117 protein-coding genes, 5 tRNA genes and 2 pseudogenes are annotated in these 107,723 nt (G+C 61.6%); 59 read left to right on the forward strand and 65 right to left on the reverse strand.

The features are described from left to right. Positions 1–94: 94 nt before the first annotated feature. The gene (tuf, locus tag AC1DYC_RS07110) at positions 95–1,270 is read right to left on the reverse strand and encodes an elongation factor Tu (protein ID WP_013895701.1); all 1,176 of its coding nucleotides are present in this window, start codon (positions 1,268–1,270) and stop codon (positions 95–97) included. Between the two features lie 297 nt (positions 1,271–1,567). Between tuf and AC1DYC_RS07115 the strand changes: the two genes are divergently transcribed. Further along, on the forward strand, positions 1,568–2,455 hold the full coding sequence (locus AC1DYC_RS07115) for a DMT family transporter (RefSeq protein ID WP_477405006.1): 888 nt from the start codon (positions 1,568–1,570) through the stop codon (positions 2,453–2,455). Positions 2,456–2,492: 37 nt separating this feature from the next. Here AC1DYC_RS07115 and AC1DYC_RS07120 read toward each other — a convergent pair whose 3' ends face one another. Then, on the reverse strand, positions 2,493–2,750 hold the full coding sequence (locus AC1DYC_RS07120) for a GlsB/YeaQ/YmgE family stress response membrane protein (protein WP_477281461.1): 258 nt from the start codon (positions 2,748–2,750) through the stop codon (positions 2,493–2,495). Between the two features lie 132 nt (positions 2,751–2,882). On the opposite strand from AC1DYC_RS07120, the gene AC1DYC_RS07125 reads away from it, so the two are divergent. Continuing rightward, positions 2,883–3,347, forward strand: coding sequence for a YidB family protein (locus tag AC1DYC_RS07125; RefSeq protein ID WP_477405008.1), 465 nt, complete (start codon positions 2,883–2,885; stop codon positions 3,345–3,347). Here the strand turns inward: AC1DYC_RS07125 and AC1DYC_RS07130 are convergent. Continuing rightward, complete coding sequence (locus AC1DYC_RS07130; protein WP_477405010.1) at positions 3,344–4,225, reverse strand: helix-turn-helix transcriptional regulator; 882 nt, start codon at positions 4,223–4,225, stop codon at positions 3,344–3,346. The genes AC1DYC_RS07125 and AC1DYC_RS07130 overlap by 4 nt on opposite strands. A gap of 99 nt (positions 4,226–4,324) precedes the next feature. Here AC1DYC_RS07130 and AC1DYC_RS07135 point away from each other — a divergent pair, with 99 nt between their 5' ends. Further along, entirely contained in the window at positions 4,325–4,714 is a 390-nt protein-coding gene (locus AC1DYC_RS07135; RefSeq protein WP_477405012.1) for a VOC family protein, read from the forward strand. A 16-nt stretch (positions 4,715–4,730) separates the two neighbouring features. Here the strand turns inward: AC1DYC_RS07135 and AC1DYC_RS07140 are convergent. Together AC1DYC_RS07140 and AC1DYC_RS07145 are read right to left on the reverse strand one after the other, a co-directional pair. Continuing rightward, positions 4,731–4,804, reverse strand: a tRNA-Gly gene (locus AC1DYC_RS07140). A 27-nt stretch (positions 4,805–4,831) separates the two neighbouring features. Further along, positions 4,832–4,916, reverse strand: a tRNA-Tyr gene (locus AC1DYC_RS07145). Between the two features lie 213 nt (positions 4,917–5,129). Between AC1DYC_RS07145 and AC1DYC_RS07150 the strand changes: the two genes are divergently transcribed. Both AC1DYC_RS07150 and AC1DYC_RS07155 read left to right on the forward strand, forming a co-directional pair. After that, on the forward strand, positions 5,130–5,984 hold the full coding sequence (locus AC1DYC_RS07150) for a TrmH family RNA methyltransferase (RefSeq protein ID WP_477405014.1): 855 nt from the start codon (positions 5,130–5,132) through the stop codon (positions 5,982–5,984). Positions 5,985–5,997: 13 nt separating this feature from the next. After that, a complete protein-coding gene (locus AC1DYC_RS07155) occupies positions 5,998–6,411 on the forward strand; it encodes a hypothetical protein (protein ID WP_477405016.1) in 414 nt (137 codons plus the stop codon). Between the two features lie 139 nt (positions 6,412–6,550). On the opposite strand, the gene AC1DYC_RS07160 is transcribed toward AC1DYC_RS07155, so the two are convergent. The 3 genes from AC1DYC_RS07160 to gcl form a co-directional block, all read right to left on the reverse strand. Further along, the gene (locus tag AC1DYC_RS07160; RefSeq protein ID WP_477405018.1) at positions 6,551–7,468 is read right to left on the reverse strand and encodes a 2-hydroxy-3-oxopropionate reductase; all 918 of its coding nucleotides are present in this window, start codon (positions 7,466–7,468) and stop codon (positions 6,551–6,553) included. Between the two features lie 216 nt (positions 7,469–7,684). Then, positions 7,685–8,482 (reverse strand): 2-oxo-tetronate isomerase, encoded by a 798-nt coding sequence (gene otnI, locus AC1DYC_RS07165; protein WP_477405020.1) that lies wholly within the window; start codon positions 8,480–8,482, stop codon positions 7,685–7,687. A 12-nt stretch (positions 8,483–8,494) separates the two neighbouring features. Beyond that, positions 8,495–10,276: a glyoxylate carboligase gene (gene gcl / locus AC1DYC_RS07170; RefSeq protein WP_477405022.1), complete on the reverse strand. Its 1,782-nt coding sequence runs from the start codon at positions 10,274–10,276 to the stop codon at positions 8,495–8,497. A 204-nt stretch (positions 10,277–10,480) separates the two neighbouring features. Here gcl and bhcR point away from each other — a divergent pair, with 204 nt between their 5' ends. Beyond that, positions 10,481–11,302 carry an HTH-type transcriptional regulator BhcR gene (bhcR, locus tag AC1DYC_RS07175; RefSeq protein ID WP_477405024.1) on the forward strand — a complete coding sequence of 274 codons (822 nt, stop codon included), beginning with the start codon at positions 10,481–10,483 and terminating at the stop codon, positions 11,300–11,302. Positions 11,303–11,358: 56 nt separating this feature from the next. Here bhcR and AC1DYC_RS07180 read toward each other — a convergent pair whose 3' ends face one another. Beyond that, on the reverse strand, positions 11,359–11,715 hold the full coding sequence (locus AC1DYC_RS07180; protein ID WP_477310152.1) for a hypothetical protein: 357 nt from the start codon (positions 11,713–11,715) through the stop codon (positions 11,359–11,361). Positions 11,716–11,839: 124 nt separating this feature from the next. Between AC1DYC_RS07180 and AC1DYC_RS07185 the strand changes: the two genes are divergently transcribed. Together AC1DYC_RS07185 and AC1DYC_RS07190 are read left to right on the forward strand one after the other, a co-directional pair. Beyond that, entirely contained in the window at positions 11,840–12,052 is a 213-nt protein-coding gene (locus AC1DYC_RS07185) for a hypothetical protein (protein WP_477405026.1), read from the forward strand. Then, entirely contained in the window at positions 12,049–12,249 is a 201-nt protein-coding gene (locus AC1DYC_RS07190) for a hypothetical protein (protein ID WP_477405028.1), read from the forward strand. Before AC1DYC_RS07185 ends, AC1DYC_RS07190 begins: the two co-directional genes overlap by 4 nt. Before the next feature lie 57 nt (positions 12,250–12,306). Here the strand turns inward: AC1DYC_RS07190 and AC1DYC_RS07195 are convergent, their stop codons facing one another. Beyond that, positions 12,307–12,615 carry a BA14K family protein gene (locus tag AC1DYC_RS07195; RefSeq protein WP_477310148.1) on the reverse strand — a complete coding sequence of 103 codons (309 nt, stop codon included), beginning with the start codon at positions 12,613–12,615 and terminating at the stop codon, positions 12,307–12,309. Between the two features lie 251 nt (positions 12,616–12,866). Further along, a complete protein-coding gene (locus AC1DYC_RS07200) occupies positions 12,867–13,034 on the reverse strand; it encodes a hypothetical protein (RefSeq protein WP_142864872.1) in 168 nt (55 codons plus the stop codon). A 158-nt stretch (positions 13,035–13,192) separates the two neighbouring features. Between AC1DYC_RS07200 and AC1DYC_RS07205 the strand changes: the two genes are divergently transcribed. After that, positions 13,193–13,268 (forward strand) — tRNA-Thr (locus tag AC1DYC_RS07205). A gap of 119 nt (positions 13,269–13,387) precedes the next feature. Here AC1DYC_RS07205 and AC1DYC_RS07210 read toward each other — a convergent pair. The 4 genes from AC1DYC_RS07210 to AC1DYC_RS07225 all read right to left on the reverse strand — a co-directional run bounded on the left by AC1DYC_RS07210 (position 13,388) and on the right by AC1DYC_RS07225 (position 17,845). Next, entirely contained in the window at positions 13,388–14,272 is an 885-nt protein-coding gene (locus tag AC1DYC_RS07210; protein WP_477405030.1) for an ankyrin repeat domain-containing protein, read from the reverse strand. Between the two features lie 252 nt (positions 14,273–14,524). Further along, complete coding sequence (locus AC1DYC_RS07215; protein WP_477405032.1) at positions 14,525–15,217, reverse strand: TetR/AcrR family transcriptional regulator; 693 nt, start codon at positions 15,215–15,217, stop codon at positions 14,525–14,527. Between the two features lie 66 nt (positions 15,218–15,283). Then, entirely contained in the window at positions 15,284–16,711 is a 1,428-nt protein-coding gene (locus AC1DYC_RS07220; protein WP_477405034.1) for an amidase, read from the reverse strand. A 99-nt stretch (positions 16,712–16,810) separates the two neighbouring features. Beyond that, positions 16,811–17,845, reverse strand: coding sequence for an extracellular solute-binding protein (locus AC1DYC_RS07225; protein ID WP_477405036.1), 1,035 nt, complete (start codon positions 17,843–17,845; stop codon positions 16,811–16,813). A gap of 685 nt (positions 17,846–18,530) precedes the next feature. On the opposite strand from AC1DYC_RS07225, the gene AC1DYC_RS07230 reads away from it, so the two are divergent. Both AC1DYC_RS07230 and AC1DYC_RS07235 read left to right on the forward strand, forming a co-directional pair. Next, entirely contained in the window at positions 18,531–19,298 is a 768-nt protein-coding gene (locus AC1DYC_RS07230; protein WP_477405038.1) for an NAD kinase, read from the forward strand. 192 nt (positions 19,299–19,490) lie between these two features. Beyond that, complete coding sequence (locus AC1DYC_RS07235) at positions 19,491–21,086, forward strand: DEAD/DEAH box helicase (RefSeq protein ID WP_477405040.1); 1,596 nt, start codon at positions 19,491–19,493, stop codon at positions 21,084–21,086. 65 nt (positions 21,087–21,151) lie between these two features. Here AC1DYC_RS07235 and AC1DYC_RS07240 read toward each other — a convergent pair whose 3' ends face one another. The 4 genes from AC1DYC_RS07240 to AC1DYC_RS07255 all read right to left on the reverse strand — a co-directional run bounded on the left by AC1DYC_RS07240 (position 21,152) and on the right by AC1DYC_RS07255 (position 24,185). Further along, positions 21,152–21,760, reverse strand: a complete 609-nt coding sequence (locus AC1DYC_RS07240; RefSeq protein WP_477405042.1) for a hypothetical protein — start codon at positions 21,758–21,760, stop codon at positions 21,152–21,154. 238 nt (positions 21,761–21,998) lie between these two features. After that, positions 21,999–22,649, reverse strand: a complete 651-nt coding sequence (locus AC1DYC_RS07245; protein ID WP_477281424.1) for a YiaD family glycine zipper/OmpA-like lipoprotein — start codon at positions 22,647–22,649, stop codon at positions 21,999–22,001. 150 nt (positions 22,650–22,799) lie between these two features. Next, on the reverse strand, positions 22,800–23,168 hold the full coding sequence (locus AC1DYC_RS07250) for a GFA family protein (RefSeq protein WP_477405044.1): 369 nt from the start codon (positions 23,166–23,168) through the stop codon (positions 22,800–22,802). Positions 23,169–23,294: 126 nt separating this feature from the next. After that, on the reverse strand, positions 23,295–24,185 hold the full coding sequence (locus AC1DYC_RS07255; protein ID WP_477405046.1) for a LysR family transcriptional regulator: 891 nt from the start codon (positions 24,183–24,185) through the stop codon (positions 23,295–23,297). Positions 24,186–24,288: 103 nt separating this feature from the next. Between AC1DYC_RS07255 and AC1DYC_RS07260 the strand changes: the two genes are divergently transcribed. After that, on the forward strand, positions 24,289–25,158 hold the full coding sequence (locus AC1DYC_RS07260) for an NmrA/HSCARG family protein (RefSeq protein WP_477405048.1): 870 nt from the start codon (positions 24,289–24,291) through the stop codon (positions 25,156–25,158). Between the two features lie 134 nt (positions 25,159–25,292). Here the strand turns inward: AC1DYC_RS07260 and AC1DYC_RS07265 are convergent, their stop codons facing one another. From AC1DYC_RS07265 to AC1DYC_RS07285, 5 genes are all read right to left on the reverse strand, one after another. Continuing rightward, entirely contained in the window at positions 25,293–25,670 is a 378-nt protein-coding gene (locus tag AC1DYC_RS07265; RefSeq protein WP_477405050.1) for a hypothetical protein, read from the reverse strand. 268 nt (positions 25,671–25,938) lie between these two features. After that, the gene (locus AC1DYC_RS07270; protein ID WP_477405052.1) at positions 25,939–26,346 is read right to left on the reverse strand and encodes a GFA family protein; all 408 of its coding nucleotides are present in this window, start codon (positions 26,344–26,346) and stop codon (positions 25,939–25,941) included. 87 nt (positions 26,347–26,433) lie between these two features. Further along, positions 26,434–27,565 (reverse strand): peptide chain release factor 2 gene (prfB, locus tag AC1DYC_RS07275; RefSeq protein WP_477405054.1). Its coding sequence is split into 2 segments (ribosomal slippage): positions 26,434–27,498 and positions 27,500–27,565, totalling 1,131 coding nucleotides; the frame shifts between segments, so codons are not numbered across the junction. A gap of 127 nt (positions 27,566–27,692) precedes the next feature. Then, positions 27,693–30,149: a penicillin-binding protein 1A gene (locus AC1DYC_RS07280; RefSeq protein ID WP_477405056.1), complete on the reverse strand. Its 2,457-nt coding sequence runs from the start codon at positions 30,147–30,149 to the stop codon at positions 27,693–27,695. A 213-nt stretch (positions 30,150–30,362) separates the two neighbouring features. Next, positions 30,363–31,622: an N-acetylmuramoyl-L-alanine amidase gene (locus AC1DYC_RS07285; RefSeq protein ID WP_477405058.1), complete on the reverse strand. Its 1,260-nt coding sequence runs from the start codon at positions 31,620–31,622 to the stop codon at positions 30,363–30,365. Between the two features lie 649 nt (positions 31,623–32,271). On the opposite strand from AC1DYC_RS07285, the gene AC1DYC_RS07290 reads away from it, so the two are divergent. After that, positions 32,272–35,226 carry an Rne/Rng family ribonuclease gene (locus tag AC1DYC_RS07290; protein ID WP_477405060.1) on the forward strand — a complete coding sequence of 985 codons (2,955 nt, stop codon included), beginning with the start codon at positions 32,272–32,274 and terminating at the stop codon, positions 35,224–35,226. Positions 35,227–35,595: 369 nt separating this feature from the next. On the opposite strand, the gene AC1DYC_RS07295 is transcribed toward AC1DYC_RS07290, so the two are convergent. Continuing rightward, positions 35,596–36,525, reverse strand: a complete 930-nt coding sequence (locus tag AC1DYC_RS07295; protein WP_477405062.1) for a glutaminase — start codon at positions 36,523–36,525, stop codon at positions 35,596–35,598. A gap of 11 nt (positions 36,526–36,536) precedes the next feature. Then, positions 36,537–37,685, reverse strand: a complete 1,149-nt coding sequence (locus AC1DYC_RS07300) for a pyridoxal phosphate-dependent aminotransferase (RefSeq protein ID WP_477405064.1) — start codon at positions 37,683–37,685, stop codon at positions 36,537–36,539. 155 nt (positions 37,686–37,840) lie between these two features. On the opposite strand from AC1DYC_RS07300, the gene AC1DYC_RS07305 reads away from it, so the two are divergent. From AC1DYC_RS07305 to aat, 6 genes are all read left to right on the forward strand, one after another. Then, complete coding sequence (locus AC1DYC_RS07305) at positions 37,841–39,253, forward strand: M48 family metalloprotease (protein WP_477306296.1); 1,413 nt, start codon at positions 37,841–37,843, stop codon at positions 39,251–39,253. A gap of 57 nt (positions 39,254–39,310) precedes the next feature. Then, positions 39,311–40,114 (forward strand): DsbA family protein, encoded by an 804-nt coding sequence (locus AC1DYC_RS07310; protein WP_477405066.1) that lies wholly within the window; start codon positions 39,311–39,313, stop codon positions 40,112–40,114. Positions 40,115–40,264: 150 nt separating this feature from the next. After that, positions 40,265–40,699: a type II 3-dehydroquinate dehydratase gene (gene aroQ, locus AC1DYC_RS07315; protein ID WP_112564337.1), complete on the forward strand. Its 435-nt coding sequence runs from the start codon at positions 40,265–40,267 to the stop codon at positions 40,697–40,699. A gap of 26 nt (positions 40,700–40,725) precedes the next feature. Further along, positions 40,726–41,190, forward strand: coding sequence for an acetyl-CoA carboxylase biotin carboxyl carrier protein (accB, locus tag AC1DYC_RS07320; RefSeq protein WP_477405068.1), 465 nt, complete (start codon positions 40,726–40,728; stop codon positions 41,188–41,190). 10 nt (positions 41,191–41,200) lie between these two features. Further along, positions 41,201–42,544, forward strand: coding sequence for an acetyl-CoA carboxylase biotin carboxylase subunit (gene accC, locus AC1DYC_RS07325; protein WP_112392211.1), 1,344 nt, complete (start codon positions 41,201–41,203; stop codon positions 42,542–42,544). A gap of 12 nt (positions 42,545–42,556) precedes the next feature. Beyond that, positions 42,557–43,174 (forward strand): leucyl/phenylalanyl-tRNA--protein transferase, encoded by a 618-nt coding sequence (gene aat, locus AC1DYC_RS07330; protein WP_477267686.1) that lies wholly within the window; start codon positions 42,557–42,559, stop codon positions 43,172–43,174. Between the two features lie 25 nt (positions 43,175–43,199). Here aat and AC1DYC_RS07335 read toward each other — a convergent pair whose 3' ends face one another. The 3 genes from AC1DYC_RS07335 to AC1DYC_RS07345 form a co-directional block, all read right to left on the reverse strand. Then, entirely contained in the window at positions 43,200–43,586 is a 387-nt protein-coding gene (locus tag AC1DYC_RS07335; protein ID WP_477405070.1) for a hypothetical protein, read from the reverse strand. Between the two features lie 75 nt (positions 43,587–43,661). Continuing rightward, a complete protein-coding gene (locus AC1DYC_RS07340; RefSeq protein WP_477405072.1) occupies positions 43,662–44,213 on the reverse strand; it encodes a DUF2155 domain-containing protein in 552 nt (183 codons plus the stop codon). A gap of 115 nt (positions 44,214–44,328) precedes the next feature. Then, entirely contained in the window at positions 44,329–44,727 is a 399-nt protein-coding gene (locus tag AC1DYC_RS07345; RefSeq protein WP_112564327.1) for an NADH:ubiquinone oxidoreductase subunit NDUFA12, read from the reverse strand. Between the two features lie 226 nt (positions 44,728–44,953). Here AC1DYC_RS07345 and panB point away from each other — a divergent pair, with 226 nt between their 5' ends. The 3 genes from panB to AC1DYC_RS07360 all read left to right on the forward strand — a co-directional run bounded on the left by panB (position 44,954) and on the right by AC1DYC_RS07360 (position 48,017). Further along, positions 44,954–45,784 (forward strand): 3-methyl-2-oxobutanoate hydroxymethyltransferase, encoded by an 831-nt coding sequence (gene panB / locus AC1DYC_RS07350; RefSeq protein WP_477405074.1) that lies wholly within the window; start codon positions 44,954–44,956, stop codon positions 45,782–45,784. Next, positions 45,781–46,638, forward strand: a complete 858-nt coding sequence (gene panC, locus AC1DYC_RS07355) for a pantoate--beta-alanine ligase (protein ID WP_477405076.1) — start codon at positions 45,781–45,783, stop codon at positions 46,636–46,638. The genes panB and panC overlap by 4 nt, the downstream gene beginning before the upstream one ends. A gap of 218 nt (positions 46,639–46,856) precedes the next feature. Continuing rightward, a complete protein-coding gene (locus AC1DYC_RS07360) occupies positions 46,857–48,017 on the forward strand; it encodes a helix-turn-helix transcriptional regulator (RefSeq protein ID WP_477405078.1) in 1,161 nt (386 codons plus the stop codon). A 17-nt stretch (positions 48,018–48,034) separates the two neighbouring features. On the opposite strand, the gene AC1DYC_RS07365 is transcribed toward AC1DYC_RS07360, so the two are convergent. Both AC1DYC_RS07365 and gatB read right to left on the reverse strand, forming a co-directional pair. Further along, the gene (locus AC1DYC_RS07365) at positions 48,035–48,523 is read right to left on the reverse strand and encodes an N-acetyltransferase family protein (RefSeq protein WP_477405080.1); all 489 of its coding nucleotides are present in this window, start codon (positions 48,521–48,523) and stop codon (positions 48,035–48,037) included. Positions 48,524–48,527: 4 nt separating this feature from the next. After that, positions 48,528–50,027 (reverse strand): Asp-tRNA(Asn)/Glu-tRNA(Gln) amidotransferase subunit GatB, encoded by a 1,500-nt coding sequence (gene gatB, locus AC1DYC_RS07370; RefSeq protein WP_477402160.1) that lies wholly within the window; start codon positions 50,025–50,027, stop codon positions 48,528–48,530. Between the two features lie 283 nt (positions 50,028–50,310). On the opposite strand from gatB, the gene AC1DYC_RS07375 reads away from it, so the two are divergent. Beyond that, positions 50,311–50,568: a YjhX family toxin gene (locus AC1DYC_RS07375; protein ID WP_477405082.1), complete on the forward strand. Its 258-nt coding sequence runs from the start codon at positions 50,311–50,313 to the stop codon at positions 50,566–50,568. A gap of 48 nt (positions 50,569–50,616) precedes the next feature. Here AC1DYC_RS07375 and AC1DYC_RS07380 read toward each other — a convergent pair whose 3' ends face one another. Both AC1DYC_RS07380 and AC1DYC_RS07385 read right to left on the reverse strand, forming a co-directional pair. Continuing rightward, complete coding sequence (locus AC1DYC_RS07380; RefSeq protein ID WP_112564313.1) at positions 50,617–51,048, reverse strand: CBS domain-containing protein; 432 nt, start codon at positions 51,046–51,048, stop codon at positions 50,617–50,619. Positions 51,049–51,149: 101 nt separating this feature from the next. Further along, the gene (locus AC1DYC_RS07385; RefSeq protein ID WP_477405084.1) at positions 51,150–51,932 is read right to left on the reverse strand and encodes a rhomboid family intramembrane serine protease; all 783 of its coding nucleotides are present in this window, start codon (positions 51,930–51,932) and stop codon (positions 51,150–51,152) included. 185 nt (positions 51,933–52,117) lie between these two features. On the opposite strand from AC1DYC_RS07385, the gene AC1DYC_RS07390 reads away from it, so the two are divergent. From AC1DYC_RS07390 to AC1DYC_RS07425, 8 genes and pseudogenes are all read left to right on the forward strand, one after another. Continuing rightward, positions 52,118–53,200, forward strand: a complete 1,083-nt coding sequence (locus AC1DYC_RS07390; RefSeq protein ID WP_477405086.1) for a WD40/YVTN/BNR-like repeat-containing protein — start codon at positions 52,118–52,120, stop codon at positions 53,198–53,200. A gap of 5 nt (positions 53,201–53,205) precedes the next feature. Continuing rightward, the gene (locus AC1DYC_RS07395; protein ID WP_477405088.1) at positions 53,206–53,499 is read left to right on the forward strand and encodes a MoaD/ThiS family protein; all 294 of its coding nucleotides are present in this window, start codon (positions 53,206–53,208) and stop codon (positions 53,497–53,499) included. Between the two features lie 461 nt (positions 53,500–53,960). Beyond that, the gene (locus AC1DYC_RS07400) at positions 53,961–54,599 is read left to right on the forward strand and encodes a PAS domain-containing protein (protein WP_477405090.1); all 639 of its coding nucleotides are present in this window, start codon (positions 53,961–53,963) and stop codon (positions 54,597–54,599) included. Positions 54,600–54,842: 243 nt separating this feature from the next. Continuing rightward, complete coding sequence (locus AC1DYC_RS07405) at positions 54,843–55,460, forward strand: PilZ domain-containing protein (RefSeq protein WP_477306333.1); 618 nt, start codon at positions 54,843–54,845, stop codon at positions 55,458–55,460. A gap of 266 nt (positions 55,461–55,726) precedes the next feature. Then, on the forward strand, positions 55,727–56,335 hold the full coding sequence (locus AC1DYC_RS07410; protein ID WP_477281372.1) for a transglutaminase-like cysteine peptidase: 609 nt from the start codon (positions 55,727–55,729) through the stop codon (positions 56,333–56,335). A gap of 162 nt (positions 56,336–56,497) precedes the next feature. Continuing rightward, positions 56,498–56,735: pseudogene (locus AC1DYC_RS07415) on the forward strand (IS1 family transposase); the annotation flags it as partial. 42 nt (positions 56,736–56,777) lie between these two features. Beyond that, entirely contained in the window at positions 56,778–57,437 is a 660-nt protein-coding gene (locus AC1DYC_RS07420; RefSeq protein ID WP_477405092.1) for a hypothetical protein, read from the forward strand. Positions 57,438–57,660: 223 nt separating this feature from the next. Beyond that, on the forward strand, positions 57,661–58,221 hold the full coding sequence (locus tag AC1DYC_RS07425) for an ankyrin repeat domain-containing protein (protein WP_477405094.1): 561 nt from the start codon (positions 57,661–57,663) through the stop codon (positions 58,219–58,221). A gap of 49 nt (positions 58,222–58,270) precedes the next feature. On the opposite strand, the gene AC1DYC_RS07430 is transcribed toward AC1DYC_RS07425, so the two are convergent. Continuing rightward, positions 58,271–58,798 carry a gamma carbonic anhydrase family protein gene (locus AC1DYC_RS07430; RefSeq protein WP_477405096.1) on the reverse strand — a complete coding sequence of 176 codons (528 nt, stop codon included), beginning with the start codon at positions 58,796–58,798 and terminating at the stop codon, positions 58,271–58,273. 102 nt (positions 58,799–58,900) lie between these two features. Next, on the reverse strand, positions 58,901–59,269 hold the full coding sequence (locus AC1DYC_RS07435) for a DUF6949 family protein (RefSeq protein WP_477405098.1): 369 nt from the start codon (positions 59,267–59,269) through the stop codon (positions 58,901–58,903). Between the two features lie 115 nt (positions 59,270–59,384). Between AC1DYC_RS07435 and AC1DYC_RS07440 the strand changes: the two genes are divergently transcribed. Beyond that, a complete protein-coding gene (locus AC1DYC_RS07440; RefSeq protein WP_477405100.1) occupies positions 59,385–60,110 on the forward strand; it encodes a hypothetical protein in 726 nt (241 codons plus the stop codon). Positions 60,111–60,339: 229 nt separating this feature from the next. Here AC1DYC_RS07440 and AC1DYC_RS07445 read toward each other — a convergent pair whose 3' ends face one another. From AC1DYC_RS07445 to AC1DYC_RS07455, 3 genes are all read right to left on the reverse strand, one after another. Further along, positions 60,340–60,543 (reverse strand): DUF3126 family protein, encoded by a 204-nt coding sequence (locus AC1DYC_RS07445; protein WP_006200852.1) that lies wholly within the window; start codon positions 60,541–60,543, stop codon positions 60,340–60,342. A gap of 154 nt (positions 60,544–60,697) precedes the next feature. Continuing rightward, a complete protein-coding gene (gene cysE / locus AC1DYC_RS07450; protein ID WP_112563436.1) occupies positions 60,698–61,546 on the reverse strand; it encodes a serine O-acetyltransferase in 849 nt (282 codons plus the stop codon). Positions 61,547–61,737: 191 nt separating this feature from the next. After that, positions 61,738–62,364, reverse strand: a complete 627-nt coding sequence (locus tag AC1DYC_RS07455) for a VOC family protein (protein ID WP_477405102.1) — start codon at positions 62,362–62,364, stop codon at positions 61,738–61,740. 112 nt (positions 62,365–62,476) lie between these two features. Between AC1DYC_RS07455 and AC1DYC_RS07460 the strand changes: the two genes are divergently transcribed. After that, positions 62,477–63,088 (forward strand): HD domain-containing protein, encoded by a 612-nt coding sequence (locus AC1DYC_RS07460; protein ID WP_477405104.1) that lies wholly within the window; start codon positions 62,477–62,479, stop codon positions 63,086–63,088. A gap of 25 nt (positions 63,089–63,113) precedes the next feature. Here AC1DYC_RS07460 and AC1DYC_RS07465 read toward each other — a convergent pair whose 3' ends face one another. The 5 genes from AC1DYC_RS07465 to AC1DYC_RS07485 all read right to left on the reverse strand — a co-directional run bounded on the left by AC1DYC_RS07465 (position 63,114) and on the right by AC1DYC_RS07485 (position 66,128). After that, the gene (locus AC1DYC_RS07465) at positions 63,114–63,614 is read right to left on the reverse strand and encodes a GNAT family N-acetyltransferase (RefSeq protein ID WP_477405106.1); all 501 of its coding nucleotides are present in this window, start codon (positions 63,612–63,614) and stop codon (positions 63,114–63,116) included. 48 nt (positions 63,615–63,662) lie between these two features. Beyond that, positions 63,663–64,034 carry a hypothetical protein gene (locus AC1DYC_RS07470; protein WP_477405108.1) on the reverse strand — a complete coding sequence of 124 codons (372 nt, stop codon included), beginning with the start codon at positions 64,032–64,034 and terminating at the stop codon, positions 63,663–63,665. Between the two features lie 21 nt (positions 64,035–64,055). Continuing rightward, positions 64,056–64,823 carry an alpha/beta fold hydrolase gene (locus AC1DYC_RS07475; RefSeq protein ID WP_477405110.1) on the reverse strand — a complete coding sequence of 256 codons (768 nt, stop codon included), beginning with the start codon at positions 64,821–64,823 and terminating at the stop codon, positions 64,056–64,058. Between the two features lie 9 nt (positions 64,824–64,832). Continuing rightward, complete coding sequence (locus tag AC1DYC_RS07480) at positions 64,833–65,408, reverse strand: DUF192 domain-containing protein (protein WP_477405112.1); 576 nt, start codon at positions 65,406–65,408, stop codon at positions 64,833–64,835. Positions 65,409–65,531: 123 nt separating this feature from the next. Further along, a complete protein-coding gene (locus tag AC1DYC_RS07485) occupies positions 65,532–66,128 on the reverse strand; it encodes a cold-shock protein (RefSeq protein ID WP_477405113.1) in 597 nt (198 codons plus the stop codon). A 358-nt stretch (positions 66,129–66,486) separates the two neighbouring features. Between AC1DYC_RS07485 and AC1DYC_RS07490 the strand changes: the two genes are divergently transcribed. Continuing rightward, entirely contained in the window at positions 66,487–66,927 is a 441-nt protein-coding gene (locus tag AC1DYC_RS07490; protein ID WP_477306361.1) for a VOC family protein, read from the forward strand. Between the two features lie 133 nt (positions 66,928–67,060). Continuing rightward, the gene (locus tag AC1DYC_RS07495) at positions 67,061–67,354 is read left to right on the forward strand and encodes a DUF2218 domain-containing protein (protein WP_477405115.1); all 294 of its coding nucleotides are present in this window, start codon (positions 67,061–67,063) and stop codon (positions 67,352–67,354) included. 2 nt (positions 67,355–67,356) lie between these two features. On the opposite strand, the gene AC1DYC_RS07500 is transcribed toward AC1DYC_RS07495, so the two are convergent. After that, positions 67,357–67,905 (reverse strand): DUF1697 domain-containing protein, encoded by a 549-nt coding sequence (locus tag AC1DYC_RS07500; protein WP_477405117.1) that lies wholly within the window; start codon positions 67,903–67,905, stop codon positions 67,357–67,359. Position 67,906: 1 nt separating this feature from the next. Here AC1DYC_RS07500 and AC1DYC_RS07505 point away from each other — a divergent pair, with 1 nt between their 5' ends. Continuing rightward, positions 67,907–68,551, forward strand: coding sequence for a hypothetical protein (locus AC1DYC_RS07505; RefSeq protein ID WP_477405119.1), 645 nt, complete (start codon positions 67,907–67,909; stop codon positions 68,549–68,551). Here the strand turns inward: AC1DYC_RS07505 and ilvA are convergent. Beyond that, positions 68,544–69,800 carry a threonine ammonia-lyase IlvA gene (gene ilvA / locus AC1DYC_RS07510; protein WP_477306371.1) on the reverse strand — a complete coding sequence of 419 codons (1,257 nt, stop codon included), beginning with the start codon at positions 69,798–69,800 and terminating at the stop codon, positions 68,544–68,546. The two genes, AC1DYC_RS07505 and ilvA, sit on opposite strands and share 8 nt — an antisense overlap. Positions 69,801–69,916: 116 nt before the next feature. Here ilvA and AC1DYC_RS07515 point away from each other — a divergent pair, with 116 nt between their 5' ends. The 3 genes from AC1DYC_RS07515 to AC1DYC_RS07525 all read left to right on the forward strand — a co-directional run bounded on the left by AC1DYC_RS07515 (position 69,917) and on the right by AC1DYC_RS07525 (position 73,777). Further along, positions 69,917–71,320 (forward strand): aminopeptidase P family N-terminal domain-containing protein, encoded by a 1,404-nt coding sequence (locus AC1DYC_RS07515; protein ID WP_477405121.1) that lies wholly within the window; start codon positions 69,917–69,919, stop codon positions 71,318–71,320. 69 nt (positions 71,321–71,389) lie between these two features. Beyond that, a complete protein-coding gene (locus AC1DYC_RS07520; protein WP_477405123.1) occupies positions 71,390–72,496 on the forward strand; it encodes an alpha/beta hydrolase in 1,107 nt (368 codons plus the stop codon). A 123-nt stretch (positions 72,497–72,619) separates the two neighbouring features. Continuing rightward, complete coding sequence (locus AC1DYC_RS07525) at positions 72,620–73,777, forward strand: alpha/beta hydrolase (RefSeq protein WP_477405125.1); 1,158 nt, start codon at positions 72,620–72,622, stop codon at positions 73,775–73,777. A gap of 12 nt (positions 73,778–73,789) precedes the next feature. Here AC1DYC_RS07525 and ade read toward each other — a convergent pair whose 3' ends face one another. After that, on the reverse strand, positions 73,790–75,601 hold the full coding sequence (gene ade, locus AC1DYC_RS07530; RefSeq protein ID WP_477405127.1) for an adenine deaminase: 1,812 nt from the start codon (positions 75,599–75,601) through the stop codon (positions 73,790–73,792). A gap of 341 nt (positions 75,602–75,942) precedes the next feature. On the opposite strand from ade, the gene AC1DYC_RS07535 reads away from it, so the two are divergent. From AC1DYC_RS07535 to AC1DYC_RS07555, 5 genes are all read left to right on the forward strand, one after another. Further along, positions 75,943–76,794 (forward strand): alpha/beta fold hydrolase, encoded by an 852-nt coding sequence (locus AC1DYC_RS07535; protein ID WP_477405129.1) that lies wholly within the window; start codon positions 75,943–75,945, stop codon positions 76,792–76,794. Between the two features lie 113 nt (positions 76,795–76,907). Continuing rightward, positions 76,908–77,567, forward strand: coding sequence for an outer membrane protein (locus tag AC1DYC_RS07540; protein ID WP_477405131.1), 660 nt, complete (start codon positions 76,908–76,910; stop codon positions 77,565–77,567). 135 nt (positions 77,568–77,702) lie between these two features. Beyond that, positions 77,703–77,787: transfer RNA gene (locus AC1DYC_RS07545), tRNA-Leu, on the forward strand. A gap of 446 nt (positions 77,788–78,233) precedes the next feature. Beyond that, a complete protein-coding gene (locus AC1DYC_RS07550; protein WP_477405133.1) occupies positions 78,234–79,649 on the forward strand; it encodes a coiled-coil domain-containing protein in 1,416 nt (471 codons plus the stop codon). A gap of 1,712 nt (positions 79,650–81,361) precedes the next feature. Then, positions 81,362–81,568 (forward strand): hypothetical protein, encoded by a 207-nt coding sequence (locus AC1DYC_RS07555; RefSeq protein ID WP_477405135.1) that lies wholly within the window; start codon positions 81,362–81,364, stop codon positions 81,566–81,568. A 67-nt stretch (positions 81,569–81,635) separates the two neighbouring features. Here AC1DYC_RS07555 and AC1DYC_RS07560 read toward each other — a convergent pair whose 3' ends face one another. Continuing rightward, positions 81,636–82,055 carry an ATP-grasp fold amidoligase family protein gene (locus AC1DYC_RS07560; RefSeq protein ID WP_477405137.1) on the reverse strand — a complete coding sequence of 140 codons (420 nt, stop codon included), beginning with the start codon at positions 82,053–82,055 and terminating at the stop codon, positions 81,636–81,638. Positions 82,056–82,085: 30 nt separating this feature from the next. After that, positions 82,086–82,610: an ATP-grasp domain-containing protein gene (locus AC1DYC_RS07565; protein ID WP_477405139.1), complete on the reverse strand. Its 525-nt coding sequence runs from the start codon at positions 82,608–82,610 to the stop codon at positions 82,086–82,088. 288 nt (positions 82,611–82,898) lie between these two features. On the opposite strand from AC1DYC_RS07565, the gene AC1DYC_RS07570 reads away from it, so the two are divergent. After that, on the forward strand, positions 82,899–84,410 hold the full coding sequence (locus tag AC1DYC_RS07570) for an HAL/PAL/TAL family ammonia-lyase (RefSeq protein ID WP_477405141.1): 1,512 nt from the start codon (positions 82,899–82,901) through the stop codon (positions 84,408–84,410). A gap of 40 nt (positions 84,411–84,450) precedes the next feature. On the opposite strand, the pseudogene AC1DYC_RS07575 reads toward AC1DYC_RS07570, so the two are convergent. Further along, positions 84,451–84,636 (reverse strand): annotated as a pseudogene (locus tag AC1DYC_RS07575) (NUDIX hydrolase); the annotation flags it as partial. A gap of 153 nt (positions 84,637–84,789) precedes the next feature. Here AC1DYC_RS07575 and AC1DYC_RS07580 point away from each other — a divergent pair. Continuing rightward, positions 84,790–84,875 (forward strand) — tRNA-Leu (locus AC1DYC_RS07580). A gap of 87 nt (positions 84,876–84,962) precedes the next feature. Here the strand turns inward: AC1DYC_RS07580 and AC1DYC_RS07585 are convergent. The 6 genes from AC1DYC_RS07585 to AC1DYC_RS07610 form a co-directional block, all read right to left on the reverse strand. Beyond that, on the reverse strand, positions 84,963–85,295 hold the full coding sequence (locus tag AC1DYC_RS07585; protein ID WP_477405143.1) for a M15 family metallopeptidase: 333 nt from the start codon (positions 85,293–85,295) through the stop codon (positions 84,963–84,965). Between the two features lie 126 nt (positions 85,296–85,421). After that, positions 85,422–85,877 carry a M15 family metallopeptidase domain-containing protein gene (locus AC1DYC_RS07590; protein ID WP_477405145.1) on the reverse strand — a complete coding sequence of 152 codons (456 nt, stop codon included), beginning with the start codon at positions 85,875–85,877 and terminating at the stop codon, positions 85,422–85,424. Between the two features lie 194 nt (positions 85,878–86,071). Continuing rightward, on the reverse strand, positions 86,072–86,896 hold the full coding sequence (locus AC1DYC_RS07595; RefSeq protein ID WP_477405147.1) for a hypothetical protein: 825 nt from the start codon (positions 86,894–86,896) through the stop codon (positions 86,072–86,074). 220 nt (positions 86,897–87,116) lie between these two features. Beyond that, entirely contained in the window at positions 87,117–87,644 is a 528-nt protein-coding gene (locus AC1DYC_RS07600) for a lysozyme family protein (protein ID WP_477405149.1), read from the reverse strand. 320 nt (positions 87,645–87,964) lie between these two features. Further along, positions 87,965–89,044 (reverse strand): DUF3616 domain-containing protein, encoded by a 1,080-nt coding sequence (locus tag AC1DYC_RS07605; RefSeq protein ID WP_477405151.1) that lies wholly within the window; start codon positions 89,042–89,044, stop codon positions 87,965–87,967. A gap of 298 nt (positions 89,045–89,342) precedes the next feature. Further along, a complete protein-coding gene (locus AC1DYC_RS07610; protein ID WP_477405153.1) occupies positions 89,343–89,921 on the reverse strand; it encodes an NUDIX domain-containing protein in 579 nt (192 codons plus the stop codon). A gap of 144 nt (positions 89,922–90,065) precedes the next feature. On the opposite strand from AC1DYC_RS07610, the gene AC1DYC_RS07615 reads away from it, so the two are divergent. From AC1DYC_RS07615 to AC1DYC_RS07630, 4 genes are all read left to right on the forward strand, one after another. After that, positions 90,066–91,163, forward strand: coding sequence for an NADH:flavin oxidoreductase/NADH oxidase (locus AC1DYC_RS07615; RefSeq protein ID WP_477405155.1), 1,098 nt, complete (start codon positions 90,066–90,068; stop codon positions 91,161–91,163). Positions 91,164–91,288: 125 nt separating this feature from the next. Beyond that, positions 91,289–91,603 carry an SH3 domain-containing protein gene (locus AC1DYC_RS07620; protein WP_477405157.1) on the forward strand — a complete coding sequence of 105 codons (315 nt, stop codon included), beginning with the start codon at positions 91,289–91,291 and terminating at the stop codon, positions 91,601–91,603. A gap of 155 nt (positions 91,604–91,758) precedes the next feature. After that, entirely contained in the window at positions 91,759–92,037 is a 279-nt protein-coding gene (locus AC1DYC_RS07625) for a DUF982 domain-containing protein (RefSeq protein ID WP_477281745.1), read from the forward strand. Positions 92,038–92,079: 42 nt separating this feature from the next. After that, entirely contained in the window at positions 92,080–92,319 is a 240-nt protein-coding gene (locus AC1DYC_RS07630; RefSeq protein WP_113193910.1) for a DUF2188 domain-containing protein, read from the forward strand. A 79-nt stretch (positions 92,320–92,398) separates the two neighbouring features. Here the strand turns inward: AC1DYC_RS07630 and AC1DYC_RS07635 are convergent, their stop codons facing one another. Beyond that, positions 92,399–92,668 carry a hypothetical protein gene (locus AC1DYC_RS07635; protein ID WP_477405159.1) on the reverse strand — a complete coding sequence of 90 codons (270 nt, stop codon included), beginning with the start codon at positions 92,666–92,668 and terminating at the stop codon, positions 92,399–92,401. A 98-nt stretch (positions 92,669–92,766) separates the two neighbouring features. Continuing rightward, positions 92,767–93,735 carry an alpha/beta fold hydrolase gene (locus tag AC1DYC_RS07640; RefSeq protein WP_477405161.1) on the reverse strand — a complete coding sequence of 323 codons (969 nt, stop codon included), beginning with the start codon at positions 93,733–93,735 and terminating at the stop codon, positions 92,767–92,769. A gap of 162 nt (positions 93,736–93,897) precedes the next feature. Here AC1DYC_RS07640 and AC1DYC_RS07645 point away from each other — a divergent pair, with 162 nt between their 5' ends. The 7 genes from AC1DYC_RS07645 to AC1DYC_RS07675 all read left to right on the forward strand — a co-directional run bounded on the left by AC1DYC_RS07645 (position 93,898) and on the right by AC1DYC_RS07675 (position 98,294). Continuing rightward, positions 93,898–94,638 (forward strand): competence/damage-inducible protein A, encoded by a 741-nt coding sequence (locus AC1DYC_RS07645; protein ID WP_436260141.1) that lies wholly within the window; start codon positions 93,898–93,900, stop codon positions 94,636–94,638. Between the two features lie 100 nt (positions 94,639–94,738). Continuing rightward, a complete protein-coding gene (locus AC1DYC_RS07650) occupies positions 94,739–95,572 on the forward strand; it encodes a universal stress protein (protein ID WP_192251083.1) in 834 nt (277 codons plus the stop codon). A 92-nt stretch (positions 95,573–95,664) separates the two neighbouring features. Then, positions 95,665–96,165 carry a xanthine phosphoribosyltransferase gene (gpt, locus tag AC1DYC_RS07655; RefSeq protein ID WP_112567259.1) on the forward strand — a complete coding sequence of 167 codons (501 nt, stop codon included), beginning with the start codon at positions 95,665–95,667 and terminating at the stop codon, positions 96,163–96,165. A 207-nt stretch (positions 96,166–96,372) separates the two neighbouring features. After that, entirely contained in the window at positions 96,373–96,870 is a 498-nt protein-coding gene (locus AC1DYC_RS07660) for an NUDIX hydrolase (protein WP_477405163.1), read from the forward strand. A 203-nt stretch (positions 96,871–97,073) separates the two neighbouring features. After that, the gene (locus AC1DYC_RS07665) at positions 97,074–97,394 is read left to right on the forward strand and encodes an ArsR/SmtB family transcription factor (protein WP_112567254.1); all 321 of its coding nucleotides are present in this window, start codon (positions 97,074–97,076) and stop codon (positions 97,392–97,394) included. Next, complete coding sequence (locus AC1DYC_RS07670) at positions 97,391–97,855, forward strand: SRPBCC family protein (RefSeq protein ID WP_477405165.1); 465 nt, start codon at positions 97,391–97,393, stop codon at positions 97,853–97,855. The genes AC1DYC_RS07665 and AC1DYC_RS07670 overlap by 4 nt, the downstream gene beginning before the upstream one ends. Before the next feature lie 25 nt (positions 97,856–97,880). Further along, positions 97,881–98,294: a GFA family protein gene (locus tag AC1DYC_RS07675; protein WP_477405167.1), complete on the forward strand. Its 414-nt coding sequence runs from the start codon at positions 97,881–97,883 to the stop codon at positions 98,292–98,294. 45 nt (positions 98,295–98,339) lie between these two features. Here the strand turns inward: AC1DYC_RS07675 and AC1DYC_RS07680 are convergent, their stop codons facing one another. The 6 genes from AC1DYC_RS07680 to AC1DYC_RS07705 all read right to left on the reverse strand — a co-directional run bounded on the left by AC1DYC_RS07680 (position 98,340) and on the right by AC1DYC_RS07705 (position 105,394). Then, positions 98,340–100,145 carry an ABC transporter ATP-binding protein gene (locus AC1DYC_RS07680; RefSeq protein WP_477405169.1) on the reverse strand — a complete coding sequence of 602 codons (1,806 nt, stop codon included), beginning with the start codon at positions 100,143–100,145 and terminating at the stop codon, positions 98,340–98,342. Between the two features lie 388 nt (positions 100,146–100,533). After that, positions 100,534–100,944, reverse strand: a complete 411-nt coding sequence (locus AC1DYC_RS07685) for a GNAT family N-acetyltransferase (protein ID WP_477405171.1) — start codon at positions 100,942–100,944, stop codon at positions 100,534–100,536. Between the two features lie 72 nt (positions 100,945–101,016). Further along, complete coding sequence (locus AC1DYC_RS07690) at positions 101,017–101,967, reverse strand: diacylglycerol kinase catalytic domain-containing protein (protein ID WP_477405173.1); 951 nt, start codon at positions 101,965–101,967, stop codon at positions 101,017–101,019. 13 nt (positions 101,968–101,980) lie between these two features. After that, positions 101,981–102,865, reverse strand: a complete 885-nt coding sequence (locus tag AC1DYC_RS07695; protein WP_477405175.1) for an SPFH domain-containing protein — start codon at positions 102,863–102,865, stop codon at positions 101,981–101,983. Between the two features lie 35 nt (positions 102,866–102,900). Continuing rightward, a complete protein-coding gene (locus AC1DYC_RS07700) occupies positions 102,901–104,583 on the reverse strand; it encodes an NAD+ synthase (RefSeq protein ID WP_477405177.1) in 1,683 nt (560 codons plus the stop codon). Between the two features lie 97 nt (positions 104,584–104,680). Beyond that, the gene (locus AC1DYC_RS07705) at positions 104,681–105,394 is read right to left on the reverse strand and encodes a DNA-3-methyladenine glycosylase I (RefSeq protein WP_477405179.1); all 714 of its coding nucleotides are present in this window, start codon (positions 105,392–105,394) and stop codon (positions 104,681–104,683) included. 101 nt (positions 105,395–105,495) lie between these two features. Between AC1DYC_RS07705 and AC1DYC_RS07710 the strand changes: the two genes are divergently transcribed. Together AC1DYC_RS07710 and AC1DYC_RS07715 are read left to right on the forward strand one after the other, a co-directional pair. Continuing rightward, on the forward strand, positions 105,496–106,059 hold the full coding sequence (locus tag AC1DYC_RS07710) for a DUF1003 domain-containing protein (protein WP_477405181.1): 564 nt from the start codon (positions 105,496–105,498) through the stop codon (positions 106,057–106,059). Next, positions 106,056–106,664: a DedA family protein gene (locus AC1DYC_RS07715; RefSeq protein ID WP_477405183.1), complete on the forward strand. Its 609-nt coding sequence runs from the start codon at positions 106,056–106,058 to the stop codon at positions 106,662–106,664. The genes AC1DYC_RS07710 and AC1DYC_RS07715 overlap by 4 nt, the downstream gene beginning before the upstream one ends. Before the next feature lie 3 nt (positions 106,665–106,667). Here AC1DYC_RS07715 and AC1DYC_RS07720 read toward each other — a convergent pair whose 3' ends face one another. Both AC1DYC_RS07720 and AC1DYC_RS07725 read right to left on the reverse strand, forming a co-directional pair. Beyond that, positions 106,668–107,261 carry a hemerythrin domain-containing protein gene (locus AC1DYC_RS07720; RefSeq protein ID WP_477405185.1) on the reverse strand — a complete coding sequence of 198 codons (594 nt, stop codon included), beginning with the start codon at positions 107,259–107,261 and terminating at the stop codon, positions 106,668–106,670. A 41-nt stretch (positions 107,262–107,302) separates the two neighbouring features. Next, entirely contained in the window at positions 107,303–107,662 is a 360-nt protein-coding gene (locus AC1DYC_RS07725) for a diacylglycerol kinase (protein ID WP_477405187.1), read from the reverse strand. Between the last annotated feature and the right edge of the window lie 61 nt (positions 107,663–107,723).

Genomic DNA, 107,723 nt, shown 5'->3' on the forward strand with positions numbered 1-107,723 from the left:
ACACCAAAACAGATACATCTGGCCATGAGCCAACGAAAAAGGGCGGTCCGAAGACCGCCCTTTCCTTTGTCGATCCGGCTGATGCCGGGCTCGATTATTCTTTGATGGTGACGACGATGCCGGCACCGACGGTGCGGCCGCCTTCACGGATGGCGAAGCGCAGCTTCTCTTCCATGGCGATCGGCACGATCAGCTCGACATCGACCGTGATGTTGTCGCCGGGCATCACCATCTCGGTGCCTTCCGGCAGCGACACGATGCCGGTCACGTCGGTCGTGCGGAAGTAGAACTGCGGACGGTAGTTGGTGAAGAACGGCGTGTGACGGCCACCTTCGTCCTTGGTCAGGATGTAGGCTTCGGCCACGAACTTCTTGTGCGGCTTCACCGTACCGGGCTTGGCCAGAACCTGGCCGCGCTCGACACCTTCACGGTCAACGCCGCGCAGCAGCGCGCCGATGTTGTCGCCAGCCTGGCCCTGATCGAGCAGCTTGCGGAACATTTCAACGCCGGTGCAGGTCGTCTTGGTCGTCGGACGGATGCCGATGATTTCCAGTTCCTCGCCGACCTTGACCACGCCACGCTCGACGCGGCCGGTCACCACCGTGCCACGACCCGAGATCGAGAACACGTCTTCGATCGGCATCAGGAACGGCTTGTCCAGCGGACGAACCGGCGTCGGGATGTAGGCGTCGACCTGAGCCATCAGCTCGCGGATCGCGTCTTCACCGATGGTCTTGTTCGAATCTTCAAGAGCAGCCAGAGCCGAACCCTTGACGATCGGAATGTCGTCGCCGGGGAATTCGTTCTTCGACAGAAGCTCGCGAACCTCGAGCTCGACCAGTTCGAGGAGTTCCGCGTCGTCGACCTGGTCGACCTTGTTCAGGAACACAACGATCGACGGCACGCCGACCTGACGGGCAAGCAGGATGTGCTCGCGGGTCTGCGGCATCGGGCCGTCGGCGGCCGAAACCACCAGGATCGCGCCGTCCATCTGCGCGGCGCCGGTGATCATGTTCTTCACATAGTCGGCGTGGCCGGGGCAGTCGACGTGGGCATAGTGACGGTTGGCCGTCTCGTATTCGACGTGCGCCGTCGAGATGGTGATGCCGCGGGCCTTCTCTTCGGGCGCCGCATCGATCTGGTCATAGCGCTTGTATTCGCCAAAATACTTCGTGATCGCCGCCGTCAGCGACGTCTTGCCATGGTCAACGTGACCAATCGTGCCGATGTTCACATGAGGCTTAGTGCGCTCGAATTTACCTTTTGCCATAGTCTCTTTCCTTGGACGGCCTTGACCTTCAGTTCAGTCGAATGCGGGGCGATTAGCGACTACGGCCGAAAAACACAAGAGCCTTGTGGCCGGGTGCGCTGTCCACTCGGTCCGAACCGATGATCCGATTGCGGGGATATGGCGCTGATATAGGAAGGCCCTACGGGAAATGAAATGGGGCAGCCGGCTTCAGCGCGTGTCTTGCAACTCCCTGCTATGTCCTGGCCCTTCCCTGCTGGATTGGCAGCCCGCGCGTGGCCCATTGCCGCTGCGCCGCCTGTCTGATTTGCTCGTCCGATGCATTTCATCCCCACATCCATACGCGGCCCGCTGTTCATGATCGTTTCAACGGGGTCCTACCTCGTCAACGACACGATGATGAAGCTCGCCACCGCCGGCTTGCCCTCCTATGAAGTGCTGTTCCTGCGCGGGGTCGCGGCCACGCTGTGGGGCATGCCACTGCTGTTCCTGCTGGGTTACGGCAAGCAGATCCCGCTGATCTTCGACAGGCGCGTGCTGCGCCGCAACCTGCTCGAGCTGGCGGCCATCCTTTGCTATGTGGTGGCGCTGGCCAACATGCAGATCGCCGATTCGACCGCGCTCGGGCAGATCACGCCGCTTCTGATGCTGGTCGGCTCTTCCATCCTGTTTGGCGAGCGGATCGGCAGCGTGCGCATGGCGCTGATCGGGCTCGGCTTCGTCGGCGCCGTCATGGTGGCGCAGCCGACCATGGAGGGCATTTCGGTCTACGCCTTGCTGGCGCTCGGCAATGCCACTCTGTCGGCCGCGCGCGATCTTGCCGGCAGGAGGGTCCCGGCCGAGGTGCCGGGCATGATCGTCGCCATTTCCGCCGTCGTGGTGGTGCTGATCGGCGCAGGTGCCGCCCATCTGGTTTCCGAGCGCTGGGTGATGCCGGAAGCCCGTCACCTGCTTTTGATGGCCGGCGCCGGGTTCTTCCTGATCTTCGGCCATTTCTTCATCTTCATGGCCTATCGCGTCGGCCCGACCGGCGTCGTGGCGCCGTTCTATTACTGCTTTACTGTCTGGGCGGTCATTTCAGGTGTGCTGGTGTTCGGGCAATTCCCGAATGCGCTGGCGGTCTGCGGCATCCTGCTGGTGGTGGCGAGCGGACTGATCATCGTTTCGCTGGATGAACGCAAACGCAGGCTGACCGTCGTCGCATAATCCTCGCGACGACAGTTACTGCACCAAGGAAGCGGCGTTAAAGCGTCCGCTTGCCGCTGATCTGGTGATAGGCCCACAGCACAACCACCGCGCCGATGACCGCGACGATCAGGCTCCAGATGTTGAGGCCGGTCACGCCCGTGGCGCCGAAAGCGCTGAAGATCAGGCCGCCGACGATGGCGCCGACAATGCCGAGCACGATATCCATGATCAGGCCCTGGCCGGTCTTGTTGACGATCTTGCTGCCGATAAAGCCGGCGATGACGCCGAGGATGATCCAGCTGATGATGCCCATTTTTCCTCTCCATTCCCCCCGCGGAGCGATCATGGTCACATGCTTGTCAAAAGCTCAAGCCAACTTGAAATTCGGCCCGCCTGCTCCATTCTAGCGATGGGACGGGGCTTGGTCGCAATGGAGGATTGACCTATGGGACTCTTTGACAACGCCGTACCCGGCGGCAACATCACCAAACCGCTGATGATCGCGCTCGGCGCGCTGCTGGTGGGAAAAATGCTGAGCGGCAGAAGTGCCGAACAGCCTGACGAGCCCGCCGCCCAGCCTCAAGCGCCCGCCCCAACCGGCACCACCGCCTCCGGCGATGGCGGCCTGCTCGGCGGACTGGGCGGACTGCTCGACAAGCTGAAGGACGCCGGCCACGGCAATGTCGCCGACTCGTGGGTCGGAACCGGGCAGAACCAGCCGATCAACGCCAACGATCTCGGCAAGGCGATCGGCCCGCAGGTCATCCGCGAGATCGCGCAAAGGACCGGGCTCGACGAGCAGGAACTGCTCAAGCAGCTGTCCACCGCCCTGCCCGGCATTGTCGACAAGCTGACGCCGAACGGCCAGGTGCCGCAGCAGCACCAGGTCGCATCGGCTTTCAACAACTAGACTTCTGCGCTGGCATCACGCGCAAACGCGCCCGACGCCGCCTTGCGGTTGTCGGGCGTTGTTCTCAGCAGCGCCGTGAATTTTTCAGCGGTCGACTTATCGACCGGCGTGTAGACGGAAACCGAAAAATCGCTGTCGCGTCCGCCCGGTTGCAGCGTCGCGAAATCGAACGCCATCGCGCCGGCGAGAGGGTGCCGGATGGATTTCCGCCAGATCGGTGGTTCGGCGATGTCGCGACTGGTCCAGCAGGCGGCAAACGCCTCGCTTGCCGCCTCCAGTGATGAAACGAGTGCCGCCAGCACCGGATCGCGGGTCATCGCCACGGTGGCAAGCCGGAACTGCGCGACGGCCGAGCGCGAAACCTCCGGCCAGTCGACAAAGCGCTGCCGCCATTCCAGGTCGAGAAACAGTCTGGCGATCAGGCTGCCGGACCATTCATCATCGGTCTCGAAATTCCCGAGCAGCACCGTCGCCGGGTGGTTCCAGGCAACGACCTGCCAGTAGCGATTGACGATGTAGGCCGGATGCGGCGCCAGCCCTTCGAGCAGGCTCAGAAGCGGCGCGCTGGGCAGGCCATGTTCGCCGAGGCGGTTGCGCCAGTCGAGATCGGGCCGCGCCAACTGGAACAGATAGGCCTGCTCGGACCGGCTCAGCCTCAGAACCCGCGCCAGCGAGCGAAGTACTTGCGGTGATGCGTTCACCTCCCGCCCCTGCTCGAGCCAGGTGTACCAGGTGGTGCTGATCCCCGCCTCGGCCGCGACCTCTTCGCGGCGAAGGCCCGGAGCCCGGCGGCGGCCATTGGCGCTACCGGCTCGCGGCAGACGGTCCCGCCGCTCACGCAGGAAGCGGGCAAGCTCGTCGTGGCGGCCGTCCGTCATGCTGTCACCCCTGATACCAGTATAAGATATAGTCTTGTACCTCTTTAAAGGAAAGCTAGTTTGCGCCCGATCGCAAGATAAGCCCAAGGGACCCCATCAATGAACGCACTGAACGAGATCCGTCAGATCGACTACACCGTCATCTTCGCCCGCGACATGGCCGCCATGCGGCACTTCTACGGGGATGTGATGGGATTCCAGCTCCAGCGCGAGCTTGGCGACAGCTGGATCGAATACCGGGTCGGCTCCAACACGCTGGCGTTGACCAGGCTCGGCATGATGTTCAACGACACGCCGCAGCAACGGGACGCGCTGTCGCTGCAACTGGCCTTCAGGGTGGCACCGCAGATGGTGGCAGCTTGCGCTGAGGCCCTTCAGGCCAAGGGCGTACAGCCGGTCCTGCCGCTCACCGACCAGGAATGGGGTCACAGAACGGTGTTCTTCCGCGATCCCGACGGCAACGTTGTCGAGATATTCGCTGAAATCTGATGCGATTGGGGAAGTTTGGAGCGGGTAGCGGGAATCGAACCCGCATATTCAGCTTGGAAGGCTGCTGCTCTACCACTGAGCTATACCCGCTTCGCTTCAAGGCTGACGGGCTGGCAGTGGTGGAGAGGGTTGGATTCGAACCAACGTAGGCTAAGCCAACGGATTTACAGTCCGTCCCCTTTAACCACTCGGGCACCTCTCCAGCCTGCCGTCGAAGCCTTGCAACGAGGCATTCTCGCCGATCCGGTTTGAACCCGAAGGTTTTTCTCCGAAATCAGCGAAGCGCCTTATGGCGGCAAGGCCAGTGGGTGTCAACCGCACCTCTGGGCAAAATGCGCTGAATTTGACAGCCTGCCCGGCAAGCCGGCTTTCTGCCTGTATCCATGGCGCGGCGACGCGGCTATAGAAGCCGGCCATGAGCAATGACAACACGCCCAAGACCGCCAAAGACACCCATTACGCCAAGCTGCGTCGCGCCCACCGCGACGAGAAGGCCGGCGGCGCGCCCGCCTTCCGGCCGCGCCAGCCGGTGCCGCCGGGCGAGAATGCCGCCGACGGGCTGGTGCGGCTTTATGGCCTGCACACGGTGCGGGCGGCGCTCGACAATCCCCGGCGCAAGATTCGCAAAATGCTGGTAACGCGCAATGCCGCCGAACGGCTGGCGATTGCCGACCTTTCCGTTTTGCCGTTCAAGGCGGAACTGGTCGAGCCTAGGGATATCGACAAGATCACCGGCTCGGACGCCGTGCATCAGGGCGTGCTGATCGAGGCCGAGCCGCTGAAGCCGAAACGCCTCGACGCGCTTGGCGACACAAAACTGGTGCTGGTGCTCGACCAGGTCATCGACCCGCACAATGTCGGCGCCATCCTGCGCTCGGCGGTCGCCTTCGGCGCCGGTGCGCTGATCACCACGGCCCGCCACAGCCCGCAGGAATCCGGCGTGCTGGCGAAATCCGCCTCCGGCGCGCTGGAACATATCGACCAGATCGAGGTGAAGAACCTGGCTGACGCGCTGGCACAACTGCACGAAGCCGGCTTCCAGACCATCGGCCTCGATTCGGACGGTCCGGCGGAACTCGAAACCAGTTTTTCCGGCGACAAGATCGCGCTGGTGCTCGGCGCCGAAGGCAAGGGCCTGCGCCAGAAGACGCGCGAGACGGTGACGACCCTCGCCCGCCTCGACATGCCCGGCGCGATTCGTTCGCTCAACGTGTCGAACGCGGCGGCGGTGAGCCTTTACGCCGCCCGAAAATTCCTTTCGGCGGACTGAACAACCGGCCAGCATGTTCGAGACGTTCTCTGATAGAGGTGAATGGCTTGCATTTCTTGCAAGCACAATCGGCACTCTACGAAGGCTCGCTCCATCGGAGTTCTACGACGAGGCGAACGACCGCTACCATGCGGTGATGAAAGACATATTTCGGCTTGTCCATACGCTTGAAAATCCTGCTGATATCGGAAAATTTCTCGACGATGCCGGTTGGGAGACTTGGCTGCCCAAAAGTCCCGAAGACTTGATCTCAATGGATGCAACGGAAGTCCACCATCGGATCGCCTGCAATCTGGCCGATGAAAGGTGGGTTGACGGAGCTCTCAACGAAGCGTTCGAGAACGGCACACTTGTTCCAGCGCTTGAGCGGATCGGGGCTGAAATCGACAAGTTCAAGCTGGCGGACATCAACCAGCAATTTCCCTAACCACATTCGCGATTTGCTGCGGCGCTCATCTCGTGGTTGCGCGGAATATGAGAAACGGGCTCCGGCGTTTGACGCAGGAACCCGTTCTTGGCAGGGCAGGAGTTGGCGGCTTGGGAACGTTGCGCCGCCTTCTCCGGACCTATGCTGCTTTGCCCTTGGCTTCGGTTGCTTTTCCGCCGACCTCGAAATTGGCCATCCGCTCCAGCGCGCGAACCAGCGCCGAATGATCTTCTTTGGCCCCGCCATTGGCGGCGCAGGAATTGAACAATTGCTGCGTGGTCGAGGTGTTGGGCAAGGAGACACCGAGCGCCTTGGCGCCCTCCAGCGCCAGGTTGAGATCCTTCTGGTGCAGTTCGATGCGAAAGCCCGGTGCGAAGGTGCGCTTGACCATGCGCTCGCCATGCACTTCGAGGATGCGTGAGGCCGCCAGACCGCCCATCAGCGCCTGCCTGACCTTGGCCGGATCGGCGCCGGCTTTTGACGCAAAGACCAGCGCCTCGGCAACCGCCTCGATGGTCAGCGCGACGACGATCTGGTTGGCGACCTTTGTGGTCTGGCCGACGCCGTTCGGCCCGACCAGCGTGATGTTCTTGCCCATCTTCTCGAAGACGGGCTTTGCGCGCTCGAAGGATTTCTCATCGCCGCCGACCATAATGGTCAGCGACGCCGCCTTGGCGCCGACCTCGCCGCCCGACACCGGCGCATCGAGATAGTCGCAGCCGAGATCGTTGATTTTCTGGGCGAAAACCTTGGTCTCGATTGGCGAGATCGAGCTCATGTCGATGACCAGCTTGCCCTTGGTCAGGCCGGCGGCGACGCCGTTATCGCCGAAGAGAACCTCTGCGACTTGAGGCGTGTCAGGCACCATGGTGATGACGATGTCGGCCGCTTTCGCCACGGCGGCATGGCCGGTGACTGACTTCAGCCCCTTGGCGATGAGTTCGGCCGGCGCATTCGAGCGATGGTCGCTGGCGACGACGGCGTAGCCGGCATCAAGCAGGTGCCCCGCCATCGGCCCGCCCATGATGCCGAGGCCGATAAAGCCGATGGTGTCCATTGTTTCTCTCCGTCTTTTGTTAGGTCACGTTCTGTCGCGCCCCCCTCTGTCCTGCCGGACATCTCCCCCACGAGGGGGGAGATTGGATGTCACCGCGGCCTTCGCCAACTCTTGAAAGTTGCTAGCCGGCGCCGAAGCTGCCGATCTCCCCACCTGTGGGGGAGATGGCCGGCAGGCCAGGGGGAGCGCGAAGGATCGCGACTTCAATTGCAACAGCTAAGCCGCCGCGCTCCCCTGCCCGTTAAGCTCCCTGAACCACCCCAGCCCAGCCTCCGTGCCCGCCTTCGGCTTGTACTCCGCCCCAACCCATCCGGAATAACCAATCCGGTCGATGTGCTCGTACAGGAAGGGATAATTGATCTCGCCCGTCCCCGGCTCGTGACGGCCGGGATTGTCCGCAAGCTGGATATGCGCGATGCGGTGAAGGTTAGCCTCGATGGTACGGGCGAGATCCCCCTCCATGATCTGCATGTGATAGATGTCGTATTGCAGGAACAGGTTCTTCGAGGCGACGCGGTCGATCAGCGGCAGTGCCTGGTCCGAATAGTTGAGGAAGAACCCGGGAATGTCGCGCGTGTTGATCGGTTCGATCAGCAGCCGAACGCCGGCCTGCTCCAGCTTCTCCGCCGCGAAAGCCAGGTTCTCGACAAAGGTGTTTTCGAGCACCGAGCGATCCACGCCTTGCGGGGCGATGCCGGCGAGACAATTGACCTGTTCGCAGCCGAGCGCATGGGCGTAAGAGATCGCCTTGGCGATACCTTGCCGGAACTCCGGCACGCGATCGGGCAGCACGGCAATGCCGCGCTCGCCCTTGCCCCAGTCGCCTACGGGCAGGTTGAACAGCACCTGGCTGAGCCCATTCTTCTTCAGCCGCGCCGCGACCACCTCCGGCGCATGGTCATAGGGCCCGATATATTCGACACCCTTGAAGCCGGCGCGGGCGGCCGCGTCAAAGCGATCGAGAAACTCATGCTCGCCAAAGAGCATCGACAGATTGGCTGAAAAACGCGGCATTCATTTTCTCCCCTAGTCGAGCATGACGATGGCCGTCGGCGCATCCTCGTGGCTTTCGGCAAGGTCTTCGAATTCGGTGATCTTGTCGATTTCCGTGCCCATGGAAATGTTGGTGACGCGCTCGAGGATGAATTCCAGCACCACCGGCACCTGATGTTCCTTCATCAGCCGCTGCGCCTCCTTGAAGGCGCCGGCGAACTCTTCCGGCTTGCGCACCCGCACCGCCTTGCAGCCCATCGCTTCGGCGACCGCGACATGGTCGACGCCGTAGCCGGCCTCCGGATCGTTGGCCCGGTTGACGTTCTCGAAGGCGAGGCTGACCTCGAAATCCATGGAAAAACCACGTTGCGCCTGGCGGATCAGGCCGAGATAGGCGTTGTTCACGACGACATGGATATATGGCAATTTGTGCTGCGCACCGGCCGCCAGTTCCTCGATCATGAACTGGAAATCATAGTCGCCCGACAGCGCCACGATGGTGCGGTCCGGATCGGCGGCGCGCACGCCAAGGGCCGCCGGCAGCGTCCAGCCAAGCGGGCCGGCCTGGCCGCAATTGATCCAGTTGCGCGGCTTGTAGACATGCAGAAACTGTGCCCCGGCGATCTGCGACAGGCCGATCGTGGTGACATAGGTGGTGTCGCGGCCGAACGCCTTGTTCATCTCCTCATAGACGCGCTGCGGCTTCAGCGGCACGTGCTCGAAATGCGTCTTGCGCTTCATCGTCTTCTTGCGGCCCTGGCACTCCTTCGCCCAGCCCGACCAGTCGCGCAGTTTTCCCGCCGTCTTCCATTCGGTGGCAACGTCGAGCAGCATCTTCAGCGCCGCGCCGGCATCCGAGACGACGCCGAGATCCGGCGCGAAGACACGGCCGATCTGCGTCGGCTCGATGTCGACATGGATGAACTTCTTGCCCTTGGTGTAGACATCGACCGAGCCGGTGTGGCGGTTGGCCCAGCGGTTGCCGATGCCGAAGACGAAATCGGCTTCCAGCATGGTCGCATTGCCGTAACGGTGCGAGGTCTGCAGCCCGCACATGCCGGCCATCAGCCGGTGGTCGTCGGGGATCGCGCCCCAGCCCATCAGCGTCGGGATGACCGGAACGCCGGTGATCTCGGCGAATTCGATCAACAAGTCTGACGCATCGGCATTGATGATGCCGCCGCCGGCAACGATTAGCGGCTTGTCCGCCGCGTTGAGCATCGCCAGCGCCTTTTCGGCCTGGGTGCGCGACATGGCCGGCTTGAACGGGACGAGTGGCTGATAGGCGTCGATGTCGAATTCGATCTCGGCCAGTTGCACGTCGACCGGCAGGTCGATGAGCACCGGACCCGGCCGCGACGAGCGCATGAGGTGAAACGCCTTCTGCAGCGCCATCGGCACGAGATAAGGCTCCATGACCGTGACCGCCCATTTGGCGACGGGTGCCGCGATCGCAGCTATGTCGACGGCCTGGAAATCCTCCTTGTTCAGCCGCGCCCGCGGCGCCTGCCCGGTGATGCACAGGATCGGGATGGAATCGGCGGCCGCCGAATAGAGCCCGGTGATCATGTCGGTGCCGGCCGGGCCTGATGTGCCTATGCACAGGCCGATATTGCCGGCCTTGGCCCGCGTGTAACCCTCGGCCATATGCGACGCCGCCTCGACATGCCTAGCCAATATGTGACGGATCGAGCCCCGCGCCTTCAGCGCCGAATAGAACGGATTTATCGCCGCGCCCGGCACGCCGAAGCCGCAGGAAATGCCTTCCTTTTCGAGAACGAGAACCGCTGCATCGACAGCGCGCATCCTGGCCATGTTCAGCCTCCGCAAGATTGTTGGTTTGCTGACAATGCCAGCGGGCGAACGATTTTTCAATTTTTTCAGAATAATTTTTCATTTCTAGAAAACAGCCCCTACTGACTGATTTCGCTTGATTTTTCGTTTTCCACGAATCCAGCTCGAAAAATCAGTGAAAAACTTTTTCATTGTTATTTTGGAGAAATCGGCGACAATGCCGCCATGGAAACCAACGAAAAACGCCAGCGCGGCCGTCCCCGCGCTTTCAATGGGCCGGCCGAGGCCGGTTCGGTGCAGTCGCTCGACCGCGCCTTGCGCATCCTCGCCATCGTTGCCGAGGGCAGCGGCCTGTCGCTGAGCGAGATATCGGCGCAAAGCGGCCTTGCCGCCTCCACCGCCTATCGCATGCTGATGACGCTGCAGAACCACGGCATGGTCGAATTCGATACATCGGACCAGCTGTGGTCGATCGGCGTCGAGACCTACCGCATGGGTGCGGCCTTCCTGCGCCGGCGCAAGCTGGTCGACCGTGCGCGCATCGTCATGCAAGAGCTGATGGAAAAGACCGGCGAGACCGCCAATCTCGGCGTCGCCGAGGATGATTGCGTCGTTTTCGTCAGCCAGGTGGAGACGCATCAGGCGATCCGCGCCTTCTTCCGCCCGGGCACGCGCAGCTCCTTTCATGCCTCGGGCATCGGCAAGGCGGTGCTGGCGCAGCTCGAACCGGAACGCGTCGCCGCCATCCTGCGCAAGTCGGGCCTGCAGCGCTTCACCGACAAGACGCTGTCCGACATTTCGGCGCTCGCCCACGACCTGGCTGTCATCAAGCACCGTGGCTGGTCGGTCGACGATGAGGAGCGGCATCCCGGCATGCGCTGCGTGGCCGCCGCCATCTTCAACGAATTCGGCGAGCCGATCGGTGGTGTTTCGGTGTCTGGCCCGACGGTGCGGGTGACGCCGGAGCGGCTGGACGAGATCGGACCGCTGGTGCGCGATGCCGCAGCCGAAGTGACCAAGATGATCGGCGGACATAAGTCAGGCTGATCGGCCGAATTTTCAGGCTGCGAGCGACACGAGAAATCGGTTCTCGGTTCTCGCTGTCATGCGCCCGGCACCGCGCTCCGCACCGAAATCTCGAAGAAATCGAGCAGGATCGCCCCGCCGACGCCGCAGGCGGTGAAGATGAGACCGGTGATGAAGATGCGGTTGGCGCGCTCAAAAATGCGTCGTTGCAGCGACGCGATGTCGAGCAATATGGCAAGCGCCCGCATCTGCAAGGCGATGCCGATCAGGATCGGCACGACCGCGACCAGGTGGTAGGCCCGCCACGGAATGGGATTGGCGGCCCAGTGGGTGATGAAACCCAGCGAAAAGGCGAGCAGGAGCCCGACTGTGGTGACGGTGCCGTTGCGAAAAGCCGTTTCGACCAGATCTTCTTTCGGGTCCTGCTCGTCCAAGCCACCCTCCCCTCTATTGGCGCTCGGGTGGCAGACTAGACTTTCGCAAAATCGCTGTACATCGCCGGCCACAGGGACGTTGCCCGTCTTGCCGCGGCTTTCGCAGGCATGCAAAAGGGCGAGCATGCAGAAAACGGTCCAGCTTTTGCTCTTCGCTTCGCTCTGCGGTTGCGTGGCGACGACACCGCCGCCACCTGAACCCGCCGCGAGCCAGCGCGCCGATCCGATTGCGGTCTCGCTCGCCCTGGAGGAGACCATCACCATTGGCGTGCGCCAGCACTTGAAAAATCCGGTGGCAGCGCGGTTCGGACCATACTTGCCGGCGAGCGCACGGTGAACGGCCGCAAAGAGATCGTGGTATGCGGCTCTGTCGATGCTGCCGGCGGCTCTGCCGATTATGAGCCTTTCCTTGGCAAGATTTACCCGGACGGCGACAACAGCTTCGAACTCGCCGCGATGGGCAACATGCAGCAGCGCGCGATTGCGGATGCCTGCCGGGCGGCAGGCTTGCCGATCGACACGCAAAAATCCTAGTGTGAACAATGAAAAAGGGGCTGTGGAGCCCCTTCTTCATTGCCTGAAACCGACCTGCTAGAGGCGGCAGTAGTGGCGGTAGCCGTCGTAGCCGACATAGGTGTCGGAGTACGGATCGTAGCTGGCGTAGCGGTTGGCGCAGCGACGGACATGCCAGGAGCCACCCTCGTCGTCGACATAGACGGTGTGCGGCTGCTGGCTGAGCAGGCTGCCGAGCACGAAGCCGCCAACGCCGGCGGCGATGCCGATGCCGATTTCGCGGTTGTGGTGATGGCTGTGGGCGGCCGAAGGCTGCACGGTGCCGGCCAGCGAGGCGGCGGCGACGGTGCTGGCGATGAGGGCCGAAGCGATTTTGCGCGTGAACATGATGATCTCCTTGTTTCGTTGCTAGAGGCGATCCATCCGCCTCTTGATCATCTGTCGTTGCGGTGAGGAAAAAGGTTCGACGGGTTTTTTGATTTTTTTCTCGAGCCCGGCAAAAACCTGCTGCGGCAAGGATCTCGTCGCCGGTGAATCTTAGCGCCACAGCGAAAGGTTCGAGGGTTTTGCGATTAGTGAGTAGTGAGTTGTGAGTTGGTTGGACCACTCACTACTGACTATTCCCTACTCACTCTCTGTCACCCCATCCCCGTGACATGCCGCAACCAGAACGCCATCGCGATAAAGCCGACGATGGTGGCGATACCGGTCCAGTCGATATTGGCGCTCTTCACGTCCTTGATGAGCTTCACAACGAGAAACCAGGCGATGACGACGAGCGGGAGAATGATGACAAGTCTGATCATGCGAGCCCCCTAACCAGGCGATTGCACCTCGATGATATGTAGGAAAGGACTTGGCGGTTTTCAGCATGGCGGCGTCAGCCGGCCCGGCGGGTCCACTAGCAATCGAAAACGGAGTTTTGTCTTTACTGGCGCGGCAAATATGCTAACCGGAGCGCCGTGCCCTTGTAGCTCAGCTGGTAGAGCAGCGGTTTTGTAAACCGAAGGTCGGCGGTTCGATTCCGTCCGGGGGCACCAGTTTCCACGAGGATGAAGATGGCACTGGAACATGTCGTGGAGCGCGTTCAGGGCTCGGCAACGACCGAGGCCTTGGCGCGTGGCAGGTCCGTAGCAGTACTTGCGCAAAGATCGCCGATTCAGGGCAGCGGGATCGGCTTGTCGCTGAGTGTGCGCAAGTAGGCGATCATGTTGACCCGTTCGGTCTCGTCCGGGACACCGGGAGTCTCCATTTTGACGCCCGGCGTGGTGAGCATGGGCCCGAAGAGAAATCTGTTCAGATCCTCGTACGTCCAGACACCCTCCCAGCCCAGCAAGGTGTCGGAGTAGCGCATATCTGCCATGGATGCCTTGTCGCGGCCGACGACGCTCCACAGGTTCGGTCCAATTTTTTTCCCTCCCTGTGGCTCGGCGTTGTGGCAACTGCTACACACGCGGGTGAAGTAGGTTCGGCCTTTCTCGACATCGGCAGAGGCCAACTTCATCGAGATCGGGGCCGGTGTTGGCAAGACGACGCCGTGCGACAAGAGATAGTCGGCAACTTCGCGTTGCCCCATGCTTTTTGCCAGATGGAGCGGCGTCTTGCCGCCCGTAGTCTTCGCATTAACGTCCGCGCCGGCCTCGACCAGTGTCTTCACGCAGTCGAGACAATCGAGATTGACGGCGACATGAAGGGCGAATTCGCCGCCACTGTCGGAATTTGGATTTGCGCCCCCATCCAGCAATAGATTCAAGAGATCGATCTTGTCTTTCCCCATAGCCGCCATCAGCGGGGGACCAAAAGCCGTCTGAGCGTTGACGTCCGCACCACGTTCTATGAGCAATTTTGCTGCTTGGATGTGGCCCGTGAAGACCGCAAGATAGAGCGGCGTTGCGGTCCCATCACTCTCGTCTATGCCGGCGCCTGCATCAAGCGCCGCCGTGATCGCCGCGACATCGCCGTTCATGGCGGCGTCGTGAATGTCGGCGGCATGCGATACAATCGGTGCAAGCAGCAGTGGAATGAAGAGCAAGGGCATGCGCATTTGGCATCTCCCAAGGCAAACCGCGGTATGTTTCACGCTTTCAAGCCGACAAAAGTACCACGACTGCCTGATCGTAGCCACTTCCAACCAGTGCCTAACAGATTGTGGAAGCCCCCGAGAGAATGCGAGGGTCACATTCTCTTCGGCCATGGCTCAGATATAGCACAGATTTTGACATTCCGCACGAAGCGGCGTGCGACGAATGTCCCGATGCAGAGTGCTAGACCATTGCGGTAGAACCTTTGAGTGGGATCAACGCATCAAGTCAAAATGCCGTGGAAATGCCTGGTGCAGCAGCAGCAGCATGGTTTTGCGCAGCACGTCGGTGTCGCGGCTGGACGGGTTGAGATGATCCCAATACCAGGCGCCATGCACCAGATAGTTCAGGCTTTCTGACAGCGTGTCTATGTCGACGCCGGTGTAGCCGCCGTCACGCGCGATTTCGATCAGCAGAGCGCGCGCCTCGGCGGTGTAGGCGAGATCGCTTGGCAAGCCGATCTCGTTGTAAATCTGCATGCTCTTGCGGTCGCTGGAGAATACGACGAAGACTGAGACCCATTTCGGATGCAGACGGGCAAAGCGCTGCGCGCAATCGACGGCGCCCAAGGCCCGTTCCACCGGCGACAGGCCGGGCGCCCGCACCAGTGTGATCCACAGCGCGTCGTATTGATCGCTGAGATATTGCAGCACAGCCCGGAACAAATTCTCCTTGCTGCGAAAGTGGAAAACGACCAGCGCGTTGGACGAGCCAACATGCTCGGCGATGCGCTGCATGGTGACGCTGGCCAGGCCCTCCTCCGCGATGAGCTCAATGGTGGCATCGATGATGCGCTGAATGCTCGCTTCGCCGCGCTCGCGCCGGCGGTCCTTGGGCGCGGCGTCGTTCGCTGCGCCCTTGGTCGCCTTGCTTTTTCCCGCTTCGGCGGTGGCTTTGCGTTGCGCCATTGTCGTCAGGCCTTTCCCCGGCGAAAACATCCCGCCGCTGCTTCGGCACGCCGGCTCTTCGCGGACTCAGAGCGACGGGCGTGTTCCGGCATTCATGTACCATTGACCCTGAGCCGTCTCATAGGCCATCCCCGCCCGGAAAACATCGGCGTCGCTGTAGGTGCGGCCGACAATCTGGATGCCTGTCGGCACGCCATTGGCGGCGCGGCCCGACGGCACGGATAGAACCGGGCAGCGGCTCAGCATGTTGAACGGCGTCGTCATCACCCAGCCCAGCGACGGGTTTACTTGCTCGCCGTTGATCTCGACCTTGCCTTTGGTCTGATCGAATTCGGCCGGCACCGCGGGAAGCGCATTGGTCGGGCAGATCAGCACATCGTATTTTTCCAGCAACGGCCCCAGCGTCTGGTACATCCTGGCCGCCACCTCTAGGGTCGCGACAAAATCCGTGGCCTTCGACTTCTGCCCGTCCTGCGCAAACTGCCTGGCATAGCTGGTCATGTCCTTGCCGTGCTTGGCGAGCAGGGGCGCCAGCGAGGCGCCGAAGAGATGCTCCAGGTAAGCCATGCCAGCCTTCAGCACCTCATCACCCCAGCCGAGGTCGACCTCCTCGACCGTGGCGCCGAGCGAGCGGAACACGTCGCAGGCAGCGAGCGTGTTCTTGCGAACATCGGGGTCGATCTCAAAAGAACCGAGATCCATGGAGAAAGCGATTTTCCAGCCCTTGATCGGCTTGTAGTCGTTGGGCAGGCGCAGTTTTGGGCGAAGCGTGGCGATGTCGAGCGGGCTCGGCCCGGCCATGACGTTCTGCAGCAGGATTGCATCGCCGACATTTCGGGCCAGCGGCCCAGTGTGGCAATAGAAGTCGAGGTTGAAGGGCGGCTCGTCGGGGTTGCGGCCGTAAGGCGGCTTGAAGCCGACCAGACCGCAGGCCGAGGCCGGGATGCGGATCGACCCGGCAATGTCCGACCCGGTGGCGATCGATGATGTGCCGGAAGCCAGCGTTGCCGCCGAACCGCCCGACGACCCGCCGGGCGTGAAATCGGGATTCCAGGGGTTGCGCGTCACGCCCCAACGCTTCGACCAGGTATAGCCGGCGCAGCTGAATTCCGGCGTTGCCGTGCGGGCATGCACGATGCCGCCCGCTTTCATGACACGCTCGTTCATGGTCGAGGTATGGCCGCCAATGGCGTCCTTCGACAGCAGCGAGCCATGCGAGGTCGGCTTGCCCTTGATGTAGCTCTCATCCTTAATGCCGATCGGCAGGCCCTCGAGCGCCCCGGTCCTGGCGCCCTTGGCATATTTTGCCTCGGCTTTTCTGGCGAGCGCCATCGCCTCGTCGAAATGCTCGAAAGTGAAGCAGTTAATCGTCGCCTTGGTGGCTTCGGCGCGGTCGATCGTCGCCTGCATAAGGTCGACAGGCGACAGTTTCTTCGCCTTGAACAGCCGCAACGCCTCGCTGGCCGGCATGTAGCAAAGGTCGAGATCGGACATCAAAATCTCCCGCGGCGGCTTGACCGCATCTGGCATGAGGGATGGCCGGGCCGCCGTGAGCGGCCCGAAGGATGTTGGCAAGTTCGGCTGGCGGCGCTGCTATTTCTGCAGGTCGGTCCAGATCCTGGTGTAGAGCGCCTGGATGTCGGCGGGGCAGGTCGGCATGAATTGGCCCCTGTCGGCAAATTCGGCCGGAACGTCCACTTCGGGCGCCCCCTTCATGTCGTCCGGCAGGAACGGCTCGGAGCCCTTGATGCCGTTGGCGTAGTGCGCGAAGGCCGAGATCAGCGCGGCGTTTTTCGGCTCCATGATGAAATTCTGGAAGAGCTTGGCGTTTTCGACGTTCTTGGCGTCCTTGAGCACCGCGACATTGTCCATCCAGATCGGAAAGCCCTCTTTGGGATAGCCGTAGACGATCTTGTCGTTCTCAAGCCGCTCGCGCAGCGATATGCCGTTCCAGTTGACGCCGGCGGCAATGTCGCCTCGGCCCAGGCCATCAACGGCAGCGTAATCGAGCGACAGCCATTTGCCCTTCGCCTCGACCAGCTTGTCATGCACCTTCTTCAGCAGCACCTTGTCGTCGGTGCAGTACTTGCCGCCCTCATAGGCAATGGTGAGGAACATGATGTCCCCCATTTCGGGCACGACATTGATCTTGCCAACGAGTTCCGGCGGCGGATCGAGGAAAATCGCCGAGGTGTTCGGGTCGCCCGCATAGACCGATTTGTTGACCGAGATGCCGGTCGTGCCCCATTGCCACGGCACTGAGTATTTGCGGCCGGGATCGAACGGCACATCGACCCATCTCGGATCGACATTTTTAAAGTTTTCCATCGTGTTGGGATCGGTCTCCAACAGCAAGCCTTCGCTGATCCAGATCGGCATCACGCTGGCCGAGGGCACGACGATATCGTAGCCGGAGGCGCCCTGGCGGACCTTGGCCAAGGCGGTGTCATTGGAATCATAGTCGGTGACGGTGACCTTGATCTTGTAGGTGTCCTCGAACTTCTTGATCAGCTCCGGGCTGGTGTAGTTGCCCCAATTGTAGATTTGCAGTTCGCCATCGGCGCGGGCCATGCCGGTCATGGCCAGCAGCGACAGGCCGAGCGCCGTCGCGGTCGATTTCAGGTGCATGCCTTATTCTCCCATTGTTGGAACCGTGGGCGTTGCCGCCTCAGGTCCGTCTGTTCCCTTCGTCTTGGTGGCCATTCACCGACTTATTCCGGCTGACCAACTCGGTATGTCCGCAACGGTATTAATTACTAACCATACAGTCAATATCTTTTTACCGGCATGGCGACGGTATCGGCCAGACATCGACGACGCGTGGTCGATGCCGTCAAACCTACAGATTGTCAGGCAGTGGGTGATGGGTTGCAGCCGCGCCGTCGGCGGCTCGCTTGCAGCTTCAGCCCTACAAAGCGTTTTGCGGGCATGGCATGCCGGCGTCGCCGCAGCGTGAGGCCGTCGGCCTCGGCCTGGAACTCATGTCCTCGGACTGTCGCACAAGTTCGGCGAAGAGAAGCGCGAAACTTCCCATCACGAGGAAGACGATAATCAGGCGTGTCACCGGCAATAGACAGGTCTCAACTGGCTAGCCCCCCAGCCACCCATCCTCTGCCGGCTAACATGATCGATCGGCCTTTACGAGTGTTTAAGCTCGCTCTTAACCATCACATTCGCCGCTCCGGCGACATGAAGCGCGAGCCACCGATTTTCGTTCCGGCACAGCCGCAGTGGCACCGGACGCTCCCTCCCTTTGCAGACGCGCTTGCCCATGCTACCCCACGCAACCGCCGCCGACCGCCATCGGGAAGTCATGAGCACAGCCAGTCTCGCCTTCGTCTCGTCCGACACCGCCGATGCCAAGGCGGCTATGGAAAGCCTGTCGGCCCGCTATGGCCATGCCCCGTTCGAGGACGCCGAGGTGGTGGTTGCGCTCGGCGGCGACGGTTTCCTGCTACAGACCCTGCGCGACACGATGAGCACGGGAAAGAAGGTCTACGGCATGAACCGTGGCACCATCGGCTTCCTGATGAACGAATATCGCGTCGGCGGCCTCACTGAACGCATCGCGGCCGCCGTCGCCGAAACGATCCGGCCGCTGGAGATGCTGGCGGTGACGCATGAGGGCGAGGCGGTTTCAGCTCTCGCGATCAACGAGGTGGCGCTGTGGCGCCAGTCCTACCAGACGGCGAAGATCCGTATCACGGTCGATGAACAGGTCCGCATCGAGGAACTGAATTGCGACGGCGTGATGATCGCGACGCCGGCAGGCTCCACCGCCTACAATCTGTCGGCGCACGGTCCGATCCTGCCGCTCGACGCGCCGCTGCTCGCGCTGACCCCGGTCAGCCCGTTCCGGCCGCGCCGCTGGCGGGGTGCCCTGTTGTCCAACAAGGCGACCGTTCGCTTCGATATTCTGGAGCCGGAGAAGCGCCCGGTGAACGCCGCCGCCGACCACACCGAGGTCAAGGCGGTGGCTTCCGTCACGGTCAGGGAATCACTGAGCGCGACGGCGACGTTGCTGTTTGACCCCAACCATTCGTGGAACGAACGCATTCTCGCCGAGCAGTTTCGCTATTGAGCCGGCGCAAAAAAAGACTACCTGATTAAGCATCGCGATTAAGCTTACGTTTTCACAATCGTGCCAATCCCGCCCGTTTCTGTTGACAAATCGTGGGCTTGCGCCTAATCGCAATACCAATCTTGCAGGCACGCTGTGCTTGCCGCGACGGATGCCGTTGCGCTTCCCCGAACCAGCCAAAGACAACAACACTTGTCCTCAGACACCACGACCGCTCCAGAAGCGTTGACCTTTTCAGACCTTGGCCTGTCGCCGAAGGTCCTTTCCGCAGTCACCGATGCCGGCTACACGCAGCCGACGCCGATCCAGGCCGGCGCCATCCCGCATGCGCTGCTCGGCAAGGATATTCTGGGCATCGCCCAGACCGGCACCGGCAAAACCGCCTCCTTCGTGCTGCCGATGCTGACCCGCCTCGAAAAAGGCCGGGCCCGCGCCCGCATGCCGCGCACGCTGATCCTGGAGCCGACGCGCGAGCTTGCCGCGCAGGTCGAAGAGAATTTCGTCCGCTACGGCAAGAACCACAAGCTCAACATCGCGCTTCTGATCGGCGGCGTCTCTTTCGACGAGCAGGACAAGAAGCTGGAGCGCGGCGCCGACGTGCTGATCGCCACGCCGGGCCGCCTGCTCGACCACCGCGAGCGCGGCAAGCTCTTGCTCAACGGCGTCGAGATCCTCGTCATCGACGAAGCCGACCGCATGCTCGACATGGGTTTCATCCCCGACATCGAGCGCATTTGCGAGATGATCCCGTTCACCAGGCAGACGCTGTTCTTCTCGGCGACGATGCCGCCGGAGATCACCAAGCTCACCGAAAAATTCCTGCACGCGCCTATCCGCGTCGAGGTCTCCAAGGCAGCATCCGCTGCCACCAATATCGTCCAGCGCCTGGTCAAGTCGGGCTCAAAGCCTTGGGACAAGCGCGAGACGCTGCGCAATCTGATGAAGGCCGAAGACGCCGAGCTGAAGAACGCCATCATCTTCTGCAACCGCAAGGTCGAAGTCTCGGAACTGTTCCGCTCGCTGTTGAAGTATGATTTCGACGCCGGCGCCCTGCATGGCGACATGGACCAGCGCGCCCGCATGCAGATGCTGGCCAATTTCCGTGACGGTAAATTGCGCTATCTCGTGGCATCCGACGTCGCCGCGCGCGGCCTCGACATCCCCGATGTCAGCCACGTCTTCAACTACGATGTGCCGATCCACGCCGAGGACTATGTCCACCGCATCGGCCGCACCGGACGCGCCGGACGCTCGGGCAAATCCTTCACCATCGCCACCAAGTCGGACACCAAATACATCGACGCCATCGAGCGGCTGATCGGCAACAAGATCGAGTGGCATGACGGCGACCTGTCGACGGTCGTCGCCAGCGAAGGCGGCGAGGACGAAGCGCCGCGCCGCGGCCGCGGCGCCCCGCGCCGCGCCGGCCGCAAGGACGAAGACCGCAAAGATCGCGGCGAGCGCAAGCCACGCGAGCGCCACGCCAAGCCTAGCGAAGTCGCCCCGGCGGATGCCGCACGCGAGGAACAGCCGGTCGTGGCTGAGGCGGCGGTCGCCGACATCGGCGAACGGCGTCAGCGCAAGGAAGCGATCCGCTCCGAAAACAGCGAGCGCAAGGTTTCCGATCGCAACAACGAGAACCGTGCTCCCGAACGCGGCGACACCAGGCCGCAGCGTGCCAACAACAGCCGCCCTGCCCGCAACAACCGCGGCGGCGAAGACAATGACGGCACCGTCGGCTTCGGCGATGACATGCCGGCCTTCATGAAGATCGTCGCCAAGGTCTGATTTCCGGTTTCGGTTTCGCGAGGCAAGCCGATCACCCGGCTTGCCTCGCGATCATTGTTGTCCCGTCACATCGGTCCGGGCATCATCTTGGTCGGCTTTTCCAGCATCGGAAACTCGGCCTTGCTGCATTTCACCTTCGGGTTCGTCGGGCTGAACATGCCGTTCGGATTGTCTCTGAACAGCCAGGCATGAAGGTCGTAGTGGACGAACTCCTTCGGAATGAGCGGATAGTGCCCTTCCATCGGTCCCATAAAGGTCTGACCAAATAGCTTGGGGGCCTCCTTGACGTCCGGCGTCAGCGGCACCAGCCATTCCACGCCCACCAGCTTCAAGCCTTTTTTGGTCGGCTCGTAGATCAAGACATTGGGTTTCATTGGGTCGAGTTTCTGGCCGACGCTGGGAACATTGACGAAATGGATGCCCATAGCGCCCTTTGGATAGTCCATTGTGCCGGGTATCTTTTCGCCACTGAAGTAGACGCAACCTTCGGTCGACAGATAGAGGTCGCGGATGGCGGCCGTGTAGTCCTCATATTTGGCGAGCGATTTCTTTAAGGCTTCGATGTCGGCCTTGTTGGCGTCCTCGGCTCGAGCCGTGGCGCCCACGCACCAAACAGAGACCAGACCTGTCAAAACGACGGCGCCGAAACGCCCGAGACGAGCCGTTCTTGTCATGCATTCCTCCCAGATTTCGTTATCTGGCCGTGCAGGACCGGGGCCGGCTAAGTGATGATTGCGCGGCCGTTTGTACCGCCCCATCCCCTTTGGAACGGCGCCGATGCTAATCCTTTCCAAGGTGCACGCAAAGCGATTATTAGAAAACTCTAATGCTTTAGATCTTTTGGCGGATCACAGGAGCCAAAATGAAAACGGCCCCTTGCGGGGCCGCCTTCGCATGTCGATGCCGACCTGATCAGGTGAGCGGCGAAAGCTGGATCTCGACGCGCCGGTTCTGCGCGCGGCCGGCCGAGGTCGCGTTGGAGGCGATCGGGCGGGTCTTGCCGAAGCCGGTGACGGCGAAGCGGCGCGAATCGACGCCCTGTCCCGACAGGTAGTTGGCGACCGCCAATGCACGGCGCTGCGACAGATCGAAATTGTGCTCGTCGCCACCGGTCGAATCGGTGTGGCCGAACACGTCGACCGTGGTCTGGCGGAACTTGTTCAGCACCAGCGCCACCGAATTCAGCACCTGGTAGAAGCCGGGCTTCACTGCATCCTGGTCGACGTTGAAGGTGATATCGGACGGCATGTTGAGGATGATCTGGTCGCCGGTGCGGGTGACGCTGACGCCGGTGCCCTGCAGCTGGCGGCGCAGTTCAGCCTCGTTCTGGTCCATCGTGGCGCCAATGGCGCCGCCGGCGAGCGCGCCGATACCCGCGCCGATCAGCGCGTTGCGGCGGTCATTGCCGCCGGCAAGCAGGCCGAGGCCCGCACCCGCCAGTGCGCCAAGGCCGGCGCCGGCCGCGGTGTTGGAAATTTTCTGATCGCCGGTATATGGATCAGTGGTCGTGCAGGCACTCACCAGCACAGCCGTCGCAACGGCGACGAGCACAGTCTTTTTCATGAGATAACGTCCCTCTCCAAACCGCGGCCTTTGCGGCCCGCGCATATCAGCCCTTCCACGGGTCTTGTAGCATGAAATACGGCGAAAAGCGGAACGGCGAAAGCGGCTTTTCCCCGCTTGCGCCACTCTTCTGGCGTCTCTGGCGTCGGCCTACCAGAGGTTCTTGCCGTCGATGACGACTACCTCGACCTTGTCGAGGTCGAAATCGTCGAACAGCCGCGAATTGACTGAGATCTTGGGGTTGTCGAAGTCTGGTTCGCCGGTCGACCAGTCCGGCGTTTCGGTGAAGGTGCCGCAGCCGCAAATGGCGCAAAATCCGTGTTTGACGGTCTTCGATCCCCATTGATAGACGGAGACGTTCTTGGCCGGGCTGGTGAGCTTGAATTGCGACGGAACGTAGTAGGCCCATAGCGAGCCGCGCTTGGAGCAGAACGAGCAGGTGCATTGCGTTACTGTCTCGGGCGCCTGCGAAACCTCGAATGTCGTCGCCTTGCAGTGACAGCTGGCCTTGATGGTCATGAAGCTTCCTCTCCGTTGCCCGCCCTATGCGGCAAAGGCACCATAAAGGAGGGCTCCTGACAACTGTCTGTCAGCAGGCTCTGATCGATCAAGCCGAGCGCCGCTCTGGCTGAAGCGGGGCTGTCATCACCTGCCAATGTAGGCGGCGAGTTCGTCCGGCGTCCCATTGGGGAAGGCCTGTTTTAGAAAATCCAGGAACGCCGACACGCGCGCGCTGAGCAGCCGCCGAGATGGGTAGAGCGTCCATAGAGAAATCTCGGGGCCGTCAATATCCCCCCAATTCACCAGTGTGCCGTCAGCCAAGTCGTGGGCCACCAACGAAATGGGAAGCCGTCCTGCGCCGACGCCGGCTCGCACCGCATCCCGGACCATGATGAGCGTTGACAAAACGAGAACAGGCTCGATTCTAATTGTTGACCGGCCACCTTGTGTCTTCACGTGCCATGTTTGCTGCTCGCCTGCACCGCGCGCAACGCCAGGAGCGGCGAGCCCGCCGGTCGGGAAGGGAAGTTCGGGGCTGGCTACAACGACCAGGCGGTCGCGAAGAAATGCTCGTCCGACCAGGCTTTCGTCGGGATCTGGATTGACTCGGATTACCAGATCGTAGCCTTCCTCGATCATGTCGACAGGCCGGTCCTCAGTCGTCACTTCAAGCTTCACCTCCGGATATTTGAGGGAAAAACCTGCAGCGATCCTCCCCATTGCGGTCTGCGAAAAATGTAAAGGTGCGCTGATCCGTAATCTGCCCTTGGGCCTCTGACCGCCCGAGGCAATCGCCGAAGCTGTCTCGTCCAGTTCGGCGAGCAACGCCCCCGTCCGCTCGAAGAGCGCCCGTCCTTCCTCGGTGAGCTTCAGGTTACGCGCACCCCGTTCAAACAGGCGCAACTCAAGACTGCTTTCCAATTCTCCAACGCGCCGGGACAGCGTTGCCTTGGGACGACCAGTGGCCCTTGCCGCTTTGCCGAAGCCACCATGGCGGGCAACGAGATTGAAATCGGTGAGGGCAAGAAGATCCATGAGTGTCCCGCCAGTGAGACGATGTGTCTAAAATTTCCGTCTACTGGACTCTTTGTGAGCCACACATATTGGCCCTGTCAACCAACCTCACTGGAGAAATTTCATGACCATTCTCGTTACCGGCGCCACGGGCAATATTGGCCGCCAAGTCGTCGAACACCTCGCCAAGCGCGGCGCCGATGTCCGTGCTCTCGTCCGCGATCCGTCCAAGGCCAGCTTCCCGGCAGGCGTATCCGTCGTGCAAGGCGACTTTCTCGATGTCGACTCGCTGCGCAAAGCCATGTCCGGGGTTTCCACGCTGTTCCTCCTGAACGCCGTGGTACCGGATGAATTCACCCAGGCTTTGATCGCGCTGAACATCGCCCGATCGGCCGGCATCGAGCGCATCGTCTATCTGTCGGTGATCCACGCTGACGTCTATGTGAACGTGCCGCATTTCGCAGGCAAGTTCGGCGTCGAGCGAATGATCGAGCAGATGGACCTCAAGGCTACGATCTTGCGCCCGGCCTACTTCATCCAGAACGATCTGACGATCGAAGACATCATCACCGGCTACGGCACCTACCCAATGCCGATCGGTGCCAAGGGTCTCGCCATGATCGACGCCCGTGACATCGCCGAGATCGCCGCCCTTGAACTGCTGCGCCGCGAACAGTCCGCGGAGCCGCTCGCGCTCGACCGGATCAATCTCGTCGGTCCGCAGACACTGACCGGGATGGATATTGCCGCAATCTGGTCAGACGTGCTTGCCCGCCCGATCAGCTACAGCGGCGACAATACGGAGGGCTTTGAGCAAAATCTCAAGCAGTTCCTGCCCGCCTGGATGGCCTACGACATGCGCCTGATGGGCGAGCGCTTCTTCACCGAAGGGATGCTGCCCGAGGTCGGCGACGTCGAGCGCCTGACGGCACTTCTGGGCCGCCCGCTGCGCCAATATCGCGACTTCGCATCAGCAGTCGTTGCGTCCGTCTGACGCAAGCACAGAAACACCTAATACTGAGAAGCGCTGCCAGCGTCATGGATGGCCCCCACGTCACGTGCCAGCCTTCTCAGCAAGAAAGCTTGTAGAACTATGGCCTACCTTCCGATGAACTTTGTCGACAGAAGTCAGTAGGATCGCGGCGGCACGAACAGGCAGATCGTCTTGCCGGCGTCGAGACCGGCCTGGTGCGCACACCAGTGGAAATCGCCGTCCGGGCTATCCTTGACGCGCTTGTCGCTCATCGGAACGACCTCGCCCGTTCCGGCGATGACATAGCCCTCGGGCTTTTCCAGCACCTCGCCCGTATGGGTGGTGCGGCAGTCATAGTTGGCGCAGCAGGCGAAGGGATAACTCCAGCCTTGCGGTTTCGCAGCCGTCGGCTTGGCGTCATGCGCGAAGGCGGGTGCGGTCAGCACCGCGATCGCGCCGATCACGAACAGGGAAAACAGAAGTCGGCCAGCCGGTTGAACGGCTCTGGCCGATCGGACTATGGCAGCAGACATGGAAACGTTCCTTTCAAGCGAGCATCAAGCATTTGCTTGCCCGTTCTTGGAACGTGTCTTCCCAGTGGCCGAATCGTCAGCTCGCAGATATGCCGCGCCCGGCCATAAATGCTTTTTCACCCCTCAGCCCGAGATGCTGGGCTGATTCCTTGGTCGGCGCAAGAAGTGCATAGGTCCTACAGTGCCGCACCCCGCGCGCCGACATCTGCCGTCCAAAAGGGTGCGCCGGCTTGGTTAACGAATGGTTAACGGGGTAACCCAAGAGGCGTTAGCCGTCGGAGGCGTGCCCTTCATATTGCGGCAGGTCGTCGGCGATGGTGAACCACGGCGCCTTGGAGCCGACGAAAATATGCGCGGTCGGCCGGATCGTCGGATCGTCGACCAGCGTGCCCATGGCGACATGGACATAGGCGCCGTCGCGGACCAGCGAATACAGCAACGAGCCGCAGCGGCTGCAATGCGCATCGTGGCCGCTGTCGTCGCCGAAATGGATGAGGCCGTGATGCCCCTCGGCAAGGGCGAACTTGCCGCGCTCGATGCCGGCGAACGGCTTGAAGGCCGACCCTGTGGTGCGCCGGCAGTTCGAACAATGACAGTTCGCGGCATAGACGAATTCGTCCGCCACCTCATAATGGACCGCGCCGCAAAAGCATTTGCCGGTGAGCTTGCGAACCATGGTTCCTCCTTCGCTCCCCGCCCAAGGATATGCTCAGGCCCGGCCGAAACGCCTCATGCCGGCCGATCCCGCCTGAGCCTGCATGACTTAATCGAGGTCGACCACCGCTTCGCCAGCACCACCTTCGATGCGCTGCGACAGCGAGGCTTCCATGAAGTCGTCGAGATCGCCGTCGAGCACGCTCGACGGGCTGGTGCTCTCGACGCCGGTGCGCAGGTCCTTCACCAACTGGTAGGGCTGCAGCACATAGGAGCGGATCTGGTGGCCCCAGCCGATGTCGCTCTTCGACGCCTCGGTGGCGTTGGCCACCGCTTCACGCTTCTTCAGCTCTTCCTCGTAGAGGCGCGAGCGCAGCATTTCCCAGGCCTTCGCCTTGTTCTTGTGCTGCGAGCGCTCTGCCTGGCAGGCGACCGCAATGCCGGTGGCGATATGGGTAATGCGGACGGCCGAGTCGGTCGTGTTGACGTGCTGGCCGCCCGAACCGGACGAACGGTAGGTGTCGATACGCACGTCGGATTCCGAAACATCGATCTCGATCCTGTCATCGACGACCGGATAGACCCAGATGCTGGAGAAGGACGTATGGCGGCGCGCATTGCTGTCATAGGGCGAAATGCGCACCAGGCGGTGGACGCCCGATTCGGTCTTCAACCAGCCATAGGCATTGTGACCCTTGATCAAGAGCGTAGCGGACTTGATGCCGGCCTCTTCGCCGTCATGGACTTCCAGCACTTCGACCTTGAAGCGGCGGCGTTCGGCCCAGCGCGTATACATGCGCAGAAGCATCGAGGCCCAGTCCTGGCTCTCGGTGCCGCCGGCGCCGGCGTGGACTTCCAGATAGGTGTCGTTGGCGTCGGCTTCACCCGACAGCAGCGTCTCGACCTGGCGGGCCTTGGCCTCGCCCTGCATCGAGCGGATGGCGGCTTCGGCCTCGGCGACGACGCTTTCGTCGCCCTCTTCCTCGCCAAGCTCGATCAGGCCGATATTGTCTTCCAGCGCCTGGGTCAGGCCCTTGACCGCCGCGATGCCTTCTTCGAGGCCCTGGCGCTCGCGCATCAGCTTTTGCGCTTCCAGCGGTTCGTTCCAGAGGCTGGCGTCCTCGGCCCGCACATTCAGGTATTCAAGCCGCTTTATGGCCTGATCCCAGTCAAAGATGCCTCCTCAGCAGGGTTATCGCCTGCCTGATCTCATCGACAATGTTCTGCGTTTCCGCGCGCATGGCTGGTTGTTCTGTCCTGTTTTTGAAATGGCGCTTGGGTCGGCGCGATACATAGGCACGGCACCGCCGCCTGTAAAGCGAAATGGGCCGGCTCAACAAGCCGGCCCATTTTCAAATTCACATGATGTCAGTAAAGGCCGCCGCCAGGCGCCTGGATGGCTTCCGTCGCCTGCGGCGACAGCGGTCCGCCGGCGCCATTGGAGCCGTCGGCGCCCATGCCGATCACCCAATAGCTGTCGGCGGGGCCGGTGCCGGGCTTGAAGGCTTCGATGATGGTGCCGGGATCGCCCGACGCGGCACGCATGCCGGTCTTGCGGTTGATGGCGACCAGGTTCATGCCTTCCGGCACCTTGAAGTCGACATTGGGCGTGCCGTCCAGCGCCACACGCATGAAGTCCTTGAAGATAGGCGCCGCCAGGCCACCACCGGTCGCGCCCTTGCCAAGCCCTTTCGGCGTGTCGTAGCCCATATAGAGGCCGACGACGAGGTTCGGCGTATAGCCGATGAACCAGGCGTCCTTCTCATCATTGGTCGTGCCGGTCTTGCCGGCAATGTGACGGCCAAGTTCGGCGATGGTGGCGCCGGTGCCGCGCTGGACGACGCCTTCCATCATCGAGGTGATCTGGTAGGCGGTCATCGGGTCGAGCACCTGCTCGGAATTGTCGACCAGTTCCGGTTCGGGTTGGTTGTTCCATTCGGTCGCATTGCAGCCTTCGCAGCCGCGCTCATCCTGCTTGAACACCGTCTTGCCGTAGCGGTCCTGAATGCGGTCGATAAGCGACGGTTTGATCGACTTGCCGCCATTGGCCATGATCGAATAGGCCGACACCATGCGCATCACGGTCGTCTCGCCGGAACCCAGCGCCATCGGCAGGTACGGCGCCAGATGGTCGTAGACGCCGAAGCGCTCGGCATATTCCACCACCAGCTTCATGCCCATGTCGTTGGCCAGCCGCACCGTCATAAGGTTGCGCGACTTTTCGATGCCGGAGCGCAACGTCGCGGGACCGGCCACCGTGCCGTCATAGTTCTTCGGCGTCCAGGTCGTGTTGCCGCTCTGGATGGTGATCGGCCCGTCCATGATCACCGAGGCCGGCGTATAGCCATTGTCGAGCGCAGCTGAATAGACGATCGGCTTGAACGACGATCCGGGCTGGCGCATCGCCTGCGTGGCGCGATTGAATTCCGACTGCGCATAGGAGAAGCCGCCGACCATGGCCAGCACGCGGCCGGTATGTGGATCCATGKCGATCAGGCCGCCCTCCACTTCCGGCACCTGGCGCAAGGTGTAGGCGCCTTCCGAACCTTCGTTTTTCTGCACGAAGATGACATCGCCCGGCTGCAGCACGTCGGCTGGCGACTTGGCTTTGACCGTCTTGCCGTCGACCACATGGCGCATGGCAAAGCTCATGTCTTCCTTGCTGACGGTGCCTTCGACGCGTTCCTTGGCGATTTCGCCTGAAATCTGCCGCGTCGGCTGCAGGCCGATGGAAAGGCCGGTCTCCGAGCTGTCGAGCACGACGGCAAGCGACCATTCCGGCACGTCTTCCAGCCCCTTGACGGCGCCCAGCGCCACGCCCCAGTCACCGGAAGCGTCGATATGCGTCACCGGTCCGCGATAGCCGCGCAGCGTATCGTATTTGAGCAAGCCGTTCTGCATCGACTTGCGGGCGATGAGCTGGATCTTCGGATCGAGCGTCGTGCGCACCGACAGGCCGCCCTCATAGAGCGCGTTCTCGCCATAGCGTGAGATGATCTGGCGGCGCACTTCCTCGGTGAAATACTCGCCCGCAAACAGATAGGAGCCGTTGCGGCGCGGCGTCACGCCGAGCGGCTCGGCCTTGGCCTTGTCGCCTTCCTCGCGCGTCACATAGCCATTCTCGACCATCTGGTCGATGACCCAGTTGCGGCGCTCGATGGCGCGGTCGGCGTGCTTGAAGGGATGGTAGTTGTTGGGCCCCTTCGGCAGCGACGCCAGGTAGGCGGCTTCCGCGACGGTGAGTTCGTTGACCGACTTGTCGAAATAAGTCAGCGCCGCGCCCGCCACGCCATAGGCGCCGAAGCCGAAGAATATCTCGTTGAGGTAGAGCTCGAGGATGCGGTCCTTCGAATAGGCCTGCTCGATGCGGAAGGCCAGGATCATCTCCTTGATCTTGCGCTCATAGGTCTGGTCCGAGGACAGCAGGAAGTTCTTTGCCACCTGCTGGGTGATGGTCGAGGCGCCGACCTGGCGCCTGCCCGAGCCCACATTCTGCAGGTTGACGTAGATGGCGCGGCCAAGCCCGGTGATGTCGATGCCGGGATGGTTGTAGAAATTCTTGTCCTCGGCCGACAGGAACGCCGCCTTGACCCGGTCTGGAACCGCCTGGATCGGCAGATAGAGCCGCCGTTCGCGCGCATATTCTGCCATCAGCGAGCCGTCGGAGGCATGGATGCGGGTCGTCACCGGCGGCTCGTATTTGGCCAGCACTTCGTAGTCGGGCAGGTCCTTCGCCAGATGGCTGATGTATATCGCCACGCCCGCGGCAACCAGAAGCGCCAGCGTCGTGCCGATACCAAAGAAATAGCCGATGAGACGAATCATGCCCGCTCCAGTCCGAGGTTCGGGAATTTCCTAGACGAAGCCGCCTTTCGCGCAAGCCTTCGCAACGGTCCCGATCCGTGATGGAAAACCCATGTCGCCACCATGTGGACAAAATGGGGCAGCGCCCGATTTCTGCATCCCCCACCGGAAATAAAAGCGTCCGGTGTTGTCGTCGTGCAACGCTGCCTCTGGTTGTAGGCGGCGTCGGCCACCTCAGCCTCCGGTTCCCGTTTCCATCTTGGCGGAGGCAAACAAAGCGACGGCGTTGGTGATGCTCTGCGCCGCCTTGCCGCGCCAGTCGGCGTCGAGTAGCTGCGCCTCGTCCTTGGCGTTGGAGAGATAGCCGAGTTCGACCAGCACCGACGGCACATCGGGCGCCTTCAGCACCTTGAAGCCTGCCGAGCGCTGCGGATTGTTGATCAGGCCGACGCTGGTGGACAGCTGGCCGACCAGCGTGTGGGCAAAGCTCATCGAGAAATTATGCGTCTCGCGGCGGATCAGGTCGATCAGTATGTCGGTGACTTCCTTGTTGTCGTCCTTGATCACCATGCCGGCGAACTGGTCGGATAGGTTTTCGCGATCGGCCAGCGCCTGCGCTTCCGGGTCGGATGCCTTGTCGGAGACGGTGTAGACGGTGGCCCCTCTGATACCCTTGACGCTGATCGTATCGGCATGGATCGAGATCAAAAGGTCGGCCTCGTGCTGGCGAGCGATGCGCACGCGGTCATCGAGCCGCAGGAATTCGTCGGTCTCGCGCGTCATGAACACGTCGTAGTTGCCGACGGCGGCGAGCTTGTCGCGCAATTCGGTGGCGAAGGCGAGCGTGACGTTCTTCTCGATGGTGCCGTTGAGGCCTTCGGCGCCGCCATCAATGCCGCCGTGGCCCGGATCGATGACCACGGTAAAGCGATGACCCGGATTGGAGATCGGCCCGGTGCCGACCCTGGCGCCCTTGTCGGTGGAGACGGTCGAGCCGGTGGTCAGCGCCTGGTTCGCGAGCGCTTCATCGAACTCACGGTCGGAGGCCGCCGACATGTCGATGGCGATGCGGTAGCCGGTTCCGTCATCATTCTTGAGCACGTCGAGCTTGTCGACCGAGAACGGCCCCTTGCCGGTGAGGATCAGCCGCGATCCCTCGCCCTGATCGCCATAACGGACCGCTTTGACCAGGCCGCGCGCCTTGGCGTCCTTCGCGCTGATGGCGAATCGTGTGCGCGGCAGGTCGACGACCAGCCGGTTGGGGCCGCGCAGCAGGAACCATTTGATATCGGGCTCGCGGTCGAAATCGATGACGATGCGCATCTTGGTGGCGTCGCCCGCCATCTTGTAGGCGGTGGCGCCGAGCGGCGCATCGGCCGCGCGTGAAAACGGCGCAAAACCGAGGCACAGCGCCAGCAACAAAAGCACACCGGCAGCGCGCAGCAAAAGGCCTGCACGGCCATGGCCCTTGTCTGTGGTGCCCGCCAGTCCCATCTCTTTGCAGTCGCTCCCGGTTTGGCGCCTTGCGCCCGCGTGGTTGGTCGGAATGCCGGTCAGGTCGCAGACTCGATTAACGATTGGTATCCAGAGAAGGTTAACCAAGCCTTTTCATTGAGGATTGAGGCCTGAGCTTCCCCTACGGCACTGCTTTTTGCCGGCATCCGAAATCGGGGTTGCCTTCCACCCCGTCAAATCATAAAAGCGATGGTGGATCACTGCAATCCTGGAACCGCTTCTCCCGCAGCTTCCTGCTACAGGTCAGATGAAAGGCGGCTCCTTTCGCTTCCAGCGAAAAGGCTTCAGGTGATCGCGACGAATTTCGCAGGTGTGCGCCCGTGGCGGGGGAATCGCCTGCGTGAGGAAAACGGCCGGGTTTGTTCCCGTGCCGGCTCTGTATGAGCAAACAAGCTGGTCCGGTTCGTCCGGGCTTTGGTTCAAAAGGTTCTGCTGGTGACGATGGCTTCAAGCGCAATCATGGAAAGGTCCGCATCAAACCGCGCCATTTTGGCTGCGGGCGGCACCGCCATGGCGCTCAAGCGGCGGCCAGCAACCATCAAGACATCCGGCACCCACATCACAGACACGCAGCAGCGGGCTTTGCCTTGCAGGCTGCGGCTGGCGGCTGCCGGGGGGAAACGAAATAATGCCCAACAAAATGCTGATAGACGCCTCCCACCCGGAGGAAACACGCGTTGTCGTTATCCGCGGTAACCGTATCGAAGAATTCGACTTTGAATCCCAGGACAAGAAGCAGCTCAAAGGAAACATCTATCTCGCCCGCGTAACGCGCGTCGAACCGTCCCTTCAGGCAGCCTTTGTCGAATATGGCGGCAACCGTCACGGTTTCCTCGCCTTCAGTGAAATACACCCCGACTATTACCAGATCCCGGTCGCCGACCGTCAGGCTTTGCTGCGCGCCGAAGCGCAGGAAGCCGAGGACGAGGAGAACGAGGACAATGACGGCGACGACCGCCAGAGCCGCGATCGCGGCCGGCGGGGCCGTCGGCGCGGCGGCAAAGGCCGCGAGCGGGGCGAACACAAGCGCGACGCCGGCAGCGATGATGAAGGCGGCGAACACGGCGATGCCGGCAGCGAGGCTGTCGCCGAAGAGCCTGCTTCCGAACATGCCGCGGCCGATACTGCCGGACATGACGATCACGCCGGGCACGGCGACAGCGAAACCTCCGATACGTCCGAGACCGAACCGTCCGAAGGCGGCCCGACATCGATCGCGGCAAGCGTCGAAGCCGATGTGATCTCCGAAGCCGTTCCAACAGTTGAGACCGGTGACGAAGCGCCGTCCAACGAGGCAAGCAGCGAAGCCGCGTCCGCCGACCACAGCGGCGAAGCCACCTCCAGCGACAATGATCGCGGCATGCTGGAAGAGGTGCAGTCCTCGCATCCCGACGACCACGAAATCGAATCGGTCGGCGCCGAGGATGCGCTGGAAGAAGTGCGCAACCGCCGCAAGCCGGTGCGCCGCCAGTACAAGATCCAGGAAGTCATCAAGCGTCGGCAGATCCTGCTGGTGCAGGTGGTCAAGGAAGAGCGCGGCAACAAGGGCGCGGCTCTCACCACCTATCTGTCGCTTGCCGGCCGCTATTCGGTGCTGATGCCCAACACGGCGCGCGGCGGCGGCATTTCGCGCAAGATCACCAGCGCGGTCGACCGCAAGCGCCTCAAGGAAGTCGTCGCCGATCTCGAAGTGCCGCAGGGCATGGGCGTCATCCTGCGCACCGCCGGCGAGAGCCGCACCAAGGCCGAGATCAAGCGCGACTACGAATATCTGATGCGGCTTTGGGAAAACGTCCGCAATCTGACGCTGCAATCCACCGCCCCTGCCCTCGTTTACGAGGAAGGCAGCCTGATCAAGCGCTCGGTGCGCGACCTCTACAACAAGGATATCGACGAGATTCTTGTCTCCGGCGAGGAAGGCTATCGCGAGGCCAAGGACTTCATGCGCATGCTGATGCCGAGCCACGCCAAGGTGGTTCAGCCGTTCCGCGACACGACGCCGATCTTCGTGCGCAACGGCATCGAGGCGCAGCTCGACCGCATGCTGCAGCCGCAGGTGACGCTGAAGAGCGGCGGCTACATCATCATCAACCAGACCGAAGCGCTGGTCGCCATCGACGTCAATTCGGGCCGCTCCACCAAGGAGCACTCGATCGAAGACACCGCGCTCCACACCAACCTTGAAGCAGCGGAAGAAGTCGCTCGGCAGTTGAGGCTGCGCGATCTCGCCGGCCTGATCGTCATCGACTTCATCGACATGGAGGAGAACCGCAACAACCGCTCCGTCGAGAAGCGGCTGAAGGATCACCTCAAGAACGACCGGGCGCGCATCCAGGTCGGCCGCATCTCGCATTTCGGCCTGATGGAAATGTCGCGCCAGCGCATCCGCGCCAGCGTGCTGGAATCGACCATGAAGCCCTGCCCGCATTGCGGCGGCACCGGCCATGTGCGCTCCGACTCGTCGGTGGCGCTGATGGTGGTGCGGGCGATCGAGGAATTCCTGCTCAAGGATTCACGCAGCCACATCACGGTGCGGACGCCGGCAGCAACCGCGCTCTATGTGCTCAACCACAAGCGCGGCACCTTGGTGGAACTTGAAAGCCGCTTCGGCCTGACCATCACCATCGAAGCCGATGACACGGTCGGTGTGCAGCACTATGCGATCTTCCGCGGCGCCATTGCCGAAAAGCCGGAAGGCTTTGTCGAGCAGCGCAGCCTTCCCGCCTATGTCGAGCCGGAAGAGCCCGAGGACGAAATCGTCATCGAGGAGGAAGAAGACGAGGTTGTGGTGCAGGCCGAGCAGCCGCGCCAGGCGCAGCCGCAGTCTCAGCAGCAGCCGAGATCGGCCGAGGACGGCGAAGGCCGCGACCGCAAGCGCCGCAAGCGCCGCAGGCGGCGTGGCGGCAAGGATCGCGACCGCGAACACGGCGATCGCGAGCATGGCCCCGCGGCGGAAGGCGCTTCGGCCTCTGTCGCAAGCGACGACTTTGCCGCTAAGGCCGGCGACGACAATGCAGCACCGCACGACGAAGCCCCGGTTGGCGCCGTCGAAACCGTGGAAGCGTCGGATGACGCCCAGGGCAAGAAGCGCCGGCGCGGCAAGCGCGGTGGCAAGCGCAATCGCCGCGAAGACGGTGAAAGCACTGAGGCCGAGGCAGGCGAAACCGCTGACGTTTCGGTGGCCGATGCCACTGAAGCCGAAACGGCGGTAAGCGAGCCGGTCGCGGCGGTAGCGGTTGAAGAGGCTGCGGCTCCCGCCGCGGCGAACGACGACGCGCCAGCCGAAAAGCCGAAGAAGAAGCGCGCCTCGAGGGCGAAGAAGGCCGTAGCCGAAGTCTCCGCCGAGACGGTGGCCGAAGTGCCAGCTACTGCCCCGGTCGAGGAAGTCGCACCGGCCAAGGTGGAGACGCCTGCGCCTGTCGCTCCCTCCGAGGAGGAAGCGCCTGCTCGACCGACCCGGCGCAAGGCCGTCGCGGCGGATACCCCGGTCGTACCGGTGGTTTCCTCCAGCGTTGCCGACGAGGCCAAGGCCGAGGAAAAGCCGAAGCGTGCCGGCTGGTGGCAGCGAAAGGGCTTTTTCTAAGCTTTTCAGTCAGTTGAACTGATTACCTGACCAATAAAAATCCCGCGCCGTTCGAAAGACGGCGCGGGATTTTTGCTTCACTCATCGCTGAAATATGAATTCGTTGCTTCGCCCGCTAGCGGAGTTTCAGCACCTCGCCGTCCTTGTAAACCAAGGAGGCATCGTGATTAGCTCTTATATGTGCGCGAGCCTGCTTCCGGCAGGTTTCGTCAGTGTTGATCTGGCGCTCTACCCAGCGTCGCCAATGAGGGTCGGATAAGGCAATACGCTGCGCCTCGAGAAGGCTCACGCCATGGCGGGACCGAACCTCCTTGATATGCAATATCCAGCGATTCCGATCTTGCATGGCTGCTCGGCCCCTTGGTATCCCTACGGCGCGAAGATCGACCAGTTCATCATCCTCGCCAGTTTTTCCAGGGCGATCGACCCCAGCTTCGAATTGCCGTTGGCGTTCAAGCCCGGCGACCACACGGCGAGCGAGGCTACGCCCGGCACGATTCCCAATATGCCGCCGCCGACGCCGCTTTTGCCGGGAATGCCGACGCGGAAAGCGAAATCGCCGGAGCCGTCATAGTGGCCGCAGGTCAGCATCATGGCGCCGATGCGGCGTGCGCGCTCGGCCGACACCACGGAATGGCCGGTCGCCGGGTTCTTGCCGCCATTGGCGAGGAAGCGGCCGGCCAGCGCCAGTTGCCGGCAACTCATGGCGATGGCGCAATGGTGGAAGTAGACGCCCAGTGCAAGTTCCGGCGCGTGGTTGAGATTACCGAAGGATTTCATGTAGTTGGCGAGCGCGAAGTTGCGGTAGCCGGTGGCGCGTTCGGACGCCGCGACCTCGCGATCGATGATGATCGTCTCATCGTCGGCGAGGAACTGGATGAAGCGCAGGATCTCGCCAATCGCTTCGCGCGGCTGGTGGCCGGCAAGCAGGATGTCGGAGACGACGATGGCGCCGGCATTGATGAACGGATTGCGCGGAATGCCATTCTCATGCTCGAGCTGGACGATCGAGTTGAACGGATTGCCCGAGGGCTCACGCCCGACCCGCTGCCACAGCGCGTCGCCGACATTGCCGAGCGCCAGCGTCAGCGTGAAAACCTTTGAAATGCTCTGGATCGAAAACGCCTCGTCGGAATCGCCGGCGACCAGCACGCGGCCGTCATTGGTCACTGCCGCTATACCGAATTTCTTCGGATCGACCTTGCCGAGCTGCGGAATGTAGGTGGCGACGTCACCGCGATCGGTTCTCTCAGCCATCTCAGTGGCAACTTCGGCCAGCGCTTGTTCGAGTTCCGGCATTGTCATCCCCGCTATTTCAGCCAGCGCTCGATGCGCGCCATCGCCTCGACCATGTCGTCATGGCTGCCGGCATAGGAAAAGCGCATCGTGCGGTGTCCGGCCAGCGGATCGAAATCGCGGCCGGGCGTCGCCGCCACATGCGCCTCGGCCAGCATTTTGCGCGCAAAGGCCATGCTGTCATTGGTATGCCGGGTGACATCGCAAAAGGCGTAGAAGGCGCCGTCCATGGGGGCTGCCAGTGGAAATCCGAGCTCCGGCAGGCGCTGCATCAACAACTCGCGGTTCCAGGCGTAGCGCGCCTTCACCGCTTCCAGCTCTTCTGTCGCCTTGAAGGCTTCGATCGCCGCGATCTGCGACAGCTCCGGCGGCGAGATGTAGAGGCTTTGGGCGATGCGCTCGATTGGACGCACCAAGGCTTCCGGCAGCACCATCCAGCCGATGCGCCAGCCGGTCATGCAATAGTATTTCGAGAAGGAATTGATGACCGTCACGCCTGAGCCATAGGCCAGCGCCGTGGTGTCGGGCGCGGCATAGGCCAGCCGGTGATAGATTTCGTCCGATATCACCGCGATGCCGAGTTCCTCGGCTGTCCTCACCAGCGCCGAGAGCTCATCGGCGGGAATGACGGCGCCGGTCGGATTGGCCGGACTGGCGAACAGCACGCCTTTCAACGGTTTTTCGCGATGCACCGATTTCAAATGGTCGGCATGCAGATAGGCGTCGCTCCCGAGCTCGATCTCGACGATGTCGATGCCGAGCGCCGCCATGATGTTGCGATAGGCGGGATAGCCCGGCGCTGCGATGGCGACGCGGTCGCCCGGATCAAACATCGCCAGGAAGGCCAGATTGAAGGCTGCCGACGATCCCGTCGTCACGGCAATCCGGTTCGGCGCGACATCGATCCCGTAGTGATCGCCATAGTGTCCCGCGATCGCCTTGCGCAGGTCGGCCAGGCCGAGCGTGTCGGTATAACCGATGCGGCCGATCTTCAGCGCATTCGTTGCTGCTTCCCTGACCCCCACCGGCGCCGGATCGGACGGCTGGCCGACGGCCATGGACACGACAGACACGCCCGTCGCCTTCAGCCGGTTGGCCTCGGCCAGAATGTCCATGGCGTGAAACGGCTCGACTTCACCGCGGCGCGACAGCGAAACAACCATTTGACCTCACTCTTTCCGACCGATCCCGCCGCTCCAGGTCATCAACCCGGGTGGCAGCGCCGCACAAATGCCCGATTGATGTGGGGATCACAAGTTCAGCTAGTTTCGGTGCCGACTCTTTTCATCATTCGCCCGCTCGTTTACCAGTGGACCTCATGTTGAGCCGACCCAAATCGACGATTTCCAAATCTTCCATCGGGAAGACCGCGCGCGGGTTCGCGACGCTTTTGCTTGCCGCCGCCGTCGCAGTCTCCGGCTCGGTCACCGCCTTTGCGCAAGGTGTGCCCGTGGTGCGCGATGCCGAGATCGAGGCGCTGGTGCGCGACTATGCGCGGCCGATCTTCAAGGCGGCCGGCCTTGCCAATGACGGCGTCGATATCGTCCTGGTCAACGATCAGAGTTTTAACGCCTTCGTCACCGGGCGCCGGCTGTTCATCAACACCGGCGCGCTGATGCAGGCCGAAACGCCCAACGAGATCATCGGCGTCATCGCCCACGAGGCCGGTCACATCGCCGGCGGCCATCAGCAGAAATTGCGCGACCAGCTCGAGCGCGCCAAGACGATGGCCATCATCGCCACGCTGCTCGGCGCCGGCGCCATCGTTGCCGGTGCCACCACCAACAGCCGCGGCCTAGCCGGCGCCGGCATGGGTGTCGCCGCCGGCGGCGGTGAGATGGCGCAGCGCAGCATTCTCGCCTACCAGCGAACCGAAGAGTCGACCGCCGACCGCGCGGCCATCACTTATCTCAATGCCACCGGCCAGTCCGGCATGGGCATGCTGAAGACCTTCGCCCGCTTCCAGAACGCGCTGTCCCTGTCCGGCACGCAGGTCGATCCCTACCGGATCAGCCATCCCATGCCGCAGGAGCGCATCGCCAATCTTGAAGTGCTGGTCAAGCAGAGCCCCAATGTCGGCAAGGTCGATCCGCCGGCGCTGCAAGAGCGCCACGACATGATGCGCATCAAGATCGCCGCCTATATGGGCGGCCAGGCCGCGGCCACGCGGCTGATGCGCAAGAATCCGGGCAGCCTTGCATCGCGCTATGGCGAAGCGCAGATGGGCTATCTCTACGGCAATCTGGGCGCGGCACTGACCAAGACCAACGCCCTGATCAAGGAACAGCCGAAGAACCCCTATTTCCAGGAATTGCGCGGCGACATCCTGATGAAGGCCAACAAGCCGAAGGATGCCGCGGATGCCTATGCCAAGGCGGTCAGCCTCGATCCGGTGAAGTCCGGCCTGTTGCCGGTTTCCCTCGGCCAGGCGCTGATGGCTGTGGGCACGCCCGATTCGCTGAAGAAAGCGGTGGTGCAGATCAACAATGGTCTCGGCCGTGACAAGGAAAACAGCGACGGATACCGCTATCTGGCCCAGGCCTATGGCGAACTCGGCAACATCCCGGCGGCGGAGCTTGCCACCGCCGAGGGCCACTTCTATTCCGGCGACTACAAGAACGCGAAAATCTTTGCCATGCGCGCGCAAAAGGACCTGAAGCGCGGCGAGCCCGGCTGGATTCGCGCGCAGGACATTATAAACTACAACCCTTCAGGCAAACTCAAGAAGTGAACCTTTCAGTCGTCCGTAGCGACTAGGATAGACCGGAACCGGCAAGAGGATGAGACGATGAACAAGGCAATACTGCTCGGCAGCACGGGAGTGGCGGCCGCTCTTGCCATGCTGGCTTTCGGCTTCGTCGCCGGCAGCCCGCAGGCCGCCAAGGCCGATACAGCGCAGATCGTGCAGGTAGCGTCCTCGGACACCAAGATCGACCGTGCCGAGGTCGAGGGCATCATCCGCGACTATCTGCTGAAGAACCCTGAGGTTCTGCTTGAAGTGCAAGACGCGCTCGAGGCCAAGCAGAAGGAAGAGCAGCGGATCGCCGCCCTCGGCGTCATCACCAAGGCCAAGGATGAGATCTTCAACTCGTCCTTCGACGGCGTCGTCGGCAATCCGAAGGGCAAGGTCACCATCGTCGAGTTCTACGATTACAATTGCGGCTTCTGCAAACGCGCCATCGAGGACATGCGTGAACTGACAAAGTCCGATCCGGACCTGCGCTTCGTGCTCAAGGAATTCCCGATCCTCGGTCCGGATTCGCAGAAGGCCAGCGTCGTCTCGATGGCCTTCCACCTGATGAAGCCTGAGAAGTACGGCGAGTTCCACAATGCGCTGCTCGGCGGCCAGGGCCGCGCTACCGAGGCGGCGGCCATCAAGGTGGCGCTGTCGCTCGGCGCCGATGAGGCGCAGTTGCGCGAGAAGATGAAGGACCCGACCATCACCGAGGCCTTCTCCAAGACCTTCGACCTCGCCAACAAGCTGGCCATCACCGGAACGCCATCCTATGTGGTCGGCAACGAGGTGGTGTTCGGTGCGCTCGGCCAGGAAGTGCTGGCCGAAAAGATCGAGGCGGCGAAAGCCGCGCTCTGATCTTGCGTGCCAGCCTATCTCTCACCGGCACATTTCGGCCTGTTGTGGACAGTGAAAGATCGCACTTGCGCTCTTTCCGCGGGCGTCTATGCCCATTATAGAAGGCCCTGCGCGCCGGCTTGAGGCCGACGCCGGAAAAGGTCGGCATTTTTGAAAACGATTTTCGTCCTGAACGGTCCCAACCTGAACGCGCTTGGCAAGCGCGAGCCGGGCATTTATGGCGGCAAGACGCTTGCCGCGATCGCCGACGACTGCAAGCAGGCGGGCGCCGCACTTGGCCTCGAGATCGATTTTCGCCAGTCGAACCATGAGGGCGACCTCGTCGACTGGATCCAGGAAGCCGGCGACAAGGCTGCCGGCATCGTCATCAATCCGGGTGCCTACAGCCACACCTCGATCGCCATTCACGACGCCATCCGCGCCATCGCGCCGCTACCCGTCGCCGAAGTTCACCTCTCCAACATCCACGCGCGGGAACCATTCCGCCACGTCTCCATGGTCGCGCCGGTCGCTGTCGGCATGATCTGCGGGTTCGGGCCGCTTGGCTACTCGCTGGCGCTGCAGGCGCTGGCGGCACGCCTGTGACCGGCCAACAAACAGAAGGCTCGAAAATGTCGATAAAGAAGACCGGTGTTGACCAGCAACTGATCCGCGATCTGGCGGGCATACTGAACGACACCAACCTCACCGAGATTGAGGTCGAGCTCGGCGACCTGAAGGTGCGCGTATCGCGCCAGGCGCCGGCCGCCGTCCACGCCATTGCCGCCCCTCAAGCAGGCTATGCGCCGGCAGCGCAGCCCGCAGCAAGTGCTGGTGCCGCACCAGCGGCGGCCGATCCGTCGAAGAACGCGGTCCCCTCGCCGATGGTCGGAACCGCCTATCTCGCCCCCTCGCCCGACGCCAAGGCTTTCATCGAGGTCGGCACGAAGGTCAAGGAAGGCCAGACGCTGCTGATCATCGAGGCGATGAAGACGATGAACCAGATCCCTTCGCCGCGCGCCGGCACGGTGACGGCGATCCTGTTCGAGGACGGCCAGCCGGTCGAATACGGCATGCCGCTCGTCGTGATCGAGTAGAGCGGACCGGATGTTCCAGAAGATCCTCATCGCCAATCGCGGCGAAATCGCGCTTCGGGTGCTGCGCGCCTGCAAGGAACTCGGTATCCAGACCGTGGTGGTGCATTCGACCGCCGATGCGGACGCCATGCATGTCAGGCTTGCCGACGAGAGCGTGTGCATCGGCCCGCCGCCGTCGCGCGACAGCTATCTCAACATCCACCAGATCGTCGCCGCCTGCGAGATCACCGGCGCCGACGCCGTGCATCCGGGCTATGGCTTCCTGTCGGAGAACGCCAAGTTCGCCGACATCCTGGCCGCCCATAACATCACCTTCATCGGCCCGTCCGGTGACCATATCCGCATCATGGGCGACAAGATCGAGGCCAAGCGCACCGCAAAGCGGCTGGGCATCCCGGTGGTGCCCGGTTCCGACGGCGCGGTCACCGATCAGAAGGAAGCCAGGCGCATTGCCGCCGAGATCGGCTATCCCGTGATCATCAAGGCATCGGCGGGCGGTGGCGGGCGCGGCATGAAGGTCGCTCTTACCGAGGCCGACCTTGAGATCGCCCTGCAGACAGCGAGCACGGAAGCCGGTGCCGCCTTCGGTGACGATGCCGTCTACATCGAGAAATACCTGGAGAAGCCGCGCCACATCGAGGTGCAGGTGTTCGGCGACGGCGCCGGCCGCGGCGTGCATTTCGGCGAGCGCGACTGTTCGCTGCAGCGCCGTCACCAGAAAGTCTGGGAAGAGGCGCCCTCGCCGGCCCTCAACGCCGAGGAGCGCGCCCGCATCGGCGGTATCTGCGCCAAGGCGATCGCCGACCTCGGCTATTCCGGCGCCGGCACCATCGAGTTCCTTTATGAGAACGGCGAGTTCTACTTCATCGAGATGAACACGCGCCTGCAGGTCGAGCATCCGGTGACGGAAGCCATCACCGGCATCGATCTCGTGCATGAGCAGATCCGCGTCGCCTCCGGCGGAGGGCTTTCGGTGCGCCAGGAAGACATCAAGTTCAACGGCCATGCCATCGAATGCCGCATCAATGCCGAGGATCCGCGCACCTTCACGCCTTCGCCCGGCACGATCACGCATTTCCACACGCCTGGCGGCCTCGGCATTCGCGTCGATTCCGGTGTCTATTCCGGCTACAAGATCCCACCCTATTACGACAGCCTGATCGGCAAGCTGATTGTGCATGGCCGCAACCGCGTCGAGTGCATGATGCGGCTGCGCCGGGCGCTCGACGAATTCGTCGTCGACGGCATCAAGACGACGCTGCCGCTGTTTCGCGACCTCGTCGGCAATGCCGACATCGCCAATGGCGACTACGACATCCACTGGCTGGAAAAGTATCTGGCCAAAGAGGAATAGCACAAAGACGCGATGACCCGCCCCTACGCGCCCGGCTATCGCATCCCGACCGACCTATTGCTCAAGGCCTATGCCTCGGGCGTCTTCCCGATGGCCGAGAGCGCTTCCGACCCGGAAGTGTTCTGGGTCCGGCCGGAGACGCGCGGCATCATCCCGCTCGATGGTTTTCACACGCCGAAGAGCCTGAAGAAGACGATCCGCAAGCACCCGTTCGATATCCGCTTCGACTTCGATTTCGAGGCGACGATCGACGGCTGCGCCGAAAAGCGCGAGGAGCGCCGCTCGACCTGGATCAACGCGCCGATCCGCGAAGCCTATGTCGAGCTGCATCGTCTCGGGCATTGCCATTCGGTCGAGGCCTGGCGGGAGGAACGGCTGGTCGGCGGCCTCTATGGCGTCTCGCTCGGCCGGGTGTTCTTCGGTGAAAGCATGTTCGCCCGGGAAACGGACGCCTCCAAGACCTGCCTCTATCATCTGGTCGAGCGGCTGAAGGCACGTGGCTTCGCGCTGCTCGACACACAATTCACCACCGAACACCTCAAGCGTTTCGGCGCGGTCGACGTGCCGCGTGGCAAATACGAGAAGATGCTGGCCGACGCGCTGAAGGGCGAAGCGGTTTTTTATCCTTGACCGGAGAGGCTGCTGCCGAGCCTGATCAGCTTTTCGCAGCAGCATCCATCGGTGTCTGCGAATGGAACATCATCTTCCAGCCGTTGACCCGGTGGACATAGCCGGTGCTGACCAGCGCTGCGTAGGGTTCGCCGTTTTCGCGTGTCGCATGAGCCTCGTAAGTCAGCATGATGATATCGCTGCCGGGCTCGATGATGCCTTTGAGGTCGATCTGCAGATCGCGCCAACGGTTGGGCTTGGTTGCGGTCTTGGCGAGATCGGCATTGTCCATCGCCTTTGCCATCTTCGGGAACGCTACAAGGCATTCTGTGTCGGCATTGGCGGCGTAGTAAGCTTCGTCGCCCGTCCAGAACCCCTTTTCGAGCTCGAGCAGGTCGTTCTTGCTGGCAGTAATCCGCTTGCTGTCTGACATCAGAGAATCCTCCAAGCGCATAAATGCGCGATCGTCCATGGACCAACGCATGGTGGCCATGACGGTTCCGGAGGATCAGTTGGTGTCGGTCGCGTCTGGCTCGGTGGGATCGGGCTGTTCCACAGCCGGGGCCGCGGCGGGCTTCGGCTTGGAGGTATCGACCTTAGGGGTCTCTGCCTCGGCCGCGTCGGGCGGCGGCACGTCCGACTTCTGCTTGCAGCCCTCCAGCCAGACGTCATAGACGGCGTGCTCGACGGCGTTGAGGCCGGGGCTTTCGGCGAACATCCAGCCGGTGAAGATGCGGCGGATCTTGCGGTCCAGCGTGATCTCGTCGACCTCGACGAAGGAATCGGTCTTCGGTTCTTCGTTTTCCGGCCGCGAATAGCAAATGCGCGGCGTCACCTGCAAAGCGCCGAACTGCACGGTTTCATCGATATAGACGTCGAAGGTGATGATGCGGCCGGTGATCTTGTCGATGCCGGCGAATTCGGCGACCGGGTTGGTGATGCGATCGGCGATTGCCGGGGCCGCGGCAGGCTCCTGTGCCGCCGCAAACGCTGGCGGGCACATGGCAACAGCGGCAAGCGCCGTCAGTCCGGCCATCGATGTCAGGCTGAAAATGTTCATGCGGAGATACCGGTGGTTTGGGCCCGGGTGATTCTGTCACGCCCAAGGCTATTCGCCGTTGTCATACCATCAAGCAGCTAAACGCCAATTGTGGCGACAAAAGACCGCCCGGCGGTCAAGAACCAGGCGTCCACGCATCATAATCGCCCGTCACCTGTGGACGGTGCTGATTGGTCAGCACGGAACCCTTCGGGCGATAGGCGGCCGGTGTTCCCGTGAGGTTCGGCTCATGCGCCTTTTCCCATTCGCGCGGGCGATAGTCGTCGCTCGGCGGTGCGACATCGACGCGGTGATGGATCCAGCCGTGCCAGCCCGGAGGGATCGCCGAGGCTTCCGAATAGTTGGCGTAGATGACCCAGCGGCGGGTGCGGCCTTCCGAATCGACGCCGCCCTCATAGTAGACATTGCCGGTTGCATCCTGGCCGACCTTGCTGCCGTGGCGCCAGGTGTGGAAACGCGTTCCCAGCGTCTGGCTGTTCCACCAGGTGAAAAACTGCGTAAGGAAGGTTTTCATCAAAAATCCTCGCGGCGCGCGCGGCGGTGCCTGCTTCCCTGCTTATGGCGTCAGGTCATCGCGAAGGCAAGGGTTTTGCGGCGACTGCGGCACTGACGGCATGCCGAAAGCATAAGCATCGGTCGATCCATTTCGCACCTGCGAACGGCACACTTGCCAAGCCGGCTGCGTGTTCCTAAAGCTCTCATCGCCCGGCGCTGGTCAACGCCGGCCGGGAGGTGAGGAAATGGCCCCAGCCGTCGCCAGGATCAGCGCGGACACGATTCGCGCCCACAAGGGCGGCGTGCCGATTGTCTGTCTGACCGCTTACACCTATCCCGTCGCCCGCCTGCTCGACGACCATGTCGACCTTCTCCTGGTCGGCGACAGTGTTGCCATGGTGCTGCACGGCCACAAGACCACGCTCGGCGCCTCATTGGAGATGATGATCGCCCATGGCCAGGCCGTGATGCGCGGCTCGGCAAAGGCCTGCGTGGTGGTCGACATGCCGGCCGGCAGCTACGAGACGTCAGTCGCGCAAGCCGTTGCCTCGGCGCGCCGCATCGTTGAGGAAACCGGCTGCCAGGCGGTGAAGCTGGAAGGCGGCGTTGACGTGGCCGGTCAGATCGCGGCAATCGTCGCGTCCGGCATTCCGGTGATGGGCCATATCGGTCTGCAGCCACAATCGGTCGAAAAGGACGGCGGCTACAAGATCAAGGGCCGCACACCGGAGAATGTCGCAGCCCTGATGCGCGACGCCGATGCGGTTGAGAAGGCCGGCGCATTTTCACTTGTCATCGAGGGCACGGTCGAGACCGTTGCCGCCGACCTGACCCGGCGCATCGCCATTCCGACCATCGGCATCGGCGCCAGCAGAGATTGCGACGGCCAGATCCTGGTCATCGACGACATGATCGGCCTGACGGTCGACCGGGTTCCGAAATTCGTCAAGGAATACGCCGATTTGCGCAGCGTGGTCGCCGACGCCGCCGCGCGCTATGCGGCAGAGGTGCGCAGTCGCAGCTTTCCCGGACCCGGCCATGTCTTTTCAGCCAAAACGGGCAAGGACAACGCATGAACCAGCCTGTCGTCGTCGACACTGTGCTTGCCCTGCGCGCCGCGATCCGCGACTGGCGGCGCGACGGCCTGAGCATTGCCATGGTGCCGACCATGGGCGCGCTGCATGACGGCCATATCTCGCTGGTCAGGGCCGCGCTCTCGACGGCCGATCGCTGCATCGTCTCGATCTTCGTCAATCCTGCCCAGTTCGCCCCCACCGAAGACCTCGACAAATATCCGCGCCAGTTGGCCCGCGACCTCGATCGGCTGACGCAGGCCGGCGCCCATCTGGCCTTCACGCCGACCGTTTCCGAAATGTACCCGGCGGGCTTCGCCACGAAGATTTCTGTCGGCGGCCCATCTTCAGGCCTCGAATCGGATTTCAGGCCGACCTTCTTCGAGGGCGTCGCCACCGTCGTGGCGAAGTTGTTTCTGCAAGCCCTGCCCGACCGCGCCATTTTTGGCGAAAAGGACTACCAGCAGCTTTGCGTCGTCCGAAAACTCTGCAGGGACCTCGACCTGCCGGTGGACATTGTCGGCGCGCCAACCGTGCGCGACGCGCACGGCCTCGCAATGTCGTCGCGCAATGCCTATCTCGGCGCCGCCGAGCTCAGTGTCGCACGCCAGCTCAACGTCATCTTGCGCCGGGCGGCGGCAGCACTTGCGGCCGGCACCGACGAAAGCAGCGTGACCGCCAAGGCCGCTACCGCGCTTCTCAAGGCAGGCTTCGACCGCGTCGACTATGTCGCCGCGCGCGAGAGCCTGACCCTTTCCCCCTGGCGGCGTGACAGCGATGGCCGCCTCCTCGCTGCCGCCTGGCTTGGCAGGACCAGGCTGATCGACAATGTGGAAGTTTCCTCATTTATTCCCTGAAAGATTCCAAATTCGTTCACTTTGATTTGTATCGCAGCTTGGCGCGAGCGCCCGTAAACAGCGGTCATTCAGGGTCATATCGGCTGGCCTGATAGCGATAACACACCAAAACGTCGCTGTGAGATGTTTCACAGACGCGGCGTACCCGGCAATGTTGTGTTACCTGAGGCAGAGATAATGTGTGACCTGCCACTAAGCTGCGATGCAAACGAGGCTCTATGTCTATCCAGCCCAACATCAACGGTCGCGCTCTGCCGCAGATCGTCGAGGCGATCTACGATTCGATTGCCGATGTCGGTCGGTGGCAGTCGACGCTTGAATCAATCTGCAAATTGGCGATCGGCCGGCTTGCGATGCTGGCGGTCGTCGACACATCAAGCAATTCGGCGCGGTTTTCGATGTGTTGCGGCGATCCCGCCCTGCTCGAGCCGCTGCAGCGCGACTACGCCTCCGAAGTGCCGTTCTTCAAGGCGCTGCCGAAGATGGACATCGACATGCCGTTCACCGTCGATAGCATCTATGCGCTGCAAGGCCCCGACGCCCGGCAGGACTGGATCGAAAGCCGCATCGTGCGCGAGTGGGTTGAACCCAACCGGCTCGACGATTTCTTCTGGGTGGCGCTGATGAAGCAGCCGGCGCGCACCGGCACGCTGATGGTGGTGACCGACAAGGACAGGCCCCAGATTTCGGCCAGGGATCTCGACTTGATTTCGACGCTGGCACCTCACGTCCGGCGCGCAGTGACCATCGGCGACCTGTTCGAGGCCGAGCGGCGCAAGGCTGACATCTTTGCCTCGATCATCGAGAGCCTCGACCATCCGGTCCTGATAGTGGCCGACGATATGCGGATCATCTTCGCCAACCCGGCAGCCGAAGCGTTGCTCACGGAGAACACTTCGGTGTCCTCGGTGCGCGGCCATCTCTCCTTCGCCTACACCAACGCCAACACCGCGATTGGCCGCGCCGTGCAGCTCGGCACCCGCAACGAATTCGCGCTCGGACCTTCAGGCATCAACATTCCCCTGGTCCGGTCCATGGCTCCGGCGGTGGCGCATGTCATGCCGCTGGCGCGACGCGACATTTCGGCCCGCATGTCGCAACGCGCCGCCGCCGCCATCTTCATCTCCGCCGCCGGCGCGCCTCCCGTGCCTGCGCTGGAGGCGATCGCCGCGCTGTTCGGATTGACCGCGGCGGAAAGGCGCGTCGCCGGCCATGTCTTCGCCGGCCTGACGCGGCGTGAAATCGCGACTGCGAGTGGCGTCTCGGACGGCACCATCAAGTCGCAACTGGCGACGATCTTCGACAAGACCGCCACTGGCGACCAGCGAGAGCTGCAACTCCTGATGCGCGAATTGACGCCGCCGCTGCGCTCGGCCTGATCCGCGCCGCCAGCCACCTATCCCAGCGGCTTCTCGAAGATCAGCGCCGGCAATCCCGAATCGCCGCCGCAATTGGCGGTGCTGCCGGCCGGCAAAAATCCCTTGGAACGATAGAAGGCAATGGCCGGTTTGTTGGCTTCTTCCACCTCGACGCGCAAGGTGTTTGCCTCGGGAAAGCTGGCCTCGACCTCGTCCAGCAAGGCCTGGCCGATGCCTTGCCGCTGGCAGGCGGGCAGCACATAGAGCTGGTTCAGCAGCACGATCTTCGCGTCCGTCGTAGCGGCGGCGAAAGCCATGCCGCCGATGCGCTTGCCGTCATCGGCGACGAGGAACTCGGAATTCGGCCGCGTCAGCCGCGCCTTGAGCGAGGCGATCGAGTGCCAGTCGTCGGTGATTTCTCTCACCCGCTCGGCGCCATAGATGGCGTCGTAAGTCGCATGCCAGGTTTCGACCAGCAGCGCGCGGATGGCGGCAAGGTCGCGTTCCCCAGCGGTGCGGACGAACATCTTTTTACTCGATACCGAGCTTGGCCTTGACCAGGTCATTGACCGCCTGCGGATTGGCCTTGCCGCCGGTGGCCTTCATCACCTGGCCGACGAACCAGCCGGCCATGGTCGGCTTGGCGCGGGCCTGCTCGACCTTGTCGGGGTTGGCGGCGATGACCTCGTCCACCGCCTTCTCGATGGCGCCGGTGTCGGTGACCTGCTTCATCCCTCGGCTTTCGACCAGTTGGCGCGGATCGCCGCCCTCGTTCCAGACGATCTCGAACAGATCCTTGGCGATCTTGCCCGAGATGGTGCCCTCCTTGATCAGGTCGATGACGGCGCCGAGTTGCTCCGGTGTGACAGGAGCATTTTCAATGTCTTTGCCGGCCTTGTTGAGCTGGCCGAGCAGATCGTTGATGACCCAGTTGGCGGCAAGCTTGCCGTCGCGGCCGCTGGCCACCTGCTCGAAATAATCGGCGATCGGCTTCTCCGACACCAGGATCGAGGCGTCATAGGTCGACAGCCCCAGCGAAGAGACCAGCCGCGCCTTCTTGTCGTCGGGCAGTTCCGGCAGGTCCTTGGCCAGCGCATCGACATAGGCCTGGTCGAATTCCAACGGCAAAAGATCGGGATCGGGGAAATAGCGGTAGTCATGCGCCTCTTCCTTCGAACGCATGGAGCGCGTCTCGCCCTTGACCGCATCGTACAGCCGCGTTTCCTGGTCGATCTTGCCGCCGTCCTCCAGGATGGCGATCTGACGGCGCGCCTCATAGTCGATAGCCTGGCCGATGAAGCGGATCGAGTTCATGTTCTTGATCTCGCAGCGCGTGCCGAATTCGCCACCGGGCCGGCGTACCGAGACGTTGACGTCGGCGCGCATCGAGCCTTCATCCATGTTGCCGTCGCAGGTGCCGAGATAGCGCATGATGGTGCGCAGCTTGGTGACATAGGCCTTGGCCTCGTCCCCGGAACGCAGGTCAGGCTTGGAGACGATCTCCATCAGCGCCACGCCCGAACGGTTGAGGTCGACATAGGACATGGTCGGATGCTGGTCGTGCATCGACTTGCCGGCATCCTGCTCCAGGTGCAGCCGCTCGATGCCGACTTCGATGTCTTCGAATTCGCCCTGGCGGTCGGGGCCCACAGAAACGATCACCGTGCCCTCGCCGACGATCGGCTGCTTGAACTGGGATATTTGATAGCCCTGCGGCAGATCGGGATAAAAGTAGTTTTTCCGGTCGAAAACCGACTTGTGGTTGATCTGCGCCTTCAGCCCGAGACCGGTGCGGATCGCCTGCTTGACGCATTCCTCGTTGATCACCGGCAGCATGCCCGGCATGGCCGCATCGACCAGGCTGACATTGGCGTTGGGGGCCGCACCGAAAGCGGTCGAAGCGCCGGAAAACAATTTTGCTTCCGAGATGACCTGCGCGTGCACTTCGAGACCAATGATGATTTCCCAATCGCCGGTGGCGCCGGGGATCAGGCGTTTTGCGTCGGGCGTGCGGGTATCGATGAGGGTCATGGTGGCCTGCGTACCTAGAATTCTCGGATATGCATGAGACGCATATTTGGACGTGAAACTTCGCTAGTGCAAACCACCAAAAGAGACAAGGCCAAAGCCGCAGGCTGGCCTTTTCAGCCGCTTTCGCCTATAGGACGCCCATCCCAATGGAGAGTGGATGTCCACTTACGCTCAGTCCCGGTAAGGCCCTGTCCTCTTGATGAGGCAGGGCAGAAAAACCTGAACCCCGTGCCGCGAAACCTCGCGGCGGCGGCTTTTTGTGTTTTCCCGGAAACTGACACACATGGATATTTCGCGCACTGAACAGCGCATCCTGCACCTGCTCGCGCAGGGCGGGCGCATCGAAGTCGAAAAGAACCAGAAAAAACGCATTGCCAACGTCAAATGCATGACGCGAGACGGCTGGCACTATCCAGGCGTCAACCTCGATCTGTTTCGGAAACTGAGGCGGAGGAAGGCAGTTTCGTCTTGCGATGGCGGCCCCTACCGCATCACAAGGCGCGGACTGCAGCTGGTCCGCTCCGAACTCGACAACCGATAAGATAACTCCGCCGGCCGGTATTCCGGTCGGCGGTTTTCGTCGCTTGGGTCAGGCCGTTGCGATATAGGCCCGGATCTCTTCAGCCTCGCGCTCGACATCCTCGATGCGGCGCTTGACCACGTCGCCGATCGACACGATGCCGTCGAGCATGCCGTCCTTTTCCACCGGCAGATGGCGGAACCGGCCTTTGGTCATGATCTCCATGACCTCGTTGACCGTGTGGTTCTCGTTGCAGATCTTCACTTTCGGCGTCATCGCCGAGCGCACCGCGATATCGAGTGCGGCAGCGCCTTCCTTTGCAACGACCCGCACGATGTCACGCTCGGAAAGGATACCGACGATCTTGCGATCGCCATTGGTGATGACCAGTGCACCGATCTTGTGGTCGACCAGGATTCGAATGGCTTCGCTCAGCTTTTCATTTGGCCCGAGCGTGAACACGTCATGGCCTTTTTTCTCGAGAATTGCCTTAACCGTCATGGCGTCCTCCTCCTCCTCCTGCTTGGCTAGCCAGCTCCCCCCTGACCGGCTTCACATAAGAGTGAACATCGTGCGCCGTGATCGGCTGCATTTCAAGTGCGCTAGTGGGGGGAGCGCTCGTCGGGGGTGCGCTGTTTCTCGGGGATTTCCCATTCAGGCGCCTGCCAGCGCCGGTCGAACCAGCGCAATCCGAAGAAGCCGGCAACGAGGCCGCCGATATGCGCCTCCCAGGCGATCTGGCCGACCTCACCGAGCCCGAGACCGTAAAGGCCGGTGACGAGATTGATGACCATCCAGGCGCCGAGAAAATTGACGACGCCGCGCATGCGCAGAACGATCGCGATCGGCAGCACGGGACCGGCAAAGGCAGCCCCGCCGGACGAGCGGTCGGTACGGAACCCAAAGCGCGCCGCCGCACCCATCATGCCCGATATCGCCCCGGAGGCGCCGACCAGCGGCGCTTCGCCGTAGGGATGGACAGCCCAGAACAGCACCACCGCGGCCAATCCGGTGGCGGCGAAAAACAGGGCGAACCAGAACCAGCCGAGACGGTTGGCCAGCGGCGAACCGAAAGCGGCCAGCGCAACCATATTGATGGCAATGTGGGCAAGGCCGCCATGCATGAAGGCATAGGTGAACGGACGGGTGAAGAGGAACCAGTCGAAGCCGTATTGGCCGGTGTAGAGGACGGGGATGAAGGCGCCGTCGGTGAGCAATGTTATCTGCTGCTCCTCGGTCAGCACATATTGCTGCAACAGGAAGACGGCGACGCAGATGCCGATCACCGCCAGCACCACCGGTGGCAGGTTGAACACCGGCTCGCGGCGCGGCGGCGGCGTCTCCTCGGTCTGTTCGGTCTCAGCAGGACTTGTCGGTTCGCTCATTCACTTGGGTCCAGGGATTCGTTCCGCGAGCTTTAGAGCAAGGATGCTTCGGTTGAAACTGCCTTGGGCGGCAGATCTTCTCGCCTTGGCCTCGACGGGTTTAGACTGCAAAAAAGTCGTTGGCTCTGTCGGCTGGGCCCGCGCTCCGCCGTCCTTGTTGAAAGGGACGCAATCGGGAGGAGAAAATGTCAGAAAAAATCCTCGTGCTCATCGGTACGAAAAAAGGCGCCTTCATCGCCGAGAGCGATGGCAAGCGCGGGTCGTGGAAGCTGCGCGGTCCGTTCTGCGAGCACTGGCCGATGAACCATGTCGTCGGCGACCCCGAGACCGGCGCGATCTACGGCGCCGGCGGCAACGAATGGTTCGGTCCGGCGGTCTGGAAGTCGGACGACCTTGGCCAGACCTGGACGCATTCCAGCGAGGGCCTGGCCTATGCGGCTGGCGAAGAACCGATCAAGGCGGTGTGGAGCCTCGCCAGGCGCAACGGCAGCCTCTATGCCGGCGTGCAGCCGGCCGGCCTGTTTCGCTCCAACGACGACGGAGCCACCTGGAGCCACATTGAGGGCCTGCAGCATCACCCAAGCCGCAAGGACTGGAACCCGGGTGGCGCGGGCCTCATCCTCCATTCCATCGTCACGCATCCCGAAGACGAGGAGAAGATCTGGGTGGGCATCTCGTCCGCGGGCGTCTTCCACACCTGGGACGGCGGCAAGACATGGGAGCCGCGCAACCGTGGCACCCGCGCCGACTTCCTGCCCGAAGGACAAAACTATCCGGAATTCGGCCAGTGCGTACACTGTCTGGTGATGGCGCCCGGCAAGTCCGACCGGCTCTACCAGCAGAACCATTGCGGCATGTACCGCTCCGACGATGGCGGCAAGAACTGGCAGAGCATCGAGAAGGGCCTTCCCTCGACCTTCGGTTTTCCCGCGGCCACGCATCCGCGCGACGCCGACACGCTCTTCCTTCTGCCGCTCAACGGCGACAGCGCCGGCCGTTACGTGCCGGACGCGAAGGCGGCGGTCTGGAAGACGCAGGATGCGGGCGCCACATGGCTCGACGAGCGCAAGGGTCTGCCGCAGGAGAACTGCTATGCGGGTGTATTGCGGCAGGCCATGGCGACCGACAGCCTCGAGCCGGCCGGAGTCTATTTCGGCACCAGCGGCGGCTCGCTCTTTGCCAGTGCCGACGAAGGCGAAAACTGGTCGGAGATCGCTCAGCATCTGCCCACGATTCTGTCCGTCGAGACGATGGTGTTGGGCGAGTAGGGCAAATGTCGGAAAACCCCGCCCGCAGTGTGCACCATGTCATCGCGCGGCTCCCGGGCGTGCTCGTCGACCTGTTTCCTGGCGCGCCGCGCCGGGTCGAACTGCCGGCCGCGACTGTAAGGGAAATGATCGACGGGTTGGACGCGCTCTGGCCCGGCATGCGCGACCGGATGTGCGATTCCCGCCCTGCCATCCGCCGCCATATGAACGTCTTCGTCGATGGCGAGAAGGCAACCCTGGAAACCAGGCTCGCGCCCGGCACCGAGGTTTTTATCCTGACGGCAATCAGCGGCGGTTAGGCCAGGAAAGACAGGTAGCCCAGCCTCCCGACGATATCCCTGGCCGCCCCCTGGCCGTAAGCGAGGGATCAGTTGGAGGGATCCAGCTGGTGGCGGCGCGTATCGCTCGCCTACTCGCTGGCCGCAACGCGTCTCGACCGCGAATCACCGGGCGCGAATCAAAAAGAAGCCGTCCAAGGTTTCCCTTGAACGGCTGGTCGAGGCCCCTACTCCCCTAAAACTCTTGACTGAAGTGCTGCCGATCGTTGCGAAACGACCGCTTCTGGAGTGGTTTTTATGTGCCATGACGACCGTCGGCGCGCAACGTAAACCACTTGTTAACCTTAACGTTCCCGACCCGTGAACAAGTGTTAACGACGCTGGCACGCATCCTGCTCCGGAACGCATGTAGGTCATCGGAGGGCGCCCTTTCTGTTCACCGATGGGACCATCAGACGGCAGAATGCGCGGAGTTTCGTCACATGAACCAGAACGGATCAATCACGCTGTTCCATTATTGGAACCGGCTGCGTGATCGGCGTCCTGCCCCAAGGCGTTCGGAGGTCGAACCGGCTGATATCAAGACGCTTTTGGCCGACACATTCATCCTGGAAAGGGATACGCGCGGCGAAGCGGTGTTCCGCCTTGCCGGCACCAGGCTTTGTGCCGGCTACGGCCGCGAACTCAAGGGCTTTTCGTTTCCCTCGCTGTGGCGCGGGAAGGACCAGCGGCTGGTGTCGCGGCTCATTCACGGCGTCTTCGAACAGAAATCCGTTGTCCTCATCACCTATGAGGGGTTCAGCCGCAACGGCCGTTCCAACCGCTTCGAACTGCTTGCACTGCCGCTCGACGGCGGCGTCGAGAACCCGCGCTGCCTCGGCGTCATCAGCGCCGTCGAAAAGCCGTTCTGGCTGGGCGCCGACCCGATCACCGACGCGCTGATCGACACCATCCGTGTTATCGATCCCGACAAGGAACCGATGTTCCTGAAAAACCGGCCGGAGATATCCGTTCCCTCACTGGCTCCCACCGAGCTCGAAGCACCTGAAACCATCTCGGCGCTCGGTCGGTCGCGACGCATCCGCCACCTCGTCGTGTTCGAGGGAGGGCGTGAGGGATAATGCATGTCGCTCAAAAGTGGTCCGATTTTTAGAAAACGATTTGAGAAAACGACACACATAAAAATGGAAGCCTGAAGCGCATGGCCTGAATGGCCTGAGTCCGTTCAAACTTTAGGCTCAAATCCCGGGCACGATCTTAAGTATTGGCGGCCCGCTTTTCCCCTTTGTTAACCTGATTTGCTGTAGCGTTTTGGCGTGAAGTTCCACGCACGACGCGGGAATGCCAACGGGGTGTAGGCAGTCATGAGGTCAGCGGCGGTCGAATATGCGCCGTCCCGCGCCGAAAGGCGTAACTTTCAGCGCGTCCGGGTCAAGATCTACGGACGGTTCATGCTGGAGGACCGCACCGAACACCCGTGCCAGGTGATCGACATGTCGCCGGGCAATGTTGCGCTGCGCACCGAGCGTATCGGCATGCCGGGCGAAAAAATCATTGCCTATATCGATCATATCGGCCGCATCGAGGGCGTGGTGACGCGCACCTCGCAAGATGGCTTTGCCATGACCGTCATTGCCTCGGACCGCAAGAAGGACAAGCTTGCCGCGCAATTGACCTGGCTCGCCAACAAGCACGAGCTCGATTTGCCGGAAGACCGTCGTCACGAACGCGTGGCGCCGCGCAACCCGACCAGCGTGCTGCAGCTCACCGACGGGCGCCAGTACCAGTGCCGCATCATCGACCTGTCCTTGTCGGGCGCCGCGGTCGAGATCGACGTCAAGCCGGCGCTCGGTATCCAGGTGATGCTCGGCACAATGCGCGGCCAGGTGGTGCGTCATTTCGAGGACGGCGTTGCCATAGAATTCGCTGTCATCCAGCGCCCGGAAACGCTCGATTCCGAGTTCAACGCGCCGCGCGCGTGAACGATCGGCAACACGCGGTAAAAAACGAACCGGCCCTTCGCGGCCGGTTTTTTTGTTACCGGCATTCCGCATGTTCTGCTTGTAGCGGTGCGGCACCTCCGCACCCCCGACACTCCACTTTTGCGTCGAGACCTGAACGATTTTATATTAAAATAGATCAAATTTTACGCTTATTCTATTGGGGTTTTACTCAATGTCTACTTCGGGTTTTTGCGTGAAATAAATCGACCCGTGTCATTGTCTCCTCAAACGGGGAGACTGACCAAATGGCGAAGACGTGGGGCAAGCTGTTGCTCTTGGCAATGGCGATGCAGCTTTCCGCTTGGGGAACGGCGCAAGCAGCAGGGCCGGCCTACATGCACACTGGCGGCCGCACCACACAGCCGGTCGGTCACTACGAATTCTGTCAGAAGCTGCCGCAGGAATGCGCGCAGCGCACGCCCAAGCAGGCGCCGGTCGAACTGACCCGCAAGCTGTGGGCGGCAATCGTCAACGTCAACAATTCGGTCAACACCCGGATCGTGCCGCGCACCGACATGGAAATGTGGGGCAAGGAAGAGGTCTGGTCCTATCCCGACAGCGGCTTCGGCGATTGCGAGGACTATGCGCTGGAGAAGCGTCGCGAATTGATGGCGCTCGGCGTTCCGGCCGGCAATCTGCTGATGACCGTGGCGCGCCAGCCGAATGGCGACGGCCATGCGGTGCTGACCGTGCGCACCAGCCTTGGCGAGTTCATCCTCGACAACCTGGAATCCAAGGTGCTGTCCTGGACCGACACCGACTACACCTACCTGAAGCGCCAGTCCGACACGAATTCCGGCGTCTGGGTAACGATCAACGACGGCCGCGCCGACGCGGTTGCCAGCGTCCGCTAAGGACGCGGAAACAAGAAATCGCGCCCGCTAAAGGCAGCGGAAACAAGAGATACGTCCGCTCAGGACGCAACGAGAAAGCCCGGTCGAGTCCCCACCCTCCCCGTCCCCAACGACCGGGTTTTAGGAGCCGGCCCCGTCCCCGGGCCGGCTCCACCATTTCTACTGCACATGCGCCGCTTCACCCGCCTGACCAGCGGCTTTTCCAAGAAGGTAGGCTCATGCGACGCCGTGGCGCCCCACTTCACGTAATACAATTTTGTTCGCATCCACGTTACGCATGACGCCTGCGATGGCCGCTAGCGTGACCGACAAGCTTTGGAAGATTGGCGATATCGTTGCGCTGATCGAAGCGAAGGAAGCCGAAAACCCGACCGCTCGCGGGCCATACAACAAGCGATAAATCTGATACTGTCTTTTCCCTCCCGTCGGAGGGTGATTATTCATGCCCCGTCATCGCACTATGCTGACCGATGATGGTTTGAACGTTGGGAGGTGGCAAATGCGCTTATTCTCTCCATTCGCTCTACGGACTGCTCGAACCCTCGCACTCCTGCTGCTGGCTCTCACACTTGCTCGCCCGGTCAGTGCACAAACCACGGCGTCCGACGACACGATCCAGGTCATTGGTCAGCAGCAGAAAGTGATCAGTCAAACATACAAAATGGAAAGGTACGGCGAGGGGGTCATCTATCTGGAAACTCTTGCGCTGCTCGCAGCCTATGGGGGCTGGTCGCGCTATGACCCAGCAACCGCAGCATCGATGGGGACGAAGCGGATAGAAAACCTTAAACTACATGAAATGGTGGTGGGACTAAAGCCGGGACTGATCTATGCAAAGAAAGCAGTACAGCGAAACAAAAGCGTGTCTGAGGACGAACTGAAACGGTTTTCAGATATCCATCATAATGTCGAGACTCTATGCGCGGTGGCAATTGACGTGCATGACCTGCTTGCGGACGGCAAGATCGACGAAGCCAACGCTCTCTATCGCGACAAATCTATCCCCTTGATAACCGCGATAAAGGCCGATTCATACACACTGATTTCGAGCTTTGAGGACAAGATTGATAAAGCTGCGCTTCATGCTCGTATCGCCAAGTAGGATGACGGGCGCTTGTCGCCGACTCGATTTCAAAATGACCCACTACCAAGGCCAGTTCCTATTTGCCAAGAAATGCGCCCTCAAAACGACGATGAACGCTTGATATCGAAAGGTCACTGACCTCATCGAGCCGTCAGGCGCACCTGAAGATCGCGACACACCTTTTCAGACACAGAAGATCGAAGCACTATATGCCGTTGGTCTCACCTTCTGGATCACGGCGATGTTGGAAATCCCGGAAGATCGGTGCGAGCGCCATCGTCTGTTCAAGGCGATCGACGATGCGTTCAAGGCCGGTGATTTCGAGGGACTCGGCGTGGCACTGGGCGGCTCGCCCCGCTGGTTCGACGAGCGCATGCCGTTCGAGCTCGGCCTCGGGCATCCGCTGGAATATGCGATTTATTGGAGCCCGGCCGGGTTCATCTCGACCTTGCTGGATGCCGGCTCGGATCCGAATTATCACGATCACGGTGGGTTTCCGGCAATCATTGCCGCACTGTCCACCGACCGAACCGATAGGCTGGAAATCGTCCGGGTGCTGATCGACGGTGGCGCCGACCCCAACATGCGGGGCGTGAACGACTGGACGCCGCTTCACTATGCGATGGCCATCCGCAGTGTCGATGCGATCCGCCTTCTTTTGGCCGCAGGCGCCGACCCGGCGCTCGAAACGCGGATTGATGACTATACGACGCCCCTCGAGGAAGCAGACAATGCCGGCTTTGAGGCCGGCGCTTCATTGCTGCGCGATGCGATGGCCGGGCGCGGCTCCGGCAGACGGTGAGTTGGACGCAATGAAACCGCCCGCGACCGGGAGACCGGTCACGCTGGCCTCAAACCTTCTGCAGCCCGGCCTTGAAGCGTTTGCCGTTGGCGACGTAGTGCGCGGCCGAGACGCGCAGCCTGGCGATTGCGGCGTCGTCCAGCGTTCGGATTACCCGCGCGGGCGAGCCGACGATCAGCGAATTGTCGGGGAATTCCTTGCCTTCGGTAACCAGTGCGCCGGCGCCGACCAGCGAGTTGTTGCCGATTCTGGCGCCGTTCAGCACGATGGCGCCCATGCCGATCAGGCTGTTGTCGCCGATCGTGCAGCCATGCAGCAGAGCGCGGTGGCCGATCGTGCAGCCTTGCCCGATCGTCAGGGGAAAACCGGGATCGGTGTGCATCACCGTGTGTTCCTGGACATTGCTGTCGGCGCCGATGACGATTGGCTCATTGTCACCGCGGATGACCACGCCAAACCAGAATCCGGCATTGCGGCCGACCTTGATGTCGCCGATCAGCGTCGCGTCGGGCGCAATCCAGTTCGAGTCGGCATCCTCGAAATGAGGCGCCTTTCCGTCGATCGCGTAGGTCGGCATTTTTTGTCTCCGATTCGTCTCAGGTCGGAACGAACCCTAAAACAATGCCGGCAAAATCGCGCAACGGTTTCTCCTGGGGAAAGCCGCTCAGCGGTTTTCAGTTCAAGACGGATACCGGTCCAGCGCTTCCACCAGAAGCTGAACCGCTCCTGGTGAATCGATGCCCCACGAGGCAATGGCGATCAGCACGATGCCCTGCGCCAGCGCCCAGGCCATCACGGTGCAGCCACAGGACATCAGCATCAGTGTCGAAATACGGCCCTCGCGCCGCGCATCCAGCGCATCGTTGGCGAGCATGAACGGCCCGGCGCAAGCGGTTGCGGCCAGCGAGCGCAGGATATGCGACGGCGACACATAGGGCTCGGCAAAGGCAAGCCGGCGGCCCGCCGCCAGTTCCATCACGGATCCGGTGAGCCCGCAGGCGGTAAGCCCGACGGCAAAAGCGAAGAGAACGGGCAGCAGCAGGCTCATCTTTACCTTCCGTTTACCATGAAATCGCACAGTCGCATCCGACAGTCGCGGTGCAAGAGCCATGCCGCGGCATGTGTGCCGTCCAAGGACAGAGGGCGGTGATTGGGGGATTGGGATGAAGCAGGCAGCGACCGCCGAAGAATTCAGCGTCGTCGATTCCGTCCTGATGAAGCGGGTGTTCTATGCCTTTGCAGCACTGGCACTGCTGTCGCTGGCGATCAGCCTTGGCGGAAAATGGTTCGGCCGCTCGATAGCCATGGCGGGCTACACCGACGACACCACGATTCACCGTGTGGTGATCGGCAACAATGTCATTGCCGTGCCGGCCAACGCTATCCGCTTCCTGCAGGCGCGTCGCGACGGCCTCGCTTCGCGCCTCGACCTCTATTTGCGCTATCCCCAGATGGAGGGTTACAGCGAAGCTGCCCGCGACGACTTCAACCACACGGGAACGGCCAAAAACATCATCTTCCTGTCGTTCGAACCGCAAATGATGTCGCGCGACATGAGCGGCCGTTTCGCGCCGATCTACAGCGCGCTGATCGACCAGCCCGGAACGCCCGGCCCCGGCGGCACGATGATTTACGGCTTCAGCGAGAAATCAGGTTATCTCAACGAGGTGCTTGCGGTTGCCGGCCGCCCCGGCAAGGATCCGTTCGTCGCCCGCTGCCTGAGCGGACCGACAGCCGAGGAATCACTGGCGCCCTGCGAACGCGACATCCAGGTCGGCGACAGCCTCAGCCTGACCTACCGCTTTCCCCGGGAGTTTCTGGGCAACTGGCAGGCGCTCGACGCGGCCATCGTCGCCAAGGCCACGGACGTCCTCAAGGCAGCGAGATAACGCCGCTTCGTCATCCACGGGCGGAGCGGGCGCAAAGCCGCGCGGACCCGCCCTTCGGCGGCGCAGCGGGTGTAGAACTTGCTATTGGAAGAGCAGGGAAGGTAGTCCCGGACCGCCGCATTCCTGGGCCGATGTCCCGGCATGGATCCCAGGGTCTCCGCGACGCCGCTGCTCCGCCCGAAGGCGCCACAGACTGCCGCCAATCGCCAAAGTCTGTGCCGGACCGGGCTCAGGCCAGATCGATGTCGAGGATCGCCATCGAGAAATTATAGTCGCCGTCGTCCTCGTCCTTGAAGACGATGCCGAGGAACTCGTCGCCGACATACACCTCGGCCGAATCTTCCTTGCGCGGCCGCGCCTTCACTTCGAGTTTGGGATTCTGGAAGACGCGCTTGAAATAGGCGTCCAGCTTTCTGATTTCGTCCGGCTTCAAAAGTCTTCTCCGATCGTCGGGCTTGCTCGTTGGAACGCGCTTCTGGCACGTCGACAATGGCGATGTAAAGGCAAGCCGGCTGGATAGAACGCGAAGTTAAGGGGCAACAGCGCCGGCAGCCGGACTTCAAGCCCGGCACACCGGATCGTGCAAATCAGATGTCGAAGCTGACGACCTGGTCCATCGACTGCGACGGCAAAAGCTGGTCCATCTGGCGCGAAGGCTGGTCGCAGCCGGTCTCGCCAACGACGCGGGCCGGCACGCCTGCAACCGTCTTGTTGTGCGGCACAGGCGACAGCACCACCGAGCCTGCGGCGATCTTCGAGCAATGTCCGACCTCGATGTTGCCGAGGATCTTGGCGCCGGCGCCGATCAGCACGCCGTAACGGATCTTGGGGTGACGGTCTCCGCCGGCCTTGCCGGTGCCGCCCAGCGTCACACCGTGCAGGATCGACACGTCGTCCTCGATCACCGCCGTCTCGCCGACAACAAGGCCGGTGGCGTGGTCGATGAAGATGCCCTTGCCGATACGGGCGGCCGGGTTGATGTCGGTCTGGAACACCGAAGACGAGCGGCTCTGCAGATAGAGCGCGAAATCCTTGCGGCCCTGGTTCCACAGCCAATGCGCCAGCCTGTGCGTCTGGATTGCGTGAAAACCCTTGAAATAGAGCACCGGCATGATGAAGCGGTCGCAGGCCGGATCGCGGTCGTAATAGGCCTGGATATCGACACGCACGATCGACGACCACTCCTTGTCGTCGGCCAGCATCGACTTGAAGGTCTGGCGGATGAGGTCGGAACCGATGTCCTGGTGCGCAAGCCGCTCGGCCAGCCGGTGGATGACCGCCTCTTCCAGGCTCTCCTGGTTGAGAATGGTCGAATAGAGGAACGCTGCGAGCAGCGGATCACGGTTGACCGCTTCCATCGCCTCATCGCGGATCGAGCGCCAGATCGGATCGACCGGCTGCACCATTGTTGGGCGGGCAATCGTAATGCTGTTCATCGACGTCTCCGGCCTGCCGGCTTGTTGTCCGGCCGCACATATAGGCCAGATCATAGCACGATTGAACTCAATTTTCCTTAGTGCTTGATCAAATGGATTTGGTTCACGCGGATTCAAGCCGCCATGGAAAACGAACCCTTGATCCCCGAGAACCGGAAAACGGGCCTTCGCGGCGCCGATGACGCCACCTTTCAGGTCGGCAGCGGCGTTCCGGCCTGTTCCGCCACCATGTACTCGGCATACCAGTCGGGCCAGTTGACGTCATGCTGCCCGCCGGTCCGCTTCTCGTGCTCGCCATGTGCCGCCGCCGCGCGCCGAAGTGCTGCCGCAACTTCGCCCACCGAGGTGAATACCGTGTCGCCTGCGTCCACGCGCCCGGGCAAACGCTGGGTGATCTCCTGCAGGATGAAGCTGTTACCATCCGGGTCGCTGAACGTGACATAGGAGGAATAGCTGCGCCCTTCCGGATGCCTGCCGCTGACCGGCGGCTGCCCGGGCCCCGCACGGTGGAACACCTCGCTCGCCTCGACGCCGCGCGCCACGAGTTCGGCATGTGCGGCGACGATATCGGATACGACGAGGTAAAGTCCTTTTGCCGAACCTGGCGCGGCTGTCGTCAGGCCCTTGCCGAAATGGATCGAGCACGGCGATCCCGGTGGCGTGAACTGCACGACCCGGAACGCATCACCGACGACGAAGTCGGCGTCGAGCCGCCAACCCAGGCCGCCATAAAACTGTTTGGACCGCTCAGCATCCGTAACGGCAATGATGACGGCCTCCAGCTTCATGTCGATCGTTCCCGGCACGGTATTCGTCATGTCAGCCTCCTCAGTTGAGATGGAATGGCAACATTCCCCAGAGCCCCTGCCCGCGCAAGGTTCCAAATGATTGATTTTGACTCCGAGGGGCTGAGATCGGTTAACTGGACAGATGACAAGCTCGAAGGACAAGCACTTGATCGACGAACCGCTGAAGCGGCAACTCTCGGCGCTCTATCGGGCCGAAGACCGCCACTACCACAACCTCAGGCATATCGAGGCGATGCTGGCGCTGGCCAAGGATTATCGCGCGTCGCTGCATGACCCCGAAGCCGTCGAGGCAGCGATCTGGTTCCATGACGCGGTCTATGACAGCAAGGTCAAGGACAATGAGGCGCAAAGTGCGGCCCTCGCCGAGAAAGACCTGGCTGGACGCACCGACGCGGAGCGCCTGAGCCGTATCAGCGCAATGATCCTCGCCACATCAACGCACCAGCTGCCGTCGTTCGACGATGCGGCGGCAATCCGGGACGCCAGCCTGTTCCTCGACATGGATCTGTCGATCCTGGGCGCCGCGCCGGCTGCGTTCAACGCCTATGAGCGTGCGGTCCGAAGGGAGTATGCCTGGGTCGAGGAGCCGATGTGGCGCGCCGGCCGCGGCGCTGTCTTGAAGACTTTCCTCGCTCGAGACCACATCTTCCACACCGATGAGTTCCGGCAGCGGTTTGAACCGCAGGCGAGGCTGAACATAGCGCGCTCGATCGAGGCACTCGCGGCTGACTGACCAGAAACTCTGCAGGGAAAGCCGGCTAGTCCGGAAAAGTTTCCATGCGTTGCTCATACGACTTGAAACCTGCGCGGCTGTAGACCGATTGCGCGGCCGGATGGTCATAGGTGTCGGTATGCAGCCAGACCCTTTGCGGCGCATGCGACCAGACGGCCCGAAGAGCCCGGTCGAGCAGGAACGGTCCGAGCCTGCAGCCATGGAAGGCGGGAACCAGCCCGAAATGGACCAGCTCGACGTCAGGCTGGCCAACGCCGTTGAATTCGCACAGGCCGGCGGCGCTGCCCTCGACGCGCAGCACATGGATGTGTGTCGAGGGCAGCGCCAGCAGGCGCTCGAGGTCTTCAGCGGCCATGCGCAGCCGCTGGTCCCACTGCACAGGCTCGCCCACGGCGCGGTAGAGGCTGATGTACCTGGCGCTGTCCAGCCTCTCCAGCGCAACCGAGACGCCGGCTGCCGGCTTGGCGCGGGCGGGCGCCGGATCGGCCTGGCGCATTTCCATGTAAGTGACGAGAAGATCAACCAAAGCGGTACCAAGACCGCGACAAGCAGCAAGGCTGCGGCCGGCGCGCAATCACGTAAAAGCGCCGATCGTCGATGCCATTGCCGCCAGCAGCGCCAGCCCGCCCGCCACCGACAGCCCGTTCAGGACAATGCCCAGCAGCCCAAGCCCGCGACTGTCGTTGGAGCGCGCCAGCGCCATCACACCGAAGACCACGCCGGCGACATGCGCCACCGGGGCTGCAAGCAGAAACACCAGCATGAAGAAGCCCGTCGCAACGCCCTGCGCAAGCTGCGATGCGTCGCTCGGCATCGCCACCATGATGGCGATCGCAACCGCTCCGGCGGCGAAGGCGGCCAGCGCAAGTATAACGGAACGTTTGCCGAGCTTTGTCGGCACGACCTCGCCTGTAACGGCGGCCGCGCCCCTTCCCCACTGCGCCATAGTGCCCCCTTGCCGTCCGCCTCAGAGCGGATTTTCGGCATAAAACTGCAGCACGCGCTGCTTGAAGGTCTTGTCGCCGACGGCCAGCATATGGTCGCGGCCATCGATGTGAAACGCCCTGGCATTCGGCATCAGCGCGGCCAGTTCGTCGGGCGAACCGCCGATATCGTCTGTCGTTCCGACGGCAATCAGCGTCGGTTGGGCGATGCGCGTCATGTCATCCTCGCTGAGCAGTTCGCGCGAGGTGGCTATGCAGGCCGCCAGCGCCCGGCGGTCGCTGCGCGTCTGATCGGCGAAGGCGCGAAACGAGCGGCCGCGCGGATGGCTGGTGGCGGCCGGATCGTCGGCCAGCAGCGCTTCGGCGATCGGATCCCAGTCGCCGACGCCATCGACCATGCCGATGCCGAGCCCACCGAAGACCAGCGTCGCCACCTTGTCGGGATCGGACAGCGCCAGGAACGCCGAGATGCGCGCACCCATCGAATAGCCCATGACATGCGCACGGCCGATGCCGAGATGGTCGAGCAGAGCTGCCGCATCAGAGGCCATTTTGGCTGGCGTATAGTCGGCCTCGTCATAGCTCTTCGACGACGAGCCATGGCCGCGATTGTCGAAGGCGATGGCGCGGTAACCGGCATCGTTCAGCGTCTTGAACCAGCCCGGCGATACCCAGTTGACGTAGTGGCTGGAGGCAAAGCCGTGGATCATCAGCACCGGATCGCCGGCGCCCGACGCCGGCTGGCGGTCGAGGAAGGCGAGGTCGAACCCGTCGTGCGAAAAGAACTGCATCGACACCACTCAACCAGCGCCGGGCGTTGGCGAATCGCCCTTGTCCAGCGGCGGCACACCCGGCCCGGATGCCGTGCCGACAGCCGGATGGCGCAGCAGATCGCCATACTCGATGCCGTTTTTGGCCGCGATGCCGGCCTTGAGCTCGAGCACGAAGCGCACCGGCACGCCTGGCGAGATGACCGCATCGGAGAACGGATCTCCATGCTTGACCGCCCGGATCTTGCCGTCCTGGCCGACAAAGATCAGGTCGAGAGGCATCGGCGTGTTGCGCATCCAGAAGCCGACCTGCTTCTGCATCTCGAAGACGAACAGCATGCCATGATCGTCCGCCATGTCCTGGCGGTACATCAGGCCGGCCTCGCGCTCCGCTTCGGTGTTTGCGACTTCGATGGTGAAGGATTTGTCCCCGCCTTTCGTCGTCACCACCAGTGGTGTCGGATCGACGGGAAGGATCATCGCCTGGCTGTCGCCGGCGGCAGCCTGTTGGGACGCGGTCGGCCGCCCCGAATAGAAGTAGGCGCCGGCGGCCACGGCAACGATGACGCAGAGCGCGCCCGCAGTCAGCCAATTCCTGTGCGCCATCTGAAATCCTCGACCGGAAACCATGATCCCGAAAAGTGGTCTCAGGTATTCGGATAAGATCGTGGTGAAACCAAGAAAACAAGGAAAGAGAGCCGTCCCGAATTCGTCGGGATGGCTCGCGTCCTAATGCGCGACCGGCAAGGTGCCCATATCGGGGTGGATCTCGGCAGCCATAAGGCCTTTGTCACCGCGACCGAAACGCACCAGCACGACCTGTCCGGGCCTGAGCTCGGTGATGCCGTAGCGGCGCAGCGTCTCCATATGGACGAAGATATCTTCGGTGCCCTCGCCCCTGGTCAGGAAGCCGAAGCCCTTGGTGCGGTTGAACCACTTCACCAGCGCCCGTTCGAGACCGCTTTCCGGCGTCACCGACACATGGGTGCGCTGTTCCTGCATCTCGGCCGGGTGGATCGCAGTGGTGGTGTCCATGGACAGCACCCGGAACGCCTGCAGGCCGCGGTCGCCATGCTTGACGAGGCACACGACACGCGCGCCCTCCAATGCAGTCTGGAAACCGTCCTTTCGGAGACAGGTGACATGGAGGAGGATGTCGCCCGAAGAACCGTCATCGGGAAGGATGAAGCCGTAGCCCTTTGCCACGTCAAACCATTTGATGGCGCCGGCGATTTCGACCAGATCGGCGGTATCGCCGCCGCTGTCGCGCCTCAGGGCGTCGTCAAGGTTCTCATCCCGCCTCGTGAAAGAGGCCCTATCCCCCATAAGAACGCCCCCTTTTTTTCAAGAAAACCGCAAGTGATTCTTGATATCAGATTAACACCGCCGCTTCCGGGGTGTGCAAGACCTGACGTGCCTTTTTTCACGGTTCGATACAAGAATAGCTAATTAGTTGTTTGCCGGCGTTACCAGCGGGCGGCACGGCGGGTCGATCGCACCACCAACCGGTCGGCAATTTGCGCCGGATTTTGCCGGAATCGGCAACCACTTGTCGTCAGGCGCTTTTGTCAGAGCAATCTGATTTTTCCAAAACCGGCGCCCACTTTTCAGTCCGATGCTCGTTGCCCTTGGGCGGGGCGGACCCTATGTTGCCTCGCAACCCAAACATCCCCGAGGAAATCCCATGCGCTACCTCCACACCATGGTCCGTGTCGCCGACGTCGATGTCTCGCTCGATTTCTATGTCAACAAGCTCGGCCTGAAGGAAGTGCGCCGCTATGAAAACGAGCAGGGCCGCTTCACGCTGATCTTCCTCGCCGCCTCCGAGGACGTAGACAGCGGCATCGCCGAAAAGGCGCCGCTGATCGAGCTGACCTACAATTGGGATCCGGAGGACTACAAGGGCGGCCGCAATTTCGGCCACCTCGCCTATGAGGTCGACGACATCTACGCCACCTGCCAGCATCTGATGGACAATGGCGTCATTATCAACCGGCCGCCGCGCGACGGCAACATGGCCTTCGTCAAGTCGCCGGACGGCATCTCGTTCGAGCTGCTGCAGAAGGGACCGGCCAAGCCCAAGGCCGAGCCGTGGGCGTCGATGCCCAACACTGGCACCTGGTAGCGATCACGCCATCTTGAGCGAGGCGGCCGCGCGGACAAGCCGGCCGCCTTTGCCGTTTCGGGCGACCGCACCTATCTACCTGCCTGACGCGCCAGCCAGTCAAAGCCAGCGCCCCGTCCAGGAGAAGTCCTTCATGCCGACCAGCCGTGTCGATGTCACCACCGCCTATGCCAGCCGCTATCTGCAGCAGCTGTGCAAGCACTGGGCACACAAATTTCCCGTCGAGTTCGATCCGAACCATGGCACCATCGATCTGTCGCTCGGCCGCACGGTTCTCGATGCCGACGCGGCAGCCCTGCACATCACCGTGTCGACGGATGAAGGCGGATCGCTGGAGCGGCTGGAAAGCGTCGTTGCCGATCACATCAAGCGCTTTGCCTTCCGCGAGGAACTGATCTTCGACTGGAAGCAGGCTACAGCGACTTAGCCCTATTTTGCGCTGGACTTGCCGGCCATCTCCAGCAGCGCCAGCACCGAACGCCAGTTGCGCGCGGTGCCCGGCACTTTGAGCACGCGCGGAAGAATGTTGGCGAACACCGATTTGCCGAGCCCGTCCGGCGCCTTGAGGTAGAGCACATCGCCCTTGACCTCAAAGCTTTCGGGGCCGGTGCACTTTTCGGCAAGCCTGGCAATTTCGTCCGCCGTCGGCTGGCGCTCCAGCGTATAGGCGTGAAGCTTGGTCGGGTCGCCGGCCACTTCCGGATAGGGATTTTCACTCACCAGCCGTTCGAACCAGCCGAGATCGCGCACCATGATGCGCGAATGAAAGCCCCATTTCTTCTCGAAGGCGGCTTCGATCTGCTTCGTCAGCGCGGGTGCGTCGCCCTTCTTGGCGCGAAACACGACATTGCCGCTCTGGACATAGCTGGCGACGTCGGTGAAGCCGAGCGCCTCGAAGAATGCCCGCAGCTCCGCCATCTTGACGATGCGGTTGCCGCCGACATTGATGCCGGAAAACAGCGCAACAAAGACTGTCATAGTGCGTTCATTCCTTACCAAGAAAGAGTATTTCGAATATATTCGTTCGTGGTTTCAGGTTCAATTTGAGGAGGAAATTGTGGCGGATCAACATCTAGAAATTTTGAAATTGATCGTCAGCGCTTCAGTTCCAGCAGTTCTCGCATACTTTGGCTGGCACATTAACAGGCAGATCAAATCCATTGAACAGGCACAATGGCAAAATAGGAAAATAATAGAAAAGAGGATTGAGATTTATGATCAAATGGCACCTAAATTCAACTCCATCCTATGTTTTTGCGTATGGGTTGGTGACTGGAAAGAAATAACGCCGGATCAGATGATAAACTTAAAGAGGTCAACGGACAAAATTATGAACGTGTACAAACATTTATTCAACGATGACCTTTTCTTTGCTTATAATGATTTTATTCACACTGTCTTTCGAACATTTACCAGGGCTGGCGAGGACGCAAAGATCCGAGCGGATATCTCAGGCGCATATGGCAATCGAAAAACCGACTGTCGCTACTCATGGAAGAACGAATGGAACAAACTATTCGACGCTGATCCATTGCCTCAAAGAGAAGAAATTTCAAGCAAATACGAAACGTTAATGCACAAATTCCGAAGTTGCCTTGGCCTGGGAGATGGGATGCCTAAATGATGAACCCCGCCAGGGTTTCGTTGTCGGTGATGTCCTGGTAGTGCACGCCCTCGGCCTCGAAATTCGCCTTCAACAGGTCGAAATTGCGCCGGTCCTTGGTTTCGATGCCGATCAGCACCGAACCAAAATTGCGCGCCGATTTCTTCAGATATTCGAAGCGGGCAATGTCGTCGTCGGGACCGAGCATTTCCAAGAAGTCGCGCAGCGCGCCGGGCCGCTGCGGGAAACGGATGATGAAGTATTTCTTCAGGCCCTCGAAGCGCAGCGCCCGCTCCTTCACGTCGGGCAGCCGCTCGAAATCGAAATTGCCGCCCGACACCACGGCGACGATGGTCTTGCCGCGGATCTCCTTCCGCGAAAAATCCTTCAGCGCATCGATCGCCAGCGCGCCGGCCGGCTCCAGCACCACGCCTTCGATGTTGAGCATTTCGATCATGGTGGCGCAGAGCCGGTTCTCGGGGATCAGACGGACGGCGTCAGCAGCAAACTCCTTGAGGTGGCGCAACGGCTCTCGGCCGATCTCGGCCACCGCCGCGCCGTCGACGAAATTGTCGACATTGGCGAGCTTGATGCGCTTGCCGCTGGCCAGGCTCTCATGCAGGCTCGGCGCCCCGGCCGGCTCGCAGAACACGTAGCGGGCTTCGCGCTGCTGGTCGGCGAAATAGTGCGTCACCCCGGCCGCCAGGCCGCCGCCGCCGACCGGCAGCATGATGATGTCGGGCATGCGCGCGCCGGGCATCTGGTCGGCGATCTCATAGGCAACGGTGGCCTGCCCTTCGATGATGTCCTTGTGGTCGAAGGGCGGCACCATATGCGCGCCGGAACTTTCCGTGAATTCGAAGGCGGCGCGATAGCAGTCGTCGAAGAAATCGCCGACCAGCCTGATCTCGACGAACTCGCCGCCGAACAGCCGCGTCTTGTCGATCTTCTGCTGCGGTGTCGTCACCGGCATGAAGACCACGCCCTTTTTGCCAAAATGGCGGCAGACGAAGGCAAAGCCTTGCGCATGGTTGCCGGCCGAGGCGCAGACGAACAGTTCGGCCTCGTTGCCGGCAGCCAGCGCCTTGCGGAAGAAGTTGAAGGCGCCGCGGATCTTGTAGGAGCGCACCGGCGAAAGATCCTCGCGCTTTAACAGCACCCGCGCCCCGGTCTTCTTCGACAGATAGTCGTTTTCCTGCAGCGGCGTTTCGGGAAAGATTTCGCGGATCGCTGCGGCAGCAATGGCGACGCGGGAGGAGAAACTGTTCATGGCGCCCGTGATCACGTGGTTGGAATGCCAAGCCTATTGCACAATTCGCCGTTTGCGGCCACCGATGCGGCGCGGCCGCTTTGATGCGCCGAAAGAAATTCATTGGAGCCATCTTCATGCCTGTTTCGGCTGTCGCCCTGAAGACCGTCGCGCTTCCTGAATTCGGCGAGCCGACCACCATGCCGCTGCTTGCGCGGCAAACCTACGAAGCGCGCATCGAGACCCTGCTGGCGCGCGGCGCCGAGGCCGGGCTCGACGCCTTCGCCGTCTATGGCGACCGCGAGCATGCGGCCAATGTCGCCTATCTCAGCGGTTACGATCCGCGTTTCGAGGAGACGCTGCTGGTTATCGTTCCCGGCAGCCAGCCAAAACTTCTCGTCGGCAATGAGGGCTGGGGCTATGCCGAGATCTGCGACGGGCCCTATGAGCGCGTCCTCTACCAGACCTTCTCGCTGCCGGCGCAGCCACGCGACCGCTCCGCGTCCCTGTCCGACACGCTTGCCGCCAGCGGCCTGAAGGCCGGCCAGAAGATCGGCGCCATCGGCTGGAAGCCGTTCGGCCCCGGCGATGGCGGATTTGGCGAGGCAACGCTCGACCTGCCGTCCTTCATCGCCGATGCGCTGCGAACACTGGCCGGCGGCAAGGGCGCGGTGGTCAACGCCGCCAACCTTCTGATGAACCCGACGGATGGTCTGCGCGCCATCAACGAGGCCGATCAGCTGGCATCCTTCGAATTCGCCGCGACCTTTTCCTCGCAAGGCCTGCGCAACGTGCTGAGCGGTATCGAGCCCGGCATGACCGAATTGCAGGCCGCGAAGCTGATGGGGATGAACGGCCTGCCCTTGTGCTGCCACCCGATGCTGTCCGCCGGCAAGCGTGCGCCATACGGCCTGCCAAGCCCGCGCCTGGACATCATCAAGCGCGGCGACCCGATCACCATGGCCTATGGCATCCAGGGTTCGCTGAACGCCCGCGCCGGCTTCCTGGCCGAAAGTGCGGCCGAGCTTCCCAGCGAAATAAGCGACTATGTCGAAAAACTGGTCGCGCCCTACTTCGCCGCCGTCGTCGACTGGTACGAGATCGTCGGCATCGGCGTTACCGGCGGCGCCCTGTGGAAAGCCGTGCATGACCGCATCGGCGATCCATTCTTCGGCGTCTCGCTCAATCCCGGCCATCTCGTCCATATCGACGAATGGATGCACTCGCCGGTGTTTTCGGGCTCGGATATCAAGTTGCGGTCGGGCATGGCGCTGCAGGTCGACATCATCCCGGCGACCGGAACCAGCTATTTCACCACCAACATCGAGGACGGCATCGCGCTCGCAGACCAGGCCTTGCGCGAGGAGATCGCGGCCCGCTATCCCGAGGCCTGGCGCCGGATCGAGGCGCGCCGCGCCTTCATGGTGGACGTGCTCGGCATCAGGCTGAAGCCTGAAGTGCTGCCCTTCTCCAACATCCCGGCGTTCCTGCCGCCATTTTGGCTTTCGCGCAACAGTGCCATGGCCGTGGCACGGCGCTGACCACATTTCGGCTGGACGCGACTTACTTCCGCCGCACTCTCACTGTCCGGGAGGTGTCGCGGAGGGTGGATGGCCCTTTTTGGGCTTAAGTGGAATTTTGACGTGCGTTTGAAGACGATTTGCATTCTTGCGCTTGCCTTGCTTGTGGCAGGCTGCGGCGGCCGTAAAACCGAGGAACTGCTCGGCAGCGCCGTCATGTCCACGCCGGTGACGGAAATTTCGGGCAATCACTCGATCTTCATCGCCACGACACGCAAGAAGTCCGACGATCCCAACAAGGTTTTCGACGGCGAGCGCTCGGCGACGCTGAATTATGCCCGCGTCAACGTCACCGTTCCCGGCATCCACCAGACCGGCCAGATCGAGCGCCGCTCGCGCGGCAATTCCAACGATCCGGCCAAGTATTTCATGGCTTCCGAGGTTGTCGGCTACGACGCGCAGCCGAAATTTTCGAGTGCGCTCAACGCCGACATCGCCGCGCGCGGTGGCCGCGTCATGGTTTTCGTGCATGGCTATAACACCGGCTTCGACGACGCGGTCTACCGCCTGACCCAGATCGTCCACGATTCCGGCTATCCCGGCACCCCGGTGCTGTTTTCCTGGGCATCGGGCGCCAAGACCACCGACTATGTCTATGACAAGGAAAGTGCCAGCGCCGCCCGCGACCAGCTCGAAGTGACGTTGCGCATGCTGCAGCAGTCTGGCGCGCGGCGTATCGACATCGTCGCCCATTCGCTGGGAACCTGGGTCACCATGGAAACGCTGCGCCAAATGGCCATCACCGGCGACCGCGATCTCGGCGGCAAGCTCGGCGATGTCGTGCTGGCCTCGCCCGACATCGATGTCGACGTGTTCAAGAGCCAGATGCGCCGCTACGGCAAGCCGGACAAGCCGTTCATCCTGCTTTTGTCCGACGACGACCGTGCGCTCCGGCTCTCCGGCCTGATCGCCGGCTCGCGGCCGCGCGTCGGCGACTACAAGGATGCCGCCGACCTCGCCGCCTATGGCGTCACCGTGGTCGACCTCTCCAAGGTCAAGGGAACCGACAGCTTCAACCACACCAAATTCGCCGACAATCCCGAACTGGTGAAGATGATCGGCCAGCGGCTGCGCGAGGATGACGGCTTTGCCAGCGACCAGACAGTGACCGACCGCATCACCCAGCTCGCGCAATAGGAATGCTTCTGCGCAGCGGTCCGCGATTGCCCGGCTCGCCACTTTGAACTGGACCGGACTGGCCTCTGGCTTTATCGGAATAGCCGGAGGCGTTAGTATTTGCCGCCCTTGAGGGACCCCCGGGTGATCGTGCGTTTGAAGATTGTGCTTTGTCTTGCCTTCGCGCTCACCGTCGCCGGCTGCGCCGGCCAGAACACGCATGACCTCCTGAACAAGACGACGGTGTCGGTGCCCGCCTCCGACATCGCGGCCACGCACGAAATCTTCGTCGCCACCACCCGCCAGCCGGCGACCAAGGATCCGCGCCAGGTGTTCGACGGCGACCGTTCGCTGACCACCAACTACGCCCGCGTCGACGTCACCGTGCCGAAGGTGCACCAGCTCGGCGCCATCGAGCGCGCCAAGGGCTCGGCCAACTCCAACCCGGCCAAGCAGTTCACCGCCACCGATGTCGTCCACTATGGCGACGCCTCGCAATTCGCCAAGGCTGTCGGCGCCAACATCGCCATGAACGGAGACCGCGCCCTGGTCTTCGTGCACGGCTTCAACAACGGTTTTGACGACGGCGTCTACCGGCTGACGCAGATAGCCCACGACACCAAATATCCAGGCACGCCGGTGCTGTTTTCCTGGGCTTCCAGCGGCAAGACCACCGGCTATATCTACGACAAGGAAAGCGCCAACGCCGCGCGCGACGATCTCGAGGCGACGCTCAGGATGCTCGCCAAGACAAAGGTCAAGAGCATCGACGTCATCGCGCACTCGATGGGAACCTGGGTGACGATGGAGGCGCTGCGCCAGCTCGCCATCACCGGCGACCGCGATCTCGGCGGCAAGCTCGGCTACGTCGTCCTGGCCTCGCCGGACATCGATGTCGACGTCTTCAAGAAACAGATGATCCGCTACGGCAAACCCGACAAGCCGTTCGCCATCCTGCTCTCAGGAGACGACCGCGCGCTGAAGCTGTCGTCCATCATCTCCGGCGACAAGCCGCGCGTCGGCGACTACGGCAATGCGGCCGACCTCGCCAGCTATGGCGTGGTCGTGGCGGATCTGACCAAGACCAAGGGCGGTGACCGTTTGAACCACGCCAAGTTCGCGGACAATCCGATCCTGGTGCAATTGCTCGGTGACCGACTGCGCACACCAGCCGCCCTGCGGTCGAACGATCCAGGTGAGTTTGACGATATCGGCCAAGGGATCGGCAAGGCAGTCGGCTCCATGGCCGAAGTCGTCATCACCACCCCGTTCAAGGTGCTGACCATCGCCACCGGCGGATGACAGCCGGGTCTGTCAGATAAAAAGGTCGACCTTCTGGAACGTCGTCACGTCGATCAGGCCGACGTCGGAAATCCTGAGCTCCGGAATGACGACCAGCGCCAAGAGCGAGTGCTGCATATAGGCGTTGTTGAGCGAACAGCCCATCTTGCGCATCGCCTCGGTCAGCTTCTCGGCTTTGGCCGCGACGATCTCGGCGCGTTCGTCCGACATCAGCCCGGCGATCGGCATTTCGACCAGCGCCTGTTCCTTGCCCTTTGAAAACAGCACCACGCCGCCGCCGACCTCGCCCAGCCGGTTGACGGCCAGCGCCATGTCTTCCTTGTTGGTGCCGACGCAGATGATGTGGTGGGCGTCATGCGCCACGCTGGAGGCCAGGGCGCAGTCGCCCATATAGCCGAAGCCGGAGACGAAGGCGTTGGTGACGCCGCCCGTACCGCGATGGCGCTCGACCAGCGCGATCTGGCAGATGTCGTTGCGGCGATCCATGGCGACCAGCCCGTCCTCGACCGGCAGGTCGGCCTCGAGCGCCCGCGTCGGCGCCTGGTTCTCGATGACGCCGATCACTCGCACCCGCACCTCATTGGCGCCTTTGGGCGCCGCGATGTCGAAGTCGCCTGCCCTCAGCTTCTTGCCGAGCTTGACCGTGTTCTTTGCCGTCTTCGGATAGTTATAGGCCGGAATATCGATGTCGAGCTTGCCGCCCTTGGCCAGCCTGACGCCGCGGCCATAGACCTCGTCGATGGTCATGGCGGCGAGATCGGAAACGATCAGCAGGTCGGCCAGCCGTCCTGGCGCGATCGAGCCCAGTTCGCGCTCCAGCTTGAAATGCTGGGCGGTGTTGAGCGTCGCCATCTGGATCGCCGTCACCGGCTTCAGCCCTTGTTGGATGGCGTGGCGCACCACCCGGTCCATGTGGCCTTCATGCACCAGCGTGCCGGAATGGCTGTCGTCGGTGCACAGGATGAAATTGCGTGGGTCGAGCCCGCTCTCGGTCACCGCCTTGATCTGCGACGCCACATCGTACCAGGCCGAACCGAGCCTGAGCATCGCCTTCATGCCCTGGCGCACCCGGGCGATCGCGTCCTCGGCGCGCGTGCCCTCATGGTCGTCCTCCGGGCCGCCGGCGACATAGCCGTGGAACGGCAAGCCGAGATCGCGCGAGGCATAGTGGCCGCCGACCGTCTTACCGGCCCTCACCGTCGCGGCGATCTCGCCCGACATCACCGGATCGTTGGCGGCAACACCGGGGAAATTCATCACCTCGCCGAGCCCGATGATGTTTTCCCAGGTCATCGCCTCGGTGACATCGGCGACCGTCAGTTCGGCGCCGGCATGTTCCAGCCCCGGTGCCGACGGCACGCAGGACGGCATCTGGACGTGCACGTTGATGGGCATGGCGACAGCTTCGTCATGCATCAGCCGCACGCCGGGCAGGCCAAGCACATTGGCGATCTCATGCGGGTCGATGAACATCGAAGTGGTGCCGTGCGGGATGACGGCGCGGCAGAACTCGGTGACGGTCACCATGCCGCTCTCGACATGCATATGCGCATCGCAAAGGCCCGGCACCAGATAGCGGCCGCCGGCGTCGACCACCTTGGTGCCCTGGCCGATGGCATGGCTGGCATTTGGCCCGCAATAGGCAAAGCGTCCGCCGGCAATGGCGATGTCGGTGCCGGCGATGATCTCGCCCGAATGCACATTCACCCAGCGTCCGTTGCGAATGACGAGATCGGCCGGCTTGCGCCCCGTTGCGACATCGACCAGATGCGTCGCCATCTCGGTCCAGGGTTTCGGTTTCGTCGCATGCGCAGTCTTTGCCATCGGAGACTCCTGTTTGCCCGACTGTGCCAAGCCGGCATGGCTTTGACCAGCGATTGCGGGCGAAATCCGCTCGGCGAGGTTCATTTGTGCCGGCACTTGTGCTATTGTTTCTTGCACGGTGCTGATTTGCGCCAATGACCCGCCGCGAGGCGGGTTTTTTGTTGCGATTGCCGTCACAGGCGCAACCGGACGCGTTGCAGCGGCACGGATTGAATTTTCAATTCACGCCGCCAGCCGAAACCCCCGTTCGTTGACTCCGCACACGCGGAGACTGTTAAATCGGCCCCCGCAATCGTCCGAGGCCGAAACGACCCAAGGACGAAACCTCCTGAGGTGAAGTCATGACCCGGTTCCTGAAAGCGTTCGTCTTCGTCACCCTATTCCTGATCTCGGCCGGCTTTGCATCCGCCGAGGAACGTTGGCAGACCTTGCCGGAGCCGGCGGCGATGCCCAAACCGGATCAGAGCGGCTATGCGCCGGTCAACGGCATCCAGATGTACTATGCCGTTTTCGGCGCCGGCGATCCGATCCTTCTGATCCACGGCGGCCTTGGCCACGCCGATATCTGGGCGAGCCAGGTAGCGACGATGTCCAAGACCCACAAGGTGATCGTCGCCGACAGCCGCGGCCATGGTCGCTCCACGCGCACCGAGCAGCCTTACGGCTATGACCTCATGGCCTCCGACTATCTGGCCCTGCTCGACTACCTCAAGATCGACAAGACCGCTCTTGTCGGCTGGAGCGACGGCGGCATTATCGGCATCGACATCGCGCTGCATCATCCGGAGCGGCTGACCAGGCTCTTTGCGCAAGCCGCCAATGTCACCACCGATGGCGTTGATCCCGGCGTGATGACCAACAAGACCTTTGCCGCCTACATCGACCGCTCGGGCCGCGACTACAAGAAGATGTCGAAGACGCCGGACCAATACGACGCCTTCGTTTCGCAGATCAGCCACATGTGGGAGTCGGAGCCGGCCTGGACCAAGGAACAGCTCGGCAAGATCACCACGCCGACCGCGATCGTTGCCGGCGATCACGATGAGGCGATCAAGCGCGAACACACCGAATACATGGCCTCCGTCATTCCGGGCGCCAAGCTTATCATCCTGCCCAATGCCAGCCACTTCGCCATGCTTCAGGCGCCGGACGAATATAGCCAGGCGGCGCTGGACTTCATCGACGCCAAATAGAGCATAGCACAGCAACAGGCGCATTTCGATTGTTGAACAATGGGTTCCGTTTTACTGCGAATAGGACTACCTTGCGTCAAGGAGTCTTCTGAACCGCCATTTCGGAGAGCTTGATGCGTCGCCTGACGCTCGCAACTGCCGGATTTCTGACCGCTCTGGCCGCGCCGGCTTTTGCCGCCGACCCGATGGCGGTCCCGATGACCGAACCGGGCTTCGACTGGACCGGCTACTATGCCGGTCTGCAGGCCGGCTACGGCTGGGGCCAGTCTGACATCACGGGAACGGAGGGTGAGCCGTTTTCCACCTCGCCCGATCCCGATGGCGGTTTCGTCGGCGGCCATGTCGCCGGCCTGTGGCAGTTCGACCAGGCAGTGATCGGCGCCGAGGCCGAGCTCAACTATTCCCGTATCAAAGGCACGACGGTACTCGGCCCCCCCGGAAACAATTTCGGTACCGACATCAAATGGTTCGGGTCGGTCAACGCCAAGGCCGGCTACGCCATGGACCGGCTGCTGGTCTATGGCATTGGCGGCGTCGCTTTCGCCGGCATCGAGACCTCGCAAGCCCCGGACTTTTCCAGCACAAGCACGCATGTCGGCTGGACGGTCGGCGCCGGCGTCGACTACGCGCTGACCGACAAGTTCGTCGTCGGCGCCCAATATCGCTACTACGATTTCGGTTCCGAACACCATGACGGGTCCGACGAATTCGTCGGCCGCGACCAGGACGTGAAGCTGAACACGGTCGGGGTGAACCTCAGCTACAAGTTCTGAGCGTTCCCGACAACTGAGATTTTCCTCGCAACCTGTTGTTTTAAAATCACGAACCACCTTTCATCAGTTCGAGTGACGGCACTCGGCAAAAGATGGCTTGACGGGTTTTCGCTGGCGTCTGAAAAGGGCTGGCCTGCGGACGTGGCGGAATTGGTAGACGCAAGGGACTTAAAATCCCTCAGCTACGGCTATCCGGGTTCGATTCCCGGCGTCCGCACCACATTGAAATTAAATGATAATCGCCAGCTACGTTTCCTCTCGAAAATCCTGCAGCGAAGCGTGCCGCAAATCTTCCTCGCCGCGCAGGTGCTTCACGGCCAATGATGCCCGGCTTGACCCATTGCGTCGCCGGCCGCTTCATGCCTTCGGCGCCGGTCCAGCGTGCTTCTGAACGCAAAAGCTAGGGAGAAAGCAATCGTGCGCCAATGCGGCTTCTCGAATATGCTCACGATGTAGGTTGTGGCCGGCTTATCGGCCATCGGTTGGCCCCCCGAATTGCTGTTCTGGTACTCCATTCGTATGACTTTGAGGATATTAGCATTGGCGCATATACTCGCCAGCCCACGGCGCCGCTGTTACAAACCGCCCTCGGGTTGGGCCCGGTTCCTATTCACATCCCATTCTATGGGCGCCGGGCCGCATTGTTGTGCGCGGGGAGCGTTTGTCATGAACTTATCGAACCTTATCAAGCGTTACGAGAGTGTGGAGAAAGCCGCTGAGGAACTCCAGACAGAGTTGGAGGAGGCTGTCAGCAACTCCCTGAGCCTCGACGATATGTCCCCGCCAGAAAACGGCGACGTCTCGCAAGAGAATCTCACGATACAGACCAATGGCTCGCAGCCTGAAGGCGCTACCATTGAAGCTCCGCGACAGCTGACTTCGCATACGCAGAGCCGGCTCGATGCCTTGGGCTCTTTTGAGAGGCTGTTCCACGATGCGGAGGAGCATTTGGAGGAAGTCAAAGCGAAGCTTCTGGAGATCGCAACCTCACACCACTACGCACGCGAATTCTTCCACATCCTTCAAGCAGACTTCTTTCGCGCCAACGAACTGGAAATGGCAAATGCCAGCCTGACGACGGAACAGAAGGTCCTGTCTGAACAACTGCACGATGTGACGAGGAAGCTGCGCGAGCACGACAGCGCATTCGGTGCCATGCAGCAGCGTGAGGCGAATCTGGTTCAGGACAGGGACGCTCTTCGCGGCGCACTGGCTGCGGTAAGGCTGGAACTGGTGGAGGCAGCCAATGCCAGCGCAAGGCGGGAAGCGGAGTTCAGCGAGGTTGTCAAAGCTCATTCGGCGAGAACGGCCGAAGCCGATAGGCGCTCACGGGAAAACGACACTTTGCGGGAAAAGCATGTGAGGCTTTCGATCGACCTCGACAAGGCACAAAAGCGGGAAGCTGAGGCCCGGCGCAGGCTCGATGAGCTATCGACCTTCCATGCCAACGATGCGGCACGGCATTCGGAACTGCTGGCGGCGCTTGGCAAGAGCGAGAAAGAGGAAACGCGGCTGCAGAAGTCACTTGAGATCGCGCAGGCGAAACTGTCGGAAATGACGGAAGCCGCGCGCATCGCGGACGATGACAGCGAAGCCGAACGTGCACGCAGTCTTGCGGAGATGCGGGGCCTGCGTTCTGAAATTCAAAGCCTTCAATCGCGGCTGGATGTGGTGATGAGCGAGGCAAGCGAAGCATCCGGTGAGATCGCCAGGCTAACGGCTCAATGGAGCGATACCATGGCCGAAAAGCAGGTTGCGGATGAAAGGTTCTCTGTTCTCATGAAGGAGAGCGAAGCCGACAAGATGAACCTTTCAAAGCTGACTGCGGATCTATCACATCTCTCCGTGCAATACGCCTCCGAACAGATGCAGCACGATGTCCAGAGGCAGGAATGCGAGGACATGCGGGGAGAGATCGCTGCGCTTGGTGCGCGCGTCAAAGAGTTGTTGCCGTATGAGCGCTTGCACAAAGTAACGAGCGCAAGGGAACGTGAGGGCACTACTGGTGTTGGCAGCGTGGCAGCGGAACCGGCCCGACCCAGGAGGCGACGTTCCCGCACAAGCCTGCGTGCAGCGTCATAGCCGTGGCGACGCCGTTACAGATGTTGGCCGGCATAAAGTGAGTTCCTCACAAGAAAAAAGCCCGCAGGGGGCCAGCGGGCACAAGAGATTGACGAGGGTAAGGGTTTGAATTCTCGTCGCAGGATAAATTAGCTGACGCTCACATTGTAGGCAGCTAGTCCTTACGGCCTAGCGCGTTGGTCAGCTGCCGGCCCCTATTCTCGGTTGGCAGGCCGGCCGTTAGGACTTTTTATCGCCGTTTGGATTTGGTGCCGGCGCCTCGCGCACATCTCGTGGTGGCGGGTCGACATGTCGAGGCTCTGGCGATGCGTCCTCGTCTGGACGGACGGGCGTCTTCCTCGGACTGGGCTTCGGCGGCGGATCTTTGATTTTACCTCGCATGCCCAAAGAACCGACATGGCCACTCTCTTGTTCCCACACACGCTCTGATATTTTAGCAGCTGCGAAACAAAGCCCCCGTTCCCGCGTTGAGATTTCGTCCACATGGGGAGAAACGCGAAAATGGATCCGGCAACTGCCGCAATGATGGTTTTGCTGTCGTGCAGCCCAGGCCAGGCTGTCTGCAAACCGCTCGATCCGTCACCGGCCAAGATGTTCGTATCCCTTGACGAATGCCAGGCTGCGTTGGCCAACAGGCTCGCAGGCGCCCCCAATGGGGAGATCGTCGGGCAATGCAATTTTGTCGACCCAACCGCTACCGCTTCCCTACCCGCAGGATACAGGACGGTCGTTGTCACACGGGGCAAGGGAGCGAATGCGGTGAGCAGTCGCTACATCGTGCTGCACAAAGACTGAACCCAGGCACCGTGAGGCAAGCGGGTCCGCCCGATCTACTCCAAAGGCGGCTCTTCGCTCGGTGGAGTCAAAACGGTAATATCCATTCTGGCGATTGTCGACGCGGCGCGCCCCTGCGCACCCGGATCTGTGTCGCCACTTTCTGCCACCATGGCCTTGGCGCGATGTCCTACGCTGTCTGCGCTTTTGCCTGGCGCAATCCTTCGCCCGGTTCTGTCTTTGCGGGTTTCGGTTGAATTTCCTGCCGATGTTGATTTCCAATCGCCGAGACCACTGATACCTCCGCTTGGTGAGACCGTTACAGTACCTGTCAAGGCTGTCGCGAGCCTGACCATTCTAAACAGTCGGCTACCCGTGAGGCGGCGGGCTTCAAGTCGCCAAATGGCAAGCTGATCGGAAGTGGTCGGGTTGGTCCCGCCCGTCGTCGCCTTACCGGACGGCAACGACGTCGATCTTGGGATATCTCGTCGGTTCAACCTCAGCCACCCCTTGATGCGGCGCCGGTTTCGCCCGACAATAGGGAACGATTTCGCCCGCTATGTGTTAGGAGCTCATGAACCTCGCGGACCCCGGACCCAGAATGGCAGCCGATCCTCTGACCACGCAACTCGCCGATGCCCAGCAGCAGCGCGTCAGACAAACCGAGCTTGCGCTTGTACTCAGCGAGAAAATGGTGGCTGAGAACCTCGCTTTGTCCAGCAGGATACGATCTGCGCGACGGCGGGTCGTAAAGTCCGAAGGGCTTTTGACGAAAATCGACCCCACAGCCCTGAGCCAGTTCGCACAATAATCGCGCTCCACTGCGGATCGCGTGTGGAGGTTGCTGGCAGCCTTGATCGGCCAATACGTCGCAGGAACCAAAGCTTCCGGCAGGGGTTGGTGTTCTGAAGGGACCGCAACCCAAAGGAAGCGGAACAATGGACCTGATGAACCTGGAACTGGCCAGAGCACGACAGAGTGTCGGCCGGGCAAAGCTGGATCTCGAACGCGCTGAAAACTTGCTCGATGAAGACTGCGGCGTCGCCGTGAACCTTGCCTTGTGTTGCCGAATTCGGTCTGCGCAACGGCGCGTGGTCGAGGCCAAGCAGCGGCTCAAGAAGATCGATCCCGGCAGGACAAATTGACCGATGATGATCCCGAGCCCGAATCCCGATCCATCTATCGCCGGGCGCGGCCTGCGCCGCTCCCGCATCAGTTAGTGTCGAGATAACCAGCGGCGACGAGCATTGCCTTGTATCGGCCGGCAAATCGGCTGGGCAAGCGGCTGAGATACCCAGAGGCGCCAATATCCCAATGCGCGCCCAGTTCGCCATCGAAGGTTGCCGGGTCGAATTGCAGCAACCCGCTGCGCGGATAGACCGTGAATTCTCCGAAGATCGGCTCCCCTTCCTCCTCGTAGAAGTCGACACGCACCATGTCGAACTCGCTGCCAAGCGCCTCGGCTGCCTCGATCATTCGGGCGAGGCTCTTGGGCGGAGGAATTTCCAGGCTCGAGTCGATCGCGCCCTGGACGATGTTGAGCGGGCGCCAGTCGCGATCCAGGTGGCCGGTATTCTTGACTGTGGAACGGAAGGCGACGACGACGATGTATTCGACGCGGCCGGCCAGCACGCAGAGCTTGTAGTCGACCGGGTCATAATCCTAGTCCTTGCCGACCAGCGCTTCGACGAAAACCCGCCGCTCGATGTGCGCATAGCTGCGTTCGAGCTTGCGGGCGCCATAGGTCTGAGCAAGGTGTTCCGTCATCTCGGCAATGATTGCCTCGCGATCGGCGTTGGCCGGATCGCGAACGATGACGTTCATGGCGCAACCGTGATTGCATTTGACGGCATAGGGAATTTTCAATGCATCGAAGGGGATCTGGCACGGGTCGTCGCCCTGCCACAGCACCTCTGGGATGGCGAGCCAGGGAAGCTGCTCCCGGACGATTTCCTTGGACTTGAGCTTGTCGAGAAGACCGACAAAACGAGGATCGTCATCGAAAATCTTGCGCCAGTGGATCTTCTCCGTAAAGGTCACAGGGGCCGCGAAATTCGGCAGATGCCGCATCCGCTCGAGGAAACGCTGGGTCAACCGGCGGTAGCGGACAAGCAGCGCGGCGTTCAGCAACAGCAGGGATGCTCGCGCGCTATTTCGCTTCAGCCATGCCTTCGCGCCACGCGCCATTCCGGTGTCCTTACAACTTGCGGACGACTAGGCCTCCAGGATTCCTGGGTCAAGCCCCGATGACGCGCGCGGAAATGGAGCCGCGGTTCAGCCCGAAAGCGGATTAAGCTTCAGGTGCTGCATCAGAGTTTTATTTCCCACGACGTCGCTGCAGTCGCATCAATCGCCGGTTCCATCGCCATGATGCGTGGCGGTTGTGCGGTACGGAGCCGAGAGCAAGTTTCTCATCCAGCCTTTCGAGCAAGCTAACGGCGCTTGCGGATCCGCAGCGCTATTTCGGAACGACCAATGACAATAACGATAGATGGCAACGCCAGTTGGCGCGACATCGCGCAAGTGAGCGACGGCGAATCCCTGACGCTGAGCGAAGCAGCATGGGAGCGGATCGCTTTTGCGAACCAGCTCGTCGCTTCCATCGTCGAAAAAGGCATCCGCGCCTATGGCGTCAATACCGGGGTCGGCGCATTGGCAAGCAAGGTGGTGGCGCCTGCCCTGCAAAAGAAACTGTCGCGCAACATCATTCGCAGTCATGCATGCGGTGTCGGCGACCTGGTGCCGAGACGCGGCGTGCGCGCCATCATTGCCGCCCAGGTGGCAAATTTCGCGCATGGCCATTCGGGCGTAAGCCCTCAGATCGTCCGCAACTTGCTCACCTTTATCGAGCGCGACTGCATTCCCGACGTGCCGTCCCGGGGCTCGGCCGGGTATCTGACGCACAACGCGCATGTGGCACTGGTCTTGATCGGTGAAGGCAGCGCAACGGTGGCAGGTCGCTCGATGAGCGGACTGGAAGCGCTGGCTGAAATGGGTCTGGAGCCCCTGGAGCTTGGCGCGAAGGAAGGCTTGAGCCTCGTCAATGGCACGGCGTGCGCGACCGGCCTGATCAGCATCGCCGTGCAGCGTGCGGAGCGCTTGCTGGGATGGGCAGACGCCGCGGCCGCTTTGACGCTTGAAGCCGCGGGCGCACAAATGCCGGCCTTTGGCGAAGCCATCCTCGCGATGCGGCCCTCGCCCGGCATTCAGGATGTCGGCAAATCGCTGCGCGGCTGGCTTCATGGCAGTGAGCTCATCGCGCTTGCCCACGGCAGCCGCACGCAGGACGCCCTCAGCCTTCGTGCCGTGCCGCATGTTCATGGCGCCGCCAGGGAAGTGTTGGACCGGTCCGCTGAGCTGGTCGACCGTGAACTGGCTGCCGTAACCGACAATCCCGCGGTATTCGGGTCGTTGAGCGATCCCCAGGTTGTTTCGGAGGCGCATGCGGTGGCACCGGCGCTCGGGCAGGCCGCCGACGGCCTGACGATCGCCTTGGCGCAGGTGGCGGGAATGAGCGAGCGTCGCATCGACCGTCTCGTCAATCCTCTGGTCAACAATCTGCCGGCCTTCCTTGCCGATGAGGACGGAGCCAACTCCGGCTTCATGATTGCCCAATACACCGCGACGTCGCTGAGCAACGTCAACCGGCGCCTGGCCGCGCCGGCGGCAACCGACGGCGGCGTCACATCCGGTCTGCAAGAGGATTTTCTGGCTCATCCGACAGTCGCCGCCAACAAGCTGCTCGCCGTTATCGACAACGCGGAATATATTTTGGCAATCGAACTCATGGCCGCTGCGCAGGCCCATGATTTCCTGGCAGAGCGCGGTGCACGTGCGCCTGGTACCGACACCATCTACCGAATGGTCCGGGACAATATCGCGCACTATTCCGACGATCGGCCTCTGTCTGGGGACATGGAGGAATTGCGCACCTTCATCCGCGAAGTGGACGTGCCGCCCTGTCCGCAAAACATCGAGGTGTGTTGAGATTCAGGTCAGGGCGAGCCTACCTGAATATCAATACGCCTTAGGCCTTCATCGGGTACAGTTTCAGGTGCTGGATCAGGATGATGGTCTTGGCGTCGATGATGCGACCGTCGGCGATGCCGGCCAGCGCCTCATCGAGCGGCATTTCGAGCACCTCGATGTCCTCGCCCTCTTCAGGCGCGCCGCCGCCGGCCGAGATGCGGTCGGCGGGGGAGTAGCGCGCCACGTGATCCGCCGAGGACTATCATAGCAGTGGCGGCAACGCGTATAATTCCGTGATCGCACCAGTAGCGCTGCGCCGCTGGGCTGGTTTGCGCGTTCGGGCCAGCGAAGAACACGGCTTGACGGCCTGCGGCTGGCGTCTGAAAAGGGCTGGATTGCGGACGTGGCGGAATTGGTAGACGCAAGGGACTTAAAATCCCTCGATCTCTGATCGTACGGGTTCGATTCCCGTCGTCCGCACCATACTTAGCTTTCTACGGGCTGCCAGGGGCAGACCAACCAAAGCACATCTTCGCGGGGTGCCAGGTCAGCTAGATTTTCCCGTCCTTTTCATTGCTTCAAGGTGCTTTGGGCTACCTCGAAGTGCATGCCATCTTCTGTGGGAAACGGCACGCTCCAATACCAGCCGGCAGCGTTGAAATAACGCGAGAGAATGAGCAGCCCGCGAAAGCATTTGTCGTCGTCCTGCTTGTCGAGGGCGCCGTTCAGTGTGATGTCGATCGCCAGTCCCCATGAATGGTTGGAAGGGTTCTTGCCAAGCTTGATCGAGCCATCCTTTTGCAGGATTTTGACCCTGCGGGCGCAGGCCATGCCGTCCTGATCCAGAATTGCGTAGAGGTCGGGAATTTCCTTCTTCACCGCTGCCAGGATATCGGCCAGCACATTTACCGCCAGATCGAAACCAGTGCATTCGAAGGGTCCAACGGATTCGTCACGATCCGGTTCTTGAACGGGCCGGTGATGGGCCGACGATCGCCAGTGTAACGCTTCGCATGCAAAGAACTTATTCTATGAAATTTTTTTTACTTCTTTTCGCAGTGCAGCCTGTTGGCTAACTGGAATAAATTGCACGTGCAAAGCATCCCACATGCCCAGAATAAACAAGTTATTATCTTTAAATATCTTCCTCAACCCTACAATGTCGCCTTTGTATGTTTTCTTGCCGTTAAATACAAAAATGCAATCTACCGCAATACCGAAATGGTGCATTCCGTCCACTTTAGTCTTACTTGCTCCATTATTGTAATATATTAACTGGAGCGCATTGCTGCGATATGTCTCAGTAAACGTGACATCTTGATTTTTGTGTGATTTATTATATATAGAGATACAAAACTTTACTTTTTCCAAAAACGCTGGAAAAAGCAATGACTGGTCGGACACTGGCGATTTTGAGTTAAATTTAGAGCTCTTAGCTATTGTTTTGAGATAAAACTCTGCAATATCCGTCAAATTTACAGACATGACTTCCCCTCCAGCTTAGCCGCTCATCGGTTCTTCCACTAGAGCGGACTTTTCGACATTCGTCGTCTCGTATAACACACCATTTAGCATATGTTGTCAATTTTATGCGTATGCGCTTGGCGGTTGCTATCCTCGCCCACGTCTTTACTTGGCAGCAGAATCTTGGCGCTGCATCGCGCCGGGGAAATATATATTCATGACGCGCCTGGAGGCGGCGGCACAAGCCCGGACAGCACGAGGTTCTCATAGGCGGGGTTCACCATATCAAAGTCGATGTCACCTCCAACTGGCTCTTTATGGCCAGGCACCCACCTCTTTGGATAATCGCCGTAGTATTGCCACGCAACTACGGGGATTTTTGCGTCAGCATGGTCATGGGGAATTGGATTGGGTTTGGGCCTGCGGTCGTGTTCATTCCACTTAAGCGCGCTGGAGGGCGGCGGCGGTGACACCTTATCATTTGGGTCTTGGCGGATATAACGCGCGGGGAACGCGCCCACGCAGACAGCGCCGGCAGCACACGCCTCGTTGATCCTGAGCCATGACTTCTGGCTATCGCCCTGATTGAGATAGACCGCCGGACGAAAAGGGATAACACCCCCTTTAACTGCAAAACCCGCTACGATGGTGGCTGACCAGTTCGCATAATATTGCCGATCTAAGATGTATGCCGAGTTTTTACCTTCCGGCTCTAGATCGAGGTACAGGATGGGCGAGAGGTTTCGGCTTAAAAGGTATTGCGCGCCGAACGCGTCGACGACGCCTTTCATGTTTTCCCGAGCATGTACTGTGGCGTTAGCAGGGTCACCTACAAACTTCATTTGCCGTGCCAAACAAAGCACGGGAATTCCAAGCAGGTGAAGGACCGCGTTCTCGGACGTCTTGTATTGATAGGTGCGTGCCGAGGTGCCGTTGAAATATCTCCCCCAGAATTTTGGCGGCCCGCCGATCAGGGGAGTCGCCTTTGCGTTCAAAGTCTTGGTCGCAACGCCTGAGGTATCGACGCCGAAGAAGGCCATCACGGCCTACCTTTCTCGATTGGATTTTGTATCGTAAACCACCATTTTCGAGACCATGAATTCATGACCCAGACGGAACCCGTCTCGGCTTCTGACTGCGTCTTGAAACAAGCGTCTCTTCTCACTGCTTGTACGACTTGGTGCCGAGCGTTGCCTTGGTGATGCTGTCCAGCACGCGACGGCTTGTGGCCGCCGACGAAAATCTCGGTCAAGGATAAACTTACGACATCAATTCCGCAAATACTTTCTGTCTTTTGATAACGTCTTTAGAATAATCTTTTCCAGTTGATGTTTTGTCGACATCATTTCCTTTAGAGAAATTGTAATACGCCCACCATCCGCAATTATATGAAGATATCGTTATCCTCAAAATATCATTGTTGGACAGATTGTCCTTTCCAACGAACTTTTTCTTCCCGAAGTTAATCGTCTTTCCTTGATTTTTTTCAACATTGGTACGCTTCTCATCCAAAACGAGTGCGCCCCTCGCTATACCTTGATCCACATGCTTCCAGGCGCCTGAACTACACCACGTAGGAAAGGAGCGATCATCAATTTGCATAATGCCGTAACCGTGGCCGCTATCACCTATAATGTTGCGCATGTTTGTCTCGCGAGAAGCAATGGCCAAAAGCAGAGACATATCAAATAGATAGTCTGCGGCCGATTGCTTGAAAAAGGGCAACCACCCCTCATCCGTCGCCCGCTTATATTGCTTCTTTAGATCTTTCTCTGTCCAATCAGGCATGATCCAACTCCCCTTGATCGCGTCGGCCCACACGGCGCCCGTTTAAAAAGCTCCAAAATCCGGCAAGGCCGAATTAATAGTATTCGGATCATAGTCGAAATTAAGGCCGTCATGTCGGCTAAGGAAACCCTGAAGCAAATGCCAGTGCCCACTACCGATAAAGCGTTGGTAACCGGTCCAACCACTCGACTGAGCGACCCAAAAGAATGAAGCAAGTGCAGAATTGCGCAGTTGTTCGCAGACACTGCCGACCGCGCATGCGTTATCCCAGCAGCTCAGGGTCTGACGAAATCCGCGCGATCTGACCGCGCAAAAGAAGCTTACGGCAATGTCAGGTCGTACAAGGTTGGATCTCCGTTCGGAACGCCATCATGGACGACGAGAATACGGACGTTCCGACCATCTCGGGCGACCACCAGCACGCCCTCTGCTTTCTCGCCAGCGACATACGGGAGTTCATCAACGAAGGTCGTCGCTCCTGATCCACCTCCTTTATGGGGTGAAAATAGAAAGACCTTGAACGGTCCCCCCTCTCCGTCCTTTGGTCCTGCCAGTATAAGAAGTTGAAGCGGGTTCGAATCGAGTAAAGCCAGATCGCGTATTCCCAGCCCCCTCAACGTTGCCAGATGAGTAACGGCGGTTAATGCACCGGAGCCTTCGAACAGGTCGCTCGCATTTACCGCGACAATCGGCGTGCCAGTATTTAGAACTGGGGAGCGGAGCCCGAAGAAAAGGAAGTTGCCAGATCCCGCGATACCCTCGATCGACAGGCCGCTCCCGCTGGAAGTGTCTTTTCCAAAGGCGGTAGCCAGATCAGGCAGATTGTAAAAGGCCTGATTAAGTCTCGGTGTCCAGTCTGGCACCGCGCCAGTGCCTAGTGCTTTGTCGCCTTCGGACAGAGCTTCGATCGAAGGCGCTGCAAGCCGGATATCTAAAAACGCGGAAGCTTTAAATCTATGCTTCTTGCGGCCACAGCCGTGCGAGCCGGTGACCACGAAATTGCCGGCCAAGAACGACACGCCTTCGCTATCATTCTCATTGAACTTCCCTTCGCCTGCGGGACAGGCGGTTTGGGGAATTTCCTTCAGACGACGATCATCTTCCGATGCCTCATTGAGGAGGGGCACCGATTGATAGATTGTCAGCTTCGGCGTCGGTCGAAGCGCGAATGTCACCAACTGGGCCGACAGACCTTCATCGAGAGCAACAAGGCAGACCCGCACAGGGTCGGCAATTGAATTGGAGCAGTCGATGCCACTTACTTCCGAGTCTGCACTTTCAACTTGGGTAAAATGACCGACAACCTCAACTTTTGTTCCGACCGGTTGCGCAAACGTCTCGATAGGCGTTCCGATAAGCGCCAATAGAAGCAACCCAGCAGATACGGTGCGGGAAGACATCAGCAACCCCTTGCCTAGACAGCAGTTACCCTTATCCCAAAATGAAGCCCTTTGCGACAGGATTCATTTCAGCAGTCGTATTAGTTTGCCACCGGAGCTGACTTGTCCTTCTAGAGCTAGATTTCGCCATCGCGGCAGCTTTCTCGATGGCGACACCGTTCTTCGAATATGTCGCAATTCCAGTCGCCCGAAATAGTCAACAGGAGCGAGATGAAGAAATTTTGCCCAGCGTGCAAAGGGGGTTCCACTCATCCGCACCAGCAGCGACAATTCTCAAATCGCCGCCAGCCGGCAGCGCTCACCCCCGCATCGGATTCAGCTTCAAATGCTGGATCAGGATAATCGTCTTGGCATCCACAATCCTCCCATCAGCAATCCCGGCCAGCGCCTCGTCGAGCGGCATTTCGAGCACCTCGATGTCCTCGCCCTCTTCCGGTGCGCCGCCGCCGGCCGAGATGCGGTCGGCGGGTGAATAGCGCGCGACGAAGAACCACAGCCGTTCGGTCACGCTGCCCGGGCTCATATAGGGCGCAAACAGCCGCTCGATGTTCTTCAGGTGATAGCCGAGCTCTTCCTCGGCCTCCTTGAGAATGGCGGTTTCCGGGTCGTTTTCGTCGAGCAGGCCGGCGCAGGCCTCGATCAGCGGTTCGCGGTGACCGGTGACATAGGCGGGATAGCGGAACTGCCGCACCAGCAGCACCGTCTGGCGCTCGGGATCGAAAGGTAGGATCACGGCGCCGTCGCCGCGATCGTAGGTCTGGCGGATCTGCGTCTCCCACTGGCCGTCGCGCCGGCGATAGTCGAGGACGGTCTTCTTCAGGACTGCCCAGTCGTCGGACAGGACTTCCTCCGAGCGGATACGGATGCGATCTTCCATGATGAACTCCATGCTGTCGGCGCCATGGCGTAGCCGCGAACCGTTTTGCGCGCAACCGAAACGGCGAAGTCTCACCGCCTCGTGTCTGGTGCCGGCAACTGCCGTGACCTAAATAGCAGCAGCCCCCGTCTCCGGAGTTTTTTGATGACCGCAGCGCTTTTCCAGCCAATCACCCTCGATGGCCTGACCTTGCCGAACCGCATCGCTGTGGCGCCGATGTGCCAGTATTCGGCCGACGATGGCTCGGCCAGCGACTGGCACCTCTATCACTGGATGAACCTGGCCATGTCGGGCGCCGGCATGGTCACGGTCGAAATGACCGATGTGGAACGACGCGGCCGCATCAGCCATGGTTGCCTCGGCCTCTATTCCGACGACAACGAGGCCGCCGCCCGGCGCACACTGGATGCCGCCAGGCGCGTCGGCGGCCCCGACACGAAATTCGGCATGCAGCTCGCCCATGCCGGGCGCAAGGCGTCCAACAGAAAGCCCTGGGAAGGCGGCGGTCCATTGCAGCCGGGCGAGGACCCCTGGCAGACCGTCTCGGCCTCGGCTGTTCCCTATGACACCGGCTGGAACGTGCCGCATGCGCTGGAGGAGGATGAAATCCTGCAGCTCGTCGAACGCTTCGCTCAAGCCGCAAAGCGGGCCGAGCGCGCCGGTTTCGACTTCCTCGAATTGCACGCCGCGCACGGCTATCTCATCTTCCAGTTCCTGTCGCCGCTCTCCAACCAGCGCACCGACCGCTGGGGCGGATCGCTGGAAAACCGCATGCGTTTCCTGCTCGAAATCGTCAAGGCGGTGCGCAAGGCGGTTCCCAAGCTGATGCTGGGCACGCGCCTGTCGGTGAAGGAATGGGTCGATGGCGGCTTCGAGGTCGAAGATGCGATCGAAGTGGCCAAGGCCTTGAAAGCGCTTGGTGTTGCCTATCTCTGCTGCTCGAGCGGCGGCAATTCGCCCCTTCAAAAACTGCCGATCGGTCCCGGCTACCAGGTGCATCTGGCGGAAGCGGTCCGCAAGGGCGCCGGCATTCCCACGCGGGCCGTCGGCCTGATCGACGATCCCGCCCAGGCCGAAGCAATCGTCGCCGACGGCCGCGCCGATATGGTGGCGCTGGCTCGCGCCTTCCTCGCCGATCCGCGCTGGGGCTGGCGCGCCGCCGCCACCTTTGGCGAGAAAATCCACCCGGCGCCGCAACTTGCGCGCTCGGTAACGACGATGCAGCACTGGATGAAGGGCTGAGCAAGCCGCGCGCCGACGGATAAGCAAAAACGCATTGGCTGGACAGGCAGCCGCAGCTTCGCTTTAATCCACCGCACGTTCCCCAGGGGCAAGGCCGCCTTGGCGGCCGGGTTGGGAGCAAAGTCATGACATCAAGGGCAATCTATCCCGCAGCCGCCGCTCTGGTGGTCGCGCTGTCGTTCGCTGTGTCATCTCCGGTTGGCGCGCAATATTGCGAAGGCACGGTGCATGGCCTGTCCAGGCACTACGATCTGGATACGGGCAGCGGGTTTCTCGCGGTGCGGGCGCGGCCGAGTTCATCCTCGCGCATGATCGGCCAGTTGTTCAACGGCGATCACACCGAAATCTTCGACCGCCGCGGCAACTGGTACAAGATCGACTTCGAGGGCCGCACCGGCTGGGCCAACGCACGCTGGCTGCGCAACGATTGCGGTTACTGAGACGCCAATGCATGTCGCCCAAAAGTGGAAGCCGCCTTTGGGCTAATGACATGCATCAGACAAAGACCAAAAGTCGCGTCGCACACGCGACGTGACGTTTGGGCGCAGGCTGACTGCCACTTTTGCAACCAAATTGGCTGCTTTGCGTTGCGGCCATCATGGATAGCAAACCTTTTGAAACGCCCGTCGTGGTCGAACTCGGCCATGTCGGCAAATATCGCCAGATCCGCAGCACCCAGGAAGCGGCGGAGTGTCTGATGACGGTCTGGCCGCTCAATCGCGGCCCGCGCCATCGCGATGCTCTCGACACTTGCCTCAAAGTGCTGGAAGGTTATCGTTCGACGGCCGATGCACGCAGGGCTTTGATCGAAGCGGCCAAGGAATCGGAAGTGCTGGTTCCCGAAGACCGGCTGCCCGACGCCAAATTGCATTGAAGAACCGGCCGCATCGAACGAACGGACGAACCGGAGGATTTCATGGCGAAGCTGACTTACAAGATCGTCGAGCATGACGGGGGCTGGGCCTACAAGGTCGGTTCGACATTCTCGGAGACATTCCCCACCCACCAGGACGCGCTGCGCGCCGCCGAGATCGCCTCGGCCGAGCAGCAGGTCGCAGGCACCACGGACGGCATCCAGTATGAGGACGCCGACGGCAAATGGCACGACGAACTGGCCGACGGCCGCGATCGGCCGCAGACCGAAGTTTCCGACTAATCCTTGTTTGTTATGGATCGCTGCCAGCCGAGGATGCCTGTTTGAGGCATCCTGCCGGTCCGTCGAGGCTGCGGCTTGATCACTTGCCGCAATATTGATCGTTCACGTTAGGCCTCAAATTTCCGTAGGGTCCTGACGGATCCGAGGCACACGGGCCGCCGGCACCGCCATAGGCCTGACCGCTGGCATTGATGCTGCCGGTGGTGCTTTGGTCGACGGTCGAGGATTGCTCGTTGCCGAACGGCCACCAGCTGCGGTGGTTGGAATAGGTGCCATCGGATGACTGAGCCATCGCCGATGTAGCAAGACCGATCGTCAGAACGGATGCTGCGAAAAGTTTCCTGTACATTGAATTACTCCGTATCTGCCGCCTTGGGTGCGACACGGGAGTAAACCCGGACCTCCGCCGAATGGTTCAGTGAAATTGTCGTGAGGCCGCGGTGATGCCTACGGCAAAAAAGCCCGCTCGGCGATGCGCTTGATGAAGGCGATGACGCGGTCCGGCTCGGCGAATTGCGGCATATGGCCAAAGCCGTCGACCATCTCGAAGTCGAGCCCGCCGATCCTGTCCTTCATCGGCTCTCCGTGGATGCGCATGTCGATGACGCGATCGGCTGTGCCGAACAAAATGCCGGACGGCATGGCGATCTCGCCGTAGCGCTGCTCGATGCGGGCAAGATCCTCTTCGACCGCCACGAAATCGGTCGAGGTCGCATGGAAGTGGGTGGGCCTCAGCCCGAGCCATCCGCCGCCGTTGATCATGTAGTCGGCGGGAACGGACTGCGGCGAAAAGATGAACTCCAGTGTCTGCCGCGCATATCTGAGACTGGTTGGGATCGCGACGGTATAGGCCATGATCCCGCGCCAAAGCCGCGAGCGAATATAGAGCAGGCCCGCTTTCTCGCGCACGCCGGCTTCCAGATGTGTCAGCGGCGCCAGCAAGGCGATGCCGGAAATCGCCTCGGGGTGTTCCACCGCCAGGGTCAGCGTGACGGCGCCGCCCAGCGAGTGCCCGACCACCAGCGGCCTTTGCAGTCCCAGTTTTTCAATGAAGCGTCTCAGGATTTCGGCCTGTTCGGGCAACCGGCCAGTAGCTCCCGTGGCCCGCACCGAATAGCCCGATCCCGGCCGGTCGAGCGCGATCAGCCGGTAGCCTGGGCCGAAGCGGTTGAACAGCGTGTGCCGGAACTGGTGGATCTGCGCGCCAAGTCCGTGCACGAACACGATCGGCCGCCCCTCGCCCTCCTCGACATAGTGGATGCGATTGCCGTCGATCTCGACGAGTTTTCCGCTGACCGGCACCAGCCTTTCGGCCTTGGCGGCGATCCATAGCGTTGCCACCACCAGAGAGGTGACAATGACGACGGCTAGGGCCAGCACGCCGGCGACAAGCCATAGCAGAATCGATACCAGCATGTTTCACCCGGGAGCGGACCGGCGCGCACCATCACCCAGTGCAGGACGCACGGCAAGGCGGCTGGTCGGCATTGCCGCCCGTCTCGCGTCGCGCTATCTCAGGCGACCTTGTCCGCCCAGGCGACCTGTCCAGCCCTGAGGCATCTTCCACCGGAGCCTTCCATGCCTGAAATCGTCACTGCCGCCATGCTTGTCATCGGCGACGAGATTCTGTCCGGCCGCACCAAGGACAGGAACATCGGCCACCTCGCCGACATCATGACGGCCATCGGCATCGACCTGAAGGAAGTGCGCATCGTTCCCGACGAGGAGGACGAGATTGTCGCTGCGGTGAATGCCGTGCGCGCCCGCTACACCTATGTCTTCACCACCGGCGGCATCGGCCCGACGCATGACGACATCACCGCGGATTCGATCTCCAAGGCCTTTGGCGTGCCCTGCGAATACGACGCCAAGGCCTATGCCATGCTGGGTGAGAGCTACGCCGCGCGCGGCATCGAATACACCGAGGCGCGCAAGCGCATGGCGCGCATGCCGCGCGGTGCCGACCATATCGACAACCCGGTCTCCGTCGCGCCCGGCTTTCGCATCGGCAATGTCCATGTCATGGCCGGCGTGCCGGCGATCTTCCAGGCAATGCTCGATAATGTCGTGCCGACGCTGAAGGCCGGCACAAAAATGCTGTCGGCCACCGTCCACTGCCCGTTCGGCGAAGGCCTGATCGGCGGTCCCCTGGGCGACATCCAGAAAGCGCATCCCGACACGATCATCGGCTCTTATCCGAAATATGGCGACGGCAAATTCTGGACCGAGCTGGTCGTCCGCGCCCGCAGCCAGGAGGCGCTGGATTCGGCGCGTGCGGATGTCGAGGCAATGGTGGCCGGATTCACTGCCGCCAATTGACCTTGGGGTCTAGTGGCCCATCGCCGGGCCGGAACCAAGCCACGTAGTCTGACGTTTTCCCTTGGGCGCACCAGGCGCCGGCAGATTTGAGGGATTTCCCATGCGCTTCAAGACCATCGTCGCCATATTGCAGAACGAACAGGATGCCGAGCGCGTGCTCGACTGCGCCATCCCGCTTGCCGATCGGTTCGAGAGCCACCTGATCGGCATCCATGCCGAAGCGCTGCCCGTGCCCTACACCTCGGCCACCGGCTTTCCCGACACCGAGTTCCTGCAGGTCTCCGCCGACATGAATCGCGAGCGCGCCGAAAAACTGCAGGCGCTTTTCCTCGGGCGGATCGAAAAAACGGGCCTTTCCTTCGAATGGCGCAGCCTCGAGAGCTTTTCCGGCGACAGCGCGCTGACCGGCATTTCCAGCGTTCGGGCCGCCGACCTGATCATTGCCGCGCAACGCGAGACCGGCGGCGATCCGAGCGCCGATGTCGATACGCTGGTCTACGATGCCGGCCGCCCGGTGCTGGTGGTGCCACATGAGGGACCGCTGGTCACCACATTCAAGCATGTGCTCTTGGCCTGGAACGGCAGCAAGGAGGCAGCCCGGGCCGCCTTCGACGCCCTGCCCTTCATCATCGAGGCCGAGAAGACCGACATATTGGTCATCGATCCGCCGGACACGCTGGACGACAACCCGGAAGCCGCAGGCGCGGAGATCGCCGCAGCGCTCTCCCGGCATGGCGCCACCGTCAGTGTTTCGGTGCAGCAGTCGGGCAATGCCTCGATCGATGACGTCATCCAGACCCGTATCGCAGAAACCGGCGCCGACCTTCTGGTGCTCGGCGCCTACAGCCATTCCTGGCTGCGCCAGCTTCTGTTCGGCGGCGTGACACGCACCGTCTTGCGCACTGTGCCGGTGGCGGCCTTTTTATCGCGGTAACTCCACAGACTACAGTGGCACCGCCCTTGCCAATGCCCTGACTTTCCAGTTAATTCCGCGCGCATTCCACAATGTTGCGCGCGGAGTGCAGAATGTCCCTTCCTGAAAAAGCCTTTCCGGTCTCCTGGGACCAGTTCCATCGCGATGCCCGCGCGCTCGCCTGGCGGCTTGCCGGCGCCAACAAGGGTCAGTGGAAGGCCATCGTCTGCATCACCCGCGGCGGACTTGTCCCCGCCGCCATCATCTCGCGCGAACTTGGCATCCGCGTCATCGAGACGGTCTGCGTGGCCTCCTATCATGACTATACCAGCCAGGGGCAGTTGCAGGTGCTGAAGGAGATCACACCGGCGCTGCTCACCGATGATGGCGTGGGCGTGCTGATCATCGACGACCTCACCGACACCGGCAAGACGGCGGGCATCGTGCGCGCCATGATGCCCAAGGCGCATTTCGCCACTGTCTACGCCAAGCCGAAAGGCCGGCCGCTGGTCGACACCTTCGTCACCGAAGTCAGCCAGGACACCTGGATCTATTTCCCCTGGGACATGGGATTTACCTACCAGAAGCCGATCGCCGACGATCACGCCGGCTGATTCGCTGCCGCCCTTTTTCTGTCCAAGCGGCCGGACCGCTCTGTTTGCTATGGAAACGGGCGGCGCAAGGCACAATATTCTGTTGAATTGCCCCCTGTTGGCGGAATTCGACGGGTTGGTGTGACGTTTTTTTATTTTTATGACTTACACTTCGCCGTAAGATTCGTTTGGCGGCAAACGATTCTGAGGGCTGGGTAGCTTTCTGCGATGTTGACGAAACCAACGACGCACAACCATATGGCCGAAAGGGTCCGGCGACTCTTCGGCACCGCGCCGTGCCGTCTGCAGGTTGCCGCACTGCCCTGGCGCACCACCGAAAACGGTGTCGAAATCATGCTGATCACCAGCCGCGACACCGGCCGCTGGGTGCTGCCCAAGGGCTGGCCCGAAGCCAGGGAGCCGCTCTGCGAGGCTGCAGCGCGTGAGGCCGGCGAGGAAGCCGGATTGCGTGGCAAGATTTCGCATTTCGAAGCCGGCCGCTATTTCTACGCCAAGGCCTTGGCTTCCGGCGAGGAAGTGCCTTGCGAAGTGCTGGTGTTTCCAATGCAGGTCGAGCGCGTTTCCGACCGCTGGAAGGAAAAGCGTGCGCGCACCCGCAAATGGGTCAACGCGGACGAGGCCGTGCGCATGATCAACGAACCGGATCTTTGCCAGATCATCGCGCATTTCTGCGCCGATCCCGACAAATTCGTCGTTAGAACCTAATCCCCCACAGCGAACGCAGCACACAAGCGCATGCGCCGGCATGACTGCTTGCTCATTGATTCAATTCGATGTTTCGCCTTCGGCGTCATCGATCGAACCGCCATCTGACATCGACCGATCCCATCTCTCCCGGACTACGATTAGCCTTGGCTTGACATGCAGGTATTTACCTGCATATTGTCATTGCAAGATGAGTGAGACCGATGGACGCCGACAAGGTTTTCAAAGCGCTGGGCGACCCGACACGCAGAAAGCTGCTTGATCTTCTGTGCGAGAAGAACGGGCAGACGCTGGGCCAGCTTTGCGAAAACCTCGATATGGCCAGGCAATCCGCGACCCAGCACATCGATCTTTTGGAGGCGGCCAATCTGATCAGCACGGTCAAGCGCGGCCGCGAGAAGCTGCATTTCATCAATCCCGTGCCGCTGCACGAAGTCTACGAGCGGTGGGTGCGCAAATTCGAACGGCAGCGGCTGAGCCTGCTGCACGACCTGAAACAAGAACTCGAAGGAGACAACCAATGACCCGAGAAACCACCAGTTTTGTCTACGTGACCTACATCCGCTCGACGCCGCAAAAGGTGTTCGAGGCCATAACCAAACCAGACATCGCCAAGCGCTACTGGGGCCACGAGAACGTCTCCGACTGGAAACCCGGCTCGAAATGGGAACACATCCGCGCCAATGACGAGCGCACCGTCGAACTCGTCGGCAAGGTCGTCGAAATCTCGCCGCCGACCCGCCTTGTCATGACCTGGGCCAACGCTTCGCAGGCCGACGATCCGACCAAGCAAAGCCGGGTGACCTTCGCCATCGAGGAATACGACACCATGGTCAAGCTGACCGTCAGCCATGACGAGCTCGAGGCCGGCAGCGGCATGGCCAAGGGCGTTAGCCAGGGCTGGCCGGCCGTGCTCTCCAGCATGAAATCCTTCCTCGAAACCGGAACCGGCATCGACCTTTTCGCCAAGCCGAAATCGGCCTGAACAAGCAGCCAGCGGGAGAACGACAATGACCAGGCATTTTATCGGCGGCTGCGCCTGCGGCGCGATCCGTTATGAGGCGAGCGGCGAGCCGATCTTTCAGAACCACTGCCAATGCCTCGACTGCCAGAAGCGAAGCGGCACGGGCCACGGCTCCTATGTGACCTTCGGCAAGCGCGCTGACGTAAAGATCACCGGCCAGCCAAGCACCTGGCGGATGATCGCAGACAGCGGCAATGAAAAGATCCAGGCCTTTTGCCCGACCTGTGGCACGCCGCTCTACCTGACCTTCGTCGCCATGCCGGAGCTGACGGCGATCCACGCCACCAGCCTTGACGACCCCGGCCAGTTCAACCCGCACGCGGTCACCTACACCGTCCGCGGCCATGCCTGGGACACGATCGATCCCGTGCTTCAGCCATTCGAGAGAATGCCCGGATGAACCATAGCAGGGCCCTATCCCTTCGGATGGGGCCCTGCATTCAGCTCAGACCACCAGGCCCTTGGTCAGTTCCAGCGCCTGGCGTTCGAACAGACGACGGTAAATGCCGCCCTTCAGCCGGATCAGCTCGTCATGCGAGCCCTCCTCGACGATCTTGCCGCGGTCGAACACCAGCAGCCTGTCGAGCGCCCGCACCGTCGACAGCCGGTGCGCGATGACGAGCGTGGTGCGGCCGACCATCAGCCGCTCCATCGCCTGCTGGATCAGCACTTCCGATTCCGAATCGAGGCTCGATGTCGCCTCGTCCAGGATCAGGATACGCGCATCCGCCAGGAAGGCGCGCGCGATCGCCACACGCTGGCGTTCGCCGCCCGACAGTTTCACGCCGCGCTCACCGACCAGCGTGCCGTACCCCTTCGGCAGGCTGGTGATGAAGTCATGCGCACTGGCGAGCTTCGCGGCATGCTCGATCTCCGCCTGTGTGGCGTTCGGCCGGGCATAGGCGATGTTCTCCGCCAGCGAGCGGTGAAACAGGATCGGCTCCTGCTGGACGATGGCGATCTGCGCCCGCAGCGACGCTTGCGCCACCTGCGAGATGTCCTGCCCGTCGATCAGGATCCTACCGGCGCTGACGTCATAGAGACGCTGGATCAGCTTGACGAAAGTCGTCTTGCCTGAGCCCGAATGACCGACCAGCCCGACGCGTTCACCGGCCGCAATGTCCACCGAAAAGTCGTGGTAGAGCGGCAAGCGATGACTGCCATAGTGGAAGGTGACGTTGTCGAAGCCGATACGACCATCGGTGATCCGGATCGGCCGAGCGCCGGGCCGGTCGTCGATGCCGCGCGGTTGCGACTGGAAATCGACCATTTCCTCCATGTCGTTGATCGAACGCTGCAAATTGCGGATATGCGTGCCGATATCCCGGAGATAACCCTGCAGGACGAAGAACGAGGTCAGCACGAAGGCGACATCGCCGGCGCTCGCCTGGCCCCAGGCCCACAGCATCAGCGACAGCCCGATCACCGCGGTCCGCAGCACCAGAAGCATGGCGCCTTGCGTGGTGCCGTTGATGGTGCCGCGCACCCAGGTGCGGCGCGTCCGCGCGCGCCATTTGGCGACGACCTTGGCAAGCCGGGTTTCCTCGCGGGTCTCGGCGCCAAAACCCTTGACCACGGCGTTGCAGCTAACCGCGTCGGCGAGCGAGCCGCCAAGCCGCGTATCCCAGCTGTTGGCGAGCCGTGCCGCGGGCGCGACATAACCGAGCGACAGCATCGCCGTCACCATGATGAACAGCACCGAGCCGACCGCGACGACCAGCCCCATCAGCGGCCAGAACCAGCCGAGCAGCAGCGTCGAGCCGACCAGCATGGCGACCGACGGCAAAAGCGCGATCAGGATCGTGTCGTTGAGCAGGTCGAGCGCCCACATGCCGCGCGTGATCTTGCGCACCGTCGAGCCGGCAAAGCTGTTGGCGTGCCAGTCGGTGGAGAAGCGCTGGACGCGATGGAACGCATCGGCGGCGATGTCGGCCATCATCTTGAGCGTCAGCTCGACAATGCCCATGAAGGCGAGATTGCGCAGCACCACGCCGGTCAGCGCCAGGCCGATGAGCGCGAAGAAGGCTGCCATCGCCGCATTCCACGCGACATCGTCGGCCGACGCACTGCTGGCGACGGCATCGACCAGCCGGCCGGAATAGAGCGGCGTCAAGACGTCGGCCAAGGTCGAAAGCAGGAAGCCGCCCATGATCAGCGAAAGCCGCCAGGGCTGGCGCCGCCAGTGGCTGAGCGTGAAGCCAAGAACGCTGCGAAAGGCGCTTGCGCGCAGATCGATTCGAAAACGAGCCATGATGTCATCCGGGCGCAAACGTGCCCGGTCCCGGTAAGGTCGAAAATTGAAAACCGCGCTGGGCAATTCGCCCGGGGCTGCGGAGGTTCGGCATAGGTGGCGGCGCGCCCCAGATATCGGGTGGCGACCGGCATCGGCAGAAGCCTGTACTCAGTCCGGCATCGGCGCGAAGGGCAAACCTTCGCCGGATACCAGGTGAGACCTAGGCTTCGCGGCCTCGCATTACCATGTGAAATACTGCCATTCGGACCTCCCGCAAGACAATTGCGGAGCGGTCCTTATAGAGACGCTCCGCCGGATCGCCAAGAGCGAGCGCACGGCAAAGCCTATCTGGTCCAACCAGTGAGGTTATTTTGCAACAACAGGCGGCCAAGCCCTCGCCTGCGCCTCAATCAGGGTTGCGATCGAGCCGCATATAGCGGCCATCGGTCGATGCCTTGAAGCCCAGCTTCTCATAAACGCCGTGCGCGTCACCGGTCGACAGGCTCCAGTGCGAGACCGTGCTGAGTTCAGGGTGATCGATGAGCGCCCGCACCAACTGCAAGCCAATGCCCCGGCCGCGATGCTGCGGCCAGATGATGATGTCGGCGAGATAGGCAAACACCGCACGGTCGGTGATGGCCCGGCCAAAACCGACTTGATTTCCATCCAGATAGGCGCCGGCGCAAAGCGAGTTGGCAAAGGCGCGGCGATGAAACTCATTGCTGCGACCGTTGCCCCAGTAGCTCGCCATCAACAGGTCGGAGGTCGCCCGGAAATCGATCCGTGACATGTCGAAGCTGATTTCACAGTCGGGCATGGTGTCTCGCAAAAAATAAGGGGCGGCCGAACTTTGGTCCGGTCGGTGATTTGGTTTGCCCGCGCAGTACGCTTACGGCACCACGAGATAGGCTTTCTGGTCGGCGATCGCGATCGTCACATCGGTGCCGGAATTGAACTCGACGAAATCGACCTCCATCCCGTCGCTGAAGATGACGCCACCCCTGCTCTGCCGCGACGAAATCACCAGCGGCCGGTCGCGGGTGATGACGCCATGCACCAGCGACACGCCGGTCGTGTTGCTCGGAAACGGTTCGCGAACCGAAAAGAACAGCTGCTCGCCCTCGCGGTCGTAGCCTTGCGGCGGCACGGTCGGCACTGCGGTGTCGCCATAGGCCGCGGCCAGTCCGGCGGCGCCCGCCATGACCGAGCGCAGCCAACCGGTTGAGCCGGCGCCGGTCGAAACAATGATGCCGCTGGAAGACTGGCGCTCTGTCCTGCCGCCATAGGTCAGTTCATAGCGGGCCGAGACATGCGTCGAGGCGCCGACGAACAGGTCGTTGAAGGCGATCAGCCGGCGGCCGTCATTGGAACGCGCTTCGGCCATCACCACCGCCTGGCGCTTCGCCCTGCCGGAGAGTGTCAGGCCGAGGACCTTTTCGGTATCCTCGGCGCGCCACGGCAGCAGGGCGCCGTCAAAAAGCGCCGGGTTGGGATTGATGCCGATCAGCGGCTGATACGGCAGATATTTGGCGGTGTTGGAGACCAGCCCGTCCTGGCCAAGCGCAATCACCACGTCGGACCCGAACTCGAACTGCGGCACCAGTTCCCGGTCGAGCCGCAACTGCTTGAGGCCTTTGGGAAGCGACCCCATCACCCGGTCGAGCGCCTGGTGATAGACATCATGCGCTGCTTTGACCGGGTCGAAATTCATGCCGGCCTGCCTGAGGTAAAAGCGCGCCTGCCCCTGCGTGTTGAAGCGCGCCGTCAGTTCCTCGAGCTCGGTCTTGCGGGTGACGACGATCACCCGATCGATCGACCTGTCGCTCTGGTCGCCGGCCACCCTGACCTACCCTTCAGGACCCGGTCTTCGGCGTGGAAAGCTGGCTCAGCGCGCTGGTCAGCATGTCAGGTGTGATCGACAGATTGCCGACCGAGCCGCCCTTTTCCGCCCAGGCCTTGAAGGCCATCGCCGTCAGCACGTGCGCCGGCGCCGACGAATAGACGGTCAACTCCAGCTGCTGCGCCTTGGCTTCCGCCTCTGCCAGCGTCAACTTGTTGCGCGCCTCGGTGTCGACCAGCAGCTTGTTGCGTTCGGCAAGTTCGATCTCGGTCGCCAGTTCGCTCTGCTTGATCTCGCGCTCCTTTTCGACGCCCCAGGCCCGGCGCCCGTAGATCGCGGCGTCCGCCTGGCGCTGCAGCGCTTCGCGGTATTCGGTCTGCAGCGCCTTGCGGATTTCCGGCGTCGGCTGCACCGAGGTGACGTGGACCTCTTCGATCGACAGGCCCGCGGTCGCGGCAATCGGATCGCCGCGCAAAAGTTCGGCGAGATTGCCGCCGAGCTTCGTCACTTCGGCCAGCGCCTGTTCCAGCGTCATGTTCGAGACCACCGCGCGCGCCCGGCTCTGTATGGCCAGCACCAGGCGTTCGGCGATCTTCTCACGCCCGTCGCCGGCGACATCGGAACGGCTGAGCTTGGCGCTGAAGTCGAAACCTTCCGCCGCCTTGAGCGGATCGACAATGCGATAGCTGACCGAACCCTGGATCGCCAGATCCTGGAAATTCGCCGTCGTCTCGGTGAAGATGAACGGGTTGTCGAGCGACGTCACCGGCACCATGGCGATGGTGGTGCCGAACGTGCCGTACCAGAAGGAGATGCCGCGCCCCTGCTCCCGAACCTTGCCGTTCTTGAAGCGCAGGATGTGGTATTCAGGCGTTCCCTTGAAATAGCTGACAAACATACGAGCCCCCAAGGTTCATCAATTGAATCAGATGCTTACCCGCGATCCCTGAAACGATTGGTGATCGGATAGCGCCGGTCGCGGCCAAAATTCTTCCGGGTGATCTTCACGCCCGGCGCCGCTTGCCGGCGTTTGTATTCGGCAATGTAGAGCAAATGTTCGACGCGCGTCACCGTCGCCCGGTCATGGCCGCGCGCGACGATGTCGTCGACGCCCATCTCGTTTTCGACCAGGCATTCCAGAATGTCGTCCAGCACTGGATAGGGCGGCAGCGAATCCTGGTCGGTCTGGTTTTCGCGCAGTTCCGCCGACGGCGCCTTGTCGATAATGTTCTTCGGGATCACCTCGCCCGACGGCCCAAGCGCGCCCGGCGGGACGTGCGCATTGCGCCAGCGCGACAGCGCGTAGACCTGCATCTTGTAGAGATCCTTGATCGGATTGAAGCCGCCGTTCATGTCGCCGTAGAGCGTGGCGTAGCCGACCGACATCTCGCTCTTGTTGCCGGTGGTGACGACCATCGAGCCGAACTTGTTCGAGATCGCCATCAGAATGGTGCCGCGCGCGCGGCTTTGCAGGTTTTCCTCGGTAATGCCTTCCTTGGTGCCTTCGAAAAGCTGCGTCAGTGCGTGCAGGAAGCCTTCGACCGGCTCGAAGATCGGCACGATGTCATAGCGGCAGCCAAGCGCGCGGGCGCAATCCTCGGCATCCTTCAGCGAATCCTTCGACGTGTAGCGATAGGGCATCATCACCGCGCGCAGCCGCTCTTCGCCCAGCGCATCGACGGCCAGTGCGGCGCAGATCGCCGAATCGATGCCGCCGGAAAGACCGAGCACGACGTTCTTGAAGCCGTTCTTGTTGACGTAGTCGCGCAGGCCCAGCATGCAGGCCCGGTAATCCGCTTCCTCGCGCTCGGGGATTTTCGACATCGGCCCTTCCGAGCAAAACCAGCCCGCATCCGTGCGCTTCCAGGTAGTGACGTCGACCGTCTCCTCGAACTGGCTCATCTGGAAAGCCAGCGTCTTGTCGGCGCCGATGGCAAAAGAGGCGCCGTCGAAGATCAACTCATCCTGGCCGCCGATCTGATTGGCGTAGATCATTGGCAAACCGGTTTCGATGACCTGGCGGATAACGACCTGATGGCGCACGTCCATCTTGGCGCGATAGTAGGGCGAGCCGTTCGGCACGAGCAGGATTTCCGCACCGCTTTCAGCCAACGTCTCACAGATGCCGACGTCGCCCCAGATGTCCTCGCAGATCGGAATTCCGATGCGCACACCACGGAAGTTGACAGGTCCCTGAGCCTCGGGTCCGGCCTGGAAGACGCGCTTTTCGTCGAACTCGCCATAGTTCGGCAGGTCGAGCTTGTAGCGCTCGGCCAGGATCTTGCCGCCATCGGCGAAGATGATCGAATTGTGGGTACCGCTCTTGCGCTTCAGCGGCGTGCCGATGATGACGCCCGGCCCTCCATCGGCGGTGTCTGCGGCGAAGTCCTGCGCGGCCTTTTCGCAAATCTTGAGGAAGGCCGGCTTCAGCACCAGATCCTCCGGCGGGTAACCGGCAAGGAAAAGCTCGGTGAAGAGCACGATGTCGGCGCCCTGGCGGGCGGCATCCGCCCTCGCCTCGCGCGCCTTGGCAAGGTTGCCGGCGACGTCGCCGACCGTCGGGTTGAGCTGGGCGACAGCGATGCGCAGAATATCGGGAGCGGTCTTCTTGGTCATGCCTGCGGTTTAGCGCGGCAAAATTGCCCCGGCAATGGCGTTCGTTTGGACCAATCCAGACCGATCAAGTTCGATCGTGTCCGGAGGGGCGACAGCCCTACTCGCCCATATATTCGCGCAGCGCCTCCGGCGAATGGTTCTCGCCGATCGACATCGCCAGGATGCGCGAGATGTGCCGGCGCGGCAGGCCAGTTTCCTGTGCCCATTTGTTGATCTGCGCCTGGATCTTGTCGAGATCCCTCTTCGACGTCGGGCTTTCGGCGATGTCGAGGCCGGCGTCGCGCAGGGCGGCCGCCATATCGGTCGAGATGACGAAGGCGTCCCATTCCAGCCAGCGCAGGAAATATTGGCCGGTGTTGCCGCCGAGCCGGCTGCCGTGCTTGCCGAGATACGCCATCAGCCCTACCTGGTCGTCCGCCGGCCACTCGGCCAGAAACTTGCCGAAGCCGCCATGCTCCTTCGACACACGCTCGACGAAGGCGGCGTTATCGCGCACGGACTTGATCTTCTGCGGATTGCGCACGATGCGCTTGTCGGCCGTCAATTCGTGCCAGAAATCGTCGGGCTGGAACAACAGCCGCTTCGGCTCGAAATGCAGGAACGCTTCCTCGAAACCCGGCCATTTTTGTTCAATGACGCGCCAGACGAAGCCGGCAGCAAACACCCGCTCGGCCATCGTCGACAGGATGCGGTCGTCGGTGATCTTGGCCACTGCGGCGTTGTCGGGCAAAGGCCCAAGCAGCGACACCAGCACCGCGTCGTCGCCTTTGCGTTTTGCCGCACGGGCACGAATCTTCTCGAAATTAGCCATTGGCTCCCCTGATTCACTTCGGGTAGACGCGGCAATCTACCACTTCCCGTTCGAGCCGGCAGCCTCTAGGTCTAGGCAAGACGCTGACCATGGAGGCGACCATGCATAAGACCGTGCCCGAACTGGCCGACCGCTGGCTGAGGCGAACGCCTGAGACCCTCAGCGAGCTTGAGCGGCGAGTCTTGCAAAGCACCGTCGATCGCAAGCCGATCTCGCAGGACATCAACGACAGTCTCGCCGGGCTTCAGGGGGCCGGCGACCGGATCGCCGATGCCATTGCCCGCGTCGGCGGTTCGTGGACGTTCATCCTGTCCTTCATCGCCTTCCTGGTTCTCTGGATCGGCGCCAATTGGTGGCTGCTGGGGCGAGATTCGTTCGACCCTTACCCGTTCATCTTCCTCAATCTCGTGCTGTCGATGATCGCTGCCTTGCAGGCGCCGGTGATCATGATGTCGCAGAATCGCCAGGCCGCGCGCGATCGCATCGACGCCGCGCACGACTACGAGGTCAATCTCAAGGCCGAGATCGAGATCATGGCGCTGCATGAAAAGCTGGATGAGTTGCGCCACAGCCAGATCATCGGCATGCGCGACGAGATCGCACAGATAGCCGAACAGCTGAAGCGCATCGACGAACGGCTCACGCCGCAGACCTCGCGCTCATGACCGAGGCCATCCATCACCTCATCGAGCACTATGGGCTGATCGCGGTTTTCCTGGGCTGTGTCGCCGAAGGCGAAAGCGCGGCCATCCTTGGCGGCTTCTTCGCCCACCAGCATGTCTTCGTCCCTTGGAAGGCTTTCCTCGCGGCCGCCATTGGCGCCTTCGTCGGCGACACTTTTTTCTTCGTCCTCGGCCGCAGTTTTGCCGACCATCCCAGGGTTTTGAAACTGAAGGCCCGGCCCGGCTTCAACCACGCCTACCGCCTGGTCTCGTCGCATCCCAACATTTTCGTTCTGTCCAACCGTTATATCTATGGCCTGCGCCTGGTCGGCGGCGTCGCGGCCGGTTTCGCCAGCATTTCGGTGCCACGCTTCGTCATCCTCAACGCCATCTCGTCGCTGGTCTGGGCAGCCTTGTTCTGTGGCATCGGCTACGTCTTCGGCCTCGGCGCCGAGCAGATGGTCGGCAAGGCACTGCTCCATCACGAAAGGCTGCTGATCGCGCTCGGCATCGGGCTTGCCGTCGCCATCCTTGCCTGGCTCATCGCCCGCACCGTCGCCGGCAAGGAACGCGCAAAGGACGCCCGCGATAGCCAAGCTACCTCGTAAGGATCAGTCGTCATCCTCGACCAAAGCGCGGTCGCCGCGGTCGAGGATCAGCGGGATGATGAGATCTTCCTCATCGGCAAGATGCCGCTTCAGCATGGCGATCAGCCGGCTGTTCTCGTCGGCATAGGCATCGGCGGCAAAGCGCTGTTTGTCTTCACTCTCCTCAAGCGTGCGGATGAAGGCGTTCGCCGCTTCGGCGTTGCGCTCCAGCCCCTCATGAATGGTGTCGTGATCGGTGTCGAGAATCTCGAAGCCACGTTTCAGGCGCGGCTCGGCCTTGGCGAAGGTCGGGAAATATTGATAGTCCTCGACATTGTGGTGGCCGTCGAGATTGCCGAGAAAATGGTTCAGCCGTGGCGCGAACCAGCGCGCGAAATCCGGCGCCGTCAGCCGACCTTCGCGATAGTCGCCAATGCCGTTGGTCAGCATGCCGCCGAGTTCGCGGAACATGTCGTGCCGCTGCAGCCACATGTTGGCGAGGCCATGGATGTTGGCGTGACCCTGCCAGTTTTCGCGCGGATATTTCTGCACCAGCCACCGCAGATCGTCCGGCAGGCCGGCTCGCTCGAGCAATAAGGAATTGGCGGCTTCGCTCAACGTCAGTCTCCTTTGGTGACTGACAAATAGGAACGCAGGTTCTAGATCGGTAGCCCTGTGATGCGCTCGATAATGGCGATGCCCCAAACGCCGGCGACGATGATCACCGAAATCAACACCGCCAGCGAGCCGCAATCCTTGGCGAGCTGGATATCGATATTGAACTCACGGCTGAAGGCATCGCAGGCCGCCTCGATGCCGGTGTTCAGCACCTCGACCATGATCAAAAGCAGCACGGCGCCGATCAGCAGCGCATAGCCGCGCCACGACACCGAGACGAACCAACCGAGCGGCAGCGCAAGGACGAGCAGCATCAGTTCCTGCTGGAACGCCTTTTCGCTGGCGGCGAGCTTGCGAAAAGCCCGCACCGAATTGAAGAAAGCATCGATCAGCCGCTGCATGCCCGCGCATTCCCTTCGAATCACCGGGAGGGGATATCGCAATGGCTGGATCAAGGGAATA

Source organism: Mesorhizobium sp. P2_E7 (genome assembly GCF_056403855.1).

Excerpts from the sequence above, each read along its gene's own strand:
- AC1DYC_RS07125 (WP_477405008.1), top strand. The coding sequence starts at position 2,883 with ATGGGACTCTTTGACAACGCCGTACCCGGCGGCAACATCACCAAACCG.
- AC1DYC_RS07285 (WP_477405058.1), bottom strand. The coding sequence starts at position 31,622 with ATGGGACTGGCGGGCACCACAGACAAGGGCCATGGCCGTGCAGGCCTT.
- AC1DYC_RS07305 (WP_477306296.1), top strand. The coding sequence starts at position 37,841 with ATGTTGAGCCGACCCAAATCGACGATTTCCAAATCTTCCATCGGGAAG.
- AC1DYC_RS07705 (WP_477405179.1), bottom strand. The coding sequence starts at position 105,394 with ATGGCTAATTTCGAGAAGATTCGTGCCCGTGCGGCAAAACGCAAAGGC.
- AC1DYC_RS07495 (WP_477405115.1), top strand. The coding sequence starts at position 67,061 with ATGCCGACCAGCCGTGTCGATGTCACCACCGCCTATGCCAGCCGCTAT.
- AC1DYC_RS07615 (WP_477405155.1), top strand. The coding sequence starts at position 90,066 with ATGACCGCAGCGCTTTTCCAGCCAATCACCCTCGATGGCCTGACCTTG.
- accC (WP_112392211.1), top strand. The coding sequence starts at position 41,201 with ATGTTCCAGAAGATCCTCATCGCCAATCGCGGCGAAATCGCGCTTCGG.
- AC1DYC_RS07365 (WP_477405080.1), bottom strand. The coding sequence starts at position 48,523 with ATGTTCGTCCGCACCGCTGGGGAACGCGACCTTGCCGCCATCCGCGCG.
- AC1DYC_RS07135 (WP_477405012.1), top strand. The coding sequence starts at position 4,325 with ATGAACGCACTGAACGAGATCCGTCAGATCGACTACACCGTCATCTTC.
- AC1DYC_RS07120 (WP_477281461.1), bottom strand. The coding sequence starts at position 2,750 with ATGGGCATCATCAGCTGGATCATCCTCGGCGTCATCGCCGGCTTTATC.
- AC1DYC_RS07425 (WP_477405094.1), top strand. The coding sequence starts at position 57,661 with ATGTTGGAAATCCCGGAAGATCGGTGCGAGCGCCATCGTCTGTTCAAG.
- AC1DYC_RS07230 (WP_477405038.1), top strand. The coding sequence starts at position 18,531 with ATGAGCACAGCCAGTCTCGCCTTCGTCTCGTCCGACACCGCCGATGCC.
- AC1DYC_RS07360 (WP_477405078.1), top strand. The coding sequence starts at position 46,857 with ATGTCTATCCAGCCCAACATCAACGGTCGCGCTCTGCCGCAGATCGTC.
- AC1DYC_RS07550 (WP_477405133.1), top strand. The coding sequence starts at position 78,234 with ATGAACTTATCGAACCTTATCAAGCGTTACGAGAGTGTGGAGAAAGCC.
- AC1DYC_RS07485 (WP_477405113.1), bottom strand. The coding sequence starts at position 66,128 with ATGGGGGATAGGGCCTCTTTCACGAGGCGGGATGAGAACCTTGACGAC.
- AC1DYC_RS07270 (WP_477405052.1), bottom strand. The coding sequence starts at position 26,346 with ATGGTTCGCAAGCTCACCGGCAAATGCTTTTGCGGCGCGGTCCATTAT.
- AC1DYC_RS07725 (WP_477405187.1), bottom strand. The coding sequence starts at position 107,662 with ATGCAGCGGCTGATCGATGCTTTCTTCAATTCGGTGCGGGCTTTTCGC.
- AC1DYC_RS07300 (WP_477405064.1), bottom strand. The coding sequence starts at position 37,685 with ATGGTTGTTTCGCTGTCGCGCCGCGGTGAAGTCGAGCCGTTTCACGCC.
- AC1DYC_RS07375 (WP_477405082.1), top strand. The coding sequence starts at position 50,311 with ATGGATATTTCGCGCACTGAACAGCGCATCCTGCACCTGCTCGCGCAG.
- AC1DYC_RS07195 (WP_477310148.1), bottom strand. The coding sequence starts at position 12,615 with ATGTTCACGCGCAAAATCGCTTCGGCCCTCATCGCCAGCACCGTCGCC.
- AC1DYC_RS07685 (WP_477405171.1), bottom strand. The coding sequence starts at position 100,944 with ATGCCCGACTGTGAAATCAGCTTCGACATGTCACGGATCGATTTCCGG.
- AC1DYC_RS07470 (WP_477405108.1), bottom strand. The coding sequence starts at position 64,034 with ATGGCGCAGTGGGGAAGGGGCGCGGCCGCCGTTACAGGCGAGGTCGTG.
- AC1DYC_RS07260 (WP_477405048.1), top strand. The coding sequence starts at position 24,289 with ATGACCATTCTCGTTACCGGCGCCACGGGCAATATTGGCCGCCAAGTC.
- AC1DYC_RS07435 (WP_477405098.1), bottom strand. The coding sequence starts at position 59,269 with ATGAGCCTGCTGCTGCCCGTTCTCTTCGCTTTTGCCGTCGGGCTTACC.
- AC1DYC_RS07380 (WP_112564313.1), bottom strand. The coding sequence starts at position 51,048 with ATGACGGTTAAGGCAATTCTCGAGAAAAAAGGCCATGACGTGTTCACG.
- AC1DYC_RS07455 (WP_477405102.1), bottom strand. The coding sequence starts at position 62,364 with ATGACGAATACCGTGCCGGGAACGATCGACATGAAGCTGGAGGCCGTC.
- AC1DYC_RS07680 (WP_477405169.1), bottom strand. The coding sequence starts at position 100,145 with ATGGCTCGTTTTCGAATCGATCTGCGCGCAAGCGCCTTTCGCAGCGTT.
- AC1DYC_RS07670 (WP_477405165.1), top strand. The coding sequence starts at position 97,391 with ATGACCCGAGAAACCACCAGTTTTGTCTACGTGACCTACATCCGCTCG.
- AC1DYC_RS07335 (WP_477405070.1), bottom strand. The coding sequence starts at position 43,586 with ATGTCAGACAGCAAGCGGATTACTGCCAGCAAGAACGACCTGCTCGAG.
- AC1DYC_RS07225 (WP_477405036.1), bottom strand. The coding sequence starts at position 17,845 with ATGCACCTGAAATCGACCGCGACGGCGCTCGGCCTGTCGCTGCTGGCC.
- AC1DYC_RS07295 (WP_477405062.1), bottom strand. The coding sequence starts at position 36,525 with ATGCCGGAACTCGAACAAGCGCTGGCCGAAGTTGCCACTGAGATGGCT.
- AC1DYC_RS07405 (WP_477306333.1), top strand. The coding sequence starts at position 54,843 with ATGAGGTCAGCGGCGGTCGAATATGCGCCGTCCCGCGCCGAAAGGCGT.
- AC1DYC_RS07250 (WP_477405044.1), bottom strand. The coding sequence starts at position 23,168 with ATGACCATCAAGGCCAGCTGTCACTGCAAGGCGACGACATTCGAGGTT.
- accB (WP_477405068.1), top strand. The coding sequence starts at position 40,726 with ATGTCGATAAAGAAGACCGGTGTTGACCAGCAACTGATCCGCGATCTG.
- panC (WP_477405076.1), top strand. The coding sequence starts at position 45,781 with ATGAACCAGCCTGTCGTCGTCGACACTGTGCTTGCCCTGCGCGCCGCG.
- AC1DYC_RS07210 (WP_477405030.1), bottom strand. The coding sequence starts at position 14,272 with ATGCGCATGCCCTTGCTCTTCATTCCACTGCTGCTTGCACCGATTGTA.
- AC1DYC_RS07310 (WP_477405066.1), top strand. The coding sequence starts at position 39,311 with ATGAACAAGGCAATACTGCTCGGCAGCACGGGAGTGGCGGCCGCTCTT.
- AC1DYC_RS07255 (WP_477405046.1), bottom strand. The coding sequence starts at position 24,185 with ATGGATCTTCTTGCCCTCACCGATTTCAATCTCGTTGCCCGCCATGGT.
- AC1DYC_RS07605 (WP_477405151.1), bottom strand. The coding sequence starts at position 89,044 with ATGTCTTCCCGCACCGTATCTGCTGGGTTGCTTCTATTGGCGCTTATC.
- AC1DYC_RS07290 (WP_477405060.1), top strand. The coding sequence starts at position 32,272 with ATGCCCAACAAAATGCTGATAGACGCCTCCCACCCGGAGGAAACACGC.
- ilvA (WP_477306371.1), bottom strand. The coding sequence starts at position 69,800 with ATGAACAGTTTCTCCTCCCGCGTCGCCATTGCTGCCGCAGCGATCCGC.
- AC1DYC_RS07480 (WP_477405112.1), bottom strand. The coding sequence starts at position 65,408 with ATGGCGCACAGGAATTGGCTGACTGCGGGCGCGCTCTGCGTCATCGTT.
- AC1DYC_RS07535 (WP_477405129.1), top strand. The coding sequence starts at position 75,943 with ATGACCCGGTTCCTGAAAGCGTTCGTCTTCGTCACCCTATTCCTGATC.
- AC1DYC_RS07665 (WP_112567254.1), top strand. The coding sequence starts at position 97,074 with ATGGACGCCGACAAGGTTTTCAAAGCGCTGGGCGACCCGACACGCAGA.
- tuf (WP_013895701.1), bottom strand. The coding sequence starts at position 1,270 with ATGGCAAAAGGTAAATTCGAGCGCACTAAGCCTCATGTGAACATCGGC.
- AC1DYC_RS07675 (WP_477405167.1), top strand. The coding sequence starts at position 97,881 with ATGACCAGGCATTTTATCGGCGGCTGCGCCTGCGGCGCGATCCGTTAT.
- ade (WP_477405127.1), bottom strand. The coding sequence starts at position 75,601 with ATGGCAAAGACTGCGCATGCGACGAAACCGAAACCCTGGACCGAGATG.
- gcl (WP_477405022.1), bottom strand. The coding sequence starts at position 10,276 with ATGGCCAGGATGCGCGCTGTCGATGCAGCGGTTCTCGTTCTCGAAAAG.
- AC1DYC_RS07340 (WP_477405072.1), bottom strand. The coding sequence starts at position 44,213 with ATGAACATTTTCAGCCTGACATCGATGGCCGGACTGACGGCGCTTGCC.
- AC1DYC_RS07345 (WP_112564327.1), bottom strand. The coding sequence starts at position 44,727 with ATGAAAACCTTCCTTACGCAGTTTTTCACCTGGTGGAACAGCCAGACG.
- AC1DYC_RS07440 (WP_477405100.1), top strand. The coding sequence starts at position 59,385 with ATGAAGCAGGCAGCGACCGCCGAAGAATTCAGCGTCGTCGATTCCGTC.
- AC1DYC_RS07555 (WP_477405135.1), top strand. The coding sequence starts at position 81,362 with ATGGACCTGATGAACCTGGAACTGGCCAGAGCACGACAGAGTGTCGGC.
- AC1DYC_RS07385 (WP_477405084.1), bottom strand. The coding sequence starts at position 51,932 with ATGAGCGAACCGACAAGTCCTGCTGAGACCGAACAGACCGAGGAGACG.
- AC1DYC_RS07590 (WP_477405145.1), bottom strand. The coding sequence starts at position 85,877 with ATGTCTGTAAATTTGACGGATATTGCAGAGTTTTATCTCAAAACAATA.
- AC1DYC_RS07460 (WP_477405104.1), top strand. The coding sequence starts at position 62,477 with ATGACAAGCTCGAAGGACAAGCACTTGATCGACGAACCGCTGAAGCGG.
- AC1DYC_RS07610 (WP_477405153.1), bottom strand. The coding sequence starts at position 89,921 with ATGGAAGATCGCATCCGTATCCGCTCGGAGGAAGTCCTGTCCGACGAC.
- AC1DYC_RS07430 (WP_477405096.1), bottom strand. The coding sequence starts at position 58,798 with ATGCCGACCTACGCGATCGACGGAAAGGCGCCTCATTTCGAGGATGCC.
- AC1DYC_RS07650 (WP_192251083.1), top strand. The coding sequence starts at position 94,739 with ATGCGCTTCAAGACCATCGTCGCCATATTGCAGAACGAACAGGATGCC.
- AC1DYC_RS07645 (WP_436260141.1), top strand. The coding sequence starts at position 93,898 with ATGCCTGAAATCGTCACTGCCGCCATGCTTGTCATCGGCGACGAGATT.
- AC1DYC_RS07390 (WP_477405086.1), top strand. The coding sequence starts at position 52,118 with ATGTCAGAAAAAATCCTCGTGCTCATCGGTACGAAAAAAGGCGCCTTC.
- AC1DYC_RS07265 (WP_477405050.1), bottom strand. The coding sequence starts at position 25,670 with ATGTCTGCTGCCATAGTCCGATCGGCCAGAGCCGTTCAACCGGCTGGC.
- AC1DYC_RS07240 (WP_477405042.1), bottom strand. The coding sequence starts at position 21,760 with ATGACAAGAACGGCTCGTCTCGGGCGTTTCGGCGCCGTCGTTTTGACA.
- AC1DYC_RS07565 (WP_477405139.1), bottom strand. The coding sequence starts at position 82,610 with ATGGCGCGTGGCGCGAAGGCATGGCTGAAGCGAAATAGCGCGCGAGCA.
- AC1DYC_RS07620 (WP_477405157.1), top strand. The coding sequence starts at position 91,289 with ATGACATCAAGGGCAATCTATCCCGCAGCCGCCGCTCTGGTGGTCGCG.
- AC1DYC_RS07630 (WP_113193910.1), top strand. The coding sequence starts at position 92,080 with ATGGCGAAGCTGACTTACAAGATCGTCGAGCATGACGGGGGCTGGGCC.
- AC1DYC_RS07570 (WP_477405141.1), top strand. The coding sequence starts at position 82,899 with ATGACAATAACGATAGATGGCAACGCCAGTTGGCGCGACATCGCGCAA.
- AC1DYC_RS07150 (WP_477405014.1), top strand. The coding sequence starts at position 5,130 with ATGAGCAATGACAACACGCCCAAGACCGCCAAAGACACCCATTACGCC.
- AC1DYC_RS07700 (WP_477405177.1), bottom strand. The coding sequence starts at position 104,583 with ATGACCAAGAAGACCGCTCCCGATATTCTGCGCATCGCTGTCGCCCAG.
- cysE (WP_112563436.1), bottom strand. The coding sequence starts at position 61,546 with ATGAACAGCATTACGATTGCCCGCCCAACAATGGTGCAGCCGGTCGAT.
- AC1DYC_RS07420 (WP_477405092.1), top strand. The coding sequence starts at position 56,778 with ATGCCCCGTCATCGCACTATGCTGACCGATGATGGTTTGAACGTTGGG.
- AC1DYC_RS07200 (WP_142864872.1), bottom strand. The coding sequence starts at position 13,034 with ATGATCAGACTTGTCATCATTCTCCCGCTCGTCGTCATCGCCTGGTTT.
- AC1DYC_RS07155 (WP_477405016.1), top strand. The coding sequence starts at position 5,998 with ATGTTCGAGACGTTCTCTGATAGAGGTGAATGGCTTGCATTTCTTGCA.
- AC1DYC_RS07395 (WP_477405088.1), top strand. The coding sequence starts at position 53,206 with ATGTCGGAAAACCCCGCCCGCAGTGTGCACCATGTCATCGCGCGGCTC.
- AC1DYC_RS07185 (WP_477405026.1), top strand. The coding sequence starts at position 11,840 with ATGCAGAAAACGGTCCAGCTTTTGCTCTTCGCTTCGCTCTGCGGTTGC.
- aat (WP_477267686.1), top strand. The coding sequence starts at position 42,557 with ATGACCCGCCCCTACGCGCCCGGCTATCGCATCCCGACCGACCTATTG.
- AC1DYC_RS07635 (WP_477405159.1), bottom strand. The coding sequence starts at position 92,668 with ATGTACAGGAAACTTTTCGCAGCATCCGTTCTGACGATCGGTCTTGCT.
- AC1DYC_RS07540 (WP_477405131.1), top strand. The coding sequence starts at position 76,908 with ATGCGTCGCCTGACGCTCGCAACTGCCGGATTTCTGACCGCTCTGGCC.
- gatB (WP_477402160.1), bottom strand. The coding sequence starts at position 50,027 with ATGACCCTCATCGATACCCGCACGCCCGACGCAAAACGCCTGATCCCC.
- AC1DYC_RS07490 (WP_477306361.1), top strand. The coding sequence starts at position 66,487 with ATGCGCTACCTCCACACCATGGTCCGTGTCGCCGACGTCGATGTCTCG.
- AC1DYC_RS07640 (WP_477405161.1), bottom strand. The coding sequence starts at position 93,735 with ATGCTGGTATCGATTCTGCTATGGCTTGTCGCCGGCGTGCTGGCCCTA.
- AC1DYC_RS07515 (WP_477405121.1), top strand. The coding sequence starts at position 69,917 with ATGCCTGTTTCGGCTGTCGCCCTGAAGACCGTCGCGCTTCCTGAATTC.
- AC1DYC_RS07600 (WP_477405149.1), bottom strand. The coding sequence starts at position 87,644 with ATGCCTGATTGGACAGAGAAAGATCTAAAGAAGCAATATAAGCGGGCG.
- AC1DYC_RS07215 (WP_477405032.1), bottom strand. The coding sequence starts at position 15,217 with ATGGCGCAACGCAAAGCCACCGCCGAAGCGGGAAAAAGCAAGGCGACC.
- bhcR (WP_477405024.1), top strand. The coding sequence starts at position 10,481 with ATGGAAACCAACGAAAAACGCCAGCGCGGCCGTCCCCGCGCTTTCAAT.
- AC1DYC_RS07710 (WP_477405181.1), top strand. The coding sequence starts at position 105,496 with ATGCATAAGACCGTGCCCGAACTGGCCGACCGCTGGCTGAGGCGAACG.
- AC1DYC_RS07475 (WP_477405110.1), bottom strand. The coding sequence starts at position 64,823 with ATGCAGTTCTTTTCGCACGACGGGTTCGACCTCGCCTTCCTCGACCGC.
- otnI (WP_477405020.1), bottom strand. The coding sequence starts at position 8,482 with ATGCCGCGTTTTTCAGCCAATCTGTCGATGCTCTTTGGCGAGCATGAG.
- AC1DYC_RS07245 (WP_477281424.1), bottom strand. The coding sequence starts at position 22,649 with ATGAAAAAGACTGTGCTCGTCGCCGTTGCGACGGCTGTGCTGGTGAGT.
- AC1DYC_RS07410 (WP_477281372.1), top strand. The coding sequence starts at position 55,727 with ATGGCGAAGACGTGGGGCAAGCTGTTGCTCTTGGCAATGGCGATGCAG.
- panB (WP_477405074.1), top strand. The coding sequence starts at position 44,954 with ATGGCCCCAGCCGTCGCCAGGATCAGCGCGGACACGATTCGCGCCCAC.
- AC1DYC_RS07595 (WP_477405147.1), bottom strand. The coding sequence starts at position 86,896 with ATGGCCTTCTTCGGCGTCGATACCTCAGGCGTTGCGACCAAGACTTTG.
- AC1DYC_RS07500 (WP_477405117.1), bottom strand. The coding sequence starts at position 67,905 with ATGACAGTCTTTGTTGCGCTGTTTTCCGGCATCAATGTCGGCGGCAAC.
- AC1DYC_RS07400 (WP_477405090.1), top strand. The coding sequence starts at position 53,961 with ATGAACCAGAACGGATCAATCACGCTGTTCCATTATTGGAACCGGCTG.
- AC1DYC_RS07715 (WP_477405183.1), top strand. The coding sequence starts at position 106,056 with ATGACCGAGGCCATCCATCACCTCATCGAGCACTATGGGCTGATCGCG.
- AC1DYC_RS07660 (WP_477405163.1), top strand. The coding sequence starts at position 96,373 with ATGTTGACGAAACCAACGACGCACAACCATATGGCCGAAAGGGTCCGG.
- AC1DYC_RS07115 (WP_477405006.1), top strand. The coding sequence starts at position 1,568 with ATGCATTTCATCCCCACATCCATACGCGGCCCGCTGTTCATGATCGTT.
- AC1DYC_RS07160 (WP_477405018.1), bottom strand. The coding sequence starts at position 7,468 with ATGGACACCATCGGCTTTATCGGCCTCGGCATCATGGGCGGGCCGATG.
- AC1DYC_RS07130 (WP_477405010.1), bottom strand. The coding sequence starts at position 4,225 with ATGACGGACGGCCGCCACGACGAGCTTGCCCGCTTCCTGCGTGAGCGG.
- AC1DYC_RS07520 (WP_477405123.1), top strand. The coding sequence starts at position 71,390 with ATGGCCCTTTTTGGGCTTAAGTGGAATTTTGACGTGCGTTTGAAGACG.
- gpt (WP_112567259.1), top strand. The coding sequence starts at position 95,665 with ATGTCCCTTCCTGAAAAAGCCTTTCCGGTCTCCTGGGACCAGTTCCAT.
- AC1DYC_RS07220 (WP_477405034.1), bottom strand. The coding sequence starts at position 16,711 with ATGTCCGATCTCGACCTTTGCTACATGCCGGCCAGCGAGGCGTTGCGG.
- AC1DYC_RS07695 (WP_477405175.1), bottom strand. The coding sequence starts at position 102,865 with ATGTTTGTCAGCTATTTCAAGGGAACGCCTGAATACCACATCCTGCGC.